Raw genomic sequence first — 115343 nt, forward strand, 5'->3', positions numbered from 1 at the left:
TCTCGTTTTGCTTAATGCTGCGGTCTAATCGCACCTGTACGCTCGCTCCGCTTCGCTTAACATGTGCTTCCACGATTGTCTCACTAACTTGAGCAAGCTCAAGTAGGTGATCCGCACGTGGCACGCCCGCAGCATTATATCGCATCCAAAGAATAAAAAAGTTGATTTAAAGATTAAGTTCTAAAAGATCGTTTATGAATATGATAGAAAATTAATTGGAGGTTTTATGGACCAAAGAATATTTATTATTTTTGCTTTCTGTTTTTTACTTTTTGCTTTTACCTTATCCGCTCAGCCCGACTGGATACAACATTACGAACCATTTCAAATACCTATTATGGATTACAGTTACGATTCCGGTAACATTAAAGTTTTGGATGACGGCTGCTTCGTAGTAAACGGAACCTGTGCCGAAAGTGATGATATAATCGGCTGGTACAGCGAATTTGGGTTTCTTATCAAGTTTGATCCCAATGGCAACATAATCTGGGCAAAAAAAAGATTCTTTAGATTATAATCCTGAGATATGGGAGCACCAATCTGCAACCTTTGCCGTATTGCCGGATGATGGTTTTGTTTCAGCAGGCAGTGTCGGTTTGATGTTCAGGTTGACAGTTCTAATCCAAAGAGAGTAGTTTCCATCACGGTTGAGAAAACCGGCAAGCCATCAGCGTTCAACGGTGTTTATGAAAGGTGAAGACGGTATTGTTCATGAATTGAGAGTGAATGGTAAACCGGAAAAATGCCACAATGAAATATATCAGAAATTAAATCTCAAGTTCAAATTTAATCGGAAATATCATGATGTGAAAGTAAGAATGTAGTGCCCAAACAAAAAAGCCACCCTTGCAAAATAAGAACTTAGAGGCATTTTGCCGAAACTTGAGCTAAGAAACCTTGAAAAGGTTTATAAGGAAATATCATCCTCGTAAACCTTTTCAAGGTTAGCAAAAAAGCCCCCGAAAATCGAGGGCTTAGATATTTTAAGATATTAGTTAAATTAAACAATACCTTGATCGATCATTGAGTCTGCTACTTTGATGAAACCGGCTATATTAGCGCCTTTAACGTAATCTACGAAGTCACCGTCTGTACCATACTTCACACATTGTTCATGAATTGCGATCATGATGTTGTGCAGTCTTTCATCAACTTCTTCTCTTGTCCAGCTTAAGCGCAGGCTGTTCTGGCTCATTTCCAGTCCTGAAGTTGCTACGCCGCCAGCGTTTGCAGCTTTTCCCGGTCCGTACAGAATTTTAGCTTTCTGTAATACTTCCACACCTTCTGGAACTGTAGGCATATTAGCACCTTCGGAAAGAACTTTACATCCTGCAGCCACGAGAGCTTTGGCATGAGCTTCGCTGATTTCGTTCTGAGTAGCACTTGGCAGAGCAACATCAACTTTCTTGATCTCGTTTCCAACCAGATCCCAAACAGATTTTCCTGCATAATATTTTGCATTAGGATATTTTTCTACATATTCACTGATACGTGCACGCTTCACGTTTTTCAGTTCCATAATGTAGGCAAGTTTTTCAGTATCGATTCCGTCTTCGTCTACAATAGAACCAGAAGAATCGCAAAGTGTGATAACTTTTCCGCCATAGAAATTAACTTTTTCTGTACAATATTGAGCAACATTTCCAGCACCGGAAACAACACATGTTTTTCCAGCCCATTCGATGTCTTTGGTTTTCATCATTTCATTGGCAAAATAAACTTGGCCATAACCAGTAGCTTCTGGTCTGATCAAGCTTCCGCCCCAATTGAGAGCTTTTCCTGTAAGAACACCGGTAAACTCGTTACGAAGACGTTTGTACTGACCGAACATGTAACCGATTTCTCTTCCACCAACACCGATATCACCGGCTGGAACGTCTGTGTTTGGTCCAATGTGGCGTTGTAATTCTGTCATGAAGCTTTGGCAGAAACGCATAACTTCGTTGTCTGATTTTCCTTTTGGATCGAAGTTTGATCCACCTTTCCCACCACCCATAGGAAGTGTAGTCAGGCTGTTTTTAAATACTTGTTCAAAACCGAGGAATTTCAGAATACTGAGATTTACACTCGGATGAAAACGCAGTCCACCTTTGTAAGGACCAATTGCACTATTAAACTCAACACGGAATCCACGATTTACCTGAACCTCACCATTATCACGAACCCAAGGTACGCGGAACATGATAACTCTTTCCGGCTCTATCAATCTTTCTAAAACTTTTGCTTCTTTGTAAACCGGATTTGAATCATAAACAGGCCAAATAGATTCAACTACTTCTGTTACAGCCTGCATGAATTCAGGTTGTGCTGGATTTTTCGCTGCAACGTTTGCTAAAAATTCTTTCATTGTCATAAGAACCATCCTCTCATTTTTTAATTATGCGGAAATCTTAAAAACAAAGCTTATATGTCAAGGTTTTATAAAAAAATTTTCGGGAAGTTTTATGTAATCTCACACTGCATTTATTTGCTTGTTACACATACATTACTTTGTGATTATAGCATTTCCTGTTCTGCCGTCTATCTGAACTGAAATCGGTTGTTTCAATTTTACGCGTGAAACATAATTTCTTTTATTTTGAGCAGATTGGGAAAGAAGCCAGTTCCAGTCAATTTTATCGTTTTCAGAAGTGTGGGAAACCGTGAAATAAGCTACATTCATAGCCACCAGATTGTGGAAAAAATGACTTCCCTGAGAAGCTTCTACAGTGAAATTTTTCAAGCTTGTTTCCACGATAACTCTGGCTTTGTTTATTTGCTCCCAGCGTACTGGAATTCCCAGGAAACGATCGCTTGTTCCCCATCTTCCTGGTCCAATTAAAATATATTCCCGGTTTTCCTTCTGCATAAGCTTGTTCAATTCAAAAATTTCATCTGCAATTTTGAGTGTTTGTGTGTTATCAAATTTGAGTGGATTTACAAAAATTATGTCTTCGATGTTTTCGATGATACCATTCCCCATTCCTTTGGATGTGAATAATAGCAGATCATCACGATTGATATCTTCGATCTCCACGTGAACATTTTCTTTATTTACTGTTAGTGGACGTATCTGCAAAAGACTGAAAAGAGTGTTGTTATCTTCATCACGATCGACAGCAAATTCAATCTCGACTGGAATTCCAAACGAAATTTCACCGATCTGCAGAAGATCCTGCAGAATTTCCGGAATCGGCATCTTACCGTAATGGATCTGATTTCTAAAAGTAATCATGCGAGCTCCCTGCATGAATTCACCATCTACAAAACGCAGATGCTGATGATCCCACAATGAAGTAAGTTCTTTGAAATCTTTTTCTTTCATTTCGCTGGTAATATCGATCTTTTTGATGAATGAATCTTCATCTTGTGTTGCTCCCTGTTCAAATACATTCAAATTTACTGCATAGAAATATTGTTGATTGTTGGCAACGATCTCTTCCGCCTTCATCAGATCGATGCGAGGATAAGTAGGACAAAAACGCATAACTCTCTCACCATCGACTACAGAGCGACCCAATCCAATCGCCAGGGCGGCAATTCCATCCTGATGTTTTGTATCGAAAGATGGATAAAAGTTGTAAGATTGTGCAGCACCACTGAAAAGTGGAAAAAAAAGTTCATCTTTGGTTTTGTGTCCGACTATTTCCTGAATGATAACAGCCATTTTTTCTTCTTCTACTTTGTAATGAATGCTTTCAATGTAGTTCCTGGCTTTGGAAATGAAGACAGAAGAAAAAACAAGCTTAATCGCATCCGAGAGATGCTTTATCCTCATATCAATTTCAGGATGATTATTGGGCAGCATAAAAGTGTCATAAACGCCTGCAAATGGTTGAGACTGGGAGTCTTCCAGCAATCCTGATGAGCGAACGGTGATGGGATAATTCACTTTCTGCAGAAAACGGCGCAATATGTAGGTAAGGTTGTCAGAAAGCTCCGATTCGATGAATCTATCTTTGATCTCATCATCGGTTTTATCATTTACCCATTCACTCAGATCGTTGGATTCGATGAAATCATCAAATTCCCGGGTTCCTATTATGAAAGTTTTGGGAACTCTTACTTTTACATTTTCATATTTTGTATCGTATTCAACAGAAGTGATCAAATAATTCAAAAAAGAAAGCCCTCTACCCTTTCCTCCAAAAGAACCTTCTGCCAGAGAAACAACACTTCCCTCAATATCCAGATACTGCGGATCGAAGTTGATGATCTTTCCTTTGTTGCGGATTTTTCGAGCTTGGATAAAAGTATTCAGAAGCAAACTGCGTATTTCATCAGCACTATTAAAATCATCTACTTTTATCGCTTTTAATTTGCGAGCATAATGGAACTCGCTGTGAGCAGCCAGCCAGGAAGAAAAGTGATTTCGTTTGCCATGATACAACAAAGATTCGTCGGGAATTTCAGCCAGTTTTTCTTCAAAATCTTCCAAAGAAGTAGCTCGATTAATCTCATTTCCCTGCTTGTCTCTAAAGATGAAATCGCCAAATCCCAGATTTTCCACAATAAATCTGCTGAGATTATTAAGTAATTTTTTTGAATTCTTATGTAGAAAATATACATCGAACTTTTTTGCGACTTCTGCATTTTTAATATCAGAAGATTGCAGAATTATGGGACAATCTCTACCGCTTTTTTTTACGTATTCGATCAATTTTATTCCAGCTTTGGGATCGAGTACATTATTACAAGAATATTTCGTATCGGAAATGATGGCACTTACGAAATCACGATATCGTTCATAAGTTTCGATAGCTTCTTCAAAAGAATGACACAAAAGCACTTTGGGCCGGGCACGCATTCTCTGTCGTTTATTTACTTCGTTCAGCTCTTCTCCGATCAACCTTTGCGTCTGCTTTAGAATTACAGAATAAAGCACTGGATGGAATTTGGAATAATATTGAATTGAATCCTCTACCAGAAGCACCACACGAACATGACCTATTTCGGTATCGTTGGCTACATTCCATTTATCTTCCAGATATTTTACCATGGAAAGAAATATTTTACTGTCTCCATGCCAGATGAAAACATTTTCAATATTCTGCATTTTTTCACTGTTCTTATCGATCAAACCAAGATCGCTGGCTACGTTCAAAAGTAGAAGTACGGGCAGATCAGGATAGAGCTTTTTGATCTCATCACTAAGTTCAAAAGGAGAAACCTCTCCAATTCGCATCATTGTGATGACCAGATCATACTTTTTTTTCTTCAGCATTTCGATGGCTTTCTGGCCGGTTGGAACGCTGGTAACTCTTGGTGCGGTACTCAAATTCAGCTGCATATATTCGCCATGCAGTTGCTCCGATAATCTGCCATCCTGCTCAAAAATATAAGCATCGTAAAAAGTGGAAACAAGCAGGATATTTTTTATCTTTTTCTGCATCAATTCATGAAAAGCATCATCACCGTATTTGAACTGGTTAAATTTCACATTCAATTCATCTAAATTCATCACATTCCTCATCTAAATAATTATAGTTTTTAAATATTCTAGATTTATCACACTGTCAAGTATTGAAAAATGATTCGATCACATAAACTTCGCAATTGTTTTCTGATCATGTAGTTAGCTCGTATCCTCTCGCTTTTAGCTTGACACAAAGTTCAAACTGAGGATTCTTTTCCAAAATTTAAATTAGGATTTTTTATGAATAGATATTTTGTTCTTTCGTTTTTATTGGTTATATTTGTGTCATTATCCTTAAATTCCCAAGGCATTAGTTACAAACCCACTAATGAATCTTACGATCTAAACTGGGAAAAACCAGATCTTAGAAGTCAAACTCATCAATCAATATTATATGAGCATTCTGAGGAATTCAATTATTTCGAAGCTGTAAATGATAGTTCTTATTTTGCTTTAACGAACTCTTCAACTTTTAAAAACGCAGTAGTAAAACTTTTTACAGAGAAAAGAAATAACTCCAGATTCTATTTTAGAAAAAAGCAATTCCCAAATTATTTTGATGAAAAACCACTGACAACAAAATTGGAAGTGAAACTTTACTGCGGAAATGATTTCGCCGGAAATGATGAAGACAGATATTTTTTCCCTTATTACGGTTTTAATTTAAATGGTTATCTCACCAGGAGATTCCTGTTTTATGCAGATTTCTGGTCTGGGCATTATTTTGGTGATAGAGATTTTGCAGAGCAGGCAGAACTTATAAATAGTTGGACACAGAATTCCGATGACGGAAAGCAAATATTTTTGGATAATGCCCGCGGAAAAATGCTATATTATCCAATGGATTTCTGGTCAGTAGCAATCGGTAGAGGAAAATATGAGATCGGGAATAATATTGGCGGTAGTATTATTCTAAGTGATAATTGTGTTGATTATGGTTATTTTTCCACCAAATTTGATTTTGAAAAATTCTATGTACATTTTCTGCATGGATCCTTGATTGCAGACAGCACTCTTACCGGCGAGAAAGACTATCCAGACAAGTATCTTGCTACTCATAAATTTGGCTGGAAGCCTTCCCAAAAATTAGAATTATTCTGGGGAGAGCATGTTGTTTATGGTGCTCAAGCCATAAACCCTAGTTATTTGATCCCTTTCACATATTGGCGTGGAACAGAACACAATCTTTCCGATCGAGATAATGTATTAATCTATTTTGGAACAAATTATACTAGTAATAAATCACTGTTCTATTTTAATTACATTTTTGATGAATTATCGTTTTCCAAACTTACTGAAAGTTCATGGATGAATAAATATGCTATTCAAACCGGAATTTCAACATACCTGTCAGATACTATCAGGCTGACTGGTGAATTCACTGCTGTTCGACCCTGGATTTATACACATGAATCTTTACATGGCAAATTCTCAAATTATGGAAGAAGTCTTGGCTTTCCGGATGGAACAAATCTTATTCAGTATGCTATGGAATGCAGCTGGAATATCAAGGATAATTTGAATATAGTAACTCATGCTTCTTATACAAGACAGGGCAGTGTGGGAAACAACTTTGCAATAAATTATAATGACAGACCCAGCGATACTGTACATTGGCTGGAAGGAAGTATAACCGATACAGCAAAAACTATTTTGATTGTTGACTGGCAGCCATTATCGCATCATCGTTTTAGAACCAGTTTGATCTCCACCAGAATCGCTGAAAATGATATTGAGCATGAATTGATGCTGAGTTATCAAGTGCAATATTAAGAAAATATTATGCAGAGACTCTTGAAAAATCGTCTTTTCTTTTACTTCAAGATAGTTGTAACGATTATTATCCTGTATTTCGTGTTTCGAAAGATCGATTTAGTTGTTCTAATTAATTCCTTTAAGCAGATTTCACTTCCTGTTATATTGGCAATGTTCATCACCACAGTTATCAAGATCTATATAGAATACAAGAACTGGGGACATTATCTTTCCATAAATCCTGACTATAAATTACGTCCTCGAGATATATTTAAATCTCACATGATCGGTCATTCTCTTAGTTTGATTATTCCCGGTGGTTTGGGAGTAGCCGGAAAAGTTTTCTTCTTGGATAATTCCAAAGGTCACACTTTTATGTCTTTGGGAGTAGAAAAATTTTTCCAAATTTGGATAAATCTGCTTTTTGCCAGTTTTGCTGCTATTTTCTATTTCAGGAAAATGAATATTCTTATTCCGATCGTAGTATTTGTTTTTGTGATATTTCTTCCTCTTTTTATCTATTGGATCAAGCATTTGAATCGCCGAAAAAGCATAGAAAAATATTTCCGAGAATACATCAAAATATTACCACGTGTCAGCTTTATGCAGATTACATATATGTTTATAACGATTTTTCAATACTTTGTACTTGTAAATGTATTTCTGAAGTATCACATTTTTTCGGCAATTATCTCGGTTCCATTGATTTTGTCTTCAAATCTAATTCCGATAACTTATGCCGGTTTGGGGCTCAGGGAAAAATTTGCGATTGAAATATTCTCAAAATATGCAATTTCTTCCGAAATAGCTGTAGCTGTAACTTTAACGATTTTCTTGTTTAATTCAGTTCTTCCAGCTTTGGTAGGAATTGTTTTATTTATGAGAAAAAAATAATCAGACTTTCGTTTCTTCCAGTTTTATACTAACACCTTCCAGACAGTTTCTACATACAGGAATTTGCTTTCTATCTTTTAGAATTTGATTGCGGATTTTCATGATACTTTTGCTTTTCCAGAGTTTTTCAAGTTTTTCATCTTTTACATTTCCGATCTTGAATTCACCTTCTTTATCAAAACAGCAGATCGCTACATCACCATTCCAATTAACAACGGCATTTGTCCAGATTCTGCGGCACTGGTTTTTAATCCCGTATTTCAATTCAAAATCTTCACCTTTCACTTTATAACGTCGATATTTGGGATTTTTGGGCAGAAAATTATGAACATCCTCTTTGGAATAAATTTGGATGCTTTTAAGTTCCAGATTATCAACTTCCAGCGCTGCAGCCATTCTTTTTATTTCATCCAATTCATGTTCGTTGTGTTTCATCACCAGAAATTGCCAGCGTAAAATGGGGTTATTTCTTCTTAGTTTCTTTCTGGCAGTTACTATTTTTTTTACATTGTTCAAAACATTTTCAAGTTTTCCATTTACGCGATATTTGTTGTAAGTCTTCTGGTTTGTTCCATCCAGTGATATTATCATCGAATCCAAACCTGAATTTACAATATCCTCTCCATCGATATCGAGATTTCCATTTGTGGAAACTAAGGTGAATAAATCGTGATCAGATGCATATTTTACCATTTTATTGAATTCTATATTCAAATAAGGTTCTCCCTGATTCCATAAAACCACCATCAATGACTTTTTATGCACTTCATCAATGATCTTTTTAAAAACATCAAAGCTCATGAATCCTTTCTGCCTTTTCAATGTGTCATTTCCTGTTGGACAAAGTGGACATTTCAAGTTGCAGACATTCGTAGGTTCTATCATGATAATTGGTGGAAAACCCCAATAAAAAGCTCTTCTGAAAATTAGTGAAAGCAGATAAGAAAAATAAACTTTTATGACGTTTATAAATCTACGAAAAGTAAAACTCTTTCTAACAAATCTAATATTTTCTTTTAACATGAGGAACTTCAAAAATTATTCAATTTTGGTGTCAATATATAATAAAAAACTTGTATCCCCGAAAAATTTGGAAGGTATAAACCTGATTTATTTTAATAAATGAAATTGTTGCTATTCTACCCGTCTAAAATCTTATCCAGCAAAGCCCACGAATTTTTTAACCTGTGAAATCAATTCAATTTCACCGGGTCATTCATGGGAATCTTGATACGAGAAATATTTCTGACAACGGTTTCAACCGTTTACACTGAAAAATAAATATTTTTCGGGTGATGCGCAATAATAAAAAAGCCCCGCTGAAAAGCAGCAGGGCTTAATTTTAAATATTAATTTTAGAATTTGTAACCTGCACCGAATGAGAAAGCAAAAATATCGATATTGTGTTTACCAGGCATATTATGAGGAGAAGCTTCTACATCTCTTTCTCCACCAATAAGATATTCAGCACCAAAATCTACAACAAAATTGTTTTTATGGAATCCAAATCCACCCGTAACAACAGTGTAAGTACCTGATGGGAATAAAATTGTAAGTGTTTCATCAGGTGAAGGAGCAGGATCATAATACAAACCGCCACGTAAATCTAAACAAGGTCTAAGTGCATATTGCGCTCCAAAACGAATCTGAGTTTGATCTTCCCATTCTAAAACCATTTCTTCTTCAGTTTCACCACCAAGTGCATCGGGGAATTGCAAAATAACATCGATTTTATCCAAAGAGCTCCACTGAGAATATTGTGCATCGAGTGTTATTGTTAGTTTTTCTGTGGCTTCATAAGCAAGACCACCAGCAATCCATGTAGGCCATTCGATATCTAATTCAGTATCGATTTCTGCCATTTCTTCTGTAAGGCCAGGAATTGGGATAGCAGCGAAAGCAGCATTTTCAAAAGCTGCGTCACCTTCAAATTCAACATTAACCGGAGATCGGTAACTGAGACCAATACTTAAGTTATCCATAGGTTTGTACATCAAGCCTAAAGCAGCTCCAAATCCTAATCCTGTCACATCAATTGCCTGCTGAGTATCCAGCATTCCATCTTCAGCACCCATTGCAAAAGTACCAAAACCGGCACTTGTAGGATCAAGATCGTAGCCAAAGAAATCTGCACCTCGTTTTAATTCCAGCATTCCATAATAAATATTAGCTGCTAAACCAACAGAAAATTTTTCGTTTACTGCGTAAGATATAGCAGGGCTGAAATCAATAACCGCAATTTCACTCATCCAGTCGAATTCAATACCGTAAAAGGCATTTGGGAAGTTTCCACCTGGATCAAAAGCAGCAGGTCCGTTGAAAGCTAAAAGGTCTTCTCCATCCCATTCAGCACCCAAACCAGCAGGAACATAAATTCCAAATCCTAAACCGATATTTCCCATTTTATAATTTGCAAAAATATTGGGGCTCACATAATGATTTTTCTTAGCTTCAGCTTCAATAGCATAAGTTTCATATTCATATTTCGCCATAGGAATAATATCTGCTACTGAGGCATGGATCGCCTTTGCCTGCCATGATAATCCTGCAGGATTCCAATAGATAGCGGAACCGTCATCGGCCAGACCAACAAATGCGCCACCCATTCCTAAAGCTTTTGGCCCTATACTATTTAAGCTGAGACCGTTTGCAAACAAACCTGTGGTTAATAATAGTACTACAAAAAGACTGAATAATTTTTTCATTTCTTCTCCTCTGATTTTTTTTTATTATTTCTACTTTTTCATTTTCTGAATTGAACCGAACAATTCTCCTGATTTCGAAATTAACACACGCTATTATACTTTAACATTCAATAAAACGATAACCAAGAGGTTGAATGTGATTCATCATGTCAAGAATTTTGCTAAATAGAAAGTTAAACGTCGTTAACGAAAAATCACTATGAAATCAATTTCATAGGGTTTGGAAATCTCGTTTTCATTAAAGTCATTTGCCAAAATGGAAAGTTTATAGGAAGAATAGTTATCCAGATCATGCAAAGGTACAAATTTACACAATTTGGAATCAGCCTGTACGATCTTTATAGGAACGGTCTTTTTCTGTTCCATATCTTGCAAAGAGATATTCAGATCTGTATTTCGGATAATCTCATCAAACACAATTGAAAAAGTTTGATAAGATTCTTTAATCGTATCTCCATTTTTTGGATAAGAATCCAGGATTACCGGTGGAATAGAATCGTTTATAACCGCACCATCAAACACGATAGAAACACTGTCATTTATATTATTTTTTGTGTCGAGTAAATCATAGAAATATGCAATATATTGCAAGGTATCCATCTTGGAAGTGATGAGTGTAAGAACGTCAATCTCCAAATATTCAGACAGAATATCATGTTTTTTGGGAAAGGAATCTTTGGTTGTAATTTCGACTTTTGAAAAATCCAGAACAGGTTCATCAAAAGTGATTTGGACTTGATTATCCCAAACAGCATTTGCTGATCTGATCGCAGGCTTCAAAGTATCTTCATAAGCCATTTCCACATTAATTGAAGTAAATTCTGCAGAATCAAGATAAGCATAAAAATATGGTTCGTCTCCATAATCATATTTTTTGTTCCTGTTCTTGTCTGCATAAGCTTCCAGAATATGATCGGTATTATTCAAATTGGTAAATTCAAAGGCAGACGTGTTGATTATTTGACTCGTAATAAATGTGGAATCTGGAGCCATTAAAGTAAAATTTACCTTAAGATTTTTATCTTCATTTTTTTCCCAGTTCAGCTTTCCGCTTATTCTGTTATCATTTAGTTTTCCACTGGAAAAAATGTAGGTATATTGCTTATCAAGTTCGTTATTGTGTTCACCTTTTATCGAAGTTTGAAAAGTGAAAAAATAATTCGTGTTCTCTTCCAGTTTTTCCAGGATTTTAATGGTTAATACGTTTTTATCCCATTTGAATTTCTTCTGCAATATCGGAGGATAAATATACAATCCGCTGATTATTGTATTTCTTTCGATTGGTTTGGAAAACACAACTTCTATATCGGAATCTGAAATATCAGATAACTCCAGGGGCGAAATGGACAATATTTCCGGTTTTACAGTATCTTTTTTTCCGCCGGTAGGACTTTTTCGATGACCACAACCCAAAATCAGCAGCATTGCAGCAACAGTCAAAAAAATAATTTGAATTGTTCTCTTTGTCATCAATCTTTTACTGAATAACGCCTTTTGAGAGCATTTCCCAACGTAATCGGGCTTGTATATTCCAGGTCTCCACCAAATGGTAAACCAGTTGATAATCGAGTTATATTCACATTCTTATCTTCAAGATGTGATGCAATGAAACTAATCGTACTTTCACCTTCTGCAGAAGGATTCAAAGCCAATATCAATTCCTCAGTATTTTCAGATTCCATCAATTGCATAAGTTGAGGAAAGTTGATTTCATTGGGACCGATCCCATCCAAGGGTGAAAGTAATTTTCCTAAAACGAAATAACGACCATGAAACTCATGCGTATTTTCGATCAGATGAATATCCTGTGTATTTTCTACCACGCAAAGATGATCACTCTGACGAGAAGTATCACTACAAAACCTGCATGGATCGGTTTCTGTAAGCATATTGCAAACCGAGCAATGCGTGAAATTCTCTACAGCTTTTTGTATGGAATCTGCCAGATCCAATGCTTGAATTTTATCACCGGCAACAATATGCATCGCCAGTCTTTGAGCGGATTTATTGCCAATACCTGGCAATCTTTTTAAATTTTGGACAAGTTCGCCCAGCAAGCCTTCGAACATGAATTAAAACATTCCAGGAATTTTCATGCCACCTGTCAATTTGCCAAGTTCGTTTTCACTGCTCTGAGCCACTTTTTCCTGTGCTTCGTTCAAAGCTGCAATAATAAGATCTTCCAGCATTTCAATATCGTCGGGGTCAACGACCTCCGGATCGATCTTGATAGAAAGAACCTGGTGCTTTCCATTCATTTCTACTTTCACCATACCGCCACCGGAAGTTCCTTCCACAACTTTATTAGCCAGTTCTTCTTGAGCTTTTGCCAAATCCTGCTGCATTTTTTGTGCCTGTTTCATCAGGTCTTTCATGCCTTTCTTTCCACCTGGGAACATATTTTCAACTCCTATAAATTTAATATTTAACTTATCAATTTTCTACGGTAAAATATTTCTTTGCTATTTCTCACGTCAATCAAATTAAAGCTTTAAAGACAAAGCGTAAATTCTATTTCTGGGTTCTTTTGCTTCTGATGAGATTTTTTTCACTGCTTCTTTTTTGGAAATTCCTTTATCAATTTCTGTTTTCAACATTTCTAAAAGCACATCATCAGATAGTTCTACAGCTCGAGCTCCTTCGACCAGTAAAATAAATTCACCTTTCATAGTTATTTTATCTGGATTAGATAAAAATTCACTGAATTTGCAACGATAATAAGTTTCATGGATCTTGGTCAACTCTCTGGCAATTACAGAATTCCTGTCTCCCAAATTTTCATGTAAATATTTAATTGTTTTAATAATTCGATGAGGAGCTTCATAAAAAATCAATGTAGATTTCAGTTTAGAAATCGATTCCAGAAGTTCCGTTTTTTCCGTTTCCTTTTCAGGTAGAAATCCCGCAAAGAAAAACTGTTTACAATCCAAACCGGAAGCTACCAGAGCCGGAACGAAAGCAGCTGCACCCGGTAAAGCTTCTACATCAAATTTATTATTCAATACTTCCTTGATTATTATTTCAGCCGGATCGGAAATGCCTGGAGTTCCGGCATCGGAAATGATAGCTACATCTTCCCCATTATTTAAATGATTCAATATCTTTTCTACTCGCGATCTTTCGTTGAATTTGTGATAACTGAAAAGCTGAGTTTCGATCTTGAAATGTTTCATCAATTTGGCAGAAGTTCGTGTATCTTCAGCTCCGATTATAGCAACCTTCTGTAAAATTTCTATACTTCGCAGCGTTATATCACCCAAATTTCCGATCGGGGTGGGAATGATATATAATTTTCCTTTTTTCATAAATTCAAATTTTATGATCTAATGATTTGAGCAAGTATTTTATTTATCAGTATCTTTTATTGTTTAATTATTTGACATAGTAACACAAATTATAATTAATGAAAAAAATATTCATTTTTTATATGAGGTGAAGATGGTAAGAAAATTACCCAGCCACAAAAAGAAATTGATCATTTCTTTAAGTGTTTTATTGATAATAGGTTTTTTAACAACTAGTTTAGTAAGTTATTTTGTAGCACTTTCTTCCTTACGTTCTCAAATTTCCAGCACCGAATTACCGCTAACCAGCGACAATGTTTACAGCGAAATTCAAAGAGATCTCTTCCGCCCTATCATCATTTCCTCAATGATGGCGAATGATACTTTTCTGCAAAATTGGATAGCTGGTGGTGAAAAGAATATCACTGAGATCACAAACTACTTGTCTGCTATCGTGCAAAAATACAACTTTTTTACCAGTTTTTTTGTTTCAGAAACAACCAGGATTTATTACCAATCTAAGGGTATTTTAAAAATAGTGCAGGAAGATGAAGAACGTGACAAATGGTATTTCCGAGTAAAAATAATGAAGGAAGAATACGAGATTAATATTGATCCTGATATGGCAAATAACGATGTAATGACTGTTTTTATTAACTACAAAGTATTCGATAATCGTGGAAATTTCCTGGGAGCTGCAGGGGTTGGGCTGGAGATTAAAACCTTAGTTGAATTTCTGGATAAATACAGCGAAAAATATAATAGAAATATTTATCTTGTCGACAATGATGGAAATATAGTTCTGCATAATAATTCTCTTCCAGATACTTATCAAAAGATCCATCAAATGAATGGCATCAATGCCCTGGTGGATAGTTTATTATCTTCCACCAGAAAAATGCTGAAATTTAATAGAGATAAAAGCACTGTTCATTTGAATACAAGATTTATACCAGAACTTAACATGCATTTATTTGTAGAGAAGATTGAAAATAAAACTATGAAGAATATTAATAATGCACTGATCATTAACTTAGTTTTATTTATTGTTATAACTACAATCATTATTCTATTAACAACTATTACAATAAATATTTATCAGAAATTTGCCAATAAACAGCAAATCGAGATCTATGAAAAAAATACTGAGTTACAGAATAAAAATGAGGATCTTGAACAATTGATACAAGAAAAAAGTGCAGCCTTAGAGCAAAACAATCTTTTGATGCGGGAAATGAATCATCGAGTAAAGAACAATTTAGCAACAATACAGAGTTTGCTCCGAATACAATCATCAGAAGTAAAAGATGATACATCACGCATGGCATTAAAAGAAAGTGAAAGCCGCTTGAAATCCATCACTCATCTGCATCAGATGCTTTCCCGGAAAATAGATCTTTCAAAAATCAGCGTTACGAAATATGTGCAAAATCTTGTAAACGATGTATTGAAGTCGTTCGATGTAAATACAGATAAGATCAGGGTCGAAATGGAAGTTGAAGATATTGAACTCGATATGAATGTTTTAATTCCATTTGCTCTTATTCTGAACGAACTTCTTACAAATTCTTTAAAATATGCCTTCCCGGATAATGAAGGTAAAATCAATATTTTTATAAATAGTGTAGACGATATGAATTGCCAGTTAACGTTTATTGATAATGGTATCGGCTTACCTGAAAACTTTAACATCAAGGAAACTGATTCATTGGGAACTCAGATAGTTTCCATGCTGGTTTCGCAGATCCATGGAGATTTAAGTTTTAATTCGAAGAAAAATAAAGGAACTGAATTTTTTATAAAGTTCCCGACCAAAAAATAGAGGTAACATAATTGAAATACAGATTGATCATTTTTGATTTTGATGGAACTCTGGCTGATACGTTCGACTGGTTTGTAAAGAATATTAGATTGATGGCTGATAAATATAAATTCAAAAACGTAACAGATGATGAAATTTCAAAGTTGAGAGATAATGATGTAAAATTTATGATGAAATATGTAGGCTTTCCAAGTCTGAAACTTCCGATTATAGCAACTCAAATGAGAAATCAGATGACCAGAGAAATAGATAATATAAAATTGTTTCCCGGCATTCCAGAAATACTTCGTAAATTAACTGAAGCAAATTTCAAAATATCCGTCGTCAGTTCCAATTCCACGAGAAATGTAAAACATGTTCTGGGGCAAGAACTTTGTGATCTAATCGATCATTTTGAATGTGGTGTATCGATGTTCGGCAAGGAAAGTAAATTGACCAAAGCTGTAAAGAAAAGCAACTCAAAGTTTGAAGAATCAATTTACATTGCAGATGAGCTCAGGGATATCGAAGCTGCTCATAAATTGGCAATGGCTTTTGGCGCAGTAAGCTGGGGTTACACAAATTCAGAAGCTCTAAAAGAGAAAAATCCTGAAGTAATTTTTGAAAATGTTTCAGATATTTACGATAAATTGATCGATGAAAATTGACATAAATCCTGCCTCCAGGAAAAGATATGATGCCTTATTTGAACTGATGTTCAGTGAAACTGGTACTTATTTGGAACGATCTCTTGATCTACTTAAAATGAATAAAGCACAATTCAAAGAAGTTTTCGATAACACAGGAAAAAAATATGAGATCTTTTTTGATGATAAATTCGCAGGATTTTTCTGGATCGAAAACAGAAACGATACAACCCATATTCATGCTTTGATAATTTTCAAGAAATTTCGTAGAAAAGGTATCGGTAATTATGTTTAGAAGCACATTGAGGAAACGGTTTCCTCATCAAGAATAGAATTGGGAGTTCACGAATCAAATACATCTGCAAAAAAATTGTACATCAATTCTGGATATGAAATCAAAACAAACTTAGAAGATCATGAATTTATAATTTTACAGAAAGAGGTAAAATGAAAACCCCACATAGAATTGAATGGATCGTACTTCCTGCAAGGAATCTGCAGAAAGCTAAAGAATTTTACTCCAAAATATTTGGATGGAAGATTACAAATTACACTAAAGATTTCTGGTTATTTGATGCAGATACAATTCATGGTGGATTCGATCCAAATTTAAATTCTTACAATGATGGTATTAGATTTTCTATAACTGTAGACGATATAATTGAAACTCTTGAAGAAATTGAAAATTCTGGAGGAAAAACCATAAAAGAAAAATTTGAGATTGCTCCTGGATTTGGTTATTGTGCTCAGTTCAAAGATCCAAATGGTAATGTTTTAGAATTGTGGAGTGAAAAATAAAAAACAGGGAATGAAAAATCACTCCCTGTTCATATTAACTTCTTTTTTTATTACTTCTTATAATTTGCTAAAATCTCCAGAACTTTATCAATGTCTGCTTCTGTGTGATCTGCATTTACCTGGAATCTGATCTCTTCATCACCTTTTGGCACTACTGGGAAGTTCAAGCCAGTTCCCAGAACACCATTTTTCGTGAGGTATTTTACTAGTTTAGTTGTTTCAGCTGTATCTCGAACCATGAGAGGAACAACAGGATGCGGTCCTTCTATAGTTTCAAAGCCAAGAGCTTTAAGGCCATCTTCGAATTTCTTGGTCATTGCAGAAAGATGTTCCAGTCTTTTCACACCCCAATCGCTATCGATCATCTCCAGAACCTTAAGTGTTGCCGCAGCTTCCGAGCAGGTGATCGGATTGGAATAAATATACATAGGAGCTTGTTCGCGAAGGTATTCAATTACTGTATCTGAAGCAACAACATAGCCACCGTTCACGCCAAAAGCTTTGCCCAGAGTACCGATCAGAATATCAACTTTTGCACCGGTATATTCTTCGGTTCCACGTCCTGTTTTACCAAAAGCACCAACACCATGAGAATCATCGGCTATCGTGATAACACCCTCATCGAATTTGTCATCAAACTCAGCACAGATTTTTGTCAGTTCGTCGAATGGTGCAAAATCTCCACGCATCGAAAAGATTCCATCCGTTACAACAATACAACGTTTACCTTTGCCTACAGCTTCTTTCATCTTTGCTTCCAGATCTGCCATATCGTTGTGTTTGTAGATAAGCTTGGCAGCAGGACGGGAAAGACGCATTGCCTGGATTATGCAGTTATGATTTAATTCATCGGAAACCACAACTGTTTCTTTGGTTGTTAGCGGAAAGATCACACCCAAGCTTGTCACATAAGCCGAGCTGAAAATCATTCCGGCTTCACGACCGTGGAATTTTGCCAGCTTCTTTTCCAGAGCGATGTGTGGAGTATGAGTTCCACTGATGAAACGAACAGCACCCGGACCTACACCAAATTCCTGTGCAGCAGCTTCTTCCGCTTCAATCACATCAGGATTCATAGACATTCCCAGATAGGAATTCGCATTCATTTTGATGAATTCTTTTTCGTCGTATCCTTCCAAAAGATAACGCGGACCAAATTCACCTTCTGCTTTTTTGATCTTCTTGATTACAAGCTCTTCACCTTTGTCGCGTCCGGAAGCTCGCAAATCTTCCAGATTCTTATAAAGAGCTTCATTTAATTTTTTTAAAGCCATAAATCTCTCCTATATTTTATTTTTTTTCGATTACAACTACAGCTGTGGCATAATCTTTGAGATGAGCAATAGAAACATGGGCAATTTCGTATTTTCCTGCTTCGAAAATTTCTTTTGTTTTGCCATGTAAAAAGATCTCCGGTTTGCCCAGTTTATCGTTAATTGTTTCAATCTCAGAAAACTTAAGACCATTAGCCCAACCTGTTCCCATAGCTTTCAGGAAGGCTTCTTTTACAGCAAACCTGCCGGCAAAATTCTGAGATCCATTTTTAAATTTTCGGCAATATTCAATTTCTGTTTTAGTAAACACTTTTGCCAAAAATTTCTCATCTCTATCACAAAGTTTTTCCACTCTCTTCACTTCTATTATATCAATGCCGATACCAGCGATCAAAATTTCATCCTTTTCAGAAAACTATTTCAGTTTTTCTCCCAGAACCCTCAGCATATCTTCTGTCATTTTATCAAGATCGTATTCGTAGTTCCAACCCCATTCTTCGGTTGCTGCACTGTCGTCCATGTTGTTTGGCCAGCTTTCTGCAATAGCCTGTCTTACCGGATCAATGTCGTAATCGATTGTAAATTCTGGAATATGCTTTTTAATTGATGCAGCCAGCATTTCCGGATCAAAACTCATAGTAGAAATATTAAAGGCATTTCTATGAATAAGTTTAGATGGATCTGCTTCCATAAGGTTTACAGCAGCGGTTAAAGCATCAGGCATGTACATCATATCAAGGAAAGTTCCAGCTTTCAGGAAACAGGTATATTTTTTCTGCTTAATTGCTTCATAATAAATATCAACAGCGTAATCAGTAGTTCCGCCTCCAGGAAGAGTTTCATTGGAGATAATTCCAGGATAACGAACACCACGAGTATCAACTCCGAATCTTTTGAAATAATAGTCACAAAGCAGCTCGCCAGCAACTTTGGTTACACCATACATAGTGTTTGGTCTTTGAATTGTATCCTGCGGTGTATCATCAGCAGGTGTTGAAGGTCCGAAAGCACCTATTGAGCTTGGTGTAAAAACGGCACAGTTTTCTTCGCGAGCGACTTCAAGCACATTGTACAAACCGTTGATATTAACATTCCAGGCAAGGTTTGGCTTTGCTTCTGCCACACCAGAAAGAATTGCTGCTAAATGATAGATCGTATCAATATCATATTTTTTTACAACTTCCGCGACTCGATTTGCATCCGTACAATCAACGATCTCAAAAGGACCAGATTCCAATAATTTTCCACTGGGTTTTGTACGATTTCCACCAGCGATTACATTATCATTTCCATACAATTTTCTTAACAACATCGTAAGTTCTGAGCCGATCTGTCCGACAGAACCGGTAACAAGTATTTTTTTCATAACAACTCCATGCATTTTTTTTGGAAAAATGTTTAGAAGTGTTTTTTTGTCAATGAGAAATTACATTCCGTTAAATAGTAATTATTTAGCATTATTTGGGACAGAATATCTGAAACCACGCATCCCCCCGAAAAAATTGAAAGGTATAATCCTAATTTATTGTAATAGCTGAAATTGTTATTATTTTTCCCGTCCAAAACCTTATCCAGCAAAGCCCACGAATTTTTAACCTGTGAAATCAATTCAATTTCAGCGGGTCATTCGTGGGAAACCAGATACCGAATATAAAATTTATAACGGTTTCAACCGTTTTGCAAATTATAAACCATTGAAATGGTTATTTCAAAAAGATTTGAAAATTTACCCATGAATAAATTCATGGGCTTGAAATATTGAAATTCATGCTTCTTCTTATTGATTTCTGAAAAAGAATTTTTTTTCGGGGGATGCGTGATATCTAAAACAGGTTGACAGCAAAACTGATAATAAAAGCTTAGCAGAAGTGATAAGAAATCAAGAAGGAGGAAAACATGGGAAAAGGCGATCGCAGAAGTAAAAAAGGCAAGATCTGGCGCGGAAGTTATGGCAAGACCAGACCGCAAAAAGTTAAAACAAAAAAGAAATAATTGTTTAGTAAAAATATATAGCCTTGTGCGGAAAATTAATTCTGCACAAGGCTTTTTAAAATTTATCTATCTATCTCAAATTCGATATAATAATCTTCATAATAGCTATCAATTTCAAAATCATACCATTCACCATTTGGATAAAGATCTTTGATAGCCATTTGATAGTTTCCCAGAATAATATCATGCGCAAAATAGCCATTTGCTGTTGTTGTTATACTATCCACGATCACACTATCTTGAAGCATATAAATTTCTTCTCCTGAAAGCGGACCGTAAAAAATATCCAGGATAGAGCCGCAAACCAAACCGGGATCTACTGTAGCAAATCCACTGCTGGCATTAACAGTGATGGTATCCTGTCGTCCGCAGGCATGATAGGTAGAATAGAAGCCATCTTTCTTAGCAATCACACGATAATCGATCACAACATCGTCAATTTCTCGTTCCAATTCCGTTTCGAAAAAATATTTCTCTAAAGTTAGCTGTTCATTATTTGGCAGAAGCAAATATGCTGTTGAAGCAAGATCACCTGCATCTAAAGTTTCTTCATAAAAAACCGTATCGTTAAACGTTACTTGCAGTCGTGACCAGATATCAGTATCCGGATTTGTTGTCCGATCGTCACAACCAAAAGCTGCAAAAAAAATTGCAAAAACTATAATGTATTTCCACATAATCTTCCTCCCATCATTTGATCTTTTACCGAATTTTGATGCATAAAATATTCCTAAATAGAGATTTATTATTCTTGATCCGGTTCTCCCATTTCCACAAATTCCAGCACAAAATCTACAAAAGAAATATTATTTGCAATGATTCGTGTTCTATCAGATTTTTCCAGCTCAGCATCGACTTCTTTGGCTTTTTCCAGGTAGCCTTTGGCTTTGGAAAGTAGTCGACTTTCTTCTCTGAAATTTTTCTGAATTTCTAATCTGTAATCTTCAATTTTCTGCTTCAATTTAAGAGAATTCAGGGAATCCATTTTTGTCTGGTAATCAGTTTTTACTTTGAATTCTTTTATCAGGTAATAAGCTGCGTTGTTGTATTGCCACGCTTCTATATCATTTCGCTCCAACGCATTAGCATAGATGGCTGCTTCGTGATAGAATTTGCTCATAGCTTCAAAGTTGTTGTTTTTTTCGGCTTCTTTCACTTTGGCTTTTGCTGCATTATACAAATCCCAAAGTTTCTGCTGTGACAGCCATTCATCTTCTTCAACTTCTTCTTTTTGGTCAGTTTCTTCTATTTCTTCTTTTTGAACTTTTTCAGTTTCTTCGGGTTTGGCTTGGTCTTTCAAACTATCCTGAACAGTTTCTTTTTTGATATCTTGTTTTGTATCTTCCAGGTCGGTTTTAACTTCATCTTTTTTGGTTTGACATCCAAAAACAACAACCGCCAGCAACATTATAGCAATAAAATATTTCATGACTACTTCTCCCTTTAATTCGAAATGATAAGTGAGTTTTATTATCTGGGATTGCTATGTCAAATGTTTTATCAGATCGGAATTTGATTTATGTTGATCTGTTAATTGAAGAAGATTAGAAACAGCTTTCTGTTTGTCGATCTGCAAAAGTCTTCTTCGTAAACTGTTTATCTTTTCCAATTCCAAGTTGGAACGTAATAACTCCTCTTTCCTGGTGCCGCTTTCTGTAATATTGATTGCCGGAAATATCCTCATATCAGCCAGATCGCGATCCAGAATAATTTCACAATTTCCGGTTCCTTTAAATTCCTGAAAGATAACTTCGTCCATTCTCGATCCTGTATCAGTTAAAATTGTAGCCAGGATCGTGCAGGAACCACCATTTTGAATATTACGAGCCACCCCAAAGAGCTTGCGGGGTAATTCCAACGCACCTGATGAAAGTCCGCCGGACATGATGCGATTATTATGTCGATTATCATTTATATTGTAAGCTCTTCCCATCCTGGTAAGACTATCAATTAAAATTACAGTATCATTCCCGCACTCAAGTTCGGCACGAATATGATTCAGCATGAAGTTCCCTAAAACCTGATGTGACCAGCTGCCTTTATCCATAGAACTATGAAAAACCTGGGCTTTCGTATTCATTTTGAAGGAAGTAACTTCTTCCGGACGTTCATCTATAAGTAAAACAATCACTTGCAGTTTTGGATCGAGTTTATAAAATTCATTTGCCAGGTTTTCCAATAACATGGTTTTTCCAGCTCTTGGTGGCGAAACAATTAACCCGCGCGTTCCTTTTCCAATTGGTGTCATCAAATCCAAAATTCGGAGAGAAGAAATTTCTGAATTGCCAAAATCATATCTTTCTGTAGGATTTTGAGCAATCAGGTTATTGAAGTTTTTTCTTTTGTTATACTCCTCAGGTTTCACATCACATATTTTGTAGATATCGATAACTCTATTACTCTTGATTTCAGATTCCAGCCGAACTCCGCTTTTCAGATTGTATTTCTTTATCAATTTATCAGGAAAATTAAACGATTCCGAACTTTTATCAAAAGGAATTTTCCATAAAGTTGCCTGCTGATTTTTCGTTATATTCAAATAGCCGTTAAATTTGATATTATCTCCTTTTGATCATTTTAAAAGTAGCATTTTTTTTTGCAGATTGATTTTTTCAGTTTTGAACCGAGCAAAATAGATACCGCTGGAAACTGGTTTGTTGTTTTGGTCGGTTCCGTTCCAGATTATTTGATGATCTGGAGATTGGGTGATTTGGAGATTTGAGAATGTTTTAACTTTCTGACCTTTTAGATTGTAAATTTCGATGATCGCAAATGAGGACGTTTGCGGTACATTGAAGCTGATTTTTGTAGTGGGATTGAAGGGATTGGGAAAGATATTTAAATCGAGATCAGAATCAGGAACAATGTTAGAATCTATTGATGTGATTGCATTCAAGTCAAAATCGATCGGGCCAGTTGGAGCTCCGCTTTCTACCAGAACATCATCGATAGTTTGTGGTTCATAATTATCCAAAGATGCAGTTATAGAATACGTTCCTGGTGAAAGTTCTAAAGAGTAAAATCCAAATTCATCGGGATTCGTAATCATGTTGGCAGTTGTTATTTCCACATCTATCACATTTCCATTTCCACCGATCAGTGTGACGTTGCCGAAAACCATTCCGGGTGCAACTAAACCCCTTCCTTCATAAACTTTCATCTCATAGCTATCTGCACAAATAACAAGATGTCCATCCATTCCAAGCGCGGGTCCGTCCGGTCTGTCAAATGTATCTTCCCAGATGAGGTTGAGCGATTCATCAAAACAGAAAAGTTTGTCCTGATGATTTGTGATGTAAAGATATCCTTCAGCATCAACGGCAGCATGAGGAGAAACAATACCTGCGCCTGGATCACCAATGACAATAGAAGTATCTAATATCGCTGGTTCACGATTATTGGAAAAATAATGCTGTCTTACTTTTTCTTCTCCTTTTGCAGGATAAATGGAACCAGCAAATAAAGTAGTTCTGTAATTTGGAATATCATTGCTGATCCTGGTAGATGAATTTAAGATATCACCGCTATGAGAATCGATATGGATAACCTGATAATCGTAGTTGTAGGAATAAACATTTCCGTTCAGATCAACGCCAAAAGTGGCAAAAGGAATATAGCACAAACCAATCTGCCACATTCTCTCCAATTCACTTCCTGTATCGGTAAAAGCAACCAGCGAATCGGTTACTACATTGTTTTGGGTTCTGGGTGCATAAACTATTCCATCTGGACCCACGAAACAGCCAAGCTGTTGAACCAAACCGCCACCAACTCCACCACTTTCATACAGGAACGCTCCTGTTTCAATATCGTGAACAACTATGGAAGGTCCGCTGGTACTGGCAGCCCAGCCATAAACATGATTTTCATAAACTGAAACTTCACTGCCGCTGGAAGTTGGGCTGTATCTGGTTTCCTGCCAGATCAATGAACCATCTGAAGCATTCAATCGCATGATATTCTGGAAATTACCAATGATCAGATCGCCATTTTCAGCAAAAGTTACACATTCTCCTGAAGACATGTCTGTTAATTCTGTTGAAGTCCAGATTATCGATCCATCAGTTACATCCAGGGCATGCAGATAAGAAGCGTTCGTATTGCCGCTGCGGGTGGCATAAACCACGCCATCATTGGTACCGCAAACTCTACTTCGCCAGTCGGTGTCGGGAAAATAAACCGGCAGATCAACCGTCCACAATGTATCTCCGGAAGTGATATCATAAGCCACGATCCAGGTTCCATGCAGCACATCGTTCATATTGAAGGTCCGATCTGCAACGATCACATTTCCTTCTGTAAATGGCTGATGCGGCCAGTAGGAGAAAACATTACTTCCTTCCCACAAAACTTCATCTTCCGACAAGGAAGAAAGCACACCATCCGCTTGTCCGTTTCGAGCAGGATTACCGCCATTTCCCACATGCCAGCTCCAGTTTTGAGCCGCAAGAATTACAGGTAAAATAATAAGGATTATCAGTATTGATTTTCTCATGATTTCCTCCTATTTCAGCAACAACATTTTTTTTGTTAATTGCTGTTTTCCTTGCTTTAGTTTGTAAAAATATACTCCGGATGATACAGGTTTATTATTTTCATCGGTTCCGTTCCAGACAATTACACCTTTGCTCGTTCCTAAACCTGCTTGCCAGTTCGTAGCTTCCTGCGAAGACTGGTTTGGGAAAGTAAACATTTTAACTTTCTGACCTTTAAGGTTGTAAATCTCAATTGTCGCAAAGTCGGAGCTTTGCGTTACGCTGAAGCTGATTGTTGTGCTTGGATTGAAAGGATTCGGGAAATTTTGGTTAAGAATTATTGTCTCAGCTTGTAAAATATCATCTGAATGTGGTGATATTTGTTCTGAAACTAAAATCATCTGATTTGTTTCGATATCATTAAGCTGTGAGATTTCTCCGGAAGGCCACATTACCAGAATTGAACCCACAGTTTCGGCGTCACCAAATCCTATCCTGGTAATTATAGAATTATCTGCATTTACCAAAGTATTCTGGCTTACAACCGATCCACCAATCTCTGCTACCGATAAAATCTCGCAACCAATTCCATAATAGTTTGAATTATAGCCTTCCAGTTCCACATAAAGCCAGTTATTGCCATTTCCATTATTCTGGAATAATTTATTATTCCCACCAAAATAGTTGTTCACAGCGAAAAAAACATCCAAGTCTCCATCATCATCATAATCTGTCCAGCTTGCTTGCTTATTATAGTTACCATCATTTGCCAGAACTCCTTCCGAAGTCTGAGAAAAATTGCCCAGACCATCATTTTCCAGGATCAGGTTGAATCCGTCATAAGCCTGATGAAAAATATCGAGATCACCATCAAAATCGATATCAACAAAATCACAACCTCCACCAGCATTTATATTGTCATGTGGAATATTCTGAACTCTGGTGAAAGATGCGTTCCCATCATTTTGATAGAGATAAACATCATACGAGCCGGCCGGCAACATTCCCGGAGCCACATAAATATCATAATCGCCGTCATTATCATAATCACCAGTCGCAGAGATATCAAAATTCTCCATTTCAGAAACGATAGGATCGTTCTGCAATGCAGTAAAACTGCCATCTCCGTTGTTCAGGAAAAGTGAATTCGTATCCGGTCCCGAATTTGCAATGAATACATCGGGATAGCTATTATCATCAAAATCTGCCCAGACGCAGCTGCCGGAATTCTTGTTTTCCGAAACTAAAGGATCACCAGTAATTCGAGTAAAAGTTCCATCCGCATTATTTTGATAAAGAAAATTTGCCTGAGTTCGATTGCAGACAAAAAGATCAAGCCAACCATCCTTATTATAATCTACCCATTCACAATCGGTAGAAGAACCGCTGTTATTTACAATATCTCCGGTAGTAATTCTTGTAAACGTGCCGTCTCCCAGATTTTCGTAAAGCGCGTTATTTTCGTTGTAGTTGGAAACGAACAGATCAATATCACCATCATTATCAAAATCTCCAGGAGCACAGCCGTAAGAACTGTCTCCGTCGGTTACGATGTCACCATCTGTAACCTTGGTAAAGGTTCCATCCTGATTATTCAAGTAATAAAAATTGTGTTTACCATTATCACCATCATTATTACAAACAAAAAGATCATCCCAGCCGTCAGCATCAAAATCTGCCCAGCAGCAGTCGTAATTCCAGCCGCCGTCATTTACAATATTTCCGGTTGTGATCTGAGTAAAAGAGAATGTTTCTTCTACAAAATACTCGTAAGGTCCCATATCTACTTCATCACCATAAATCCGATCTTCTCCAGCCAGATCAAAGGTGGTAAGTTCGTATGGAACTGGCAATATGGAAGTTCCGCTGTCAATACAGGGTGAATTTTCGGTTAACAGATACTGATCGTCGATCAGAGGATCTGTATCGATGTTGCCATCCAGCCAGTTTACAATCGTATTAACTGTGGAAATACCGGTTTCTCCACCTTCGATACAGGAATATTCCGAAGTTACGGTATTTTGTCCACCATCAACTCTGCAATGTATCTGCTGTGGAAGATTTCCCCAGAGAACAGAGTTAACGAAATAAGGTGAAGAACCGCTCCAACCATAGAAAGCTCCGCCATCAGCATTGGAAGAATTATTGTAGAAAGCAGAATTAATATAATAAGAACTGCATTGGCTAGAAAAAATAGCACCACCATCACTGGTTGAAATATTATCATAAACAAGCACATTCTGCAGAACAATTGTTTGCAGCCAGATGAACATTGCTCCACCCAGATTGGCAGAATTTCCTTCCATAATGCTGTTTTTCACAGTTAAATTTGTGTTGAATGTTCCGATCGCACCAGCTCTTTCTATTGCCTGATTGTGCAAAAACACACAATTATCTATTACAGGATCAACAAGTGGTGCTTCTCGATAAAAAACTGCTGCCCCTCGCCGGGCTGAATTATCATGGAAAAATGAATTTGTGATATTCCCACCTCCTCCGACGTTATAATAAACAGCTCCTCCTTTATCACTGTTACAACCGTAAACCTCAATTTTATCTATGATTGGAAGAGAGTTGTCGTAGGCACAAATTCCACCTCCGTATTCAGCATTACAGTTAGAAATTATTAAGTTTTCCAATTTGGGACTGGAAGCTAAATTGCAGAAAACTGCCCCTCCAAAAACATGTAGAGAACCAGACGGAGTTGTGTAGGATGTTCCACTGCCATTTTGCAATTTAAACCCTGTTAAAACAGCTGTGGAATCTTCTCCACTTTCAAAAAGTACCACGCCACCCATTTGATTTCCATCGATTATTGTTTGGGAAATGTAACTTGTATCCTGCGTAGTATGATAGAGTGATGCAACTGTGATCAGTTTTCCGTTGAAATTCAGATTTTCCAGATAAGTTCCAGGTTGAACGAGAACTATGTCTCCATTTGCAGATGCGTCTATTCCTTCCTGAATCGTTGCATAATCATCTGGAATGTTTATAGTTATGGAAAACAGTGAAATCGAAAATATGATAAAAAATAAAACAAAATTTGTCTTCATACAAACCTCCAATTAATAAGAACAATAATTTTATATTTTTTTATTTTATCAAGAAATAAAGAAAATTCTTAAATTTGCCTATCCCAGATTCAGAGCAGCGAGGAATTCTTTCGACTTATATAACATTTTCCTTGTCCAATAAACCTAAAGAAAATTTATGGTTCAAAAAAATTATTGAACCAAATCAATGGGCTTATAATTTATTATTTTTCTGTTGGTTACAAAGAATTTAATAAGAAAGGAAAAAATGGATATATTAAAATTGAGAAACGTCGGGATCAGTGCTCATATCGATTCCGGAAAAACAACACTTACAGAAAGGATTCTGTATTATTGCAATAAAATTTACCGAATCGGTGAAGTTCGTGGTAAAGATGGAGTAGGTGCTACAATGGATTCCATGGAGTTGGAAAAAGAACGTGGAATCACTATAGCTTCTGCTGCTACAAATGTAAATTGGAAAGGATATAATCTAAACATCATCGATACGCCGGGGCATGTCGATTTTACGATCGAAGTGGAAAATGCTCTGCGCGTTCTGGATGGGGCTGTTCTGGTATTGTGTGGTGTTAGTGGAGTTCAGTCTCAATCCATCACAGTAGACAGGCAGCTGAAACGGTATAAAGTTCCTCATATTGCTTTTATCAACAAGTTAGATAGAGTTGGTGCAGATCCCGAAAAAGTAAAAGATCAGCTTTGTGAAAAACTGGATCACAATGCTGTGTTGATGCAGATTCCAATTGGTTTGGAAGATAAATTTGAAGGAATCATCGATTTAACTTCCCGCAAGGCAAGATATTTTACCGGACCAAAAGGCGAACAGGTTCTGGAAAAGGAAGTACCTGCTGAATATAAAGCTAAAACTGAAGAAATGCGAGAGAAAATGATCGATGCAGTTTCCATGTTCAGCGATGAATTGGCTGAAGCATTCCTGGAAGGAACTGAAACTGAAGAGATGATTATCTCAGCTGTACGTAAAGCTACTATTGCCATGGAAATGACACCGGTATTTCTCGGTTCAGCCTTCAAAAACAAGGGAGTTCAGCTTTTGCTGGATGCTGTTGTTCGTTATCTTCCCGATCCTACAACAGGAATCAATATTGCTCATGATAAAGATGATGAAATGAGAAATATTCGGCTTACTTCCGATCCGAATAAACCTACTGTAGCCTTGGCATTCAAATTGGAAAATCAGCAGTATGGACAATTGACCTATATTCGAATTTACCAGGGAACTATTTCCAAAGGTAGCGATTTGATCAATGCTAGAACAGGTAATAAGATGAAGGTAGGACGGCTTGTGAAAATGCATGCAGATAACATGGAAGATATTTCTATTGCAAAAGCTGGCGATATTGTTGCTTTATTTGGAATTGATTGCGCTCTGGGAGATACTTTCAATTCTCCTGAGACAAATTACACAATGCGGGAATCTTTCGTTCCCAAACCAATTATTTCCCTGGCTTTGAAAACGAAAGACAACGAAGATCTGGAAAAACTAAGTAAAGCACTTACCAGGTTTACCAAAGAAGATCCCACCTTCAAGGCAAACGTTGATGATGAAACCAACGAAACCATTGTACATGGAATGGGAGAATTGCACCTGAATGTCTATATCGAAAGAATTCGACGTGAATATGGCGTAAAACTGGAAGTATTACCTCCGCAAGTTTCTTATCGAGAAACACTGACGAAGGCTGTTGATTTTGATTACATTCATAAAAAACAAACCGGTGGACGCGGTCAGTTTGCCAGAATAAAAGGAGTTTTAACTCATTCTGGAAAAGATGAAAATATTTTTAAGGATAAAGTTACCGGTGGCAATATTCCCAAAGAATATATTCCTGGTTGCGAAAAAGGATTCAATGCTTCTCTGGAAGAAGGAGAGTTGATGGGATTTCCAGTTGTTGGTGTAAAAATGGCTATCGATGATGGAGATTTTCATCCCGTAGATTCTTCTCAACTGGCATTTGAAACTGCTACCAAAGCTGCATTCAGAGAAAATTATTTCAAAGCAAAGCCGATCATTCTGGAACCGGTGATGAAAGTTTCAGTAGAAACTCCTTCCGAATTTCGGGGAAATATCATGGCGATCATCAATCAGAATCGCGGTTTGGTTTTAGATACTGTGATCGATCATCATTTTACCAGAGTAGATTCCGAAATGCCATTATCAGAGACCTTCGGACTTGCCACCAAGTTCCGTTCAGCAACGCAGGGCAAAGCAAATTTCACGATGGAATTCAGTGAATATAAAGCTGTTCCCAAGAACATTGAAGAAGAGCTATTGAAGAAAGAGGGAAAATGAGAAGTGAGAAGTGAGAGGTGAGATGTGTGATTTGGAGACGATGAGAAGATGAGAAATTTAGTAAATACTGAATATTATCTCTCCTTTTTCAAATTATGCTGAATAAATTTTTATTCCGGTACTTTTAATCTTTGAAAGAAACCCGGAAAGATCATTTCCATCTTCCAGGAGTATTGGTTCAATTCTCAAATCAACATTTCTTCTAAGTTTAAATAGTGCAGTATTTTGATCGAGATAATTACCGGTAATTTTATCTAAAACTATTGCAATATCAATGTCTCTTTCTTCTGAAGCTTCACCATTTGCGTAAGAACCAAATAGATAAGCATTTTTCATCGGAAAATCTTTCTTCACTAATTCCACGAAACGCTTTGCTATTGCGATAATTTCTGTTTGATCCATACTAAAAATTCTCTGCTTTTTTAATTATACTTTTACATTTATCTTTACTTAATTCTTTGAAAATCATATCTTTGTAAGTTGGATATCTCGATTCAATATTTAAAGGTTCCAATTCATCAAGAAAATTTTTCTACTCTTCTGATAAAAAATTTTCAAGTTTGGTTGATTCTGTTAGATAAGTTAATCTATGAGCATAAGAAGGTTGCTTATCATAAGAATATACATAATAAGCTTTTAATATCTTTTCCACTGCTTGATGACACATAAATCCAACATATAAAAATCACTTTGTTCTGAGCATTGCTTTTGCTGTTTCAAAATCATAATTTGCTAAATCAACCCAATATTTTACTTTTCTACTCCCACTCAATCGTTCCCGGCGGCTTGGTCGTCACATCATAGAGCAGATTGCCAACTCCATTTATTTTTTGAATAAGTCTTGTAAGCCGTTCAAATTCAGCAAAATCCATTTCATAAACGCTGGCAGTCATGGCATCGGTAGAACAAACCGGACGTATAACGAAAGCCTGTTTTTTATTTTGATAAAGTGGAAGCGCTACTACCGGCATTTGCCAGATCTCCGGAATGTGATCAGTTTCCTGTCGCAAAACTGCATCTACTTTCCGCAATTTATCCATGACCGGTTTTTCCAGGAAAAGTTTCTGTAGCTTTAAATCGACCGGCTGCCAACTGAACACGATCCTGTTGACTGATATTAGTTTATTGATAGCTCTTGATGCTCCAATTCTCAGATTTTCCCATTCCGGTTTAAAATCTGACTTGAACCAAACTACCGCAGGATGATGATAGGTGCGGAAATCTCCCTGCACACCTACGCTCTTGATCGGCAGGATTTTTCCTTCTAAACCAAATTCTATTAATATCTCGTTTAGCATTTTTTCTTCTTTTTCAAAATCATCCCGAGTTGTATAAGTGTCATCCTGAGCGGAGTCGAAGGATACACTCTTCTTTGTCGCACTTCGACTACGCTCAGTGTGACAGTCATTTATCTCTGTATCCGAGCAGATAACACGGATCGCTAAACCTGGACCGGGAAAAGGATGACGATGGACCAGTTTTTTGGGTAATCCAAGTTCTTCTCCCAGTTTGCGAACTTCATCTTTGTAGAGTTCTTTAATCGGCTCAATCACACGTCCTTCTGCGATGAGTTTTGCAATTTCATCCACTCGATTGTGATGTGTTTTTATCTTAGCTGCTTTATCTGTAGAACCACTTTCGATTGTATCGGGATAGATCGTTCCCTGCACCAGCATCAATTCTGCTTCTTTTTCCAATGCTGCCAGTTCCTGATTGGCAATATCAACGAAAAGTTTACCGATTATCAAGCGTTTTGCTTCCGGTTCTACAACGCCCTTAAGTTCGTTCAGATAAAGTTCTTCCGCAGCGATGATCTTGATATTTTCGAAACCGAGTTTTTCAAAATGTTCCATGATCTCTTTGGATTCGTTCTTGCGCATGAATCCTGTGTCTACATGGATGGAAAAAATATTTTCATTCCCAACTGCCTGAATGCAAAGTTCCAGAGCAACGAGGGAATCAACTCCACCTGAAAGCAGTAGAACTAATTTTCTGCCTTTTGCTTCTTTTCGAATTTGCTGAATCAGTGTTTCTTTGAAATTTTCTGCTTTCCAGTCGCGTTTTTCAGTACAAACTGAAATGAACTTATCCAGTATATTCAAGCCGTTTGTAGTATGTGTCACTTCCGGATGGAACTGCACTCCAAAAAATTTCTGATCTTTTGATTCATAAGAAGCAACTTTTATCGAATCGGAATAAGCTGTGATGCGGCATGAATCAGGTAATTCTGAGACATGATCACCATGACTCATCCAAACTGTTTGCTGAGAATCCAAACCAGAAAACAAAGCAGAATTGTTTTCGCAGTTGATCGAAGTGAATCCGTATTCTTTGTTTTCTCCGCTTTCGATCGTTCCACCCAGCATGGCAGCCAGGATTTGATGTCCGTAGCAGATTCCCAGAATTGGACTCTGAATTTCTTCGATTTCAATGTTTATACGATACGCATCTTCAGCATTTACCGATTGCGGTCCGCCGGAAAAGATGATGCCCCCAATTTCGTCTGTAACTTCAAATTCTTCGGGGTGATAGATCTCGCTGTAAACTCCCAGGTTTCTAACTCGACGAGCAATTAGATGTGTGTATTGTCCGCCAAAATCTATAATTGCAATTTTATTCATTAATCCTCTTTCATATCTAATACTAAGCTCCCCTTTGTAAGGGGAGGGCGAGGGGTTTTGGCGGATAAATAACCAATCTTGATTTTATAAAACCCCCTCCCAGTGGAATATCCACAGGATTCCACGGGATAAATTTTGTCCCCCTTCTAAAGGGGGACTTTTTGCGTCTTTGTGATCTTTGCGGTTAAGATTTCTCTTAAGCACTTACTATAAAATTCATGTTCCACTTTCAAGCCCCTCTTTTCCACTTCTTCCAGAGAATTACAACCGTTCAAATCCACAGCTCTCTGCCTGATGATCTCGCCGGTATCAAGTCCTTCATCAACAAAATGAACAGTGATTTTAGTCTCCTTTATATTATTTTCCCAAGCCCATTCATAGCCGTGTAAACCTTGATGTTCGGTAGTATCAGCAGGATGGATATTAATAATTTTTCTGGGAAATTCCTGGATGATCTCGACAGGTAAAACCTTCATATAACCTGCTAATACAATAAAATCTGGTTTCTCCGATTTCAACCATTTCAATAAAAGCGAATTATATGTTTTCTTCTTCTTTCCTTTGGATGGAATGCAATGAGTTCTGATACCCATTTCATTAGCTTTTTGCAGTCCAGGTGCTTCAGATTTATTGGAAAAGACAGTTTGGATTTCGCAAACATCTTTCAGAATTCCAGACTGAATATTTTTGGCAATGGCAAACATATTGCTGCCACGACCACTGATCATGATAATGATTTTATTCATTTAACCTCTAATTTTTTGCACCGAACTATACTAACTAAAAGAATTTTAATCTATTATATTAGGAATCCTCTCGAAATCAAATCCTTTTCTATTATTGGGGAAATTGATAATTACACCTAATTTATAACCAGTTGCTTTTAGATAATTAAATAGCTGTGCTTTGTGAAATTTATTAATTTGATTTTCACATTTTAGTTCGATTATAATTTTCTCATCAATGATTAAGTCCGCTTTATAATCCGCAATAACTTCACCTCGATAAACAATTTGAATAAGTTTCTGAGATTCAACAAAAAAATCAAGTAATTGGAGTTCAATTACTAAAGCTCTTTCATAAACTTTCTCTAAAAAGCCATTCCCAAGTCTTTTCCGAACTTCAATACAAGCTTTTTTAATCTTGTAACACTCATCCATATAAATTAAGCTTTTCATTTTTAACCTAACAAATTCGTGTTGTTGGTTTTGTTAGTTGCTTTAGATTCATTTCGCTGCAAATTCATCCAACCAACCAGCAGTTTTACTGATCTTTCTGGTAAATATCCTGCCATTATTTCGAGCATCTTTAGCCTGATGATATTTGAAGATCATCTCATCGTTTTTGGGTCCAATAATTTCAACTTTTCCAGTTTTATGCGACATCACATATCGAAATCTTTTGCTGTGGCCATTCAGCATAGTTTTAGCTTTTTCCACAATTCGATAACCCTCCAGAATTGGAAGTTGAAAATGATTTTTTACTCGTTTCACGGGTCTGCATTGGAAAACATAATAAGGATTTATTCCGCTAGAAACCAACTTATTCTGCAGCTCTGCTAAGATGTTAGGATCGTCGTTCACACCTCTCATCAAAACAGTTTGATTATTCACGATCACTCTACTTTTTAGTAATTTCGAAATTGCTCTGCGTAATTCCGGTGTGATTTCTCTGGGATGATCTACATGAGTTACAAAATATATCTGTTTGATCTTTGAATGTTTTTTTAGAGCTGCTAATAATTCATAACTATCATAGATTCTGCTTGGCAAGTAAACAGGAACTTTCGTCCCAAATCTTATGAAATCAATATGCGGAATGGTTGTAAGTTTTTCCAGGAATCGGATAATAATTTTAGTAGAAAGTACCAAGGGATCTCCCCCAGTTATCAAAATGTTATTTACTTCCGGATGTTTATTGATATACGTAACTGCTTTATTTATGTTATTTAAGACTTCATCTTTAGTAACACCGACCAGTCTTTTCCTGAAGCAGAAGCGACAATAGCTTGCACAACGATGAGTTGACAAGATTAATACTGTTTGTGGATATTTATGTTGAAATCCTAAAAACTTTGTATTGCTCAATTCACCGCTTGTATCATAAGAGCCAGTAACATCCATTTCCTGTTTGGCAGGTATCACCATTTTCTTTATTGGATCATCCGAATCTTTGAAATCAATAAGAGACAAATAGTGACGTGAGACGCTCATTGGATGTATATCAATAACCTTTTTCAGCCATTTTTCATCATCTTTGGAAATTGGTAAAAACTTCTTCAATTGATCAATCGTGATAATGTTCTTTTTCAATTCATTTTTCCAGTACATCAAAACCTCCCAATTTAATCATTTTCCAATATAAAGTTTAAAATAATTTTTTTCTTTTACCAATATCTTTTCGATAAAACATATCATCAAAAAAGTAATTATTCACCTTCTCATAAGCTTTTTGGATAGCATTATCCAGAGTTTCACCATGAGAAACAATATTTAAAACGCGACCACCTGAAGTTACAATTTCACCATCCATTTTTTTTGTTCCGGCATGAAAGATCAATTCATCAGCTTTTTCCAAACCACAAATTGGATAACCTTTTTTGTAAGCTTTGGGATAACCGCCGGAAACCAGTACCACATCCACAAAAAAACCAGCGTTGAACTCCATCTGATAATCTTTTAATGAACCATCAAAGCAGCTTAAAACCAGTCTCAGCAAATCACTTTTCATCGCTGGCAGCACAACTTCAGTTTCCGGATCACCCAAGCGGACATTGTATTCCAAAACCTCGGGTCCTTTTTCTGTGATCATCAAGCCAAAATAAACTATCCCTTTGAAATTGAAACCTTCTGCTTTTATACCTTTCATGGTCGGAAGAATTACATCCTTCTCGATTTGCTTCTTAAGTTCTTCATTGTAAAATGGAACCGGGCAGAAAGCTCCCATACCGCCGGTATTGGGTCCTTTATCGCCATCCAAAAGTTGTTTATGATCTTGCGAAGGCAGAAGAAGCTGATAATTTTCTCCATCTGTAAAAGCCAGAATAGATAACTCATCACCGATCAGTTTTTCTTCGATCAGATAAGATGCATCTTCCCCGTATTTGGAATGAATTTCCTGCAGAGCAGATTTTGCTTCTTCCAGTTTTGAGCAGACAAAAACTCCCTTTCCTGCTGCTAAACCATCATATTTTATTACACAATTACCATTGAGCTTTTTAATTACTGACAAGCTGTCTCCTTCGACTCCGCTCAGGATGACATTTTTTTTATTTTTTTGTGCTTTTTTATGGCAATTTCCAAATTCCCAGAAATCTGCAGTAGCAACTCCATATTTCTGCATGAATTTTTTAGCAAAGATCTTGGATCCTTCCAGTTGAGCTCCGGCTTTATCCGGCCCAAAAACCTTAACCGGTGTTTCGGCAAAATAGTCTACAATTCCGTTTGCCAGAGGATCTTCCGGCCCCACAAAGATCAGTTCGATCAATTCTTGAGCACAAAATTCCTTGATATCTGCAAAATCATTTACATCAATTTTTACATTATTTTTCGTTCCACCATTTCCTGGTAGAACATACACTTTATCAGCTAAATCGCTTTGTTCCAATTTCCAGGCGATGGCATGTTCCCTGCCACCAGAACCGATAACTGCAATATTCATAAAAACCTCTTGTAGCAACTAACAAAACTAACTAAACGAACTTTTTTAGTTCGAATTTGTTCGATTTGTTCGCTGCTAATTTTTCTTTATCTCCTCATCGGCTTCGACTAAACCTAGTTTCACCTCAGCAATTTCTTCTCTAAAAACTTCCTTCAATCTTTGCAGATTCAAGCTTCGGAGTGCTGCCAGTGCGGCAGAGCTCACATCGATCACAGTTGATGCAGGCGTTTTGGAAGGCATCACGAGTGATGAATTGATATTAACCATCATATCAATTTTATCTTTGAATGGCGGACAATTAATAAGCGGAATTGCCAGATTGGCTGCCAAAGCTCCACCGAGACCGTTTGATCTACCGGCAACAGCAATTACACAACCGGGTTCAACAGAATTGTTATACATCTCAGTAATTTCTGGTAATCTTTCGCCATTTTTATGAGCAGATGTGACTCTCATATCTACATAAATATCATATTTTTCCAGATGAGATTTGATTTTCTTACAATGTTCCAAATCTGCTGGTGAACCCATGATAATAATTACATAACCATCTTTAATAAGACCTGCACCCAGAAGCCGATTGTAAATTCTTGTATTGAGTGGAAGTTTGCAGGGAATAAATTTCTCTCCCAGAATTCTCTCGTAAATATCGATGTATTTTTGGGAGGAAGTTTCGATCACATCTTCGGGCAGCATATCGGGAACTTTGCCGTCAATTTTATTGTTCAAAAGCCACTGGCGAATGTATTCTTTGTCCATAGAATCAACTTTTGCAGGATCTTTTTCATAAGCAGCTTTATCCCAGAAACGGGAAGAATCGGGAGTATGGATTTCATCGATCAGAATTATTTCACCATCCACAATTCCAAATTCGTATTTTGTATCTACCAGAATTATGCCCTTTTCAGCTAATTCTTTAGTACCGAGTTCAAACAGTTTCATTGAAAGTTCTGCCATCTTGTCGTAGATCTCTTTTGTGGTCCAACCTTCTTTCACGATGTCTTCCGGTGTAATTTCACGATCATGTTCCTCTTTGGTAGTTGGGGTTAATAACGGGGTCGGAAATTTCTGATTTTGGGAAAGACCGTCAACTGCTTGTACTCCAGAGAATTCTCTTTTCCCTTTTTTGTAACCACGCCACATTGAGCCGGTCAAATAGCCGCGCACGATCATTTCCACTTTGATCGGCTGAGCTTCTTTCACCAGGCTGATGTTGGGATCAACCGCTTTGATAAGATGGTTATCGACAATGTTCCTGGTTTTATTGAACCAGTAATTCGTGATCGCATTCAGAACCGCACCTTTATTGGGAATCAGGTTGTTCAACACGCTATCAAAACTACTCACGCGATCGGAAACTACGATCAGGCGTGTTTTCTCATCGAGTCTAAAACTCTCACGTACTTTTCCGCTGTGGATCTTCTTGATCTGCGGAGTGTAGAGTTTGTCCAGACATTTCATTTTTTCTCTCCTTAATCTACCGCTAAGGTCGCAAAAACGCTAAGCGATATCTTCTTTTATTTATTTTATAAATTATTCTTCAAGCTACGCTTTCCAGATTTTTTTACCATTGAAAAGACTTAACTGCAAGCATTTCTCTGATTGAAGTCTTTTCAAGGTTTGCATCAATGTTTAAAATGTCGTATTCCCGTAAAGATCATAGCAATATCCAGATCATCACAGGCTTTGATTACTTTTTTATCTCTGATTGATCCACCGGGCTGAACGATAGTTTTGATGCCGGCTTGAGATGCTGTGACTACATTATCTGGAAAGGGAAAGAACGCATCAGAAACCAGGATTGCATTTCCAAACTGTTCATCATAATATGAGATCATTTCTTTTCCATTATATTCAAAGCTTAAATTTTCGGTAGCTTTTTCGATGGCAAGTTTGGTAGAGATCAAACGATTCGGCTGACCAGCTCCCATACCCAGAAGTTGGAAAGCTCCATCTTTCTCTCTCACGATCACAATTGAATTCGACTTAACCTGTCGCATTGCTGTGATGCCGAACTCGATAAGTTTTTTCTGTTTTTCAAGATTTACTTTCCGCTGTGTTACCACCTGCATCTTATCGTGCAATTTTGTATCAGTATCTTGAACCAGCAGAGAATTAAACAGATATTTCATATCGATATTACTACATGATTGATTTGGATCAAATTGAACGATCCTGAGATTTTTATGGAACTCCAGGTATTCCAGAGCTTCTGCGCTGAAATCAGGAGCAACGACCACTTCCACGAATTTACGCTTGGATTTATCTTCGTTGTTCAATTCGAAAAACTCAACTGTTTTCAAATCTACTGGTTTGTTGAAGGCAATGATGCTGCCAAAAGCTGAAACCGGATCGCCCTGCCAGGCAAGCTGCATTGCAGTTAATTGATCATCAGCTTCCGCCAGTCCGCAGGGATTGCTGTGTTTGATAACTGCAACGGCAAATCTGCTCAAATCTTTCACCGCATCTATCGCACCTTGAATGTCGTTGAGATTGTTGTAGGAAATTTCCCTTCCATGCAGAACATTCATGTCATAGAGTGAGTTTTGCTTTCCTGCTTCCCGATAGAAAAATCCTTCCTGATGCGAATTTTCGCCGTAACGGAGTTTCTTTCCACCAGTAAAATGAAGACGAATGCTTTTCTCATCTGCCTGTTCATCCATAGTCGTGGAGATCAAAGCGTCATAATCTGCTGTATGATTGAACGCTTTTCGCATCAGCTTGAAACGTGAATCATAACCGAGAGTTCCTTCGTTATCTTTCAATTCGTTCATGATAAGTTGATAATCATTCACATCGGTAACAACTGCCACATGTATAAAATTTTTGGCAGCAGCACGAACCATGGTTGGTCCGCCAATGTCGATGTTTTCGATCAGGGCATCAAAATCAGCTCCCGATTCCTTCACTCTGGAGAATGGATAAAGATTGCACACCACCAGATCGATGGGTTGGATTCCCAGTTTTGCAGCTTCGGCAGCATCTTTGTCCCGATCAAATAAAATCGCTGATTCGATGTTGAACGAGATCGTTTTCATTCTGCCACCGAAAGCTTCCGGGTTTCCGGTTACAGACTGGATTTCCGTAACTTTGATTCCAGCATCTTCCAGCACTTTTCTGGTGCCGCCGGTTGATATTATTTCACAATCAAATTCTTTTAAGATTTTTGCCAAATCAACGATCCCGGTTTTATCGGAAACGCTTAATAGAGCACGTTTTATCTTTATCATAATTTCCTCAAGTTATCTTTTGTAGAATCTCCACTAAGCTCCCCTTCGTAAGGGGAGTTTGAGGGGTTTTGTTTGAAAGTAATATAAATTCCACTATCAGAAAACCCCCTCCCAGTGGAATATCCATAGGATTCCACGGGATAAATTTTATTCCCCCTTCTAAGGGGGATAGATATTTACACATATTGTTTTCCTTCATATTTTTTATAATTTATAATATTTTTTACATGGAAGAAAATAAGTTCTTCCAACTCAGGTTCAAATTTTACTTTTTCAAATTCATCAGGAAGAATTTCTGCCATTTCGATTGCTTTCCTGATATTTTTTTTATATATTTTTTCAATATCATTAGGTTCTTTTTGTTTGAACTTTTTTGCTTCAAAAACTTTCTCAATATCGAGTTCTATCGGTTTTTCATCATCGCCTGCAGCCATGTGTTTCCAATCACCGGCTTTCATATCAAAAACATATTGCGGAATGAAGCGATGGGCATATTTAACGGCAAATTTTATAGCTTCGATTATGTATTCAAATTCATCTTCAGACAAGGCATAATGCAAGTTCAAACGAACCCAACCGGGTTTGATTCCTGAATATCCGACATTTGTTATCATGCAGCGATAATAATTTGACGTCTGCATTTCGATGTGCATAAGTTTATGTCCGTATGGTCCGGCGCAGGAACAGCCGGCTCGAGTCTGAATTCCAAACAGATCATTCAGAAGTCGTGTTACAAATTTGGAATGCAGGATTCTGTCGCCATGCACGATGTTGAAGGGAATTATAGGCACCTTCTTTTCCACCTCCTGAGGTCCGTAAAAAAGAATCTTATCTTCACATTCAAAAGCTTTTTTGAAATTGGAATAATAATAGTTTTCAATTTTCTCTATCGCTTCCAGCCCAACTTTTTCTTTAACCTGGAATGCGAGTGAAGTCTTGATAGCCTGCAAAATTCCCGGTGTTCCTGGTTTTTCTCGGGTTTCGATGTCGTGAATATACTCTTCGCCTTCTGGAGAAACGTAATCTACCGTTCCACCAGCAGCGACGGTGGGAGGAAGTTGTTTCGGATAAATATTTTCATTGAAGATCAGAATTCCCGAACTTCCCGGTCCGCCCAGAAACTTGTGCGGAGAAAGGTAGATTGCATCAAAATAACTTTCTGCGTCTCGATTCATATCAATCTCTATATAAGGTGCACAAGCAGCAAAATCAAAACAGGCGATTGCTCCGTTTCTATGCAATATCTTAGCAACTTCGTAAACAGGAGTTTTTAATCCTGAAACATTGGAAGCGGCAGAGAAAGAACCGATCTTGGGGCGATGATCATATTGGGGATCTGAAACCATCTTTTCCAAAGCATCCAGATCGATCTCTTCGTTCTCATTCATAGGCACTTCCACTACATCACAGAGAGTTTGTCGCCACATAATCTCATTGGAATGATGTTCGTATGGCCCCACAAAAACTATCGGTTTATGATTCTTAATGAAATCTTTCAATTCCTTGTTGCATCCAGTTCTGGAAGAATCACGTTCCAAGCAGCTATTCAGAAATAGATTTATTTTTTCGCGAGTTGCCGGAGGCCAGTAAACACCTAAAATCTGCTGCAATCTTGTAATACCGCCGGTTGTGCCCGATTCTGTAAAAATGATTTTTCCGTGTTTTCCTGCATTCACCAATTTCTTGATGTTTTTCTCGGCATCGTGCAAAAGTTCAGTCATGGTTTTGCCGGTGAAATCATCTTCGGTATGTGTGTTGGCATAATACTGCATAATGTGCATCATATAGTTTTCGATGGAATACAAACAGCGTCCGCTGGCAGTGTAATCGGCATAAACTAACGGCTTTTCACCAAAAGGAGTTTCAAACATTTTGTTACGACCGATAATATCCTTTCTCAGCCATTCCAGATTTTTGATCAGTTCTTTTGCTTTCATTTTTGACCTTTATTTAATTTTATTGATTTTAACCATTCCTCAAATACAGGATTCTGAATCTGATAAGTACCATTAGTTTTAATAACAAGGTTTTTATTAATTAAACTGTTTAATGTAGTTGTTAAAGATGATGTTTGCGGTAAATCATGTTCTTCTCGAAATCTACTTGAAAACAGCTTATTATCTCTTAACCCAGAAAGAGCATGTAAGGTTCTTCTTTGATTTGAACTTAATTGATCGTAAATATTCTGAAATATCATGGATTGGCTAGCGATAATTCGATTCATCCAAAGATCTTCAAAATCGGGGTTATCTTCACTAATTCCCTCATATATCAATTCCCAAACAACAGCTGCAAAATATTGAGTAAAATGTGGATGGTTTCTCGATTTAGTCAATATTGAGTTTATCGTTATATCTCTGATTTTCAAATTTGTATCGGAAAATCTTTTTGTAATAAATACTCTTAGATCCTCTTTTTTGATAGGATGGATAGGTAGTTTGAAACCATATTCATAAAAAGGTGAATTGTAATCGGTAAAAACAAATTCCATCAATGATTTATTGCTTTCCAAAAAAATATATGACACTTTAGATTGATGTTGGAATTCTGTTCTCATCCAATTTATTAAAAATGGTTTTATTCTTTGGACTTCCTGAAACTCGTCAAAAGCAATACAAATTTTCTTTTGGGATTTTTCTGCTATCTGCTGAGGTATCTTCAATATCGTTTCAATATCATTAGAATTTTCTAACTGTTTAATTTCAAATGATACAGAAGGTTGACCGAAATTGTCGAAAGATATTTTTGGATATAAATTCTTGAAATATTCCCCAATTTTTTGAGATAGTTTTTTAATTTCAGTTCTCCAGTCGAATAAACATTTTGCTAGTAAAGATGCGTATTTTCGAGCAAATTCATCTAAGGATTCGATTCCGTAAAAATCAAAATAAAGAGTAATGATATCGGGTTCATTAAGCTCTTTAAAAGCTTTCAGGATCAGTGATGATTTACCATACCGTCTTGGTGAATTGATCCAAAATGATTTAGAGTTGATGATTGCCCTTTTAATCTGCTTCAATTCCTCTGCCCGGTTACAAAAGTTGTCACCTTCTACAATCTCTCCATATTTAAACGGATTTTCCATACCCCCTCCTAATTCAGGTCGCAATATTGCGACTCGTTATTTAGCGACCTATGTATTACGCCAAACTGCGTTGCGCATTTTTGCGCAATATGAAAATCCGTCAATTCTATTCTAAAGAAATTTTCTTTTTTCATTTCACTGCTATCGCTTCAATTTCAACTTTAGCACCTAAGGGAAGTTTAACGACTTCAAAAGCAGCACGAGCAGGAAAATCTTTTGTAAAGTAGGATGCATAAACTTCGTTCATGGCGGCAAAATCATTCATATCTGCCAGATAAACAGTCGCTTTTACAATGTTTTCGTAACTTAACCCAGCTTTTTTCAAGATTGCTCCGATATTTTTGAAAACCTGTTTGGTTTGTTCCTTCACATCATCAGATACAAATTTACCAGTTTCAGGATTGATAGGAATCTGCCCGGAAATGAAGAGCAGATCACCAGCCCACACAGCCTGAGAATAAGGTCCCACAGCCTGCGGAGCGTTTTGGGTTGAGATTGTTTTTTTCATTTTATCCTCTTATTTTTCTATCCTTGAAAAGGCTTCTTTCACATTCTCTTCTCACATTACATTTTCAAGGCTGTTTTCAACTCTGAAAGTCTCAACTGCAAGAATCAGTGAAAGAGAGCTTTTCAGAGTTTTTTCCCAACAGTTTCCTCCAGCCGTCTCTGAGCTATGGCCTGGCAGGCAGAAAGACGATTAAAGTTTTTCATTTTAAAAGTTGCTCTCAATATATTCCACAATATTCCTGAATATCTTCAACCCTTCCCCATCTTCACTGATATCGGGATTATTTCTCTTTATTTGTCCCCAGTTGGGATGATTATATAAACTCAAAAAAGCTTCGGGATGCGGCATCAGACCAAAAACCTGTCCAGTGTCGTTGGTCAATCCGGCACAATTCAAAGCGGAACCATTGGGATTAAGCGGATATTCATCAGTTACGTTTCCATCCGCATCGCAATAATTCAAGCAGTTCAAATCTTTCTCCATGATTGCTTTTTCGATTTTTCCATCTTTAATGATCAGTTTTCCTTCACCATGCCGCACCGGAACGGGTAGAATATCAATTCCATGCAAAAACGGAGTTTTGTTTTCAGGATTAACTTTGCAGTAAACCCAGCGATCTTCAAACTTAGCAGAATTATTCCTTGTAAGAGTTACCTCCTGCTGCCAGCTTCCTGATACATCGGGCAGAAGTCCCATCTTTACCAGAAATTGGAATCCGTTACAAACACCCAGAATGAATTTCCCATCATCCAGGAACTTTTTGATCTCAGCCATGAATTGATGTCCATCTGCCATTTTCTTGAATTTCATTTTATTGGAGAGAACTTTTCCCGAACCCAGATCATCACCGAAAGCAAATCCACCCGGAAAATTCAAAACATCAAAATCCTGAATGCTGATCTTTCCTGCAAAGACATCGTTCAAATGGCAAATTATGGTATCCGCTCCAGCCAGTTTATAGGCTGCTGCCATCTCCTCTTCGCAATTTATTCCAAAACCTGTTATTATTAACGCTTTAACTTTTTTCATAATTTCCTTTTGTAACTCAAAGCTCCGACTTTGAGTTACGCAAACAGGATGTTTGAGTTACATAAGTCCTCTTTCCCAAGCTGTTCTTAGTTTATTCATTTCTATATAAATAACTTCTTTGTTTCTGTATTTCATTATCATTTTTTCTTCGCTTGTTACTTTTCCCAAAAGAGTCGCTTCATTTTCGAAAAGTTCTTCAAATTTGTTTTTATTTTCAGGTTTTATACTGCAGATAAATCGGGAATGCGACTCAGAGAAAAGTATAGCGTTTAAATCCAGTTCAGAAAATATATCCAAATTGATTTCTGCTCCGAAACCACCTCCAAAGGCAGATTCTGTAAGAGCTACAGCCAATCCGCCATCCGAGATGTCATGGTTAGATTCGATCAGATTCTGCTCATTTGCTTGCATCACTTTTTCATAAATTCGTTTAGCATCATCCTTTCTAACTATCGGAACGTTTTCACCCAGTTCATCGAACAGGCGATAAAACTCGGAAGCACCAATTTCGTTATAAGTTGTTCCGATCTGATAGATCAAATCTCCTTCCGCTTTGAAATCGCTGGTCACGGTTTGGCGAACATCATCCACTTTTGCCACCATTGAATAGAGAATTGTGGGCGGTACGGAAATCTTAATGTCACCGGCTTTGAAATCATTCTTCATGCTATCCTTGCCGGAAGTCATGGGAATATTATAGAAGGTGGACATATCGAAAAGTGCCTGGTTCATCTGTACCAGTTTTGCCAGCTTCAATTTGCCATCGGGATTTGTAACAGGATCGTAAGCAGAATCGGGAACGCAGAAGTTATCGTTAACCGTCCAGAAACGATTAGTTTTATCTTCCGGATCGGGCAGTTTTCCACCCACTGCAATTATCTGCCGGATCGCTTCATCAAAAGCTCCGGCACTCATCTGATAAGCATCTATATCGCTGTAGCGGGGTAGAATGCCATTGGAAACAGCAATTCCTGTAAAGTTATCAAAATTTATTCTCATCACAGCTGCGTCCTGCGGAGCTTTTCCTGCCGGTCCCATCAAAGGTTTGATCGTTGTTTTGCCCTTCACTTCATGATCGTATTGCCGGATCACATTTTCCCGGGAACAGATATTCAAGCTGCCCATCAATCTTTCCAGGATTTCGTTGTAATCCAGATTTTTTGGAAGTTGTGGCTCATGCAAATCAGGTTTTTCCCAGACGGCTTCCATATATTTTCTGGGAACTCCATCATGCAGGAAATCCATATCCAGATAAGCAACTGATTTCCCATCAAAACGTACATCGATAAAGCCATCATCTGTGAAATTACCAATTTCGGAAAGTTCCACTTCACGCTCTTTTGCCAATGCAAAGAGTTCTTCTTTATTATCATCAGTAACCACAAAAGTCATCCGTTCCTGAGATTCGGAAATAAAGATCTCCCAGGGTTTTAGATTCGCATATTTCAGGGGAACTTTTTCCAGATTTACAACTGCACCACCGGAAATTGTAGCAAGTTCTCCTACAGATGAAGAAAGTCCCCCGGCACCATTATCTGTAGAACATTTTATCAAACCCTGCTGCACGGCTTCCTGCATGAAATCACTTACCAGCTTCTGAGTAATGGGACTGCCGATCTGAACGGCTGATTGCGGTGAATGCTCATCGATCTCGGCTGAAGAAAAGGTAGCACCATGAATTCCGTCTTTGCCCACGCGGCCACCAGCCATGATGATCAAATCTCCGGCAGCGATCGGTTTAAGCCAGGAATTCATGCCATTTAATTTGTAGGGCATCACTCCGCCAGTACCGCAATAAACCAGCGGCTTGCCGCTGTAGCGATCATCAAAAATGATCGAGCCGTTCACAGTGGGAATGCCAGATTTATTGCCGCCATCTTCTATGCCGTGCCGCACGCCTTCCATAATTCTGCGAGGATGCAATTGACCGGGAAGCAATTCTTTATCGTAATATGGAGAACCAAAACAAAGTACATTTGTATTAAAAAGCAACTTTCCACCGCCGATGCCTGTTCCCAGCGGATCACGGTTATTGCCCAGAATGCCGGTGATCGCTCCGCCGTAGGGATCGATGGCAGAAGGCGAATTGTGGGTTTCCACTTTCCAAACGAAAACGTTTTCATCATCAATTTTCACAACGCCGGCATTATCGGTAAATATCTTGAGTAGCCAGTTATTTCCTGATTTTTCTAATCTTTCCCTCACTATTTCGGTTGATCTGCGAATATAAGTTTTAAACAGGGAATCGATCTTTAATTTTTCTCCAGTTACTTTGTTTTCATAATCTATGGTAGCGGCAAATTCTTTGTGTTTGCAATGTTCACTCCAGGTTTGTGCCAGCACTTCCAGTTCGCAATCGGTGGGGTTTTCAGGCAGTTCTTTTTCCTTTCGATATGTTTTCACTTTCCCATCTGTAAAATGAGCCTGGATCGCTTTCATCTCTTCCAAATTTAATGAAAGTAACATATCTTTGGAAAGTTTCATCAGTTCTTCATCAGAAACGTTAAGATCAATGATCTTTACCTGCTCATCGGAAGCAATCTTCACTTCCGGAACATAATCTATCCTACCCGTAAATTTACCAAATTCAAAATGATGAATGAGTTTATTGCCAAGTTGCTTTTCGGCAAGTTCCTTTAATTCTGTGTTATTTAAATCGTTTTCAAATAAATAGATATCTTCTGTGTAAATATGCTGAGTATTTACATCCAGATTAATATCGAGGATATCGTTCAAAGTTTTCTGAGCTGACACTCCTTCATCATCGGTTACGCCGGGCATCTTTGCAGCCAGAACAAACGTTTTGAAACGATCATTCTGATAAAACGAATTGATGTAAACATCGTGAATGATCTCATCTTTCAGACCAAGATTAGCGAACTTTTCAATATCTTGCTTGGGAAGATCGTGCATCACGTTGAAGATCTTGCCGGTTTTCACTTTTCCAGTATCGATGTTCAGGAAAGCTTTTGCAGCATTTTGCACCTGCTCTCCCTGTACATCTCTTATTCTTTCTTTTAAAACTAATTGAATCTGATTTTTCAAATTCTCTCCATCTTTATTTCATTAAAATCATTTTTTTTGTAATTGTATCATTTCCTGTTTTCAAGCTTACAAAATAGATTCCGCTGGAAACAGGTTGGTCGTTATCATCAGTTCCGTTCCAAACGATTTGCTGATCTGACGATTGATTGATTTGAAGATTTGAAAAGGTTCTGATTTTTTGTCCTTTCAGGTTATAGATTGCGATGGTGGCAAACGAGGAAGTTTGCGTTACATTAAAGCTGATTGTCGTAGTAGGATTGAATGGATTGGGAAAGTTGGAAAGTGATATTTTTTGATTATCAGGAAGATCATTCCCGGCTGAAGAATTATCGTATTCATAAAGCTTAACTGAACCGGAAAGCCAGACTGGATTATTCAGATTATTAAAATTATCCCAGAATCCATACCAGCTTTCATTTGTTGGAACATCAAAAGAAGCTGAACCAGACTGCATCTCTAAAATTTCATTGAACGTTTCGAAATTTCCACCCATTGTATAAATTTGATAATAAAGATCATCGGTCATAAAGAAGTTGACAACACCACCATCTTTTGCTGCATAAAACTCTGTATCATCTATATCATCAAAAATGAAATCTCCATGAATTATCTGTTTTAATACATCGTATTCAAATACCATTTGATAATCTTGTTCAGGATCAGCAGGAGTCGGAATTTGTGTATATTCGATATTCGGCATTTCACCATCTGCGATAAACACATATTCATATTCTTCACCGTTTATCGTATTATCGATCAATAAACTGTATTCATCTGGATTTACAGGATCATCTCCAATGGAAGATTCCATTCTGGCATAAAATGATCTTCCTTCTCCGACGATGAAAACATATTTTCCATCTTCATCGGTATAACCAAAGTTATCATAAACTAAGCCGGGATCAGTTATTTTCAATATTATCTTTGCACCATCAATAGGATTGCCGTTAATATCTTCGGCATAAACAGTTATCGTAGCATGTTCTTCTGAATATCTGTCTGTAACCGGCAAAAGCAGACCATCACTGCGAATTTCGAATACCGAACCGAAAACCTTGCCCCAGCCGTTTTCATAAACCAGTGGAATATTGATATAGCCATTTACAGGTTCCCACATGATCCAGCCTTCGTTCCAAAATTCGTTCCAGGTATGATCTCCAGAATAGCTGAGAACACTTGAGCAGGGAATTAATGCAGAGCGCGCAGCAGCTGAAGTGAGATCGGCATATTCACCACATCTTCCAAAATGCTTACGATAAATCCTGACGGGTTGATGCGGACGTTCATAATTGGAAGTGAAACTCATGGATGCATTTATCCAATTTGTTACTTTATTTATAGCAGTATCAGTTGTTCCGCCGGATTCATCCCATAAAACAGAAATTCCGGAAAGTTCATCTCGCAGAACTGGATAATTCATATCAGCCTGATTAAACAAAAAATCTCGCCAGAATCTGCCAACTGGAGGTGCTACAATATTATTTTGATGCGTGTTATTATCTTCCACTATTTCAGGATCGACATATGATGATATCGCATCCGTTATTTTGGGATGAACGATATACATGTAGTAAATTTCTTTGGGAATTTCAAATTCGACCGTATCACCATTTTCATCGATTTTCCAATATTTAGCCGTTGAATAATAGTTTTCATCTGTTGTCGATGTTCCATAATCAACAATTTGTACAAAATCCAGATTCAGATCGGCCACAAAAAGCAGCATTGCATTATAATCGAATAATTCAGGATAACAAAAATCGGAACTGAGAAACTGAACTGATGAATGAGCGATTGCAAATGCTATCTCATCAATATGGGGATCATAAGAATTGTTGATTACTGCTGCAAGTTCATTCTGTGTATCTGTATCTAATTGAGTAAATTTATTCTGTAAAGCCGGCCTCAGCCATTTGGGACTCTTTTCCAAAGCTGCCAGAGCATCCGAGGTTAAAAGATCCAGAAAGTTCGAAACAACATTGATCTGACTTGAAATGTGATCAAATCTGGCACCCAGAAGATCACCATTATTCAAAATCGCTTCCAGATCAAGAGAATCAACTAATACCCAGCCTTCACGATTTGTTTCGTTATGATCCTTTTCAAAATTCCGATCATAATCTTCCTTGGAAATTGTTTTGGCAGGTTTTCCCTTAATATCATTCCCTGCGGGAAGATAATTTGTAAGCCCATTTTCTGCGATTAATGCTACTGTAAAAATCAATAAAAAAACCAAAATAATACAACGTTTCATCTTCCCTCCAAAAAAATAAATAAAGAAAATTCTTAAATTTGACTATCACCGTGGCAGAGCCAAGGTGTATTTCGCTAAATTTATTTCAGCAAGCTGAAAATCGAATTTTCATTATTTACCCCTCTCCGGCAACTGCCGTATCTCCCCTCAAACAGGGGAGAAAATTTGGAAAACCCCGATGCAGAGCAGCGAGGAATTCTTTCGATTAAATATCAAATTTTAAATCCTGCGAGTATGCTCCACAGGATTCGATTATTATCTGCTTCTCTTCTATTATCTCGCCTACCACTTGAGATTTTATCTGCAAATGTTCAAGAACTTTTTTTGTGTCTTGGGGAGAAACAACAATCATCATGCCATTTCCCATATTCCAGGTTCTGTAGGCTTCATCTTCTGCAACTTCTCCCATTTTCTGGATGGCTTTCACCATTTCGGAAGGTTCGATCAAATTATCGAAATATGCTCCCAGGCCTGTTGCTTTTAAAATTCTATTGAAATTCCCGGGAATGCCACCGCCGGTAATATGAGCAATTCCTTTGATCTTGATTTTTCGTTCTTCTCCAAAGCGACCGAGAATTTCCAGAAGTTGGCCGGAATAAATGGTGGAAGGTTCAAGTAATGCTTCTCCCCAACTTATTCCAAAAGGAGATTTTTGCAGATAAGCATCTTTACCAAGTTTGTTTTCAATAATATATCTTACCAGGGAAAAACCGTTGGAACGAAAACCTTTTTCCTGGAGAGCTATGATCTTATCTCCAACCTTAATGTCTTTACCGGTAATAACTTTATCTTTTTCCAGAATTCCAACTGCTGTTGCATTCCACACGTTGCCATTTACCGATTTTCCCACTTCGGCAATCTCACCACCCGGAATAATTATCTTCTGTTGCTGGCAAGCCTTTGCCAATCCACTCATCAATTCTTCCACAATTTTCGCATCGACTTTATTTGTATCCAGCGTGTTTGTGATGGAAATCGTTTCAGCGCCCAGGCAAACTGCGTCGTCGGCAACCATAGCCAGCAGATCAAAACCCATCGTATCATACTTACCTATTTTCTCAGCGATCTCCATCTTGGTTCCAACTCCGTCATCGCCCTGAACCAGATAAAAATCTCCCATATCGATGAGTCCGGCAAAAGAGCCATCTTCCACTAACGGTTCACCGATCATTCCTTTGCGGGAAGCAAATGTAGATTTGGCAAAAGCATAAGCAATTTTGGAAGCAGCGTCACCAGCTTTTATGTCAACTCCGGCTTTTTTATAGTTAATCATTAAAACTCCAATCTTAAATCAAACCTCTCTGCGAAACTTCGTTTCTCTTCTCCCCTTACAAAGGGAGCTTTTTCAATTTTCAATCTTAACGTCTTCGCTGCTTTCATTTGATTCGGCACTTAAATAGATATCGTGGGCTTTGCCTTCTCGAATAGAAAGTGCAGAAACCAGTTCCAGAACTGCTTTCTCATGGAATTCTTGTAGATTTGCAGCTCCACAGGTTCCCATTGATGATTTTATTTTGGAAAGAGTTTCATCCAGATTATCTCGCAGGTGTCCGGCATATTCCACCAAACCTTCCACGCCTTCCACAAATTTGGATTGGTTATAGCGTTTATCCTTCCAATCTCTGGCCCGGGCAGAGCCTTCGCCCCAATACGGTTTCATCACGCGATTATTCACAACAATTTTCTCGGTGGGCGATTCTTCCATCCTGGCAAAATACCTTCCCATCATCACATAATCTGCTCCCAAAGCCAGAGCGATTGTGATGTCTTTTGTACTCGTAACGCCACCATCTGCGATCACAGGAATGTATTTTCCGGTTTCTTTAAAAAAGTCATCTCGAGCTTTCACAACATCCACAATAGTAGTTGCCAACCCGCGTCCTGTTCCTTTCTGTTCCTGAGTTATGCAGATCGAACCGCCACCCATTCCAACTTTGATCGCTGCCGCTCCAGCATCCACTAAATAACCAAATCCAGCTTGTGTGATCACATTGCCGGCAATTATCGGAATTTGTGGATATCTGTTCTTAATCCAATCTATAGTTTCTTTTTGATAAACTGTGAATCCATCAGAAGAATCGATCGCAATCACATCGACTTCAGCTTCCACCAATTCAGGAACTCGCTCTTCATAATCGTGAGTATTGATGGAGGCAACTGACAGCAGGCGTTTCTTTTCATCATGAACTTCCAGAGGATTGTTAAGATGATCATTAATGTCTTTTCGGAAAACAAGATAAAGCAGTCTTCCATCTTCATCCAGAATGGGAAGAACAGATTTATGACTTTCCAATAAAATATTATTCGCTTCTTTCAGATCGGAAATATTGATACCAACTTCAATGTTTTCTTTTGTAATCATCCTGTCAGCAATTTTGTAATTGGAATGAAGAGAAATATCATAATCCCATTTGGAAATAAGACCCAGGAATTTATCGTCTCCATCTACCACAGGAAAAGTAGAATGCCCGGTAGATTTGCGAATGTGATACATTTCCTCAATAGTCATATCAGGCTTCACAGCTTTTGGTTTTACAAACCCTGCTTTATGATTTTTGATTTTCCTGATCATGTCTGCTTGAGATTGAACGGTTTGAGAACTGTAGATAAAAGCAGCTCCACCCAATTTTGCCAGCTCAATTCCCATTTTTGCCCCGGATACAGATTGCATGGCTGCTGAAACCAGGGGAATATTTAAATAGAATTTCTTTTCATTATTTTTGGAATATACCAGCGGAGTTCGCAATGAAATGTTATCTGGTGCAGTTTGCGCGGTACTGAGCCCCGGAAGCAAGCGATATTCCATCAAAGTTCGGGATGGCTCATTTATGATCTTCTTTGCCATTCACTCTCCTAATTTTACTTTTTGATCTTCACTTCGTCGATCAAATATTTCTTCTCACAATATAAACATCTAACCTGAGAAGTCTGGTCATCTGTCAATTTGAATTTGGAAATAATTGGTTCTGAATTTGTTATACATTTTGGATTCGGACAATTAATAATATCTTCGATGTGTTCGGGCAATTGTAAATGTGCTTTCTTGGCGACTTCAAAATCTTTGATTATAATAAGAGTAGCTTCAGGTGCAATAAGAGCAATACTGTTAACTTCAAATTCGGAAAGTTCTTTGTTTTCAATCTTTACAATATCCTTTCTACCGATCTTATTGCTGAAAAGATTCATGCCAACCATCACGACTTCGTTGCCTTCCAGATGAAGAATATCCAACACTTTTCTGATCTTACCGGCTGTGATGTGGTCAATAACTGTTCCATTTTTAATTGCGTTAACTTTGATCTGTTTAACCTGACTCATTTTATACCTCCCCGAGAAGCATAGATATTATCGCCTGACGCGTAAATACTCCATTTTTTGCTTGCGGGAAATAATAGGCAAACTTGGTGTTATCAACATCTTTATTAATTTCATCGACCCTTGGCAGAGGATGCATAACTTTGAAATTCTCTTTTACGTCGGATAGCATAGATTTTTCTAAAATGTAAGAGCCTTTTACTTTTTCATAATCTTCGGGATCGGCAAATCTTTCTTTCTGGATGCGTGTAACATAAAGAATATCAAGATCGCTGATATTTCCATCCATATCTTTATATTCTTTGAATTTTATACCTGAATTTTTCAAATCGTCTTTAATATATTGCGGCATTTGCAAAAATGATGGTGAAAAAAACTTGAAATTTGCACCAAACATAGCCATCGCCTGAGCCAGAGAGTGAACGGTTCTACCGAAGCGAAGATCTCCAGCTAAACCTATTGATAAATTTTCTAATGAACCTTGTGTTTTGATGATGGAATAAAGATCTAATAAAGCTTGCGTGGGATGCTGATTCGCACCGTCACCAGCATTCACAACTGGAATATCTACAACTTCTGAAGCATAACGCGCTGAGCCTTCGATCGGGCTACGCATAATGATAATATCGGAATATTGGGCAATAGTTTGAAGTGTATCAGCAAAACTTTCACCCTTTTTGGCTGAAGTATTTTTGGTACCGCTCATAATGATAGTGTCGCCGTTCATTCTTTTCATAGCTGTATCGAACGAGAACATCGTTCTGGTCGATGGTTCAAAGAATAATAGCGCAGCCAGTTTTCTCTGCATATCGGGAACGATATCGCCATTCTCGATCTTGGCAGCCACTTCCATTAGATGCATTATCTCTTTAGTTGTCAAATCTCGCATTGAGATCAAATTTTTCATAGCTTCTCCTTTTTTATTTTTTTGAACCTTGAAAAGGTTTATAAGACTATTCTTTCGACTAAACCTTTTCAATGGTTCTAACTCATTTTCAACCTTGAAAAGAACTGACACAAAAGAATTCCTCCAATTGAAGTCTTTTCAAGGTTTCATTCTTTCTTCATACGCTTTCCAGGCTCTTTCGCGATAAAGTTTTGCTTCAGCTTGCGGATCATCGGCTTTTAAGATTCCGCGACCAACAATGATGCAGTCTGCTCCACCTTCCACTGCCTGCTCGATGGTAATGTATTGCTGTCCCATGGCATCGGAACCGGCTTCTTTTTTTACTCCCGGCATCATCAGAACTTCACTTCCAGGAAACTTTGCTTTGAAACGTTTAATATCTTCTACCGAATTTCCATGCCCGATGAAACCTGCCACCCATTGCGGGTTCTTCTTGGCAGCTTCAAAACATTTGCGAGTGTAAGTTTCGTTCAAAAGATTTCCTTTGCTGCTCATTCGTGCCAGAACAAATCCGGCATGTCCTTCGATTCCTTCAAATAACCCTTTCAGGATCATTTCACCCGCAACCATGTGAACTGTTACATATTCCGTCCAATCTGCTATTTTGTAAACTCCATTGCGGAACTGATGACGAACTGTGTTGCCAATATCAGCAAATTTGCGATCTTCAAAGATCAAAAAGTTCTGACATTTGGAGTATTCCTGCAGTTTGGGAACGAAATTCTCATCATAATCATCGATGATATCCACATGCGTTTTCAGCATCACTATTTCTTCACCAACTTTATCCAGCATTTCGAAAAATTCTGCTTGAGTAGTTACATCCAATGAAAGAACGAGATTAGATTTCTTTTCCTGCATTTTGTTCAGAAGCTTTTGTGTGAGCGGATTGATGTATTTTTCTTTTTTAGAAGGTTTGTTTAATGATGCCGTGAATTCTTCCACTTCCTTCACTTTTTCATCTGTTATCAAACCTTTGCTTTGCAGCAGTTCCACAATTTCAGCCAGAGAAATCAGGCTGTGGAGATTGTAACCTTGCTTTGCCAGTTCTGCTATGCCGTTAGCACTGCGGTCGATAACAACCACAAAATCTTTTACTATGACGCCTTCTTTTTCATAACCTTCCGCTGTTTCGATCTTGCTGGCTCCGGTCGTGATCAGATCATCTATTACTAGACATTTTGCACCTTTTTCAAATTTTCCGATCACATTGTTGCCGGTTCCATAGGCTTTTTCTTCTTTGCGCATGTAGATCAGCGGCTTATTCAGCTTGGAAGCAACAAGTGATGCAATCGGTAAAGCTGTGTAGGGAATTCCTGTGATTACATCAAAATCCATATCTTTGATCTTTTCCACCAGCAGATCAGCCACGCCATCCAGAATTGCGGGAAAGCTGATCATATCACGCAAATCGAAATAAAACGGTGAGACAAGCCCGCTCTTCAAAGTGAAGCTGCCGAACTTGATCGCTCCGATCTTTTCCAGTTCCAGAACAAATTGTTCTTTGGTCATTATAAATTACTCCTCTGTCCCGGCGTAGTTTAATGAAGCCGGATAATTTTTTTAGCAACGAACAAAACAAACAAAGACGAAATCATTTTCGATTTTATATTCCGATATGATTTCAGTCCCCCTTCATAAGGGGGAACAAAATTTATCCCGTGGAATCCTGTGGATATTCCACAGGGAGGGGGTTTCTCATTTAATTTAATTTTCATAAATCTCATCGAACCCCTCTGTTCTGAACAAATTCATAATTTGTGCAGAACATCTCCCCTTCAAAGGGGAGCTTAACTTTCCCACCAACAAAACAAATCTTGATTTCACAACCTGCTTTCATTCCTTCAAACGGTGAATACTTTGCTTTTGTCTGGAATTTTTCAGCTTCTATCTTCCAATTTTTATCAGGATCGATCACGATCAGATCGGCAATATTTCCAACTTGAATCTCTCCTCGTTTTTCGATGTTAAAAATTTCTGCAGCATTTCCACTGATCAACTGCGAATATCTTTTTAATGAAATGTGACCTTTATTTACTAACCAGAAAGTCATCGGAATTGCAGTTTCCAAACCGGGAAAACCGGATGGAGCATTGGAATATTCTTGCTTCTTTTCTTCCAGTGAATGTGGTGCGTGATCTGTTCCCAGACAATCAACGGTTCCATCTTTGATAGCAACTAACAATGCTAGGTTATCTTCTTTTGTCCGTAATGGCGGATTTATCTTACCAAAATTATCCACCTGCTTTAAAATTGTTTCATTCAATATCAAATGATGCGGAGTTACTTCGCAGAAAATGTTATCGTTTAATTGCTTTGCTTTGCGGATCAACTCGATTTCTTCTTTTGTAGAAACATGGCAGATATATAGTTTATTACCAATTTCTTCTGCCAGCTTCAGCACCAGTTTAGTTCCTGCGATTGAGGCTTCTCGATTACGAAGTTCATTGTGATTCAGGATTGTTTTATCAGAAATCTTTTTTTGCCATTTATCTAAAAAGGACTGCATTTCGGAATGAACCAACACAACTTTTTCAAATTCTTTTGCAAGCTGGAAAATTTCCTCTAATTTGGCAGGATCTTCTACAACTACATTGGAACTGGAACCAGCCAGAAAAACTTTTATCCCAGCCACGTCATCAAAATTGGATTTCAATATTTCTTTCATTTCTTCTAAATTATGTGATGCAGCACCCAAATGGAATTTGTAGTTAATATGAGATTTTTTTGCTGCTTTTCTTTTTGCCGCCAATCCTTTCAAATCAATTGTTGCCGGTTTAGTATTCGGCATATCCATTATTGTTGTAATTCCACCGGCAATTGCCGCTTTCGATGCAGTTTCCCAGGTTTCCTTGTAAGCCATTTCCATGTCGCGAACATGAACATGCGGATCGATCATACCAGGGAGAACAAACAAATTAGAACAATCGATCATTTTATCGTGTTCAGGATTTTCTGCTCCGAAGTATGATATCAATTCATCTTCGATCAGGATGTTCCTGATTCCTGCTGGTGTTCGGCAATTAGTTAGGAGTGTTTTCATAATTTATATTTGATCCCTGAAAAGAATATCAAGAATGTAAGTCTCCCTTCGTAAGGGAGAATAAAAGAGGGTTTGCACAAAGAAAAAAAAATACTTAATAATCTTTCAAAACCCCTCTGCCTTCGGCATCTCCCCTTCCAAAAGGGAGCTTTTTGTTTGTTTATTCTTGTTCCTAAACTCCATATGGTAATACCATTTCCAACCATTGCGAAGGTCGAAAAAAGCAAGAAGTTCGAAAACCATGCGCAAGGTTTCACACACCCCACGGCTAAAGCCGCACCCCTCTCAAGAGGGGAATTTTCACGTCTCAAAATTCTATCCTTTTACCGGTTGCATCTCGGTGATATTTGCCAAATTCCGTGAGTTGTTCTACAAGTTTCTTGGGTAAAACCGGCCCTTCCACACAAAGTCGTATTCCGATTGGATCGATCGTACAATTCCCGCAAATTCCAATGGCGCATTTCATATATCTTTCGAATAAAAATTCATACTCCAGATCTTTCAAAAGTGGCTGCAGAGCTTTCATCATCATTTCCGGACCAGCAGCATAAACATGATCGAATTTCTGCTTTTCCATCGCTTTTTCCGCCAGATCGACCGAAGTTCCTTCCCTACCTAAACATCCAAGTTGGGTAATATTTTGATATTCCACACCTAATTCTCTGAATTTATTACAAAAAACCAGATCTTCTTTAGATTTTGCACCATTTACAACAGTTACTTTTGCGCCATTTTGCAGAAGCTCTTTTGCCAGAAAATACAGTGGTGGTGTGCCATAACCACCTCCAACAAGTAAAACATTTCCATCTGATACAAAAAAAGAGGACCCAAAAGGCCCTCTTACAGAAACGTAGTCGCCTACTTGCTTCTGGAAGAGTCGAGTCGTAAATTCTCCAATCCGTTTAACTGTTATCATAAACTCGTTTGAAGTACAATCTGCAATGGAAAATGGTTTTTCTCCACCTTCAAAATCGGTGAGCATAATAAACTGTCCCGGTTTGGCTGTCAGATCATGTGCAAAAACAAATGATTTTATATCTTCTGCTTCGTCAATTATCCTCGCAATTTTGATCGTTGATCTTTTATTCATTTATCCCTCGATTTCTCAGGAATGGTAAATTCAAAATTATATATGTTAAATTATTTTTCATTTTACAATTTTAATTTTTCCAACTTCAGAATATCTTCCACAGTTTCATAACCGTTTTCATCCAGAAATTCAATAATCTCATTATTAATTTTTTCGAACACTTCGATGCCTCGATAATAAACAGCCGTTCCCACGCCGATCGTTGTGGCTCCCGCCATCAGCATTTCCACAGCATCGATGCCATAAGTTACACCGCCCATTCCCAAAATTGGAATATCTACAGCAGAATGGGTTTGATAGATCAACTTGAGTGCAATCGGTTTGATACAAGGACCGGAAAGTCCACCGAATTTATTGAATAGAACCGGTTTCACCATTTTAGCATCGATCGCCATACCGGGACCAACTGTATTGATCAGGCAAAGCGCATCGGCTCCGGCTTTCTGGGCGGCAAGAGCAATTTCTACGATATTGTAAACATTGGGAGAAAGTTTAGCGATCACAGGTAGTCTGGAGCTTTCTTTTACAGCTTTCACGATCTTGAAAACTTCATCTTTGGAAGCAGCCAGAGGAATACCAAATTCATCAAACACGTTGGGGCAGGAAAGATTGAGTTCCAGGAAATCACCTCTGGAATTATTAACTTCTTTGGCAAGCATCAGAAAATCTTCTGTATTTGTAGCAAAAACGCTCACGATAACAGGAGTACGTGAGCGTTTTTTAAACTCGTTAACCTCGAGCAGGCCATTCGAAATTCCGGGATTACACAATCCCATACAATTTAATATTCCGCCTTCAAATTCGGCAATAACTGGACCTTTGTGACCTGTTCTTGGTTGAAGTGTTAAAGATTTGCTGGTTATAATTCCGGCTCCATTGATTCGCGCAATGTCCATTCCTGAAAAAGACATTCCCATCACCCCAGCCGGCAAGACCAGCGGTGATTCCAATTCCACACCTAAAAACTTTGTTTTCAATCTTTTATGCATTCGCCCATTCCTGGTTTAGATTTTTTTGATTTTCCACTTATTTCTTATTTTTAGGTCGAGATAATTTCTCTTTTAAAATTTCGGAATCACTTACCTCTGACTTGCTTTACCAAAAAAATTTATCAGGTTTATCGGTCAATCAAATTAGATATTTATTTTATATTGAAAGTAAAAGATTTTATTCGGAATCGATCAAAACCAGCATCAGATCGTTGACGTTAGTTCCTGTGGGGCCCGTTTTTTTTAATGCATCAATTTTTGACAGAACGAAATAAGAATTGCAAGCTTCAATTTCCTTATCAAAATCTATTTGCATTTCCTTTATTTTTGGGAACGTATTCTCATCTACAAATCCACCAGCTGCATCGGTTGGTCCGTCGGTTCCATCGGACGCTATCGACAAAAAAGAAACACCTTTCATGCCAGCAATTTTCTTTGCCATCAATAATGCTAAATGCTGATTACGTCCGCCTTTTCCATTTCCAGAGATTTTTATAATCGGTTCTCCGCCAAAAATTAAAATTACAGGTTTGGAATGCTCTAAAGAATCTATCTTTGCAGTTTTGGTTTCATTGAATATTTCTTCAGCTACAATTTCCAAATTTTCTCGAAAACTGGTTTTCCCTACTTTTACTTCGAAGCCTTTTCCTTGTGAGATTTCAGCAGCTTTCCGGCATAGCAATTCGACGTTTCCAATAACTTTATTTTCAGCATTTGTAATAGATTTCGGTGTTTCAATTTGGATTGCTTTTCTAACATTTTCTGAAACTCTAATATTATATTTTGCAAGTAATTCCAGGGCTTGTTCTGAAGTTGATTGATCAGCAGAAACAGGACCGGAAGCGATCATACTGATATCGTCTCCGATTACATCGGAAAGAATAAAACTGTGGATTTTGCGAGGTGATAAAAGCTGGGCAAATCTTCCGCCTTTAACAGCAGAAACGTGCTTTCGGACTGTGTTAATTTCGTTGATCGTTGCACCTGAATTGATCAATTTCTGATTTAAATCTATCAATTCTGCCAAAGATATTCCTGAAATTGTTTTTTCAAACAGTGAGGAACCACCTCCGGAAATCAGGAAAAGTATTTCATAATCTTCGGAAATATTTTCTATTTCTTTCAAGATTGTATCTGTAGCTTTCAGAGAATTTTTATCTGGAAAAGGATGACCTGCTTCGTATATTTTGCAGTTTTTTATTTCACCTTTTAAATGATGATATTTAGTAATTACGAAACCTTGTTCAATTCTATTTCCAAGTAAATCGATAGCTGTTTCTGCCATTTGCCAGGCTGCTTTGCCGATGGAAATTAACAAGAGCTTTTTATCTGTTTGAAAATTTGCTAATTCCTTTTGCAGCAACTTCCCGGCATTCAGCTCGGAGATTGATTCTTTTGCAATATTAAGTAGAGTTTTCTTATTATTCATCTATTATTTCAGAAGCAACATCTTCCTGGTTTGCAAAACTTTACCACTTTTAAATTTACAAAAATAAATTCCTGAAGCAACAGATTTATTCTTATCATCATTTCCGTTCCAAACAACACTTCCTACACTCGTTCCAAAACTCCCGTTTGGGAATGCAAAAGTTTTGACTTTTTGTCCTTTCAAGTTGTAGATTTCAATGGCAGCAAACGAGGACGTTTGCGGTACATTAAAACTAATTGTTGTGGCAGGATTGAACGGATTAGGATAGATTGTCGTGATTCCTGTCATTAAGTCAAGTTCTTGTAAAACACCTGTACCTTCATAAATAAATCCGATATTTATTATTACTGATTCACCACCGTCATCATATACAGCACTCACACCTGCTAAATATGTTTGCCCATTAACCAGATTTTCAAATTGCCACTCAGTTTCTTCAGTAAAATCTACAAAGGTGGAATCCAAATATACATTGAAACCAGACAATGTATTTAAAGGTGGTGCCAGCCAGGATAATATTCCCGTATTTTCATCAATCTGTACATTTCCGGGAGGTTCATAATTGCCCCCGAACCACTCCAAAGTAAGATCAATATTATCTGTAACTTGCCCTGGTATAACAATAACGTCCTCAATAATATCAGTTTCATAATTGATCAAAGTAGCCATTACATCATAGGTTCCCGGCTCAATTGTGATTGAATAATCTCCATTTGCATCGGGATGCACAGTTTGATCTCCTGCAATAACTTCCACATCTTCCACATTTCCGTTTCCACCATCCAACGTAACCATTCCTTCTATAGTTCCAGCGTATCCGGGATTTAACATTACATCATCTACATACCAATAATTAATATCAAATGAATTACCTTCGAAAACCCAGGCTATTTGAAATGTTTCTGAGCCAACATCTGGTGATATGAAGTTAAGACTGATAATCTGAGGATCAATATTAGCAATCGGTTCAATTTCCCATACTGTATTCCAGTTAGTTCCATCGCTGGTTGTCTGTACTCTCAAAGTATAAGGGTCTCCATCATAGTCGTTCACAGAATGCCAAAATTCAAGCATTAAGGCTGAACAATCTTCTGTATTCAGAATTGGGCTTATAAGTCGTTGAGTTGCAGTTGTACTTGGTGACCACGAAAATTGTGCTTCCGGTGCATTTCCACCTGCATTGTTGCCCATTCCGTGAACCCAGTTAACCTGCCCTGAAGTTGATTCTGTTGTCCAACCATCAGGCAGCCAGGTGGTAAAATCTTCCAATATCAGATAAAGAGGTGGCCACCAGGGAATATTTGATTCTGCTATTCCACCATCACCTATAGCATTGTAAGGCTGGACGGAATAATAATAAATTCCTGCAGCAGGGATAGTATCGTCGATAAACTCAGTTGCAATACCTGCCAGTTCGAAAACACAATTATCCGGATATCGAACGATATGATATCCAAGAATAGACATATTGAATGCACCGCCATGTAAACCGGTTGTTGGATTATCCCAAGTTAGTGTTGCTGATAATATTCCTGGAGCAGTTTGCTCACATAGCAGGTTCTCAACTGCTGCCGGGACATCTTCCCCAACCCACACAGATTCCACATAGGGAATTCCCTCTCCATAGCTGTTGTAACCTACTATTCTGTATTCATACATGCCATTGTCTGGAACAGTATTATCAAGATAACTTCCCGGTCCGCCAATGACAGGATCTTCGTCTGTATAGATCAAAACATCATCACGATAAACACGCATTCCCAGTAATTCTGTTAAAGGTGTCCCATAAAACGTATTTTCAGGGCAAGTCCAACTTAAGCTTACTTCCAGGATACCAGAAGGATCAGGGATAATGTCCACATCCTGCGGACTTCCAGGAAAATCGCCTCAGGGTGAATAACCCACCTCTAAAAGCACAATATAATCCGGTGTTCCTTGCAGCAATACTCCTAATGATCTGTAACTGAGTTGCCAATCGGTCATAACGCAAGCACCGCCGGCAATAGCTCCGGCAGCCCCATAAATTGTAGCATTAAATACATCTAATTGTGCCAGACTGTTGTAAGGATCGAGCCGATAGATATTACAACCGGGATCCTGGCTGTGAGCATAAAGATAAGGGCCAATTGGATCACAATCATAAGCCAGACCATACAGAGAACCCCACCAGGGATAGCTGTTCAAAATAGTACCATCTCTATCCCAGTTTACGATGTTGTCTCCCCAGTTGCCACTCCAGAAAGTATCGCTAACCTCATCATATGCAAGCGCCCGAACTGATTGTCCAGCAACGTTGATAAAATTAGCTGTAACTGCATTTCCGGTTTCAGATTCCCAGCAGAAAACTTCCTGTGAAGCAGCTGAACCGTACATATAATTGCCATCGAAAGCCATGTCTCGACAACCTGTAAGAGGAGCTGTGATCGGTTCAATATAATTTCCATCAACATCAAATTTGAAAAGCTGATCACTGCCGTTCCATTTGGATGCATAAAAATAAGTTCCATCCCATTCCACTCCGGCAAGTCCGGTCTGTCCTGTTGGTGTATCTACATCAAACTGCAGAAGCACATCCCACATATCTTCTGTTTCAGGAATATCGACTTTTGTCTGGATCGGAGATTTATCCTGAATTGAGTATGAATTAATAAAATATAAAATCACAAAAAATAAAATCGCAAATCGTTTCATAATTCCTCCGCTTTCATGGTGAAAATTTTAATCTTTTACTATTCTAAAATCAATTATTTAAATATTTGTGTCAAATGAAATATGAAGGCAGGTAGGAATAAGAGAAGTAAAGCTGCAAGGTTTTCACGATATTCATCGTGTGTAAAGCCAAAAGTGAACCTCAGAAAGACGATTTTTGGAGTTAATCGATTCTTCGATTTTAAGCGACAAAGTTGCTTGCAATTTTAATTTATTAATCCAGCCATATCATTCGATACGATGCTTCGCGTCACTCAGGATGACACGGTTTTTCTCGTCATTGCGAGTGCTTCTGGCAATATATACTACTTCGAAGCAATCTCAGAGAATGAGAAGTATATCTAAAAGTTCAAAAAAGCAGAATTAAAACTGTCCCATGATTAACTCAAGAGTTAATTATTTAATTGCATTTTGTAGCTTTTCAATCATATCGGTTTTTTCCCAGGTAAATTCTATATCGTATTTCACTTAAGATATATCACTTTAATAGTTTCATTACAAGTATCTGATTTTAGCTTTACGAAATATATTCCAGAACCTTGCTTTTCTGCATTCCAAATGAACACATGGTGACCTGGATTAAAATGAGAAGATAAAATTAACTGGCCTTTAGCGTTAAAAATATCAAGTAAAGCATTTTCGTCGTTTTTCACATCAAATGATATATGACTTATAGGATTAAAAGGGTTAGGATAACAGCTATTTAGTCTAGTTTTATTCGGTATGTTTAAATTACAAACATTTGTAGCAGTAACATTAATGTAATCGTTTTTAAGTTCAAAATCGTTTTCAACTCCATCAGACACATAAAGATATACAGAAAATAATCCCGATTCTTCATAGCAACAAATCGGATTGGGATCATTACTATCAATAAACCCATCATTATTAAAGTCCCACAATCTTTGTGAAATGATACCAGATGATAAATCAGTAAAATGTACATATAGAGGAGCTTGTCCTGATATCGGAGTTCCTGAAAAATCACAATCTACATGTTCGTATGTTGTAATAAAATCACTTATCAGGTGACTATTGGAATAATTGCCACAATAAACTGTAAGTTTCACAGAAAACACACCCACTGAATTGTAAGTAAATATAGGATCTTGCAAATATGAATCAATAATTCCATCATTGTTGAAATCCCATTCCCAGCTAGTTATATTACCCAACGATAAGTCGGAAAATTCAACTTCTAGTGGTGAATAACCATTTGTTGGAGTAGCATCAAACATAGCTTCAACGTTATTAACAGTTATGTAGTTTTCTTTAATCACAGTATCTTGATCTTGACCATCATATACAGTCAGCGATATAGTATAGTTTCCTGGAGTAGTGTACAAAAAAGATGGATTTTGAGTATAAGAATCAATAATACCGTCATTATTGAAATCCCATTCCCAATTAACAATATTTCCTGAAGACGTATCAGTAAATTGTACATCTAATGATACGTAACCAATCAAAGGAAAAGCTTCAAAATCAGCCTCTAAATTTTGGTAAAAATAATATCTACCAATATCAGATATAGTCCCATCAGGATCGAGAGGAGAATCCGGATCACCTGCATCAATACAAGGGGATTGTTCGGTTAAATGAAAACTCAGATTTTGAGGATCAATAAATAATGGATCTTCGTTAATATTTCCATTTCCAGTATAACCTCCTTCTATGTTAGAATAAGTAATATTAACTGATCCTCCATTAATATCAATTTCATTTGAATTATTCCACAAAATTGTATTAGTAATATCAACAAAACAATTTGAACCAATAAATATTCCTCCACCAGAAGGTGCATTATTTCCAAAAATTGTAAGATTGGTTAAAACAGGATTGCAATTTACATGACATATTATTCCACCTCCTTCATTGGAAGCTACATTATTAATAATCTTAACTCTAGATAACTCAGGATTACTATCTCCATAGATATACAATCCTCCACCCCACATCGATGTATTATTAGTTATAGAAACATTATCTAACACAATATGTGAAGTATTATTTATTTGAATACCACCACCTGTTTGATTTGCATAATTATCCTCAATTATTACATTGCGAAATTCAGCACAAGAATAAGAACAAAAAATACCTCCTCCTTTTCCGTATCCTAATGCATTATTTTCTTTAACTAAGCAATTTAATATTACTGGATCGGAGTAAGTACATCTAATTCCAGCACCATAATTATAATTCCAAAAAAGTTCTGCAAGACCATGTGTTATTGTAAATCCGATTAAACGAGCAAAGGGTGATTCTCCATTTTGAAATATCACTACATTACCGTTATTTGAACCATCAATTATTGTAGTTTCTATATAAGTAGAATCACCTGTTGTCAAAAATAGTGAAGCTACTGAAACATTATGTCCATTAAAATTGATATTCTCGAAATAAGTACCCGGTTGAACTAAAATTGTATCACCCATTATTGATGCATCAATTCCCTGTTGTATTGTTGGGTAATCTTCTGGAATATTAATTAAGCTTTGTAACATTATAATAGTTAAAAAAAATAAAATAATAGTGCATTTTGATTTCATCTTCATAAAATCCTCCAAATTATCAACTTAATAATGCTTTAAGTATTTAGTATTTATGATTACTCTTATTTCCGTATTAAATAGAAGCAAGTGGTTATGAACAAATCTCTGATATAAGGTATTTTACTGATAATATTGAATTGTTTTTTCGGCTTAAGACCAAATTTGATTTCATAATTTGGGTTTATTAAATAAAATATTTTATGGGCAACAATAAATTGGTTAACTCTTAATATCCTTTCGAATCTTTCAATTGTTATCCCAGTTTCTTTTGTTTCCATGAGATTATTTATTTTTTTGTCGTTTTCTCCAAAGATTTTTAATATCCCTTTATATAAGAAATTTGGTAATAAGTGAATATAAGGCATTAATGACACTATTTTGTTATCACATATCTGTTGATGTCCACCCCAAGGCATTTGCCATGGAGGAAAAGCAATAAAAATATATCCGTTGTCATGAATATTTTGAGCTAAAAACTTTAGCAATTTTCCTTGGTCATGTATATGTTCTATTGTATCTTTTAATAAAATCAAGTCAAATTTTTTCAGTTCACTAAAATTAAAATCATATATATCACCTGCGAAAAATTCAAATGAATTGGATTTTCTTATCTCAGAAAAATATTTATTTGCATTTTCTATTTTGTTAGGAGCTAAGTCAATACCTGTTATATCGCAACCAAGTTCATAGAAAGCTTTAAGAACACCTCCTTCACCTGATCCAATCTCTAAAACTCGTATTTTACTGGAAACGTTTAATTTTTTTTCAATAAATGGAATAATATATTTTTTTGTGTTTTGATATTGCTGCTGAAAATATTTTTTCCTATCATAATGAAATTCAAAACTCATAAAATATTACTCCTCAGCTAATTCCAGCAATCTATCAATCATGTCGGTTTTTTCCCAGGTAAATTCTGGAAGTTCCCTGCCGAAATGGCCATAAGCAGCAGTTTTCCGATAAATCGGTCGTTTCAAATTCAGATAATCTATAATTCCATACGGTGTAAGCGGAAATAGATCTTTCACGATCTGATTTAGTTTGCCGTCTTCCAAATCGCTGGTACCAAAAGTCCGCACCATCACAGAAACCGGACGAGCTACTCCGATAGCATATGCAAGCTGCACCTCACACTCTTTTGCCAATCCGGCAGCAACGATATTTTTGGCGATGTAACGTGCCATGTAGGATGCGCTGCGATCGACTTTGGAAGGATCTTTTCCACTGAAAGCTCCACCGCCATGACTGCCTTTTCCACCGTAAGTATCAACTATGATCTTCCTGCCGGTAAGACCGGTATCGGCATGAGGTCCGCCTAATACAAATCTGCCGGTTGGATTTACGTAGATCTTTGTTTCTTCATCCATCAATTCTTGCGGAATTATCGGTTTTATTACATGTTCAATAATATCTTTTCTAATCTGCTCTAATTGCACGTCAGGATCGTGTTGAGTGGAAACAACAACTGCATCCACACGCACCGGTTTTTTATCAAAATATTCGATTGTGACCTGAGTTTTACCATCAGGACGAAGATAATTTACAGTTTTATCTTTCCTGATTTTTGCTAAACGAGCTGCCAATTTGTGCGCCAGGATCGTCGTCATCGGCATAAATTCTTCGGTTTCATCGCAGGCGTAGCCAAACATCATTCCCTGATCGCCGGCTCCCTGTTCATGATCGTCGTATTCATCCACGCCCTGTGCAATATCGGGAGATTGTTTATCGATGGTCGTGATAACTGCACAAGTGTGAGAATCGATGCCGTAATCTGCGTTATCATAGCCAATTTCCTGGATGGTTTTACGTACGATTTCCGGAATGTCCACATAACATTCCGTAGTAATTTCTCCACCAACCAGAGCCATTCCAGTTGTTAAAAAAGTTTCGCAGGCAACACGGGCTTCGGGATCACATTTTAAAATTTCATCTAATATGGAATCGGAGATCTGATCGGCCATTTTATCGGGATGACCTTCCGTTACAGATTCCGAAGTAAATAAATATTTTCCTTTTAACATAAGCTTCCTCAATCTTCGTATCTATCTAATATTTTTGAAATAGCTTCACTTGAATCTTCTTTTAAAGCTTTTACCGCAAGTTCTTTTGCACATTTCATATCCAGATTCATGATGGCATTTTTTACTCTCAACAACCTTCCCGGACTTACGCTGAGTTCATCCACACCCAAACCGAGTAACAATTTCACATAACGAATTTCGGAAGCCATTTCTCCACAAACAGCTACAGAAACATCGTTTTTATGAGCATTATCCACAGTCATTTTTATCGATCTTAAAACCGAAGGATGACAGGCTTTGTAATATTGTGATACTGCTTCGTTATCTCTATCCACAGCCAAAGTATATTGGATCAGATCATTCGTTCCTATGCTCAAGAAATCACATTGTTCTGCTATTGCATCGGAGGTGATAACAGCAGAAGGAACTTCGATCATTGCGCCAAATTTGATGTCGGAACAACAATTTACATTCTTCGTGCATAGTTCATTTCGGCATTCTTTCAAGATCTTTTTAGCTCGGATTATTTCCGCTACATCAGAGATCATTGGGAACATTATCTTGATATTTCCATGTTCATTTGCACGCAGGATCGCTCTGATCTGCTGCTTGAAAACGCTGATATTTTCAAAAGAAATCCTGATACCACGACAACCAAGGTTGGGATTTTCTTCCTTGGTCAGATTTAAAATGCTGGATAGTTTATCACCACCCACATCGATCGTGCGAATAATCAAATTTTCCGGTCTGATTTTATCGGCAATATCTTTGTAAATTTCGTATTGTTCATCCTCGGTGGGAAGTTTATTTTTATCGATAAACAGAAATTCTGTTCTAAACAGCCCGATTCCTTCACTTTTAAAATGGATAACCTGCTGAACTTCATCCGGAATTTCGATATTACTCATCAATTTAATTTGCTTCCCGTCTTTGGTTACAGCTTTTTCATCTATCAGTTTATCAAGTTTCTTTTTATATTCCTGTTCCTGCTGAAATAATTTTTGATATTTTTCCAGATCAGCTTTTTCAGGATTGATGATGATGATCCCTTCCGAACCATCTAGGATTATCTGATCTCCATCTTCTATTTCTTTTAGAAGATTGTGCACACCAGCCAGCATCGGTAGTTGCATAGAGCGTGCAATGATGCTGCTGTGAGAATTTCGGCTGCCATGAACTGTGGCCAGTCCCTTAATATTGCGTTCAAACACTTTGGTTACAAATGATGGTGTGATGTTCTCCTTCAATAAAACTGAGTCTTCATTCAGATCGACAATTCGATTTTTTCTTTGATTTAAAGAGTGGCTGAGAAATCGATAAGCAACATCTTCATAATCGGTAGCCCGTTGAGCATAAAACTCATTATCCATTTTATTAAAAATACTGGTAACCTCAGAAAAATAGTTACTTACAGCATGTTCTACACTGTAGAGTTTATCTTTGATCTGCTTGCCAACTCTTTGTATGAATTCCGGATCTTTCAGGATCATTTTCTGAGTTGATAATATTTCTTTATGTTCCTGATTGTGGGTATAATTTTCGATTAAATTATCTATTTCTTTTACTACTTTCTTTACGTCGGAATCAAATTTATCCAATTCATCGGAAATATCTTCCTGCTGAATTTTTTTCCGTTTAATCTTGATCTTTTCCTGCTGGATAATATGAGCAGTTCCAATGGCAATTCCTTCTGAGACTGGAATACCTTTAATAGTTTTCATTACTATCTATTCCTCTCCAAATTTGGTAGAAAAAAGTTCCGCTATTTCTTTGATAAGATATTCTTCATCTGGGCCATCTGCGATCAATTCCAATTCAGAACCAAATTCTGCTGCCAGCGTCATCACACCCATTATGCTCTTTCCATTAATTTCCATATCTTCTTTTACGATCTTAAATTCGGAGCGATATTTGGTAGCAGCTTTCACTATCATCGTAGCAGGGCGTGCATGCATTCCCAGCTTGTTTTCGATTTTGATCTTCTTTCTAATCATTATTTTCTTAATTCTCCACACTGCTTTTCACATTTCATTTTATTCTTTATCAGATTTTTCACTTCTTAATTTTACTTTTCTTTTCAGATCTTCCTGCAGTCGCATTGTGTATTCTTTGGCAGCATCATAGCCATACCGTTTCAAGATGTAATTCAGAGCAACTACTTCGATTATAACCGAAACATTTTTACCCGGTGAAACTGGCAAGTAAATTATTGGAATTCGTGTACCTAAGATGTCTACAATATTGTCTGATAAGCCTATTCTTTCATAGTCCAAATTATCTTTCCAGGGCATCAATTCTATCTGGACATCGATGCGTTTATTTTTCCTGGCAGCCTGAATTCCAAACATTTTTGCCACATCGATAAGACCGACTCCACGTACTTCCATAAAATGCCCATAATCGTTTGTGGAACTGCCTATCAGCATGTCATTTATTGCGGTAATTTTTACAACATCATCAGTTACAAGTCTTTGCCCTCGTTCAACTAGATCCAAGGCACATTCGCTCTTGCCAATTCCACTTTTTCCGGTAAGAAGAATTCCCACTCCATAAACATCGACCAGAGTTCCATGAATTGTTTTGGTAGGAGCAAAGATCTCCGCCAGATAATTCCGCAAACTATTGTAAAGTTTATCGGTAGTAAGCCTGGAATTTAGTATCGGAATGTTCATTTCATTGGCCAGAAATTCCATTTGTGCCGGAATCGAAAGTCCTTTTGTAACAATGATACAAGGTATGTCGTAAACGAAAACCTCTTTAATGATATTATACAAATTTTCATCGCTAAGTGATTGCAGATAGGTAATTTCAGCTTCTCCCAGAACCTGTATTCTCTGATATGAAAATCGTTCAAAATAGCCGGTAAAAGCTAATCCGGGACGATTCAGGAATTCGCTGGAAATATCTTTATTCAAAGTTTTTTCCTGCGTGATAAGAGACAGGGAAAAATCTTGGCGTTTTTCTTCAAAAAAATCTTTAATGGATTTCGTTTTCATAATAATCTACCTTGTTTAAAAGAAAAAGATAAGTTCGCTCCCCTGAAGAAAACAAGGGAGCGAACATCAATTTATGGTTCTAACAATTTATAGTGATTTTCGTCTTTCTTAACTAACACATTTACTCGATCTGTTTCAAGATTTTTGAAGATCAAGTATGGATCATTTATTTCATCGAATTTAGCCAGAGCATCATTTAACGTCATATTCTCTGCCAGCATTCGCTTTATTTTAATAGTTTTTCTATCGTTACCCCTTTCTATAAGATTGGCATAAACAAAACTTGAACTCTCTTTTAGACTTCGCTTCTGGTGATGATCGGTCCATTTATCCTTCATTTTTTTGATTTGCTGCTCCATTTTATCCACAGCAACATCAATTGCGAAATACATGTCTTTTTCAGCCGTTTCGCTTTTTAGATTGTGTTTGGGAATGTGCATTACCAATTCAACCCTGTTCATATTATTCTCTAAAGCAAGAATAAAATGAGCTGTGATGATATTATCGAAATACCTCTCCAATTTGCTTACAGAATCATAGATATGATCTCTGATCGCATTGGTCAAATGGAAATGTCTTGCAGTGATCGTAACTTGCATATTAACCCCTTTCTTACTTAATTTTTTGATCTTATTCAACAGATCTTTTGATTAGATTTCTCGCTTTGTCTGCCTGAAACGAACTGCGAACCAACGGTGCAGATTCCACAATAGCAAAACCCATTTTTTCTCCTTCGTCCTGATAATATTTGAATATATCGGGGTGAACATATTCCTGCACAGGATAATGCTTTCTGGAAGGAGCCATGTATTGGCCAATTGTGACGAGATCTACATCGATTTCCCGCAATTGTTTCAACAGAGATACGATTTCTTCTTTCGATTCTCCCAGACCTACCATAAATCCGCTTTTAGTCAGCATTTCAGGATCGATGTCTTTTACTTTTTTCAGTACAGACAAAGACCTGGCAAAATCTGCCATTGTACGAACAGCAGAATATAATCGGGGAATCGTTTCGACATTATGATTAAACACATCCGGACCAGCTTTGGCAACAGCTTCCACCTGATCCAGATCACCATTAAAATCCGATGTTAACAGCTCAATTGTTACATTATTTTCACAGTTTTTTCTTATTTCCTGCATTGTTTTAATAAAATGATTTGCTCCGCCATCTGGAAGATCATCTCGTGTAACAGTAGTGATAACAACATGTTTCAAGTTTAATTCTTTGCACAATAAGGCAATGGAATGTGGTTCCTTTTCATCTGGTGGCAACAGCTTTGATATAGCTTTTTCTACAGCACAGAAAGTACAATTTCTGGTACAAACTTCTCCCAGAATCATGAAAGTAGCTGTTCCTCTTTCGAAACATTCTCCCTGATTCGGGCATTTAGCACTTTCACAAACTGTGTGTAACTTATATTTTCTTAAATTATGTATAATTTCCTGCGCTTTTCTGGCTCCCAATTTTTGCGATTTCAGCCAGGCAGGTTTTCTTAATTCACTCATATAATTATTCTAACTATATTTACATATTCTGCAAATTTTCTTTATCACAAATTTTCTCAAATTTTCAATTGACTCATTCTAATTTTTTCTTACATTTTGTGAATAGCTAATTTTTCCAGATCTTCGATGGATTCCATAACTGCTTCAGACAGAGTGGGATGAGCAAAAACTATTTTCTTCACATCCGCGATAGTAGCATTTGAACCGATCAAAATTCCTCCCTGTGCGATCAATTCGGTTGCTTGCGGTCCGATGATGTGCATTCCAACCAGTTGATGGTTTTTTTTGTCTGCAATGGTTTTTACAAAGCCAAAAGTGCTTCCCGATCCCAAAGCTTTGCCGTTGGCGGTGAAGGGAAATTTTCCAACTAAAATTTCTTCATATTTTTCTTTTGCCTCATCTTCAGTAAAACCAACCGAACCAATTTCCGGATTGGTAAAAGTACAGGCTGGAATCTTGTTATAATCCAAATCCAGAATCTCTTCATTGGCAGAATTAATTTCATTATGCAAAAGATCAGCAACGATCAAACCCTGCTTGCTGGCAGTGTGAGCCAGCATCAATTTGCCTGTAACATCACCGATCGCAAAAACGTTTTTTAGGTTTGTATGGAAGTAATTGTCGATGTAGATGAAACCATTTTCCTGATCCAAACTACAATTTTCAAATTTTAAATCGCAAACTGGAGCTCTGCCAACGCTGACTAAAACTTTTTCAGTTTCTATTTCTTTGCCGTTAGAAAGCTTAAGAATTATCTTTTCACCATCTTTTTCGTAATCTTCTACTGCTGTCTTCAAATGAACTTTTATTCCGGATCTTTTTAATGCCATCGCCAGCCGTTTGGAAATCTCTATATCCTCCATAGAAACCAGATTTGGCAGGAATTCTACAATCTCAACTTCCACGCCGAATTTATTGTAAATAGAGGCAAATTCGCAACCTACAACTCCACCACCAACAACGACTAATTTTTTCGGTAATTCCTGCAGAGAAAGCAGATCTTTTGATGACAGAATTTTTTCGCCATCGAATTTGAGAAAAGGCAGCTCTTTTGGTTTCGAACCGGTAGCAAGAACTATGAAATCTGCTTCGTACTGGTTTTGATCGGTGATGATTTTATATTTTTCATCTGTCTTAATTATTTTCGTTACAACTTCTTTCAGATTGGGAATTTTTCTTTTCTGGAACATGAATTCCACACCAGAAACAAGCTGTTCAACGACTTTATTTTTGCGTTCCCAAATTTTATCGTATTCTACTTTTGCCGATTTCACGGAAAGACCAAAATTCTCTGCTTCCTTTATCTCAGCAAAAAGTTCTGCGACTTTTACATAAGATTTTGTGGGAATACAGCCCCAATTCAGGCAAACGCCACCCAATCTTTCTTTTTCGAAAACCATTGTATCAATTCCGTATTGCTGCAGTCTGATAGCTGTAACATAACCACCGGGACCACCACCGATAATTGCAACTTTTTTCATTCTCGTTTTATCTCCTGAAATTAGCTATTTTGTAGACAGACACTTCTATTCTTTTCGACGTAGATGGCTATTCAAAATGCCTTTGGATTTGCGGTATTTTGCCACAACTCTGCGGGAAACATTTATGCCATCTTCTTTTAATCTGTCGGCTATATCCTGATCGCTGAGAGGGTTGTGTGGATCTTCCGCATCGATCATTTTTTTTATCTGAATTTCCACACTGTGGCGCGAAACAGAATTGTATTTATCATCCTTTCCTGCTTTACTTGTAAAGAAATCTTTTAAACACATAATTCCAAAAGGAGTATCTGCATATTTTTCTCTTACAACGCGGGAAATTGTCGATTCATTTACCTGAAGCTCTTCCGCTATTACCGAATAAGTTAGTGGATTTAACACTCCAGTTTCTTCGAAGAAAAAGCCCGGTTGGTTGTTAATTATAGACCGCATAACTCTTTCCAAAGTTCTACTTCGAAGGTAAACAGATTTTATCAGAAATTTTGCTGAATTTATTTTATTCCGAACATACTCTACAGCCTGCTTATCTTTTTTTACACCGGCAAGAATGCTTTTATAGCGCCTGCTCATGCGTATTTTGGGAAAGTAGAAATCATTGATTATGATCTCATATTCATTTCCGATCTTCTTTAAAATTATATCCGGTGTTACATATTTATCATTGTTGTTTTGAATTCTGAGCCCGGGCTTGGGATCAAGTTTCGCGATCACATCTTTCCAACTATAAATCACTTTTATATTCACACCGAATATCGAAGCAATTTTTTTGTGTCTTTTGTGAATAAGATCTTCGAAATGATCTTCTATCAGTTTTACGATCTGATGATTTTCTTCCGAATCTTCCAGCTGAGCTAATAAACATTCCTGAATATTTCTTGCTGTTATTCCCGATGGTGATAGATGAAGGATCATCTGATGAATTTCATTCGATCTTTCATAATCGATACCATATTCATCACCCAAGCTTTCCAGTATGAAGCCCTTGGGTAAATAACCGTGGGCATTGGAACTTTCTACCAATTCATAGGCAAAATCGTATTCAGATTGACTCAAATCAAGTTTTTCCAGTTGTTCCAGGAAGGTTGATCTTTTATCTTCCACCGTTTTCAGCATTTGATCAAAATCTGCACCTTCTGAAGAAGCTACTTTACCACCACCTGAAGATTCGTAATAATATTCGTTGAAGTTATCCAGAATTTCGCTTAATTCTTTTGTCTCTTCCAAAGTTTTCTGCAATTCAGGGTCGTCGGAGAGATCATCGAGTTCCTTTTCCTGTTTCTCTTCTTTTTCTTCCTGTTGGTTTTCTTCGTCTTCTTCTGGTTTTCTATCCAAAAGCTCCAGCATCGGATTCGTGATCATTTCCTGTTTAAGATGCGTTTCCAGCTGCATTAAAGGCATAGCCAGCATTTCGAGTGACTGCAGCATCTTAGGCTTTAGCAATAGACTTTGGGTTTGTTTTTGATATAATGTCTGTCGAAGCTTACTCATGATAATTTCCCAACCAAAATTTATTCATAATGAAATGGATTGATAAATCTTTCGCCCAGATAAACTTCGCGTGCTCTTTCATTATTCACCAATTCCCGGGAAGTTCCGGAAAATAGAATTTCACCATTGAACACGATGTAAGCTCTATCTGTTATCTTCAAAGTTTCCTGAACATTGTGATCCGTGATAAGGACTCCAATATTTTTTTCTTTCAATTTTCCAATAATATCTTGAATATCTGCAACCGCTAAAGGATCAACACCTGCGAATGGTTCATCCATCAACAAAAAAGAAGGTGATGTGACTAAAGAACGAGTAATTTCCAGTTTGCGTCTTTCACCTCCGGAAAGTGTGTAGGCTTTTTGTTTGGCAAGTTTGGTTAAGCTAAGTTCTTCCAAATGTTCTTCTAATCTTCGTTTACGTTCAGTTTTATTGATCTTCAAAGTTTCCAGGATCGCCATAATATTCTGTTCAACCGTAAGTTTATGAAAGATAGAAGGTTCCTGTGCTAAATATCCTATCCCCAGTTCTGCACGCTTGTACATTGGAAGTTTGGTGATATCTTTATCATCGAAGAATACGTGGCCTTCGTTGGCTTTTATCAGACCTAAGATCATATAAAAAGTTGTGGATTTACCAGCACCGTTAGGACCAAGAATGCCCACAACTTCACCTTGATGTATGTTTATGCTTATATTGTTTACAACCTTTCTTTTGCCATAAATTTTAACTAGATTCTTCGTTTCTATTTTATTCATATCCACCTGAAAAGCACATCTTCTCTCTCATAAATTCTAATTTAATTTTTATTAAAAGATAGGATTGTGTCAAGCTATTGTTATTATGAAATTGCGATTTGGCATAGATAATGCATATAAGTTTGGAAAATAGCGGAAGTTGGAAATCAGAAATAATTTTTGGCCCAAATAAAGAAAATTCTTAAATTTGACTATCCCCAAGGCAGAGCAGCGAGGAGTTCTGAGATTTAAACACATGAATCTGGATCACTTATCAATCAACAATTTTTAACTTTTCCTAAATCTAATTCGATAAAATAGTTTATATCAAAAAATGTCAATTTTTAATGCAAAAATCAGCTCCTAAATGCAGATAAAATAATGGTGCTGGAAAGAGGATTCGAACCTCCGACCTACTGATTACGAATCAGTTGCTCTACCAACTGAGCTATCCCAGCACTTGTTGCACAAAATTTTATCTATTATTTCGGTCAAGTTCAAATGTGCCAATAATGAACATATTTTGCGAAATCATTGACGTTATTTTATATGATTCAAGATTTCGAATCATGAAAAAAATGAACAATTTACAAGCAATTTTGTGGGATTTCGATGGAACTTTAGTAGACTCCACTCAAAAAAATCATAACGTGACGAAAAGGATATTATCAGAATTTGAGAATTCGATGAAATTTTCAAATCTTAATCTAAATCAATATTTGCTGGCACTCTCGAAGAGCAAAAACTGGTATGAATTATACATGAATCATTTTGGTTTATCCGAAATTGAAACTGTGAAAGCCGGTAAACTTTGGAGTAAATATCAATTGGAAGATGATACACCAGTAAATATATTTGATGGTTTAATAGATGTCTTAGAAACTTCACAAAGCATAAAACATGGCATAGTTTCTCAAAATTCAAAAGATAATATAAAGAAATTATTGATAGAATTACAGTTAGACAGATATTTCCAAGCAATAATCGGTTATGAAGAAGTTGAACTTGATCATCAGAAACCTCATCCAGAGGGAATTTTGAATTGTTTAGATGAAATGAGTGTAACATCGGGAAAAGTTGTTTATATTGGTGATAATGAAACCGATATTTACACGGCTATAAATGCAGATAAAAAACTTAGAGAAATTAAAATTTGCACAATAGGAGTTGATTTTGAGAATGAGAGAAATCGGAAACATTGGAAAATTCAGCCTGATTTTATTATCAATAATTTTAGAGATTTGTCCAGATTATTTTGAGGTAAGTAATGAGTAAAGCATCTTTAGCTGTCAAACTACATGATGATGGGTTTTCCTGTTCTCAAGCTGTATTTTCAGTTTTTGCAGAGGAACTTGGATTATCCACCGAAATCACTCATAAGATTGCATCAGCTTTTGGTGGAGGAATGGCTGGAAGCGGTGAAACTTGTGGAGCTGTATCAGGGGCGTTAATGGTTTTGGGTTTGAAATTTGGCAGGACACAACCTGACGATCTTGCATCTAAAGAAAAAACAAATGAGCTCAGTAACATCTTTTTTGAAAAGTTTAAAGCTAAACATCACTCACTGCTTTGCCGAGACCTGAGATTGGAAGATAGATCAACAGCGGTCCAAAAGAAATTGGCACATGAAACTTGCAGTGAATTTATAAAAGATGCTGTATTAATTCTGGAAGATATTATTGCAAAAAATCCAAATAAAGAAAATTCTTAAATTGGCCTGTCCCCAAGGCAGAGCAGCCAGGAATTCTTTCGATTAAATAATTCGTAATCCCTTTGTGGAAAAAGCGTTTAAACTAAGATCGGCAAAATCATTGCTTTCTAATTTGGGTATAGCTGCAGCACCGATCATCGCTGCATTATCCATACAATACTGCATAGCAGGAAAATAAATATTCACTTCAATCTTATGAGCTTCTTTAAACATTTCGCTACGAAGTAAGCTGTTAGCAGAAACTCCACCGGCAACAATGATATTTTTCTTTTTGTTTTTCTTAGCATAATTTATCGTTTTACTTACCAGGCTATCAATAATAGCTTGCTGCACTGATGCTGTAATATCTGGTAAATGCCTGGTAATAAATGGTTTGTCGTGATTCTCCAGATAATTTCTAACCGCAGTTTTAAAACCGCTGAAGCTGAAATCAAAATTATCTTTCTGTTGCATTGCTCTGGGAAAATCAGCAAATTTCGGATCTCCATCTTTAGCAATTCTATCGATGATAGGACCACCAGGATAACCAAGACCAAGCAATTTAGCAACCTTGTCGAAAGCTTCTCCAGCAGCATCATCACGCGTTCTTCCTACAATCGTAAATTCTTCTTCAGTTGTAAAATCTACCAATTCTGTGTGACCTCCCGAGACAACCAAAGCAAGATATGGAGGTTGCAAATTTGGATTTTCTATTTTATTGGCAAAAACATGACCCAGCATATGATTTACAGCAAGCAAAGGTTTATTCAAGCTGTAAGCCAAACTTTTGGCAAATGAAACACCAACCAGCAGAGCTCCGATCAATCCAGGATTTATGGAGACTGCAACCGCGTCTATTTCATCAAAAGTAATATTAGCCTTCTGCAATGCCAGTTCAGTTATTCTCATCACATTTTTCAGATGTAAACGAGAAGCTAATTCAGGAACAACACCACCAAAATCTTCGTGAGTAGTTTGAGAAGAAATTACATTGGAATGGACGTGATAATCGGAATCTATGACTGCTACAGATGTATCATCGCAAGAAGTCTCAAAGGCCAGAATCTTCTTCATTGAGTATAACTTGAATCCTTTGTGGTGTGTATTCTACCAATTTAACTCCAGAAGGAAGGTCGAACTTAACTCCTGTGAAACCTCTATGAATGCTGTTTAGATCAAGATTAGCTTCAATTGAATAATTTTTCAATTCTTCAACGATCTCTTCAGGTCCGCTTACCATAGCAGAAACTTTTTGTGGTATAATCGTTATATTTTCCGTTTCAGGAAATTTAATTGGAATTAGAGAAATGGTTTTGTTTACAATTTTCGTTTGAGTTACATTATAGACAACTTTATCCTTCTCTAACTGAACTTCGGGATTGGGAATTATCAGATTTGCTGTAACTTTGCCATCAGCTATCATTTTCCTATCTATTGGTTCTGTTTTTACATATTCGATCTCATTCAAGATTTCAAGTGGTCCACTTACCAAAACTCTCTGCCTTTCATTTGATATCTTATTCTCAATAAAAAATTCTTCATCGTCGGAAGAAGCAAAATCAATCTGAATCAATTTATGTTTTTCTGCCAGTTTATCCAAATTGATATAAAGATCATCATCATAATCTATATCCAAAACTTCCAGATTAATTCTTTTTGGATAGGTCAAATCTTTCTCATTAAGTTTTATCAGATTCCTTCCGTATTTATATTTCGAAGCATTTATCTGAAAACTGAAAGCTGAAAGTTTAGCAGTTATTATTTCATAGCCTTTGGCACGAATAGAAACAGTTATCTCGGGTAACTCAACTTGCTCCAAAGTAAAATCGGCACTAAGATTTTGCAAAATAATGGGAACTTGAATATCGATTTCGTGAACTTTTTGGAGAACTTGCTGCAGCCATAGCAGAACTGCTATCAGTATAACCAGGATCTTAATTACCAGATTTTTTCTCATAATTTATCCTGTAAATTTGTTAACGGTCGATGATTCTGTAAAGTCTCTCTCCCATCTCCGAAACTTTTTCATTCTCGTCTTTACACCAATCCTGAATAGTCTGTTCTGTAAGAATAACGAAGTCTTCCCGATGACCGTGACGATTTTTTTGAACAACGATATTCGCCAGTTTTTTCATCGACACCCAGATAGTTTTAATTCTTGATTCTTCAGCTTCTGCCAGCCATTCTCTGATATAGGGAAAAACAATTATCGGACTGATCTTTGCAACAGTAGACAGAACATGAGTTATCTTCTTCTGAACTTCCATAGTGTCATCATCGATAGCTTTGCCCACAAAATCCATGATAAAGGTTGGGTCGGAATTGGCAATATGTTCCAAGCCATGAAATGAAAGAGCTCGTTTTTGATAATGTTCCGAATTGATCCAATCTGTCATCTTCTTTTTCATCATTTCCGGAAAACGTTTCCAAAGATCGTTTATCACGGTTTCTACTTCCCATGGTACAGAATCAAATGCTTCTTCTATAATTTCCAAAAGTTTATTTTCATCTTCATAATAATGATTGTATAATAAGAAAAGTGCAGTAGCACGAACACCATAAATCTTGTGTTTTAACATTTTGTTAGCAATTTTCAACATCTTTTCTTTACCTTCATATTTATAAAGACGCTTTCCCAAAAACTCTCTAACAAAATAATTCGGTGTTTTAGAAATCACCATTATTCGTTTTTCAGCTGCTCGAATTTTATTTTTATCTAATAGTTTAAATATCTCGTCTATTTCCGATAAAAGTTTTCTTTTATCATCGCTGTCTAATCTTCCAATTTCGTTCAATTTATTATATCTCCCTAAGCAAAATTTGAGATTGCGAAATCCGTTTTCAAATTGATGAACGGACAATTCCGCACTTTTAAGATTCTTTATTCGCTTAATAACAACGTCAAATTTAGTATTATATTAATATGCGTCAATTTTTATTTAAATATTTTATCTTTTTTCCTCATTTGTATGATTGTATTTTGTGTTTTTTCACTCTTATCATCTCGAACCCAGCGATCATCGATCTGAGTTGAAACCGGGCTCTCTTTCTTAATGAATTCTACTATAGCATCACGCAGATCCTGTTCGTAGCGTGTGATTTTTTCTTCTGGTACTTTGGTCAACATCACCAAACCGGCATTTCCCTGCAGTAAAAAATCAGTAGTTGCTACTTTATAAATTGTATCAGCCTGCCAGGGTTCTCCGCCTATTATCAATTCAGAAACTCTATCATAGTTTTCTCTGCTTCTGTTCACTACCACCTTCACACCTGCTACTCGCAAACCATGTCTGCTGCCGGAAACTCGCATTTCAATGATATCTTTCAGGAACTGACCTTCCACTTCCATCATCACTACCTGATTGTCAAATGGCATCACATTGAAAACATCTCGATATGTTATCGGACCTTCCTTGATATCTGCACGTATTCCACCTAAATTAAGAAAGGCAAAATCTGCTTCGGTATAATCCAGCATTGCTTCGCAGACCAGGTTTCCAATTACGTTCTGGGGTCCATTTCCGCTGCGTGAAAGATAAACAGCTGCTTCACCGATAACTTCATCCATTCCTTCTTCGGCGATAGCCTGCATAGCTGCAATCGTGTCTGCAATTGCTGGATCGGGAATAAACTCATCTTCAAATAAAGTTACTAATGCACCGTTGCGGATTGAAGGTAATTCATAGCCGGAAAGTGTTTTTGTTTCAGAATCTATATTCAAAGTTACATGACCAACATTACTTCCATAGGCATAACCTTGAAATACTAAGGTATGAGTTACAGGATCTTCCCAGGGTTCATTGAAACCTTTGTGCATATGGCCACCGAACAAAACATCGATTCCTTCCACTTCGTGCGCTATTTCCTGTGCATCATAACCCCAGCGGCGTTCTTCATCACGCTCTTCTCCCGAATTATAACGCTTCTCATAAACCGGTTGCGGCTCGTAGGGCAATCCCATATGACCAACCACAAAAACCAGATCTACCTTTTCTTTTTCACGCAGAATCTTCACATATTTTTCTACTTGTTCTTTTGCTGATAAAAACTCAACATTTTTTATGTGTTCAGGAAAACTCATCTGTTCGGTATCGGTTGTTGTAACACCGATTACTCCAATTTTAACGCCCATTTTTTTTAGGATAATATAAGGTTCTACATAATCAACGAGTTGATCGGTTCCCTTTCTTACTATATTGCAGGAAAGTATCGGGAATTCAGCTTTCTGCAAAGTTTTCAGCAAGGCTTCTTCACCAATATCATATTCATGATTTCCGATCACCATCAGATCATAACTGATCATATTGTAATATTCTATGATATAGTCACCCTGGCTCATTGTACCAATCGGATGGCCTTGAAAAAAATCACCAGCATCTATCAACAGGTTATCTCGGGTTTTGTCGCTTTTCTGCCGCACACTTTTTATGTAAGTAGCAGCAACGCCGCCGCCGCCCAGCATTGGTGGGAATTGAGGATTCATGAAAGTTGCGGGATATCTATCGATGCCGCCATGAACATCGTTTGTGAACATCACATCCAATTTCAGATCTTCCGCATTTAAACAGAATATCAAAATCAGAAAAGATATCGTTATTAATATTTTTTTCATAATTTATTACCAATCAAAACTAACTGATGTTTTTAACTCCAAAAATGTTTCTTTCACTGTATCGGGATTTTCCCAACCACGATCCTGCAGATTCAGATATTGATAATTTGCCCACAAGGTAGAATAATCATAATAGCTGTCCATAAATAGATCGAGAGCTTCATACTGACGGTTGGAATACTGCAACCCAAGATCTACTGTAAAGTTATCTAATATTTTAAATCCGGTTCCTGCCGAGAAAGTTGGTTTCATTATTTTATTTGCAAAAGTTATTCCGCTCTGATCATGCAATCCGTATTCGGTAATGAAACTGAAACCTAACCTAATAGGAATGGAATTTGGCAGAACATGTTCTACGCCCAGATAATAATTGAATTGATCATCATAAAGTTTATTAATTCCAGACCAGCCAACCTGTTCCAATTCCACATAGAAATAGGTTTTCATGATATTTTGAGGTTGATATGAAATTCCTGCTCTCATTTTGGAAGGAGTTTTATATTCGGAATACATAATCGAATCAGTGTGAACGACCATTTCCAATGAATCCAGTTTGGAATAATACATGTAAACTGCGTCATCCACATCTATTCCATCCACATTGCCAGTTACGTCAAATTCGGTTTCCGGCTGATAACTTATACCAATATCAAATCTGTCATTAAACCGGTAATTTGCTCCCAGTGTGAACTGCATCGCGCTGAAATCACGCTCAACGATATTGTAAGAATTGAAGAGAGTATCAGCGGAAGTTGACATCAAATCTATAGCAGCATCCTGCCAGATGATCTCGCGTTCCCATTTTGCATCACCACTCAAGCTGGAGATCATCAATCCCAGAGAAAACATATCTTTGTATTTAAAAGCCAGATTTCCACTGATCGAATTTACTACTCCTTCGCTTTCAATGTAATTCTTTGCCAGGATCGGGGGATAACCATTATTATCAGAATTGAAATTATTCCGAACTTCTTCAAAATAATCGGCATCGAAGCTTATGGCAGGATTATATAAAACAGCTGCTCCAAAAGTGAAATCTGCCAATTTATGATTATAAAAAATTCCTGCCGAATGATAGTTGTAATAATTCAAATTATCCACATAAGTTGCTTCTCCGCTGTAGGCATCAAAAGAGTTATACATCGGAAGGGATCTTTTTTCATTTACCTGATACAGATTCATTCCGTACTGAAAACCGAGGTTGGATTTCAGGTTCATCTGATTGGCAGGATTTAGAAATGAATCGAATAAACGCATTCCCAAAGCTACACCGGTATTTCCCAAAGCAGCTGAACGTCCATTATAAACTTCTAGCTCGTTGCCATCCTGTGCATCTAATATTGAATATGAATAAATTACTCCGTTTAAAAGTAATATTATTAATAACCATCCTATTTTTTTCATCTATCCTCCGAAATATTATATCTAAAAATATTTATTTTCCCATATTAATTTTAAAACTTCCAGTCTAACTGAAGTCTAATTGTATGAATTTTATTTTCAACTCGGTCAAAATACCATTCACCGTCAGGTGGAATTTCGTTATATAATCTGAATTCCAAAGCTCTGGTCATGAATTGCTTGTATTTATATTTAAAGGAAAGGAAAAGGTTGTTGGAAATTCGGCTGTGAAAGGTGAACCAATATTTGAAACCGCGATCGGATTGATCAAAATCCAGCTCTACATCTTCAAAATCCCAGAAAGAAGCTCCATAAGCTTTCCAAAAGGCAAAAGATCCCTGAATTTTCAGGTTGTCATTAAAATTATGCCGATAATCCACATAGATCATTTCGCCGTCAGAATTCGTTATTGCCTGAGCCATATCGGGCGCACTTGCAAATGCCGGATCCGAAAGGATCGAAAGATACGGCGGCTGCAAGACTTTTGCATAAATGATACCGATTTGAATTTGATCAAAATTGGAAAGGTAGGTTCGCAGAAAAAGTTCTGTTTCATTTGCCTGCGATTTGCCGCGATCCTGAATTTCGTCATCTCGTTTTATTTGAACTTTATGACGAACTCTGAAACGCATCTGATGAATTGGCTTAAATTCCAGAGTGCCCTGAAAACGAATTCCCTGACGGGCATCGGAAAGCCGTTCCCAAACATCTAAATAAGCTTTTGTAATGGTGAACATACGGTGGAACTGATAGCGGGTTTCAAAGTAGAATCCCCGTTCTGCAGAAGGTTGAACAGAATTTATGTACATATCTGTAAGTAGCGTATTTCGCAGGCCATAAGTCAATTTTTCAAAAACCGTATCATCATATCTCTGGCTTTCGCTGAAACTGCGCTGATAGGGATTGTCGAATTCCAGATCGTAATGACGGAACATAGTGAGGAAATAAAGATTTTCAAATTGAGTATACGAACTTAAAATTATTGCTTTGGGATCATCACCGATCTTAAACAGTTCACCGTTTTTTTCCATTTCGGCATATTCACCCTGAATAGAAGTATTGTTCAGAGTAGTTCTCCAGTCAAAGCCCAGTACACGACGATAATTTCTATCGTATTTATCAGTTTTAGTAGAATACAAATTTGTGATCTCTGCATCGGTTATTTTCCACTTTTCAGAAGCTGTTTCATCATCGTAAATAAGAATATCCTGCAACTCCTCCAATGAATCGGGAACTACAAAATCTCGATTATAAGTAGCTTCATAACCGGTTACACCAATATGAGTTCCGATAAATGGTGAATATTCCAGATGACCACCGATCAGGTTTTCTTCCACTGCATCTTTTCTGGGTGCAATGGTCACTTCATTCAAATTTCCCACATAATCATTAAAATATGTTTCAGCGTCTTCCAATTCATCATTGCTGAAGTTATTTGTTCTGATAATATAAGATAAAGCATAATCATCTTTATCCAGAATTCCATTGTTGTTACTGTCGTAAATTATGGCATCTTTTTTATCGTTAGAAAGAAACAGAACAGCGTTCATATTGTTTCTTTTCCAGTCGATGGCAGCACCACGCAACGAATATTGCTGCGTTCTGGAAAGATCACCGATAACTCCAATAATGCGTTTATTGAAACCATAACCGGTTTGACGTGGACTGAATGTATCGGTATTTTCCATAACCAGACCTTCGCCAAATGTAGCTCGAAAGTTTCCGGCATAGATCTTCAGGAAGTTTCTTCCCATCCAATTTATTTCTTTTTCATATCCTACATAATATTTCGCATCGTCACCCAGAGTTTGATTATCATCTAGAAAGAAATTTTCATTACCTTTGGGTGAATTGGTCAAAATCCCGGCTTTCCATTCGTTCATGTAGCGAATTCGAAGTTTATTCATCACCGAACTGCGATTATTTTCCAAGTTGAAAAATCCCCAGTAAGATTGATTCTTCTGGGTTGGAGTTGCGCTATCGAATCTGATCATCGACTCCTGATACATCTCTTTCAGTTCATCTGCGTAAGGCATGTCGTTATACTTGAACTGATAATCGACGAATACACGATTCTGGATCGGCGGTTCTTCGTAATACACATAGTAGCGAATATTACGCGCTCCGTAATAGGAAATTCCCGGAGAAAAACGCAGATCTCGATAATTGGAAAGCGTGTCGCCGTTGGCTCTTCGTTTCAGGATGGCAGCCACATCGATGGCAGAAGTATTGGGAAGATTAAAAATATCGGAGAAAGGCATTTTATTGATGTTGCGGGGAGTCATCAGATAATCTTCCCACACATCACTTATACCTTCCTGCAGACCTTCGTTGCTGCCCAGTCTTTCGATAAGATAATAGATCTCATCTCTACGAATTGCTGCTTCGTCATCACTTTGATAATGAGAAACCGAAACAAGCGGTTTAAGCTTATTCATCGTCTTCTGATCAATGGATTCTATGGCTCGAAGATCGTAGATACTTTTGAAATAATCGATGTAAAATCGGTAATTGTGAATATCTTGAGCCTGCTTTTCTGAAATGGGTAATGATCTTAACTCTTCCAGGCTGGCAGTATTGAGATCGAGCATAGCTGAAAATACTGTTGCCCAGCAAAAGATCAAAACAAAAAATAAAAATAATTTCTTCATATTTTCCCTTATCAATACACCTATCTATCTATAAGAAAATCAATTATAAATAACGAGTAAACAAATTTTTTGACATATTAATTGTAAAGGATTTTCCGCTATATTTAAAGTTTTCAAAAAAAATTTGACAACAGGCAACAGCATAAGATTCTTTACCAGAAGATTTTTGGAGGAAAAATGGCAGAAAATAAAAACGTTGAAAGAAAGAACAAATTCTCTTTAATAGAGCTTTTAATGATCATCATGGTAGTTGGAATTGTTTTTACTCTTACGATACCATTAAGAAATGATCGGATAATCAAAGGAAAATTGAAAGAAGCTGTAAAAAATATTCAGATCATTGCTCGCGCCGATGTAGCATTCAAAGAAGACCCTGCCAACGGCTATTATATTTTTGAACATAACGTTCTTAAAATTCAAGAAGACGGAAGTGTGGGAGGAGACGATCTTTTGAATGTTCAAGATGAACTGGAAACTACTGATGGAATATTCTTATTTGATTACGCTGTAACAGACAGTTCAGTAGTAGCGATCACAAATCAGAATTTCGGAAAAGAGGGCGCGAAAATATTTTATTACCTTCCCAATGGACCATGGAACGTGGGAGACGACAAGATTTCCAAAAACGTATTTGATCCAAACTGGCTTCCCTAAAATTTTGTAAAAATTTTGCAAAACCTTCCAGGTTGTACAAGCTTGGAAGGTTTTTTCATAACAATGGAATTTATCGATAAATTACTTACAAATTTTATTAGCATTCCTATTCTTGTGGGATATGCAGAAATTCATTATCACCTAAAATTTCTTTATCCCAGATACTTTCGAAAAGAACCGGAAATAATTGCAGATCTTCCCCGTCGCTGCATCCAAGAAAGAAGTTCAAAAATACCAATTTTACTGATCGTAAAAGATGCAAATATTTTTCCTGTAAAACTAAAATCCGCTAATATTCTGATCATAGGAAAAAGTCGAGAAGAAACCGGAAAGATCGAGCTTGATCTGAAACTAAATAACAAATATTTTTCCAAGATTTTTTATGTTGATATCAGTAAATTTAAAACCGATCAATGGTTGAATATTTCTGTAGAGATCAATTACCAGATCAAGGGAAGAAATAAAACTGCGATCAATGATAATTATCCCGCTATTGCCAAAAAACCTTTTCGCTGCTTTTGGGCAGAAAAGGAACTTCCATTTCCCAAAGACTGGTATTGCGGTGATCCTCATTATCACAGCATTCACACTTCCGATCAAGTAGAATTTGGAGCTGATATATTTTCTACTAAAATCATGGCAAAATCAATGGGTTTGGACTGGTTTTTCGTAACCGATCATTCTTACGATCTGGATGATGATGAAAATGATTGTACCAGAAATGACCCCGAACTTCCTATCTGGAAAAAAATGCAGCAGAATTGTAAAAAAAATGATGAGAAGGATTTCAGAGTAATAGCAGGTGAAGAAGTTTCGATCGGAAACTGGGAAAATAAAAACGTTCATCTGCTGGCAATCAATCATCCTCACTTCATTGCCGGCAGCGGTGACAGCGCAGAAAAATGGTTCCGGAATAAACCGCAAAACTCGCTGAAAATGATAAAGCGGCTGCACTCCGAAAACAATCTATTTATTGCAGCTCATCCATTTGAAAATGTTCCCCGGGCACAAAAACTGACTTTACGTCGAGGTCAGTGGCACAGCAGGGATTATGAAAATGCCGGGATCAAGTTTTTGCAGGTCATTAACAGTAATGAAATCAACGATATTCAAAACTCAATTGAGCGCTGGACTAAATTGTTGTTACAAGATAAAAAATATTACATTTTTGCTGGTAACGACGCCCACGGAAATTTTAATGTAATGCGTCAGATCAAAAGCCCTTTCTGGAAGTTGTTCAGCTCCTGCAAGCAAACTTTCGGTAATTTTTTTACTGCCTTCAATCACTCTGAAAACGAGCCGCTTACAGGAATTCAAAATAAAAATATAATCGTTAGTAATGGGCCATTTTTATCTTTCAAATTGATAAAAGACAAGCAGGAATTTCGTATCGGCTCTACAATTCACAGTGGAAGTGTTGCATTAATATTTGATGCAAAAACCTCACCTGAATTTGGTGAAATTGTTGAACTAAACTTATTCATTGCTGACCTGACATCAAAGGTAGAACGCAAATTCAGTAAATTAGAGAATTCTATGGCAATAGTATTATCGAACAAAGGTTATCTCCGAATGAGTATGACAACAGAAAAAGGTGGAATGGTTTATACAAATCCGATCTGGGTGGAATAGTTGCCGGATTGCTGGCAGATTTTTATCATCAATAACCCAGTGAAATTGAATTGATTTCACAGGTTAAAAATTTATGGGCTTCAAAAAAATTAAAGTATCTTTTCTGGATTATTGAATTTATTGCAAAACCAATTTTGTTGACAAACCTGCCGCCTGGGAAAAATTCTAGAATAAATTATTAGAGGAAAAAATGATAGAACAAATAAATTATTTTTTGCAGGAATTGATCCAACTTTCCAAACAAGAAAAAGATCATTTGGAATTTATAAAAGACTTTCATCAGTTACTGGGCAAAAAACTTAAAGCAAAAGAAACGATCGTTATTCTTCGTATCGACAAATATTTTTTGAGGAGCTCTTTTTTAAATGATAACGAGGAATTCTGGGATATTCGCACTAATGATCTGAACGATGAAGAACGCTTTTCAAGATTGGCAGACATTGCTCTGAAAGAAATAAACTATTCTTACGAAAACGATCTCCTTGCAAAGATTCAAGATAACGGTTTTATCATTATCAAAAATACTGAAAATAATGAAAAACTGGAAATACTGGAAGAAATCAAAGATTTTTTTTATTTGATCTTCAAATCAATTTATCGTCAATTTCAGCTCATAGAACGTGTAAAAGAATTGAGCTGCCTGCACAGCATAAGCAAGATAGCGGAAGATCATGACCTTTCTATACCAGATTTTCTGGATCAAATTGTAAATCTACTTCCACCTGCCTGGCAATATCCCGAAATAACACGTGCGAAGATCATCTTCAACGATGAAACTTTTGCCACAAAAGATTTTGAGGAAAGCCCGATCAATCTGCGTTCAAACATCATGCTGCAAAAAAGAAAAGTCGGATATGTCGAGGTGAATTATCCCGAAGATTTTAAACAGAAAGACAGCTACCCTTTTTTGAAGGAAGAAGCAGGACTTATTCGCACAATTGCGCAGGAACTCAGCATAATTCTGGAAAAGAAAAAATCTGAAGACGAAAGCCGAAAGTTGGAAAAGCAGCTGCTTCATGCCGATAGACTGGCAACATTGGGACAGCTTTCAGCTGGAGTGGCTCACGAGATAAACGAACCGCTGGCAGGTATTTTAGGTTTAGCTCAATTGATGGAAAAAAATAACAGCCTGGATCAACAAGCTCTCAATGATCTGGAAAACATTGTGTCTGCCAGTTTGCATGCCCGGGAAGTTGTTAAAAAACTAATGTTATTCGCCAGACAGGTTCCCTCCAGCCAGACTGATCTGAATTTGAACGAATCAGTTAATAATGCCGTTTTCTTTCTGGAATCACGCTGCCGAAAAAACATGGTCAAGATCCATCTGGATCTTAAAAAATCCATTCCCAGCATAAATGCCGATTCTTCCCAGATTCACCAGGTTCTCATCAATCTAATCGTCAATGCTTTGCAGGCGATGCCGGATGGTGGCATTATCAACATCAAAACTTATCAAAATGAAAATACTGCTTTCCTGGAATGCAGTGATAATGGTATCGGCATGACAAAAGACGTTCTAAACCAGATCTTCAATCCTTTTTTTACAACCAAAAAAGTAAATGAAGGAACCGGACTTGGACTTTCGGTGGTTCATGGCATCATTTATTCTCATGGCGGAGATATCTCGGTTAGCAGTCAGCCGGGCAAAGGTGCAAAGTTCAAGATCAGTTTTCCAATCGGAAAAGGACTTTTAAATAATGAAGAATAAGAGAATTTTAGTTTTAGATGATAACAATGTAACTCGCGACGTGATAAAACGAAATTTATCTGCTCATGGTTTTCAAATCTATACTGCCAGCAATTTCGATCTGACCAAACAGATATTAGAAGAGATCGAACCAGACCTTCTTATTACCGATCTTAAAATGCCTGATATCAGCGGTTTGGATGTTATCATTCATGTTACCGAAAATTTTAAAAATACAGAAATAATTGTGATAACCGGTTATCCCACCATAAATTCTGCTGTTGATGCTGTGAAGTTGGGAGCGAACGACTACCTGACAAAGCCTTTTACAGATGTGGAATTGCTGACAGCAGTGAAAAAAGCTTTAGAAAAACAGAGCAATAAACAGGAATTTCAGCGTGAGATCTCCGATGGATTTGGCGAGAAATTCGGTATAATCGGAAAATCTGCTAAAATGCTGGAAGTGTTTAAAACCATCAAAAAAGCATCTCAAATAAACAGTACAGTTTTGATAACCGGTGAAAGCGGAACCGGCAAGGAACTGGTAGCCAGAGCTATTCATTATGCCGGCTTTCGAGCTGCCGCTCCTTTTGTTCCTATCAATTGCGGTGCTATTCCAGAAACTCTGCTGGAAAGTGAACTTTTTGGTTATGTAAAAGGAGCTTTTACAGGAGCTCACACCACGCGGGAAGGTTTTTTTCAAAGTGCAGATAAAGGAACTATTTTTCTGGATGAGATCTCTGAAACTTCCATGATGCTGCAAATAAAAATGCTGCGCGTTATTCAGGAAAAAGAAGTTTACATGGTCGGTTCAAACCGCTGTCAAAAAGTAGATGTCCGCATTCTGGTAGCATCCAATAAAGATCTGTTTGAACTGGTTCAGATCAAAAAATTCCGCGAAGACCTGTTTTATCGTTTGAATGTTCTCACGGTTCAAATTCCACCCTTGCGGGAACGCGGTTCCGATATTTTTCAATTGGCGAATCATTTTGCCAATAAATATGCAGAGGAATTCAATAAAAAAGTTCCGGTTTTCAATGATGAGGTATTAGAAATTTTTGGGCGTTATAACTGGCCGGGAAATGTGCGTGAATTGGAAAATCTGGTGCACCGGCTTGTTATAATGAATGAAGACGGTAAAATCTCAAAAGCTGATCTGCCGGATTTTATGAAATCGAGGATCGACAGCTGCAGCGAAGTAAAACGCAGCTTGCAGGAAGTAGAAATTCAACACATTAAGAACGTGCTGGAATACACTGGAAATAATAAAACCAAAGCAGCTGAAATTCTGGAAATCGATCGCAAAACATTGAATAATAAGTTGAAAGAATAAAGAAAATTCTAAAATTTGACTATCACCATGGCAGAAACAAGGTGTATTTCGCTAAATTTATTTCAGCAAGCTGAAAATCGAATTTTCATTATTTACCCCTCTCCGGCAACTGCCGGATCTCCCCTCAAAGAAAAGGCTTTTGCAAAGTGACGTTTTGCTTTGCAAAAACGACACATACAGGGGAGAAAATTTGGAAAACCCAGATGCAGAGCAGCGAGAAATTCTTTCGATTAAATTTCTAACTTGAATGAATTATTTGTTTTTTTATAGTAGGATCGATGGATGTTAGTTAGAACAACTTCAAATATCTATCAAACACGAAAAGCTTATTTCTGCTGTAACCAGTCATTTCTTTTACGATATTTTTTTCCATCATTAGATTGATTAATGTTCTCATGGTTTTATCAGGAATATCAGTTTTCATTACTAATTCCTTTATGCTCAGGATAGGATTTTCATAAAACACGTTAATAATTTTCAGAATCTTTTCTGATCGACTGCCAAAAGTATGACTCAATATTGTAATTTCTTGTTGTAATTCAATTATGTTTACAAATGTCTGTTTTGTGTTTTCAGAAGTAATTGAGATACCTTTTAGAAAGAATTTTATCCATTGTATGATTTTATTGCTTCGGGCTTCATTCAAGTAATGATAATATTCGATTCGATTTTTCTCGAGATAGTCAGATAAATACAAAGCTGGTTTAGTTAAGATATTGTTGGCGATCAGATACAAAGTAATAAGCAGCCTTCCTACTCTCCCATTTCCATCTAAAAAAGGATGAATTGTTTCAAATTGATAATGCATTAGTGCTAATTTTATTAAATGAGGAACATTATTATTCTCATTAATAAATTTTTCGAGATCACCCATCAGATCGTTTAAATATTTATTGTGTGGAGGAATGAATTTAGCTTCGGAAAGATTTCTTCCACCAATCCAATTCTGGCTTTTTCTGAATTCACCCGGGGTTTTCTTTTCATCTCTTCCTGTGCTAAGTAAAATTCTATGTGTTTCTCTTATCAGGCGATTTGATAGAGGTAGTTTTTCTAACATTAGAATTGCATTTTTCATAGATTCAATATATTGATGTACTTCTAACCAATCATCTCTTCTCTCAGGAGAAATTTGATCTTCTTTCATAACAGCTTCATCAATCTCTGTTTTAGTACCTTCAATTTTGCTGGAAGTGTTAGCTTCTTTTACAATGTGCATTTTTATAAACATATCGATGTCAGGGATCAGGTATGAAAACGCATTAATTTCTCCAAGTTTTCTATTGGCTTCATCCAATAGAATATTTATGTCTGAATCTTCCCAAATCCAATTGGAATTAATGCTATTTGGCAGAAAAGCTTTGTATTTATATTCTTGAGTATATTTTCCAGATTTAAAATCTTCTAATTTCATAATTATTACATCCTTCTCATTTTTATGAGACAATGACAATATGGAAACTTATTTTGTCAAATAAAACAAAAAATGACAATAAGAAATGCTTTATTGTCACTTCATCGTTTCAATCACAATAAAGCATAAAAAAGAACTCGCTGAGACATGACTCGTGAACGAAATACGAAAATAACAAAATTTAACAGCATTCTCACTTCACGCTTCACTGCGAAGCAAGTCTGCAAATCAGTCCATGACTTTAGTCGTAGGAGTGAAATACAAGACGAGAATAATAAACCGCCATCTTCCCATCTTCCCATTTTCCCAACTTCATCAAATCATCCAATCACCCAATCACCAAATCACCACAAGGTTTGTGGTTGTGTAATCTTTCCCAACTGTGGAAAAATTCCCCAATTTTTTAAGTTACCTGCAAATCAATTTTTATTTATTTATTAAAATATTCCTCACTCTTCAATTTATATTTATTTATATTGCAGTAAGATGCGATTTTCTAAAAAAAATTTAGCGAAAAATCTCTAATTGGCACTGGGATTGCAGAATAGTAAAACAAAAACGCCGATTTCGGCAAAAAGGGAGATGAGATGGAAAAATCTTTCAACGCTTTCAAAATGGCACAGGATCAATTTGATGCTGTTGCCGACAAATTGAATTTAAATGAAGCAGCCCGGGAACTTTTACGCAATCCGATGCGTGAATATCATTTTAATATTCCTGTAAAAATGGATGACGGAACATCCAAAGTTTTTCGCGGTTTTCGCATTCAACACAGCGATGCTTTAGGTCCCTGCAAGGGTGGAATTCGTTTTCACCCGCAGGAAACTGTGGACACAGTGCGCGCACTTTCCATGTGGATGACCTGGAAAACTTCCGTAGTCGATATTCCGCTGGGTGGCGGAAAAGGTGGAGTGATCTGCGATCCGCATAATTTAAGTGCTCGAGAGCAGGAACAGATCTGTCGCGGCTGGGTTCGCCAGTTAAACCAGAATGTAGGACCACTACGCGATATCCCGGCACCCGATGTGATGACAAACGGCCAGCACATGCTGTGGATGCTGGATGAATTTGAAGCAATCACCGGACAAAAATTCCCGGGCATGATCACCGGAAAACCGGTCGGTCTTGGTGGTTCTCTGGGCAGAACTGAAGCGACCGGTTACGGTGTTATTTTCACAGTAAGAGAAGCTTTGAAAGAAATGAAGATCCAACTGCAAAATACCACAGCTTCTTTCCAGGGTTTTGGAAATGTATCTCAGTATGCCATAAAACTCTACAACAAACTGGGGGGAACAGCACTTTGCGTTTCCTGCTGGGATCAAATTGATCAGACTTCCTACGCATTTTACAAAAAAGACGGAATTGATCTGGATGAATTGATGAACATAACCGATCGTTTCGGTGGAATCGATAGAAAGAAAGCTGAAGAATTAGGTTATGATGTACTTCCCGGCGATAAATGGCTTGAAGTGGAATGCGACATTCTGGTTCCTTCTGCTCTGGAAAATCAGATAACAATAGATAATGTAGATAAAATAAATAATAAAGTGAAACTTATTGCCGAAGGTGCAAACGGTCCAACCACGCCGGAAGCAGATGAAGTTCTGCATCAGCGTGGAATTTTCATGATCCCGGATTTCCTGTGCAACGCCGGCGGAGTTACCTGCAGCTACTTTGAACAAGTGCAATGCAACATGAACTACTTCTGGAGCAAAGATGAAGTTCTGGGTAAGCTGGATTACAAAATGACAACCGCATATCACAAAGTTTCCAAACTGGCTCGTGATAAGAAACTTTATATGCGTGATGCTGCTTATATGATCTCTGTGGACAGAGTGGTACGTGCTTCTGTTGCCAGAGGTTGGATATAAGAGAACCCATCCTCAACAAAAAGGGCAGATCAAGTAAAAGGATCTGCCCTGAATTTGAAAAAGCACAAATATTTTAACATATGAGGAATTATGATGCAAAGCGGTACAGAATTTAGTCGAGAAAAGGGATTTTTTAACGAAGAATTTAATTACATTGGTACAGGATTGCCGGGTGGAAAAGCCACCGGACTGGCACAAAGCCAGGAAATTTTGAAGAAGCATTTTCCTGATGGCGAAATTTCTGGAATGAAGATTAACATTCCTGCTACGACTGTTCTTTTGAGTGATGTTTTTGATGATTTTATGGAAAGCAATGATCTGTATGAAATTGCCCTCTCCGATGCTTCTGATGAGGACATTGCTATCAGTTTCATTAACTCTTCTTTTGGCGGAATTTATGCTGGTGATCTGTATTATCTTATCGAAAATATAAAAAAACCTCTGGCTATCCGCTCTTCCAGTATTTGTGAAGATTCTTTAAAAGAACCTTTTGCCGGGGTGTATGAAACCAAAATGGTTGCCAATAATCAATTTACTCAAACCGATAAATACAATGCTCTGATCAATGCTGTTAAATTCGTTTATGCATCGCTGTTCTTTCAGCAATCAAAAGATTATTTCCGCACCATAAATCGTGATATAAAAGAAGAAAAGATGGGAATTATTATTCAGGAAGTCATCGGAGATCAATTTGAAAATAATTTTCATCCTGCAATTTCCGGTGTATTAAAATCCTACAATTTCTATCCTTCCGACAGTATAAAACCGGATGCCGGATTCGCAGCTCTGGCATTTGGCTTGGGAAAAACCATCGTAGATGGCAGCAGTTGCTGGAGTTATTGTCCGCGCTTTCCCAGAACCCCGCAGCCCTTCAATAATATGAAAGATCTCCTTAATAATACTCAAAAGAAATATTGGACTATCAATCTGGGAAATATCGATAATCATAATCCGGTAGCAGAAACTGAATACCTTATGCAAAACTCCATTTTTGAGATCCAGGATAAATTCCAACTTAAGAACATCTGTTCTACTTACGATTTTGCTAATGATCGTTTGATTATGGGAATTCAAAACTATGGAGCACCTGTTCTGGATTTTGCTCCTACACTACGGGCAGAAATGCTGCCCTTGAATACTGTTATCAACAAAATCATGCAAGCTTGTGAAGAAGAGACAGGAAATAAAGTGGAAATAGAATTTGCAGTCAGTATCGGGCAGGAGCAGAATCCCGAGCCAAGATTTGGATTTCTGCAATTACGTCCGATAAACATTTCCAATGAAACTGTTGAAATTCCTGAAAAAGAAATAGATTCTAATGATATATTGCTTTCCTCCAAAAATGCCATGGGAAATGGCATCAGCAAAGATATCTTTGATATCGTATTTATTCGACCCGACACATTTGAAATCAAGAATACCCAGCAAATTGCCAAAGATGTAGCAGAGATAAATGCTCTATTTTACAATAACAAACGCAAATATCTGCTGATCGGTTTTGGACGCTGGGGCACCAGCGATCCCTGGTGCGGCATTCCAGTTCAATGGTCGCAGATTTCCAATGCCAAAGCTATCGTGGAAACAGTGCTGCCCAGCATGAGAGCAGATTTCAGCCAGGGTGCACACTTCTTTCATAATATGACCGCCCACAATGTGTTCTACTTTTCTGTAAACGAAGAAGAAGCAAAAAACCTTGACTGGGATTGGATCGACCGACAGAAAACAATCAATGAAACAAAATATGTGAAACATGTCCGACTGCCAGATGATTTGAAAATAATGGTGGACGGCAGAAAAAGTGTAGGAATTATCTTAAAAAAATAATAAATAAGGTTGTTATAAATTTGGATACATTATGGATGAATTGAAAAGAAAAGAAAAACAATTGCTCGACAGCTTGAAAGAAAGACAGAAAGAACTAAACTGCATTCATGGACTGGAAGGAATTCTAATCGATTTTGAATCTCCTCTGGAGAATATTTTATACAAGATACTGCGCGTGTTGCCCGATGGATTTCAATTTCCCGAAAAATGTTTTGCAGAAATTGAATACAATGGTAAATCTTACAAAACGTCGAAACATGAAAACACAATTTACATGCAAAAATCTCCCTTGCATAAAAATAATATAAACTTTGGTGAATTACGGATTTATTATACCGACGTTCCTCCGGAAATGCATCACGAGCCATTTTTGAAAGAAGAATATTCTCTTTTAAATACCATTGCCAGTATTCTGGCTTCTTACCTGGTAGTACGTTCCTACAAAGAAAAAAATATCAAAAACAATGTGCGCAGCGAATGGCAGGTAATCGTTAATATGCTGCAGAAAACCGATATAAAACTCTTTTTGCGAATCGCCAGGAAACTCTTGAATCTGCTATTCCAGAAGGGAATCGAAGAGGTAAAATCGATCTATGCCAGTTTTGGAGATACTACCCGCAATTCCCAATTGGAACTGAGTTCCGAAATAAACGCTCCGCTGAAGAAAAAAGATTACCGTGAAACCATAAAATTGAGTGATCAGATCTTTGAAATAGCTGCCAGTCATTTTTCCGATAATGAAATGATGGATTTTATCCGCAAATGGATTCAGGAAGATAAATTGAATTTTCTCACCATTTCTCTGGAAAGTCCCGATTCTACTTTATCCGTTATTCAGGATGCTATTTATCGATATCAAAATCAGGAAATCCACAAAGACACATTCTCGCCGTATGCCTACACAAACGTAAAAGTTCTGATGATCCAGAAACTTTTTACCAATCAATTGGAATTCATCAATGTAGCCAAAAATTACATCGATCTGGAAGATTTCCAGGAAGTTCTGCAGCACACCATTTTCTCGGGAAATTCGCATGGAAAACTGGGCGGAAAAAGTACTGGTCTGTTTTTCGCCAACAATATTTTGAAAAGAGAAACTGAGAATGAATTTTTCAAAAATATCAAAACGCCGCAAACCTGGTATATTACATCCGATACAATGCTCAACTTTTTGCATTACAACAATCTGGAAGAAGTTGTAGAACAAAAATATAAAGATATTGAAATTGTGCGGGCTGAGTATGGAAACATCATTCAAATGTTCAAGAATTCACACTTTCCGCATGAAGTGGCCAAAGGACTTTCTCAGCTTCTGGACGGTCTGGGAAATCGGCCGATAATTGTGCGCAGTTCTTCTCTGTTGGAAGATAGTTTTGGAGCAGCATTTTCGGGAAAATACAAAAGTCTGTTTCTGGCAAATCAGGGCAGCAAGCAGGAAAGGTTAAATGCTTTAAAGGATGCAATTGCAGAAGTTTACGCTTCCATCGTCGGACCCGATCCGATCGAATACCGTAAAGAACGCGGGCTTCTGGATTTTAAAGAAGAGATGGCAATTCTGATTCAGGAAGTTGTTGGCGAAAAATGTGGAAAGTACTTCTTCCCCGCTTTTGCCGGAGTTGCTTTTTCCAACAATGAATTCCGCTGGTCATCACGCATTAAACGAGAAGACGGACTTCTGCGCCTGGTTCCAGGTTTGGGAACTCGTGCTGTAGATCGGCTCAGCAACGATTATCCTGTTCTGGCATCTCCCGGAAAACCCGGAATCAGAGTAAATGCCTCCACCGAAGAAATCTTGAAATACAGCCCCAAGGAAATCGATCTGATAAATCTGGAAACGAATTCATTTGAAACCATGTCGATCGATAAGCTGCTGCAGGAATGTCGCGACGATTTTCCTCTTTATGATAAACTTTTCTCTGTATACGAACACAATTATTTCACCGAAAAATCTGGTTTCAGCATAGATTTCGATAAAGATGATCTGATTCCCACCTTCAACGGACTAATCAATAACACAAGTTTCATGAAAAAAATAAAGACAATTCTGGACATCTTGAAAGCAAAACTCTCTACTCCGGTCGATATCGAATTGGCCGTAAAAAATGATGATATCTATCTGCTCCAATGTCGTCCGCAAAGTTTTTCCAGCGAAGATGAACCACAGCCGATCCCACAGGATATTCCAGCCAAAGATGTCATTTTCTCGGCTCATAAACACATTTCAAACGGTTATATTCCAGAAATCAATTATATTGTTTATGTCGATCCGGACTGTTATACAAAAATGGAAACCATCGACGAATTACGCCGTGTGGGTCGTTGCATCGGAAAGCTGAATCTGCTGCTGCCAAAAAAGAAATTTATTCTGCTTGGCCCGGGACGCTGGGGAAGCAAAGGAGATATAAAACTGGGTGTGAATGTATCATACTCGGATATCAACAAAACTGCTGTTCTCATCGAAATTGCCAGAGAAAAAGGAAATTATGTTCCCGATCTTTCTTTTGGAACGCATTTTTTCCAGGACCTGGTAGAAGCTCAAATTCGTTATATCCCACTCTATCCTGATGAAAAAGAAAATATTTTCAACAACAATTTCTTCCGTTTTTCCAACAACATTCTACCCAACATTCTGCCCGAATACGAAGATATCCAAAAATGTGTAAAAGTTATCGATATTCCCAAAGAAACTGATGGTAAAATCCTGAAAATATTTATGAATGCAGATTTGGAAGAAGCCATCGCTTATGTAGGCAAGCCGGGAAATCATCGCCGAAATTCTCAGGATAATCCCGAATATTTTGAATCAACCGATGAAAACTACTGGTATTGGCGTTTGCAGGTTGCAGAATATTTAGCACAAAGCATCGACAGCAGTAAACTTGGTGTAAAAAATATGTACCTTTTTGGAAGTGTGAAAAACGCAAATGCAGGTCCTGCCAGCGATATAGATATTTTGGTTCATTTTAAGGGGAACAAGCAGCAAATGGCAAATTTGCAAGCCTGGCTGGAAGGCTGGAGTATTTGCCTCGATCATTTCAATTATCTGAAAACAGGTTACAAAACGGGTGGTCTTCTTGATGTTCACATCATCACAGATGATGATATTGAAAAGCAAACCAGTTATGCAGCGAAAATTGGAGCTGTAACCGATGCCGCCAGAAAATTGGAGATGAATAAATGATAAAAGCGTTATTCACCAGCGATTTACACGGCTCAATTCCCAAATATGAATTTTTATTCGAGCAGCTTATAAAGCAAAAACCGGCAGCTGTATTCATCACCGGCGATCTAACCGGAATCTCTGCAAACTCTTCTCTTTCTGCTGGAATTCACAATTTCTTATCTGATTATCTGGGTGCTAATCTGCAAAAGATCAAAAACAAAATGAAACAGGACTTCCCGCAAATTTTTGTGATACTGGGCAACGATGATCCAAAATCACAAGAAAGCGTTCTTAGAAAGCTTTCTGATAAAAATTTGTTGAATTATATTAACGAAAAAATCGTTAAATTCCAAAATTTCAGAATTGCTGGATATTCTTATGTTCCACCCACACCTTTTATGAATAAAGATTGGGAAAAATATGATGTTTCCAGATACGTCGATGTTGGTTGCATTTCACCTGAGCAAGGTTATCGAAGTATCGAAGTTGGCAAGCATGAACTTAGATATAATACAATAAAACGTGACCTTGACCGGTTATTTAAAGATGATCTTTCAAGGACTGTATTTCTGTTTCATTCTCCACCCTATCAAACCGATCTGGATCGAGCCGATCTGGACAGAATATTTGTCGATCATGCTCCTGTGGATGTGCACGTAGGAAGTATTGCTATCAAAGAATTTATCTTGAACCGATCACCCTATCTCACGTTGCATGGTCATATTCACGAATCTACCCGCATCACCGGAAACTGGATGCAGAAAATCGGAAATACTTTTTGTTTTCAAGGTGCTTTGGAACGGAATGATATCGGCTTGATTAAGTTAGATCTGGATCATCCTGAAAACGCTGAAATGATTATGTTGGATTAGTTGCGAGATGCTGGCAGGTCACGGCGTAGTTCCGATTTTCGGAACGATACGGGATAATAAAATTCAGTTAAATTTTTGTAAATAAAGAAAATTTGGAAAACCCAGATGCAGAACAGCGAAGAATTCTTTCGATTAAACTAAAATCTAAACGATCTTTCAATTCCTATTTGATGCTCGTTTTCTTCATCAAAAGGCAGCAGACTGAACCTATATGATAATCTCAATTTCCAGGGTAAATCGTAGCGCAGTGTAAAATCCTGGAATACTCCAATATATTCTTCCGCTGCAATATCATCCTCTTTCTGAAAACGAATTTCATAATCGAAAAACAGTTTCCTGGCTAAATATTTTCCTGCACTCACACTAAGGTTATTTAGAAATAATTCCGAAGTGAATCTATCTACTTCTGTTTGTTCTTCGCTGTAGGTAAGTTCCGATTTCTGTTCCGAAGAATAGGTGGCAAAAAGGTTTTGGATCAGGTCGGTCTGCAGATGAAAATAGTCCAATCTAAGAAGTTTTCTGATCGAATTTTCCACCGGAGATATCAGCGGATCAAGAACAGCGCTTTCCAAGCCAAGTCCGGCAATTTGTATAACTTCATCCTGAAGCAGTGTTTGGCGTTGAGCTGGAGAAATTTCATCCATCGATCTGTTATAACGGAGTTTTGCTAAAATATCTGTAATCATGTCACCAGGATTATCACTGTTCAATTCAAAACGCAGATTTCCCAGATTACTTGTTCCTGTATCATCATTGAAAAGTTCCAAAGTTATCATAGTTCCATCTGATGTTCTTTTGAAGAAAGTACCATTGATGCTGGCACCTTTGCGGAATTGATTCAATTCTACTTGCAGAAAATCGAGCGTCAGGTTGGTTCCGAACATATCGATCGAACCTTCATCAGCTACAAAAAGACCATCTGCCGGTTGAAATTTTTCTTCCAGATAACGCAAATGAATATAACCATCCTGTTTCAGTTTTACATCGATGGGATAAGTTACATAACGAACATTTTCTCCCAATTTCAATTTCAGATCCAAACGCAGAGGAAGCACTGTCGGTTCATCAGAAGTTTTCCTTTCGGCGGTAACTCTATTGAATAATTTCAAAAGGTTTTCGGTGTTAGGTGGATAGACCAGATCACCATTGAAAAAGATGAGATCACCATAGATTATCAGATCATCAAAAGGGCCGTTTACTTCCAGATAATCAGTATTCCTTCCGGTCACTATTACATTTATGTAAGAATTTTTTGGATTGTAACCAGGAATGTAGATCTGCAATCCTGTATTATTCGTGCGAACCAGCAGTCGCCCCAAATTCAAAGTTCCTAACCGAAAATCATCTCCCGAATTAGTTATTTCATTGGAAATGTATGCTTTTCCCTCTCCCATTTCAAATTTGAATTTATCGATAGACAATTTATTATCATCTACCTTCATTTCAACTGAAAGTTTTTCTATGGGAGCAGGTTGATTTTTGATCTGAATAGTTCCCTTTTTTATTTCAAAATTACCGTCTTTCAAGAAAATACCGCTTTCCAACATTCCAAAATCCAGCGAAAAAGTGCATTCTGAACTTCCAGATCGCAGATCGGAAGAATTGGAATCAAGTAAATCAAGCAGATCGCCTTCAAAGCTTATATTTACAGTATTTGAATCGGGAAATATCATGCTGTTGAAAAGGTTATAGCCTATTGCTCCGTTACTTTGGAAAATGAATTTTCCTTTTGTTTTTGCCTGCAAATTATTTATCATAAGCAGTTCATCAAGTTGTGAAACAGATAATTTTAGTGAATCAATTTTGAAGTCCTTTTTCTGCAAGTCAAATCCAGAGAGATTAGCATCAAATCTCTGTCTTCCATTATTCAGTTTGTATTGGAAAGAACCGTCCAATTTTCCTGAAACTGTATTAACGGTAAAAAGACTGTCCAGGATCACATCATCGAATTTTCCATTCATTTCCACTTGTAATTCGGGCTTCAGTTTGATTGTGCTTGTAATATCCAGAAATTTTTCCGTTTCACAGCATAAATAACTATTTGTCATCTGAAGCTCAGTTGAATTTCCACTCAAATTCACAAAACCATTGAATCGCTGCATTTGGCCCAAAGCAAAATCATTTATTTCCACTCTGCCATCAATATCTCCAGATTGTATGTTGTTTGCCTTAATCTCAAAAGTTGTCTCTCCCGAAAGTTCATCGTAAACAGCATAGTTCATAAAATACTTTGCAATTTCCCGAAGTTTTATTTGTTCTCCTGAAACTTTGAAATCATACAAAAATTCTGGTTTTATCTTGAACCAGGCTTCAGCAAAAACTTCATTGTTAATATTGAAGCTTGCAACGTTCAAACTATCCAGGCTACCAGCCGCCTGCAAATTCATACTGAATGGCTCATAGTTATATTTGGCATTAAATGTTTTCAATTTTAATTCTGATCTCTGGTTTTCAAAATCTATTTTTGCAACGCTCGAAACACGCCCACTCAATTTACCAAAATCACGATCATAAGCGCTGAGCATAGAGCTTAAATTTGCAATATCATTTTTGTATGATACTTCTGAAGTTCCCGAAATAATTGGTAGTGATAAACTGGAAAAATAATCGCTTAACTCAATTCGTTTAAATCGAACATCAGCCTTCAAATCCAGTGTATCCAATTTTCCATAAGCATTTACAATTATATTTTCTTCATCATTTTTCAAATTCGCATTAAATTTCTGATCGAGTAGTTCTGCATTTAAAGTACAGTTCGGGAATTCCAGTTCACCGGCTTTGATCATCAAATTATCAGTATTCAAATTCACATGCAGAAAATCAGTATATTCAATTTTTCCGGTGAGATCACATTGAAAAGAATTGCTGCCCATTTGGTATAAAAACCTGGGAGCTCTCAAATCAAAAACCAGGTCTTTGCCTATAATGTATTCTCCATCACCGATCAACAGGTTATCCTGCCATGTACTGTTCAGTAACTTCCATTTCAATTTATTATTTTTATAACCTGCAGAAAATTGAATATCCTGAAGAACTTGACCCGAGATTGATATTTGGCTTGAAGACGCTTCCAAATCTACTGATGGATTAGTTATCTGCCCCACTATTGTTGCATTCATATCCACAGCACCCTGAATTTGAGGTAAGTAGCGAGATAAGGGAATTCCATAAGAGCTGACTTCTGCTGCAATCGAACGATAATCCTGATTGTAATTTGCAATTGATGCTTCCGCAAAAATATTGATCTGATCGATCCTGAGATCGGTGAAACTTAGATCTATATCTTCTTCATTTCCAGAGAATTGTATTTGTTTGGCTTCAAGTTCTTTTTGCGAGTAACCGGCATAAATATCCTGCATCCTGCCGGAAAAATTTAAGCTGTCTGGAACATAGTTCAAATCCAGATCAAGCTTGGTTTGAAATGCTTCCACCTGAGATAAATATAATGAATCCAGGGCGAAATCATAAAGGTCGATATTTAGTTTGGAAACTTCACCTTTAGAGAGAATTGCGGAAGACCAAATCGAATCGTTCAAGGTTCCTACTGCTGATATTTCAATTTTAGATTTTTTTGTGTTAATAATTCTTAAATCAAGTTTTTCGATATGCTTTTTTAAAACAAGATCTTTGCTTTTATATTCCAAATTAACTTTACCATCAAAAATCTGTAATCTCTTAAAATATTTAACAATATCGGGAATTATAAATTCAGTATCAGATTCCTTGTTTGATGGAGCTAAATTCAGTTCCAGTTCGGGTTCAAAGATCTTTATCGATTTTATTGAATGAAGACTTTTAAATCTTGAGATTAGCAGTTGCGGCAAATTATATTCTATATAAATCTGATCGATATACAGTGAAAATTGATCATCAGAAAAAAGCTCCAAGTCTGTAATTTTTAGTTGTTTATCATTAAAAGTGAAGCTCCCAAAATTCACTTTTGCCTTCATGTTCTCTTCCAGATAAGCAGATATTTTTTTCTGAACTGTATTGTTCAGATAGGAAGATCTGACCAGAATGAAAAAAGTGATATTGATCATAAAAACGATCAATACAATTGTTAGAAGCCACTTTTTCTTTCGCATAATTTATTTTTGTGAATAGTCGATCATTTTTCCATTTTGTAAGTGATAATGATTTTGCATTTTTGCCGCAATTTCCTGATTGTGCGTAGCTAAGACAAATGTCTGCTCAAACCTTTTGTTCATATCGATAAGAAGATTGATAAGCTCTTCGCTATGATTTGCATCCAGATTTCCGGTTGGTTCATCAGCAAAAACTATTTCGGGCTGATTGATGAGAGCTCTGGCTACTGCAACTCTTTGCTGCTCTCCCCCGCTCAATTGATTGGGATAATGATCTCTTCTGTCATAAAGAGATAACTGCTTTAAGATTTCACGAGATTTTTTTAAACTTTTGCCAAAATTCTTTGTTGCCAAAAACATGGGCATGGCCACATTTTCTTCGGCTGTAAAGTCTTCCAGCAGATAATGAAACTGGAAAACAAAACCGATCTTCTGGTTTCTGAATTCGTTAATATTTTTGGCATTAACTTTCATCAATTTTTCAAAGTAATATATTTCACCAGAATCCGGGCTGTCCAACATTCCCAAGAGGTGGAGAAGTGTACTTTTGCCACTGCCGGATTCGCCTGTTATTGAAGACATTTCACCTTTATTCACTTCCAGATCTACTTCATCCAGAACTACCAGTTTACCCTCAGATTCCTGATAACTTTTTACGATCTTTTCTGCTTTTAGTAAATTCATCTATTCTCCAATTAATTTCTGCTTCTCAAAATATCTGTAATTTCCATTTTCGAAATCTTTCTGAGTGGGAAAAAGGATGTCAAAGTTATTATGATCATCGATGTTCCCAAAATCATTATCCAGCTTATAGGATCAAAACTGACATTGATCTTTTCCAGAAAATATACATCGCCTTTCAGCAAGAAGAAAGATTGCCAGCTTAATATTTTGGAAATAACAAATCCGGTTATCTGACCCAAAGTTACTGCAATTATTGCAATAAATAATGTCCTTCCTACAAAGATTTTTTGCAGAAGGCTATCTGATGCTCCATAAGCTTTCAATATTCCCAATTCTCTTTTCTTCTCAATTATCGATGTGGAAACCGTACTAACCACATTGAAGGAAGCGATCAGGATAAGAAAGCTGAGAATAATGTAGATCACCCATTTTTCCAGTTTTAGAAGTGAAAAAAGATTCCCGTTAAAATGGATCCAGGAAGTTATCTGATATTTATAATCCAGCATCAAACGCCATTTATAGGCCAGGTAATCAGCTCGTTCGATGTCATCAGGTGTCAGCTTGATCTCCATCATTGTAAATTCATCCTGCATCGAAGCAAATTCGGCAGCTACATCAAAATCGAGGAAAATGTATTTTGTATCATATTCGTGCATTCCCGATTTGTACAAGCCAACGATCTTAAAAGTCTCTTTTTGTGATTTCATTCCCATTGGTGTGTAGGAAGAATTTATCGGACTGATCAGCTCAAATTCATCACCAATTTCCAAGTTTAATTCTTTTGCCAGTTTAAAACCGATCACAGCGGAATTCTCACCTTTCAGTTCATAGTTTCCAGCAAAAACCTTTTCTTTGTAGGAAGTAGGCAATTCCTCTTTCTGCCAAGCTATACCACGTACTACCGAACCTTCGATCCTGCCATTTGCAGAAGCCATCGCCTGAGTCATGATGATGGGCGAATAACTGGCAACTTCCTCTTGCTCATCAAGTATATCTTTAAGTTCCTGCAAATTATCACTGTTCAAATTACCTTCCGAAGCCAGAAACACATAAACATGTGAATTTGCACCCAGGATTGTGTCCTTCAAAACATTCTCATAACCTTCAAAGATAGCTAAAGCAATGGTGAGTGTGGCAACAGATATGATAATACCTATCACCATAAAAATGGAATCAAATCGCAGCCATTCGCGTCGATTTGACAAAATATATTTTTTTATAAAAAATTTAATTAATTTAAACATTTGGGTTTATCTTTTATCAATGCAGTTTTCTGTCAATCTTTCTAATTAGCAACTTTAACTATAAGAATTTTATATTTAAGTAAAATTATACTTGTCATTCAAACTGTCTAATTCATCTTTCGCATAAGAAGGAAGGATTATGAATTTAGACAGATTTTTTAAGATTTTTGCAATATTTATTTTTACAAATTTTACAGGCTACCTATCAGCCTCGCAACGCAGTTTTATTATAGAATCTTTTGAAGAGCAAAATATTAATTTCTCTTCTTTCGAAGATGAAGATATTGAGCCAGACAGCTATGAAATAAGCTCGGAAAACACAGCCAATCCGTATTCTTATTACTCTCTTAAAATCTGGGGAAATACCTGGAAAGTTGAAAATCTCGATCCCATAACATTAAGCGAAAATTCAGTCTGGCAGATCGATGTATTTTGTTATAATGAGCCTGATATTCAAGGTTTCGGGCTTTCTGATGGAGATAACACGCTTTTCTATTCATTTTTTGGAACTGAGGAACTTGATATTGAACAGTGGGTTCCGGTTTATCAGGGAAGTCAGCCGCAAGATAATTGGTATTCTTTTCAATTACCTGTAGCAGATGACTGGTTTGCCTGGTATGAAGAATTGCCAACGATCACAGAAATAATCTTCGTTAATGATGCTGATGATAACAGCGGAATCGTTTATTATGACAATGTTCTGGATATTACTGACGACCTTCCAATTCCACCAGAAGTGGAAGTTTCGTTTTCGATCATCAGGAATTTTAGAGACAGAAATGGATTGCGAAATGTAACCATTCAATTTTATTCTGATGTTATTGATCCAGACAGCGATGAGCACTCTTTTATCTGGCATTTTGGTGATGGAAACTCTTCAGATCTATCCGAACCGGAACATACGTATCTCGTTGAAGATGATCACAGTTACACGGTTTTGTTGGAGGTGATCGATGATACAGAAAAAAGTGGCTTTGGAAGCTGTGAAGTAACGGTTGATCCCGGCAATACAAGCTTTCCACTTACGATGAATTTTGTGGGCGATGTTATGCTGGCTCGTAATATGCAACAAGTTATTTATAATCAAGGAATGCAATCAATAATTGATCCCACCTATCCATTTTTAGGAGGAGCAGCAGATATAACGGCAATAAACCTGGAATGCCCTTTTACAAATGCTTATACAAGCCATCCGACCAAATCAATAGTCTTTAAAGCCGAACCTGATCATATTTCTGCTTTAGATCATATGGGCACAGATGTTGTTACACTTGCCAACAATCATATCTGGGATTATATGAATGATGGACTGCTGGATACAACGAACTACCTTGATTCTCTTGGCATTCCTTATTCAGGTGCAGGAATGAACTCCTGCGAAGCTTATCAACCAGCTTTTGTAAATAGATCAGGTGTAAATATAGCTTTTCTGTTCAGCAGCGACAGAACTGGGCAATATAACAATTGTCAGCCATATTTGCAGGCAGGATTCGACAAACCTGGTTTTGCCTACATGACGCCATATTATGTTTCTCAGCAAATAGATTCTGTGCAGGATGTTGCAGACCTGATTGTTGTTAACACACATTCCGGCAGTGAATATTCCACAGCTCCTGGTGCAAATTATGATTTTGCCCAACTGTTTCCCGGTTGGGATGAAAAGGATTTCAATGAAGAAGAAGATTTTTCTCCCAGAGCTGATATTCCTCACATGTGGGATATCGACATCCGTCATCATTTTATCGATTCAGGAGCAGATATTGTAATCTGTCATCACCCGCATGTAATTCAAGGTTTAGAGATATACAACGGAAAACTGATAGCTCATTCTTTGGGAAATTTCATTTTCGATCTCAGTTATGCAGAAACATTTCCATCCATGATCCTGAACACAAAAATCGATGAAAATGGCTTTGATGAATATTCGATAACTCCTGTTTTTATAGATAATTACATTCCCAGAAGAGCAGAAGGAGATCTGGGAAAAAATATTTTGGAATACCTGGCAATGCGCTCCCGGGAATTGAATACCTACCTGAAAATCGATCGGCAAAATATTACAGCCGAAGTTATCATCGATACATTACTGATGAATTCACAAATTCTGGAATTCTCTGAAAGTGCAATATTGACAGATCAGGATACATGCTTCATCTCACAACCCGTCAAGCTAGCCGGAAATGGTTATTTCTCCAAACTGAATTCTATCCAGCCTGCCGGTAGTTTTGATGTTAGATTTGGCAATGAACTGATTTGGAATGGAAATTACGAAGATGAAGGAAGTACAGAATGGAATGTGAACAGTGATTACGAATGGTATGATGAAGATGAATATTTTTCCGGTGAAAGATCACTTTGCCTGTTTAGAGATTCCAGCATGGGAATTCATGTTATCACTGATTTAGAGCATCGCATCAAAAGGCCGACAGGTTCTCAAGTTTCATTACATGGTTATATAAAAACCGATAACGCAGCCGAAGCAAAAATGGAATTCCATAGCTTTGCAAACCGAAATGGTGGCGATCCGATAACAACTGAAAATATTGGTAATCTTTTTGGAACAAATGATTGGCAATATTTTTCTGTGAATATAAATATGGAAGATGAAGCAAACTTCCTGAATATAAATTCCTCGCTTGCACCACCAGATAATGGAGATGCTTATGCCTGGTTCGATGAGGTGGGAATTATTGAATGGACTGCCTGGCAGAATTTCAATCCCAATATGGAGATCTGGAATCCGAATAATTACCGTTATTTACAGATCAAAACCGATTATGAAATTGCCTCAGTTCAGGTTTTCGGAGAAGAAACAAATTACAGCAACCCACTGGTACAAAACAATGAAAACCAGATTCCGGATTTAAAAACAGCAAAGTTGCATCAGAATTATCCTAACCCCTTTAATCCCAGCACAACTATTTCATTTTCATTGAACACTGAAATTAGCGAAAATACTGAATTGAATATTTATAACCTAAGAGGCCAGAAAGTTAAATCTTTCAGAAATCATGCTGAGTTTATCGAAACCTTTGGTAATCCAAACACTTATTCGGTAACTTGGAACGGTACAAACAATAATAACAAACACGTTTCTTCCGGAATCTATTTCTACCAGTTAAAAGTGGATGGAGTAGCCATTGCAGCCAGAAAGTGCCTGCTGCTAAAATAATCGAATGAATTTCCTTGGCCAATAAATAATTTTTTTTGTTTGGTATATTATTTGCATTCAATTAATGCATAAAATAAATGTATGAGAGGATTCTATGAAAAAAATAATTTGGATTTTCCTGCTGTCTTTTTCTTTATCACTACTTGCAATCGATATTCAGCTTCAAGATTCTAATTCTGCTGTATTTATCAATGGAGATTTTGAATTAGCGAACATCAAACATCATCAAGCTACGAATTACAAAGTAAGTTCATTACAATTGGATGAGTGCATAAATACCGGTAAATTAGGAGAAGCAGAATTACCTGTTTACTCCAAATTTATTTCACTTCCCGAAACTGGAAATTTCAAGATCAGTAATGTAAAATATAAATTTGAAGAAATAGATTTAGAAGACAAAATAGTAAGCGTTGGTTGGCAGGATGAAATTCCAATTTCGGAATCTTATTATCTGCAAAACAAATGGTTGCCTCAAAACCTTGTTACAATCAGCGATCCGAACATTATGCGTTCTTATCGCTTTGCTCAGGTATCAGTGGCAGCAGTTCAATACAATCCTGCCCTAAATAAGATCAGGATTATAAAAGACCTGGAACTTGAATTGGAACTGGATAGAAGTATATCCAAAAATCCTCTTACCAAAAAGAAACCGTCACCTGCTTTCGAAAAAATTGCCGAAGAAAATATTCTGGGAACAGAAAACATCAGAACTTCTGAATCTGCAAATTATCTGGTAATAGCTCCGGATAATGTTTCCGACACGATACAACCACTATTACGAGCCAAAGAGAAACTCGGTTTTAAAACACGTTTGGCTCTGCTTTCCGAAACCGGCAGCAACGAAAATCAGATCAAAGATTTTATTCAAAATGCTTATGATAACTGGGAAAATCCACCAGAATATGTTCTACTTATCGGAGATGTAAATGGCTCGATTTCTGTTCCGGCCTTTTTCGTAGAAGGTTACCTGCATCCAACCTGTGTTACAGATCATACCTACACACTTCTTGAGGGCACAGATTACTTTCCTGATGTTCTTATCGGAAGGATATCCGTGCAAAGTGAATTTGAACTCAACACAGTAATTGCCAAGATTATAAACTACGAATTCAATCCTTTTATAGACGCAGATTGGATGACGCGAGCTCTCATGGTCAGTTATGTGCAAGACGATTACTGGCAGTTCTTCTCCCCCCGTGAAACCGTGATGGAAGTGCGCAACAAACTTTACGATTTTGAATATACAGTCGTGGACACTTTTATTGCTCCCTGGAATTCAGGTTCATCAAACCTGCGAAATATGATAAATACAGGCTATTCATTTGTGAATTATCGCGGTTGCGGCGGACCGGAATACTGGGCTGGTCCCAATGGTCAAATGTTCAGCATCAATGATGTTATACAGTTAAATAACGGCTCACTTTTACCATTTGTAACCAGCATCACCTGTGGTGGAGGAAACTTTGCTTATATGGGAATTAATTCTGTGTTTGGCGAAACCTGGCTGACTGCGGGAACTCCTTCCTTCCCAAAAGGAGCGATAGGTTTCATCGGACCAAGCGAACATGATACCAAAACCTGGTTCAATAATGCCAATGATATGGGAATCTACCAGGGAGTTACTCACGAAGGCCTTTACAGAGGTGGCGAGATGTTACTGCGGGGAAAGATGGAATTGTATAACAATTATCCGTTCAGTCACGCCTGGGGAAATTCATTAAATTCCGATCAATTCTATTTTTACGTCTACAATCTCTTGGGAGATCCCGGACTTTCAGTAATGACCAGAATGCCTCAGAACATTGAATTTGAGCATCCTGCAGAAATAAATACATTTGATAATTTTATTCCAGTTACCATCACAAGTCCGATGCTCGGATCCTCGGATTTTACAATCGCTATTACGAATGCAGATAGCCTGGTGGCAAAAGGTTTTTCAGATGAAACTGGATCGGTGAATATACCTCTGGAAAGTTTACCGGAAGGAACATATGAAACAACTGCTTCCAAATATGGTTTTATTCCTGAAGTGAGTAGTTTTAATATTGTCCAACAAGACATTGTTACTGTCACAAATATTATCTGTAATGATCCAAATGCAGGTGAATTGGTAGATTTTACTTTCAGCATAGAAAATCCTACAGCAAATCAGGAAGATGTAAGTTTAGAATTTTCTTCTGAAAATGATTTTGTGGAAGTTTATAATCCCGGTTATAATTTTCAAATATCAGCTGGTGGAACTGAAAACGTGAATGCACAATTCAGTTTAGACAGCAGCTGGCTCGACACAGAGCCTTTTAACATCATAATTGAATTAACCTCTTCATCTGGTTCACAAGAATTTCTATTACAAAATTCCGAGAAATCTCCAATGACGGCTTTTTCGGAAATGAATGTAGCAAATCTGGAAGAATGCCTGATGCAGAACCAAACCAACGATTTTTATATTGAGCTCTTAAATTGCGGTAGTATGCAGGCAGAAGTGTTCCAGGTAGAGCTTTTCAGTTTAAATAACAACGCCACGATCATCAGCGGTTCCAGCAGTTATCCGCAAATTTCTATGAATGGAACTGCCTGGAATCAAGATGTTTTCCAGGTAGAAGTAGCAGATGTGATGAGTGGAGAAATGGCAAAATTTCAAATGAACATCATCCTCGAAAATGAAACAGTTCAGGAACTCATCATTTCGGTTCCGATTGGTATTATTAATGAAGAAAGTCCAACCTTCTGCGATTATAGTTATTATGCCTTGGAAAGCCAGGATTCAGGCAATTTCACAGCTCCTGTTTATGATTGGATAGAGATCGATCCCGGCAATGGTGGAAGTGGAACAGTTATCAATCCTGTTCATACTACCTACGATGGTGAGATCGCAATCGTTGACCTTCCTTTTACATTTAGATATTTTGGTGATTATTTCGACAAAGTTTCCATCTGTTCAAATGGTTATGTAAGTATGGGAGAATCCGAAACGATCTTTCATCGCAATCGCATGATCCCTTCCGGAGTTGGTTCTCAAGCTATGATAGCACCTTTCTGGGATGATCTTACTTATGGAGATGTTTATTATCAATATATCGAAGATGATAATATTTTTGTGGTAGAATGGAGCGAAATGCGAAATGTGTACAATTTTGGTTTTGAAACATTCCAATTGATCCTTTACGATCCGCTGCACTATCCCACAACTTCCGGAGACGGTGATATAAAATTTCAGTACAAAGATATTCAAAACGTTGATCAGCAAGACCATTATGCAACTGTTGGCATCGAGAATTATGATCAAACCGAAGGAATTCAAATGACTTTTGCCAACATGTATGCACCAACTTCCCACACTCTGGATGATGAAACTGCAATCTTTTTTTCCACCAGCAACGCTCCTCTGGTGGGAAATGATGACGAACTGATCTCGGCAGAATCATTAGAACTAAACAATTATCCGAATCCCTTCAATCCATCTACAACAATTTCATTTGATATTAGCATCGAACAAAACGAACAAATTGAGTTATCAATTTACAATTTGAAAGGACAAAAAGTAAAATCTTTTACAAATCTGCAAATCAACCAATCACCAAATCATCAAATAGTTTGGAATGGAACAGATCAGCACAACAAAACTGTTTCATCGGGCATTTACTTTTACAACTTATCTGTAAATGGCAAAATTATCGATTCCAAGAAATGCCTGCTTCTCAAATAATATCGGGGTTTAGATGAAAAAAATATTTATTTTACTCCTTTTATTTGTTGGATTAGCATTATCCGCTGAAGTTAGATTTACTGGTATCGAGAACGATCTTAAGTTATCCGCATCGTTCAATAACGTTGATCTCAAAATTCATAAAAATGAGAAATATTCAGAAATTCAATTAGAGGATTGCAATCCAACTTTTTTAAGTGGATTTGAATTACCTGTTTCATCGCAATTAATTGATCTTTCTGCATCGGGAAATTATACAATAACAGAACTTGATTACGTGGTAGAAGAGATCATATTGGAAGAAAATCTATCTCCATTTCAAACAAGTTTTGATGTGGATTTCACCAAAGATGAATGGCTTCCAAATGAGATAATTCAGATCGGTAAACCAGCGATAATGCGAGGTGCTCGGTTCAGTCAGATCAGCATCTTCCCCATTCAATATAATCCTGCTAGAAATTCAGTTAGATTTTATTCTCAGTTAGATGCTGAATTTAATATCGACAACAGCGATACAAGAAATCCAATTTTAGTTCCCAGAAATGTAACTGGATTTTCATCCTTAAATGATAAAATTCATGGAAAAGAAATTACGCGTGATCTTTCCGGTGGAAATTACCTGGTAATTGCTCCGGAGAATTGCGCTGATCTAATGCAGCCTTTTCTGCGTTGGAAAGAAAAACTCGGATTTAAAACCAGACTGGCTGTTTTTGAAGAGATTGGCACTACAGAAGCAGATATAAAAGACTATCTGCAAACAGCTTACGATATCTGGGAAACTCCGCCTGAATATGTGCTGATGGTCGGAGATGTTACCGGAAATTTCTATCTTCCTGCTTATTATATTCCGGGATATTTGTATCCGTGGTGCGTTACCGATCACAGTTTTACACTTTTAGAAGGGGACGATTATTTCCCCGATATTTTAATCGGCAGACTGTCTTTTCAAAATGAAATGCAGCTGACTACAATGCTTTCTAAAATAATAAATTATGAGAAAAATCCCTACCTGGAAAACGACTGGATGAAAAGTGCCTTGATGACTGGTTACGTCGATGAATCTAATGGTTTTTCGCAACGGGAAGTTCTGCTGACAATTCGAGACAAATTGCTGAATTTTGAGTACACAAAAGTAGATACATTTATTGCCCCCTGGCAGTTTGGTGCTACACTTCTGGAAAATGAAATCAATAATGGACATTCCTTTATCTGTTATCGCGGTGCCGGACATTCCACCTATTGGAGTGGCGGATCGATGGGACAAATGTTCGCGAACAATAATGTCTTGAATCTGAACAACGGTTTTATGCTGCCGATGGTAACCAGCATGACTTGCGGTGGTGGCGATTTTGCTGCCGGAGAAACTGCCACTTGTTTTGGCGAAGTCTGGATGTTTGCCGGCACACCTTCTGTTCCACAGGGAGCAATCGGTTTTATCGGTCCCAGCGAACGAGATACTAAAACCTGGTTCAACAATGCCAATGCACTGGGTATTTATCAGGGAATTACGCAGGAAGGCATAAACAGCTGCGGTGAAATGCTGTTGCG

85 protein-coding genes, 1 tRNA gene and 1 pseudogene (1 of these 87 running past the window's edge) are annotated in these 115343 nt (G+C 37.2%); 23 read left to right on the forward strand and 64 right to left on the reverse strand.

Annotated features, from left to right (window positions below; genetic code table 11):
* The first annotated feature begins 226 nt into the window (after nt 1-226).
* Together K9N40_00005 and K9N40_00010 are read left to right on the forward strand one after the other, a co-directional pair.
* Nucleotides 227-517 carry a hypothetical protein gene (locus K9N40_00005; protein ID MCF7812844.1) on the forward strand — a complete coding sequence of 97 codons (291 nt, stop codon included), beginning with the start codon at nt 227-229 and terminating at the stop codon, nt 515-517.
* A 169-nt stretch (nt 518-686) separates the two neighbouring features.
* Nucleotides 687-824 carry a hypothetical protein gene (locus K9N40_00010; protein ID MCF7812845.1) on the forward strand — a complete coding sequence of 46 codons (138 nt, stop codon included), beginning with the start codon at nt 687-689 and terminating at the stop codon, nt 822-824.
* Nucleotides 825-1000: 176 nt separating this feature from the next.
* Here the strand turns inward: K9N40_00010 and gdhA are convergent, their stop codons facing one another.
* Nucleotides 1001-2353, reverse strand: a complete 1353-nt coding sequence (gene gdhA, locus K9N40_00015) for an NADP-specific glutamate dehydrogenase (protein MCF7812846.1) — start codon at nt 2351-2353, stop codon at nt 1001-1003.
* A gap of 132 nt (nt 2354-2485) precedes the next feature.
* A complete protein-coding gene (locus K9N40_00020; GenBank protein ID MCF7812847.1) occupies nt 2486-5440 on the reverse strand; it encodes a hypothetical protein in 2955 nt (984 codons plus the stop codon).
* A 195-nt stretch (nt 5441-5635) separates the two neighbouring features.
* Here K9N40_00020 and K9N40_00025 point away from each other — a divergent pair, with 195 nt between their 5' ends.
* Together K9N40_00025 and K9N40_00030 are read left to right on the forward strand one after the other, a co-directional pair.
* Nucleotides 5636-7168 (forward strand): hypothetical protein, encoded by a 1533-nt coding sequence (locus K9N40_00025; protein ID MCF7812848.1) that lies wholly within the window; start codon nt 5636-5638, stop codon nt 7166-7168.
* A 9-nt stretch (nt 7169-7177) separates the two neighbouring features.
* Entirely contained in the window at nt 7178-8044 is an 867-nt protein-coding gene (locus K9N40_00030) for a flippase-like domain-containing protein (GenBank protein ID MCF7812849.1), read from the forward strand.
* Here the strand turns inward: K9N40_00030 and K9N40_00035 are convergent, their stop codons facing one another.
* The 6 genes from K9N40_00035 to rsmI all read right to left on the reverse strand — a co-directional run bounded on the left by K9N40_00035 (nt 8045) and on the right by rsmI (nt 14054).
* Entirely contained in the window at nt 8045-9067 is a 1023-nt protein-coding gene (locus K9N40_00035; GenBank protein ID MCF7812850.1) for an SPASM domain-containing protein, read from the reverse strand.
* Nucleotides 9068-9399: 332 nt separating this feature from the next.
* The gene (locus tag K9N40_00040) at nt 9400-10749 is read right to left on the reverse strand and encodes an outer membrane protein transport protein (GenBank protein MCF7812851.1); all 1350 of its coding nucleotides are present in this window, start codon (nt 10747-10749) and stop codon (nt 9400-9402) included.
* A 183-nt stretch (nt 10750-10932) separates the two neighbouring features.
* Nucleotides 10933-12219, reverse strand: coding sequence for an Ig-like domain-containing protein (locus K9N40_00045; protein ID MCF7812852.1), 1287 nt, complete (start codon nt 12217-12219; stop codon nt 10933-10935).
* A complete protein-coding gene (gene recR, locus K9N40_00050) occupies nt 12219-12818 on the reverse strand; it encodes a recombination mediator RecR (GenBank protein ID MCF7812853.1) in 600 nt (199 codons plus the stop codon). The genes K9N40_00045 and recR overlap by 1 nt, the downstream gene beginning before the upstream one ends.
* Before the next feature lie 3 nt (nt 12819-12821).
* Complete coding sequence (locus tag K9N40_00055; protein MCF7812854.1) at nt 12822-13148, reverse strand: YbaB/EbfC family nucleoid-associated protein; 327 nt, start codon at nt 13146-13148, stop codon at nt 12822-12824.
* A gap of 84 nt (nt 13149-13232) precedes the next feature.
* Nucleotides 13233-14054: a 16S rRNA (cytidine(1402)-2'-O)-methyltransferase gene (gene rsmI, locus K9N40_00060; GenBank protein MCF7812855.1), complete on the reverse strand. Its 822-nt coding sequence runs from the start codon at nt 14052-14054 to the stop codon at nt 13233-13235.
* A 133-nt stretch (nt 14055-14187) separates the two neighbouring features.
* On the opposite strand from rsmI, the gene K9N40_00065 reads away from it, so the two are divergent.
* The 4 genes from K9N40_00065 (at nt 14188) to K9N40_00080 (ending at nt 17279) form a co-directional block, all read left to right on the forward strand.
* The gene (locus K9N40_00065) at nt 14188-15855 is read left to right on the forward strand and encodes a sensor histidine kinase (protein MCF7812856.1); all 1668 of its coding nucleotides are present in this window, start codon (nt 14188-14190) and stop codon (nt 15853-15855) included.
* Nucleotides 15856-15866: 11 nt separating this feature from the next.
* The gene (locus K9N40_00070) at nt 15867-16502 is read left to right on the forward strand and encodes an HAD hydrolase-like protein (protein ID MCF7812857.1); all 636 of its coding nucleotides are present in this window, start codon (nt 15867-15869) and stop codon (nt 16500-16502) included.
* Nucleotides 16492-16776, forward strand: a complete 285-nt coding sequence (locus tag K9N40_00075) for a GNAT family N-acetyltransferase (GenBank protein MCF7812858.1) — start codon at nt 16492-16494, stop codon at nt 16774-16776. The genes K9N40_00070 and K9N40_00075 overlap by 11 nt, the downstream gene beginning before the upstream one ends.
* 152 nt (nt 16777-16928) lie before the next feature.
* Nucleotides 16929-17279: a VOC family protein gene (locus K9N40_00080; protein ID MCF7812859.1), complete on the forward strand. Its 351-nt coding sequence runs from the start codon at nt 16929-16931 to the stop codon at nt 17277-17279.
* A 50-nt stretch (nt 17280-17329) separates the two neighbouring features.
* Here K9N40_00080 and K9N40_00085 read toward each other — a convergent pair whose 3' ends face one another.
* The 3 genes from K9N40_00085 to K9N40_00095 are packed head-to-tail and all read right to left on the reverse strand — an operon-like array spanning nt 17330 to nt 19919.
* Nucleotides 17330-18553 carry an aminotransferase class I/II-fold pyridoxal phosphate-dependent enzyme gene (locus K9N40_00085; GenBank protein ID MCF7812860.1) on the reverse strand — a complete coding sequence of 408 codons (1224 nt, stop codon included), beginning with the start codon at nt 18551-18553 and terminating at the stop codon, nt 17330-17332.
* A 16-nt stretch (nt 18554-18569) separates the two neighbouring features.
* The gene (gene acpS / locus K9N40_00090) at nt 18570-18947 is read right to left on the reverse strand and encodes a holo-ACP synthase (GenBank protein MCF7812861.1); all 378 of its coding nucleotides are present in this window, start codon (nt 18945-18947) and stop codon (nt 18570-18572) included.
* Between the two features lie 21 nt (nt 18948-18968).
* The gene (locus K9N40_00095; GenBank protein ID MCF7812862.1) at nt 18969-19919 is read right to left on the reverse strand and encodes an L-threonine 3-dehydrogenase; all 951 of its coding nucleotides are present in this window, start codon (nt 19917-19919) and stop codon (nt 18969-18971) included.
* Nucleotides 19920-20449: 530 nt separating this feature from the next.
* Here K9N40_00095 and K9N40_00100 point away from each other — a divergent pair.
* On the forward strand, nt 20450-20545 hold the full coding sequence (locus K9N40_00100) for a 30S ribosomal protein THX (GenBank protein ID MCF7812863.1): 96 nt from the start codon (nt 20450-20452) through the stop codon (nt 20543-20545).
* A gap of 62 nt (nt 20546-20607) precedes the next feature.
* Here K9N40_00100 and K9N40_00105 read toward each other — a convergent pair whose 3' ends face one another.
* From K9N40_00105 to K9N40_00125, 5 genes are all read right to left on the reverse strand, one after another.
* On the reverse strand, nt 20608-21222 hold the full coding sequence (locus K9N40_00105; protein MCF7812864.1) for a hypothetical protein: 615 nt from the start codon (nt 21220-21222) through the stop codon (nt 20608-20610).
* Nucleotides 21223-21290: 68 nt separating this feature from the next.
* Nucleotides 21291-21974 (reverse strand): hypothetical protein, encoded by a 684-nt coding sequence (locus tag K9N40_00110; protein MCF7812865.1) that lies wholly within the window; start codon nt 21972-21974, stop codon nt 21291-21293.
* Between the two features lie 54 nt (nt 21975-22028).
* A complete protein-coding gene (gene rho / locus K9N40_00115; protein MCF7812866.1) occupies nt 22029-23102 on the reverse strand; it encodes a transcription termination factor Rho in 1074 nt (357 codons plus the stop codon).
* A 15-nt stretch (nt 23103-23117) separates the two neighbouring features.
* Nucleotides 23118-25040 carry a PQQ-binding-like beta-propeller repeat protein gene (locus K9N40_00120; GenBank protein ID MCF7812867.1) on the reverse strand — a complete coding sequence of 641 codons (1923 nt, stop codon included), beginning with the start codon at nt 25038-25040 and terminating at the stop codon, nt 23118-23120.
* 9 nt (nt 25041-25049) lie between these two features.
* Nucleotides 25050-28073, reverse strand: coding sequence for an FG-GAP-like repeat-containing protein (locus tag K9N40_00125; protein ID MCF7812868.1), 3024 nt, complete (start codon nt 28071-28073; stop codon nt 25050-25052).
* 247 nt (nt 28074-28320) lie between these two features.
* Between K9N40_00125 and fusA the strand changes: the two genes are divergently transcribed.
* Entirely contained in the window at nt 28321-30381 is a 2061-nt protein-coding gene (gene fusA / locus K9N40_00130) for an elongation factor G (GenBank protein ID MCF7812869.1), read from the forward strand.
* Between the two features lie 93 nt (nt 30382-30474).
* Here fusA and K9N40_00135 read toward each other — a convergent pair whose 3' ends face one another.
* The 38 genes and pseudogenes from K9N40_00135 to K9N40_00320 all read right to left on the reverse strand — a co-directional run bounded on the left by K9N40_00135 (nt 30475) and on the right by K9N40_00320 (nt 76561).
* Entirely contained in the window at nt 30475-30783 is a 309-nt protein-coding gene (locus K9N40_00135; protein MCF7812870.1) for a nucleotidyltransferase domain-containing protein, read from the reverse strand.
* Nucleotides 30756-31084 (reverse strand): annotated as a pseudogene (locus tag K9N40_00140) (HEPN domain-containing protein). The gene K9N40_00135 and the pseudogene K9N40_00140 overlap by 28 nt, the downstream one beginning before the upstream one ends.
* A 55-nt stretch (nt 31085-31139) precedes the next feature.
* Complete coding sequence (guaA, locus tag K9N40_00145) at nt 31140-33002, reverse strand: glutamine-hydrolyzing GMP synthase (protein ID MCF7812871.1); 1863 nt, start codon at nt 33000-33002, stop codon at nt 31140-31142.
* 146 nt (nt 33003-33148) lie between these two features.
* Complete coding sequence (gene purN, locus K9N40_00150; protein MCF7812872.1) at nt 33149-33748, reverse strand: phosphoribosylglycinamide formyltransferase; 600 nt, start codon at nt 33746-33748, stop codon at nt 33149-33151.
* A 45-nt stretch (nt 33749-33793) separates the two neighbouring features.
* The gene (locus tag K9N40_00155) at nt 33794-34180 is read right to left on the reverse strand and encodes a GxxExxY protein (GenBank protein ID MCF7812873.1); all 387 of its coding nucleotides are present in this window, start codon (nt 34178-34180) and stop codon (nt 33794-33796) included.
* Nucleotides 34181-34228: 48 nt separating this feature from the next.
* A complete protein-coding gene (locus K9N40_00160; GenBank protein MCF7812874.1) occupies nt 34229-35332 on the reverse strand; it encodes a KamA family radical SAM protein in 1104 nt (367 codons plus the stop codon).
* Between the two features lie 37 nt (nt 35333-35369).
* The gene (gene purD, locus K9N40_00165; protein MCF7812875.1) at nt 35370-36662 is read right to left on the reverse strand and encodes a phosphoribosylamine--glycine ligase; all 1293 of its coding nucleotides are present in this window, start codon (nt 36660-36662) and stop codon (nt 35370-35372) included.
* 75 nt (nt 36663-36737) lie between these two features.
* Nucleotides 36738-38123, reverse strand: a complete 1386-nt coding sequence (locus K9N40_00170) for a phosphoribosylaminoimidazolesuccinocarboxamide synthase (protein ID MCF7812876.1) — start codon at nt 38121-38123, stop codon at nt 36738-36740.
* Between the two features lie 164 nt (nt 38124-38287).
* Nucleotides 38288-39892, reverse strand: coding sequence for a bifunctional phosphoribosylaminoimidazolecarboxamide formyltransferase/IMP cyclohydrolase (gene purH / locus K9N40_00175; GenBank protein ID MCF7812877.1), 1605 nt, complete (start codon nt 39890-39892; stop codon nt 38288-38290).
* 176 nt (nt 39893-40068) lie between these two features.
* Nucleotides 40069-41829 (reverse strand): aminotransferase class V-fold PLP-dependent enzyme, encoded by a 1761-nt coding sequence (locus K9N40_00180; GenBank protein ID MCF7812878.1) that lies wholly within the window; start codon nt 41827-41829, stop codon nt 40069-40071.
* The gene (locus K9N40_00185; protein MCF7812879.1) at nt 41826-43001 is read right to left on the reverse strand and encodes a hypothetical protein; all 1176 of its coding nucleotides are present in this window, start codon (nt 42999-43001) and stop codon (nt 41826-41828) included. Before K9N40_00185 ends, K9N40_00180 begins: the two co-directional genes overlap by 4 nt.
* 106 nt (nt 43002-43107) lie before the next feature.
* A complete protein-coding gene (locus K9N40_00190) occupies nt 43108-43485 on the reverse strand; it encodes a RidA family protein (GenBank protein ID MCF7812880.1) in 378 nt (125 codons plus the stop codon).
* Nucleotides 43486-43689: 204 nt separating this feature from the next.
* Nucleotides 43690-44514 (reverse strand): phosphoribosylformylglycinamidine synthase subunit PurQ, encoded by an 825-nt coding sequence (locus K9N40_00195; GenBank protein MCF7812881.1) that lies wholly within the window; start codon nt 44512-44514, stop codon nt 43690-43692.
* Nucleotides 44515-44571: 57 nt separating this feature from the next.
* On the reverse strand, nt 44572-47559 hold the full coding sequence (locus tag K9N40_00200; GenBank protein MCF7812882.1) for a phosphoribosylformylglycinamidine synthase: 2988 nt from the start codon (nt 47557-47559) through the stop codon (nt 44572-44574).
* A 13-nt stretch (nt 47560-47572) separates the two neighbouring features.
* Nucleotides 47573-49813, reverse strand: coding sequence for a T9SS type A sorting domain-containing protein (locus K9N40_00205; GenBank protein MCF7812883.1), 2241 nt, complete (start codon nt 49811-49813; stop codon nt 47573-47575).
* A 205-nt stretch (nt 49814-50018) separates the two neighbouring features.
* The gene (gene purM / locus K9N40_00210) at nt 50019-51086 is read right to left on the reverse strand and encodes a phosphoribosylformylglycinamidine cyclo-ligase (GenBank protein ID MCF7812884.1); all 1068 of its coding nucleotides are present in this window, start codon (nt 51084-51086) and stop codon (nt 50019-50021) included.
* A gap of 72 nt (nt 51087-51158) precedes the next feature.
* Entirely contained in the window at nt 51159-52658 is a 1500-nt protein-coding gene (locus K9N40_00215) for an IMP dehydrogenase (GenBank protein ID MCF7812885.1), read from the reverse strand.
* A gap of 14 nt (nt 52659-52672) precedes the next feature.
* On the reverse strand, nt 52673-53131 hold the full coding sequence (gene pyrI, locus K9N40_00220; protein ID MCF7812886.1) for an aspartate carbamoyltransferase regulatory subunit: 459 nt from the start codon (nt 53129-53131) through the stop codon (nt 52673-52675).
* 1 nt (nt 53132) lies between these two features.
* Nucleotides 53133-54035, reverse strand: a complete 903-nt coding sequence (pyrB, locus tag K9N40_00225) for an aspartate carbamoyltransferase (GenBank protein ID MCF7812887.1) — start codon at nt 54033-54035, stop codon at nt 53133-53135.
* A 138-nt stretch (nt 54036-54173) separates the two neighbouring features.
* The gene (gene pyrF, locus K9N40_00230) at nt 54174-55547 is read right to left on the reverse strand and encodes an orotidine-5'-phosphate decarboxylase (GenBank protein ID MCF7812888.1); all 1374 of its coding nucleotides are present in this window, start codon (nt 55545-55547) and stop codon (nt 54174-54176) included.
* Nucleotides 55548-55758: 211 nt separating this feature from the next.
* Entirely contained in the window at nt 55759-57078 is a 1320-nt protein-coding gene (locus K9N40_00235; protein ID MCF7812889.1) for a dihydroorotase family protein, read from the reverse strand.
* A gap of 307 nt (nt 57079-57385) precedes the next feature.
* The gene (locus tag K9N40_00240) at nt 57386-58168 is read right to left on the reverse strand and encodes a dihydroorotate dehydrogenase electron transfer subunit (GenBank protein MCF7812890.1); all 783 of its coding nucleotides are present in this window, start codon (nt 58166-58168) and stop codon (nt 57386-57388) included.
* A gap of 62 nt (nt 58169-58230) precedes the next feature.
* Nucleotides 58231-59157 carry a dihydroorotate dehydrogenase gene (locus K9N40_00245; protein MCF7812891.1) on the reverse strand — a complete coding sequence of 309 codons (927 nt, stop codon included), beginning with the start codon at nt 59155-59157 and terminating at the stop codon, nt 58231-58233.
* Nucleotides 59158-59335: 178 nt separating this feature from the next.
* Nucleotides 59336-60586 carry a DUF4147 domain-containing protein gene (locus tag K9N40_00250; GenBank protein MCF7812892.1) on the reverse strand — a complete coding sequence of 417 codons (1251 nt, stop codon included), beginning with the start codon at nt 60584-60586 and terminating at the stop codon, nt 59336-59338.
* 3 nt (nt 60587-60589) lie between these two features.
* Complete coding sequence (locus tag K9N40_00255; protein MCF7812893.1) at nt 60590-62446, reverse strand: T9SS type A sorting domain-containing protein; 1857 nt, start codon at nt 62444-62446, stop codon at nt 60590-60592.
* Nucleotides 62447-62473: 27 nt separating this feature from the next.
* Nucleotides 62474-63277: a hypothetical protein gene (locus K9N40_00260; GenBank protein ID MCF7812894.1), complete on the reverse strand. Its 804-nt coding sequence runs from the start codon at nt 63275-63277 to the stop codon at nt 62474-62476.
* A gap of 482 nt (nt 63278-63759) precedes the next feature.
* Entirely contained in the window at nt 63760-65853 is a 2094-nt protein-coding gene (locus tag K9N40_00265; protein ID MCF7812895.1) for a PKD domain-containing protein, read from the reverse strand.
* Between the two features lie 59 nt (nt 65854-65912).
* Nucleotides 65913-66701, reverse strand: a complete 789-nt coding sequence (locus K9N40_00270; protein ID MCF7812896.1) for a class I SAM-dependent methyltransferase — start codon at nt 66699-66701, stop codon at nt 65913-65915.
* A 6-nt stretch (nt 66702-66707) separates the two neighbouring features.
* The gene (gene metK, locus K9N40_00275; GenBank protein ID MCF7812897.1) at nt 66708-67871 is read right to left on the reverse strand and encodes a methionine adenosyltransferase; all 1164 of its coding nucleotides are present in this window, start codon (nt 67869-67871) and stop codon (nt 66708-66710) included.
* An 8-nt stretch (nt 67872-67879) separates the two neighbouring features.
* Complete coding sequence (ptsP, locus tag K9N40_00280; GenBank protein ID MCF7812898.1) at nt 67880-69592, reverse strand: phosphoenolpyruvate--protein phosphotransferase; 1713 nt, start codon at nt 69590-69592, stop codon at nt 67880-67882.
* Between the two features lie 6 nt (nt 69593-69598).
* Nucleotides 69599-69865: an HPr family phosphocarrier protein gene (locus tag K9N40_00285; GenBank protein MCF7812899.1), complete on the reverse strand. Its 267-nt coding sequence runs from the start codon at nt 69863-69865 to the stop codon at nt 69599-69601.
* Between the two features lie 39 nt (nt 69866-69904).
* Complete coding sequence (gene hprK, locus K9N40_00290) at nt 69905-70867, reverse strand: HPr(Ser) kinase/phosphatase (GenBank protein ID MCF7812900.1); 963 nt, start codon at nt 70865-70867, stop codon at nt 69905-69907.
* A 71-nt stretch (nt 70868-70938) separates the two neighbouring features.
* Nucleotides 70939-71466 (reverse strand): ribosome-associated translation inhibitor RaiA, encoded by a 528-nt coding sequence (gene raiA, locus K9N40_00295; protein ID MCF7812901.1) that lies wholly within the window; start codon nt 71464-71466, stop codon nt 70939-70941.
* 31 nt (nt 71467-71497) lie between these two features.
* A complete protein-coding gene (gene lipA / locus K9N40_00300) occupies nt 71498-72379 on the reverse strand; it encodes a lipoyl synthase (protein MCF7812902.1) in 882 nt (293 codons plus the stop codon).
* An 89-nt stretch (nt 72380-72468) separates the two neighbouring features.
* On the reverse strand, nt 72469-73860 hold the full coding sequence (lpdA, locus tag K9N40_00305; protein MCF7812903.1) for a dihydrolipoyl dehydrogenase: 1392 nt from the start codon (nt 73858-73860) through the stop codon (nt 72469-72471).
* 45 nt (nt 73861-73905) lie between these two features.
* Nucleotides 73906-75366: an RNA polymerase factor sigma-54 gene (gene rpoN, locus K9N40_00310; protein ID MCF7812904.1), complete on the reverse strand. Its 1461-nt coding sequence runs from the start codon at nt 75364-75366 to the stop codon at nt 73906-73908.
* Nucleotides 75367-75386: 20 nt separating this feature from the next.
* Nucleotides 75387-76124 (reverse strand): LPS export ABC transporter ATP-binding protein, encoded by a 738-nt coding sequence (gene lptB / locus K9N40_00315; GenBank protein ID MCF7812905.1) that lies wholly within the window; start codon nt 76122-76124, stop codon nt 75387-75389.
* 361 nt (nt 76125-76485) lie between these two features.
* A tRNA-Thr gene (locus tag K9N40_00320) sits at nt 76486-76561 on the reverse strand.
* Nucleotides 76562-76672: 111 nt separating this feature from the next.
* Between K9N40_00320 and K9N40_00325 the strand changes: the two genes are divergently transcribed.
* Together K9N40_00325 and K9N40_00330 are read left to right on the forward strand one after the other, a co-directional pair.
* Complete coding sequence (locus K9N40_00325; GenBank protein MCF7812906.1) at nt 76673-77362, forward strand: HAD family hydrolase; 690 nt, start codon at nt 76673-76675, stop codon at nt 77360-77362.
* 8 nt (nt 77363-77370) lie between these two features.
* Nucleotides 77371-77814 carry a C-GCAxxG-C-C family protein gene (locus tag K9N40_00330; GenBank protein ID MCF7812907.1) on the forward strand — a complete coding sequence of 148 codons (444 nt, stop codon included), beginning with the start codon at nt 77371-77373 and terminating at the stop codon, nt 77812-77814.
* A gap of 42 nt (nt 77815-77856) precedes the next feature.
* Here the strand turns inward: K9N40_00330 and tsaD are convergent, their stop codons facing one another.
* The 6 genes from tsaD to K9N40_00360 form a co-directional block, all read right to left on the reverse strand.
* Nucleotides 77857-78867 carry a tRNA (adenosine(37)-N6)-threonylcarbamoyltransferase complex transferase subunit TsaD gene (gene tsaD, locus K9N40_00335; protein MCF7812908.1) on the reverse strand — a complete coding sequence of 337 codons (1011 nt, stop codon included), beginning with the start codon at nt 78865-78867 and terminating at the stop codon, nt 77857-77859.
* Nucleotides 78845-79750 carry a hypothetical protein gene (locus tag K9N40_00340; GenBank protein MCF7812909.1) on the reverse strand — a complete coding sequence of 302 codons (906 nt, stop codon included), beginning with the start codon at nt 79748-79750 and terminating at the stop codon, nt 78845-78847. Before K9N40_00340 ends, tsaD begins: the two co-directional genes overlap by 23 nt.
* 19 nt (nt 79751-79769) lie before the next feature.
* Nucleotides 79770-80588, reverse strand: a complete 819-nt coding sequence (locus K9N40_00345) for a DNA alkylation repair protein (protein MCF7812910.1) — start codon at nt 80586-80588, stop codon at nt 79770-79772.
* 140 nt (nt 80589-80728) lie between these two features.
* Entirely contained in the window at nt 80729-82405 is a 1677-nt protein-coding gene (locus K9N40_00350) for a bifunctional metallophosphatase/5'-nucleotidase (GenBank protein ID MCF7812911.1), read from the reverse strand.
* A gap of 6 nt (nt 82406-82411) precedes the next feature.
* A complete protein-coding gene (locus K9N40_00355; protein ID MCF7812912.1) occupies nt 82412-83809 on the reverse strand; it encodes an outer membrane protein transport protein in 1398 nt (465 codons plus the stop codon).
* A gap of 50 nt (nt 83810-83859) precedes the next feature.
* The gene (locus K9N40_00360; GenBank protein ID MCF7812913.1) at nt 83860-86457 is read right to left on the reverse strand and encodes a helix-hairpin-helix domain-containing protein; all 2598 of its coding nucleotides are present in this window, start codon (nt 86455-86457) and stop codon (nt 83860-83862) included.
* A 177-nt stretch (nt 86458-86634) separates the two neighbouring features.
* On the opposite strand from K9N40_00360, the gene K9N40_00365 reads away from it, so the two are divergent.
* From K9N40_00365 to K9N40_00380, 4 genes are all read left to right on the forward strand, one after another.
* Nucleotides 86635-87111, forward strand: coding sequence for a hypothetical protein (locus tag K9N40_00365; GenBank protein ID MCF7812914.1), 477 nt, complete (start codon nt 86635-86637; stop codon nt 87109-87111).
* Nucleotides 87112-87174: 63 nt separating this feature from the next.
* Nucleotides 87175-88743 carry a CehA/McbA family metallohydrolase gene (locus K9N40_00370; protein MCF7812915.1) on the forward strand — a complete coding sequence of 523 codons (1569 nt, stop codon included), beginning with the start codon at nt 87175-87177 and terminating at the stop codon, nt 88741-88743.
* Between the two features lie 190 nt (nt 88744-88933).
* Nucleotides 88934-90451, forward strand: a complete 1518-nt coding sequence (locus K9N40_00375; GenBank protein ID MCF7812916.1) for a PAS domain-containing sensor histidine kinase — start codon at nt 88934-88936, stop codon at nt 90449-90451.
* Nucleotides 90441-91763: a sigma-54 dependent transcriptional regulator gene (locus K9N40_00380; protein MCF7812917.1), complete on the forward strand. Its 1323-nt coding sequence runs from the start codon at nt 90441-90443 to the stop codon at nt 91761-91763. Before K9N40_00375 ends, K9N40_00380 begins: the two co-directional genes overlap by 11 nt.
* A 289-nt stretch (nt 91764-92052) precedes the next feature.
* Here the strand turns inward: K9N40_00380 and K9N40_00385 are convergent, their stop codons facing one another.
* A complete protein-coding gene (locus tag K9N40_00385) occupies nt 92053-93174 on the reverse strand; it encodes a Fic family protein (protein ID MCF7812918.1) in 1122 nt (373 codons plus the stop codon).
* A 587-nt stretch (nt 93175-93761) separates the two neighbouring features.
* On the opposite strand from K9N40_00385, the gene K9N40_00390 reads away from it, so the two are divergent.
* From K9N40_00390 to K9N40_00405, 4 genes are all read left to right on the forward strand, one after another.
* Nucleotides 93762-95045, forward strand: coding sequence for a Glu/Leu/Phe/Val dehydrogenase (locus K9N40_00390; protein MCF7812919.1), 1284 nt, complete (start codon nt 93762-93764; stop codon nt 95043-95045).
* Nucleotides 95046-95138: 93 nt separating this feature from the next.
* Nucleotides 95139-96869, forward strand: coding sequence for a PEP/pyruvate-binding domain-containing protein (locus K9N40_00395; GenBank protein ID MCF7812920.1), 1731 nt, complete (start codon nt 95139-95141; stop codon nt 96867-96869).
* 31 nt (nt 96870-96900) lie between these two features.
* Nucleotides 96901-100050: a nucleotidyltransferase domain-containing protein gene (locus K9N40_00400; GenBank protein ID MCF7812921.1), complete on the forward strand. Its 3150-nt coding sequence runs from the start codon at nt 96901-96903 to the stop codon at nt 100048-100050.
* On the forward strand, nt 100047-100904 hold the full coding sequence (locus tag K9N40_00405; protein ID MCF7812922.1) for a metallophosphoesterase: 858 nt from the start codon (nt 100047-100049) through the stop codon (nt 100902-100904). The genes K9N40_00400 and K9N40_00405 overlap by 4 nt, the downstream gene beginning before the upstream one ends.
* Before the next feature lie 137 nt (nt 100905-101041).
* Here K9N40_00405 and K9N40_00410 read toward each other — a convergent pair whose 3' ends face one another.
* Genes K9N40_00410 through K9N40_00420 form a run of 3 tightly spaced genes read right to left on the reverse strand, consistent with a single transcriptional unit; the run spans nt 101042 to nt 106917 of the window.
* Nucleotides 101042-104989, reverse strand: coding sequence for a hypothetical protein (locus tag K9N40_00410; protein MCF7812923.1), 3948 nt, complete (start codon nt 104987-104989; stop codon nt 101042-101044).
* A 3-nt stretch (nt 104990-104992) separates the two neighbouring features.
* Complete coding sequence (locus K9N40_00415) at nt 104993-105673, reverse strand: ABC transporter ATP-binding protein (GenBank protein MCF7812924.1); 681 nt, start codon at nt 105671-105673, stop codon at nt 104993-104995.
* 11 nt (nt 105674-105684) lie between these two features.
* On the reverse strand, nt 105685-106917 hold the full coding sequence (locus K9N40_00420; GenBank protein MCF7812925.1) for an ABC transporter permease: 1233 nt from the start codon (nt 106915-106917) through the stop codon (nt 105685-105687).
* Between the two features lie 139 nt (nt 106918-107056).
* On the opposite strand from K9N40_00420, the gene K9N40_00425 reads away from it, so the two are divergent.
* The 3 genes from K9N40_00425 to K9N40_00435 all read left to right on the forward strand — a co-directional run.
* The gene (locus K9N40_00425; protein MCF7812926.1) at nt 107057-110089 is read left to right on the forward strand and encodes a CapA family protein; all 3033 of its coding nucleotides are present in this window, start codon (nt 107057-107059) and stop codon (nt 110087-110089) included.
* A 94-nt stretch (nt 110090-110183) separates the two neighbouring features.
* Nucleotides 110184-113795 (forward strand): T9SS type A sorting domain-containing protein, encoded by a 3612-nt coding sequence (locus K9N40_00430; GenBank protein MCF7812927.1) that lies wholly within the window; start codon nt 110184-110186, stop codon nt 113793-113795.
* A 13-nt stretch (nt 113796-113808) separates the two neighbouring features.
* Nucleotides 113809-115343, forward strand: partial view of a T9SS type A sorting domain-containing protein gene (locus tag K9N40_00435; GenBank protein ID MCF7812928.1) — the start only. It continues 3325 nt past the right edge of the window; the window shows 1535 of its 4860 coding nt (coding positions 1-1535); the start codon lies at nt 113809-113811; its stop codon lies beyond the right edge, outside the window.

Source organism: Candidatus Cloacimonadota bacterium, assembly GCA_021734245.1.
Taxonomy (GTDB): Bacteria; Cloacimonadota; Cloacimonadia; order Cloacimonadales; family TCS61; genus B137-G9.

Excerpts from the sequence above, each read along its gene's own strand:
- K9N40_00410 (MCF7812923.1), bottom strand. The coding sequence starts at position 104,989 with ATGCGAAAGAAAAAGTGGCTTCTAACAATTGTATTGATCGTTTTTATG.
- K9N40_00155 (MCF7812873.1), bottom strand. The coding sequence starts at position 34,180 with ATGAAAAGCTTAATTTATATGGATGAGTGTTACAAGATTAAAAAAGCT.
- K9N40_00415 (MCF7812924.1), bottom strand. The coding sequence starts at position 105,673 with ATGAATTTACTAAAAGCAGAAAAGATCGTAAAAAGTTATCAGGAATCT.
- guaA (MCF7812871.1), bottom strand. The coding sequence starts at position 33,002 with ATGAATAAAATTGCAATTATAGATTTTGGCGGACAATACACACATCTA.
- lptB (MCF7812905.1), bottom strand. The coding sequence starts at position 76,124 with ATGAATAAAATAGAAACGAAGAATCTAGTTAAAATTTATGGCAAAAGA.
- K9N40_00395 (MCF7812920.1), top strand. The coding sequence starts at position 95,139 with ATGCAAAGCGGTACAGAATTTAGTCGAGAAAAGGGATTTTTTAACGAA.
- K9N40_00110 (MCF7812865.1), bottom strand. The coding sequence starts at position 21,974 with ATGAAATATTTTATTGCTATAATGTTGCTGGCGGTTGTTGTTTTTGGA.
- ptsP (MCF7812898.1), bottom strand. The coding sequence starts at position 69,592 with ATGAAAACTATTAAAGGTATTCCAGTCTCAGAAGGAATTGCCATTGGA.
- K9N40_00010 (MCF7812845.1), top strand. The coding sequence starts at position 687 with ATGAAAGGTGAAGACGGTATTGTTCATGAATTGAGAGTGAATGGTAAA.
- K9N40_00125 (MCF7812868.1), bottom strand. The coding sequence starts at position 28,073 with ATGAAGACAAATTTTGTTTTATTTTTTATCATATTTTCGATTTCACTG.
- K9N40_00390 (MCF7812919.1), top strand. The coding sequence starts at position 93,762 with ATGGAAAAATCTTTCAACGCTTTCAAAATGGCACAGGATCAATTTGAT.
- K9N40_00425 (MCF7812926.1), top strand. The coding sequence starts at position 107,057 with ATGAATTTAGACAGATTTTTTAAGATTTTTGCAATATTTATTTTTACA.
- K9N40_00035 (MCF7812850.1), bottom strand. The coding sequence starts at position 9,067 with ATGTTAAAAGAAAATATTAGATTTGTTAGAAAGAGTTTTACTTTTCGT.
- rpoN (MCF7812904.1), bottom strand. The coding sequence starts at position 75,366 with ATGAGTAAGCTTCGACAGACATTATATCAAAAACAAACCCAAAGTCTA.
- K9N40_00100 (MCF7812863.1), top strand. The coding sequence starts at position 20,450 with ATGGGAAAAGGCGATCGCAGAAGTAAAAAAGGCAAGATCTGGCGCGGA.
- K9N40_00340 (MCF7812909.1), bottom strand. The coding sequence starts at position 79,750 with ATGAGAAAAAATCTGGTAATTAAGATCCTGGTTATACTGATAGCAGTT.
- K9N40_00160 (MCF7812874.1), bottom strand. The coding sequence starts at position 35,332 with ATGTACTGGAAAAATGAATTGAAAAAGAACATTATCACGATTGATCAA.
- K9N40_00430 (MCF7812927.1), top strand. The coding sequence starts at position 110,184 with ATGAAAAAAATAATTTGGATTTTCCTGCTGTCTTTTTCTTTATCACTA.
- K9N40_00355 (MCF7812912.1), bottom strand. The coding sequence starts at position 83,809 with ATGAAAAAAATAGGATGGTTATTAATAATATTACTTTTAAACGGAGTA.
- K9N40_00065 (MCF7812856.1), top strand. The coding sequence starts at position 14,188 with ATGGTAAGAAAATTACCCAGCCACAAAAAGAAATTGATCATTTCTTTA.
- purN (MCF7812872.1), bottom strand. The coding sequence starts at position 33,748 with ATGAATAAAATCATTATCATGATCAGTGGTCGTGGCAGCAATATGTTT.
- lipA (MCF7812902.1), bottom strand. The coding sequence starts at position 72,379 with ATGAGTGAATTAAGAAAACCTGCCTGGCTGAAATCGCAAAAATTGGGA.
- gdhA (MCF7812846.1), bottom strand. The coding sequence starts at position 2,353 with ATGACAATGAAAGAATTTTTAGCAAACGTTGCAGCGAAAAATCCAGCA.
- K9N40_00045 (MCF7812852.1), bottom strand. The coding sequence starts at position 12,219 with ATGACAAAGAGAACAATTCAAATTATTTTTTTGACTGTTGCTGCAATG.
- metK (MCF7812897.1), bottom strand. The coding sequence starts at position 67,871 with ATGTTAAAAGGAAAATATTTATTTACTTCGGAATCTGTAACGGAAGGT.
- K9N40_00370 (MCF7812915.1), top strand. The coding sequence starts at position 87,175 with ATGGAATTTATCGATAAATTACTTACAAATTTTATTAGCATTCCTATT.
- recR (MCF7812853.1), bottom strand. The coding sequence starts at position 12,818 with ATGTTCGAAGGCTTGCTGGGCGAACTTGTCCAAAATTTAAAAAGATTG.
- K9N40_00400 (MCF7812921.1), top strand. The coding sequence starts at position 96,901 with ATGGATGAATTGAAAAGAAAAGAAAAACAATTGCTCGACAGCTTGAAA.
- K9N40_00385 (MCF7812918.1), bottom strand. The coding sequence starts at position 93,174 with ATGAAATTAGAAGATTTTAAATCTGGAAAATATACTCAAGAATATAAA.
- K9N40_00040 (MCF7812851.1), bottom strand. The coding sequence starts at position 10,749 with ATGAAAAAATTATTCAGTCTTTTTGTAGTACTATTATTAACCACAGGT.
- purM (MCF7812884.1), bottom strand. The coding sequence starts at position 51,086 with ATGATTAACTATAAAAAAGCCGGAGTTGACATAAAAGCTGGTGACGCT.
- K9N40_00095 (MCF7812862.1), bottom strand. The coding sequence starts at position 19,919 with ATGAAAAAAATACTTGTTACCGGTTCTGTCGGACAGATCGGCTCAGAA.
- K9N40_00105 (MCF7812864.1), bottom strand. The coding sequence starts at position 21,222 with ATGTGGAAATACATTATAGTTTTTGCAATTTTTTTTGCAGCTTTTGGT.
- K9N40_00195 (MCF7812881.1), bottom strand. The coding sequence starts at position 44,514 with ATGAAAAAAGTTAAAGCGTTAATAATAACAGGTTTTGGAATAAATTGC.
- K9N40_00240 (MCF7812890.1), bottom strand. The coding sequence starts at position 58,168 with ATGAATAAAAGATCAACGATCAAAATTGCGAGGATAATTGACGAAGCA.
- raiA (MCF7812901.1), bottom strand. The coding sequence starts at position 71,466 with ATGCAAGTTACGATCACTGCAAGACATTTCCATTTGACCAATGCGATC.
- K9N40_00075 (MCF7812858.1), top strand. The coding sequence starts at position 16,492 with ATGAAAATTGACATAAATCCTGCCTCCAGGAAAAGATATGATGCCTTA.
- K9N40_00030 (MCF7812849.1), top strand. The coding sequence starts at position 7,178 with ATGCAGAGACTCTTGAAAAATCGTCTTTTCTTTTACTTCAAGATAGTT.
- K9N40_00365 (MCF7812914.1), top strand. The coding sequence starts at position 86,635 with ATGGCAGAAAATAAAAACGTTGAAAGAAAGAACAAATTCTCTTTAATA.
- K9N40_00080 (MCF7812859.1), top strand. The coding sequence starts at position 16,929 with ATGAAAACCCCACATAGAATTGAATGGATCGTACTTCCTGCAAGGAAT.
- pyrI (MCF7812886.1), bottom strand. The coding sequence starts at position 53,131 with ATGAGTCAGGTTAAACAGATCAAAGTTAACGCAATTAAAAATGGAACA.
- K9N40_00270 (MCF7812896.1), bottom strand. The coding sequence starts at position 66,701 with ATGAGTTTTGAATTTCATTATGATAGGAAAAAATATTTTCAGCAGCAA.
- pyrF (MCF7812888.1), bottom strand. The coding sequence starts at position 55,547 with ATGACCAAAGAACAATTTGTTCTGGAACTGGAAAAGATCGGAGCGATC.
- K9N40_00325 (MCF7812906.1), top strand. The coding sequence starts at position 76,673 with ATGAAAAAAATGAACAATTTACAAGCAATTTTGTGGGATTTCGATGGA.
- K9N40_00025 (MCF7812848.1), top strand. The coding sequence starts at position 5,636 with ATGAATAGATATTTTGTTCTTTCGTTTTTATTGGTTATATTTGTGTCA.
- K9N40_00330 (MCF7812907.1), top strand. The coding sequence starts at position 77,371 with ATGAGTAAAGCATCTTTAGCTGTCAAACTACATGATGATGGGTTTTCC.
- lpdA (MCF7812903.1), bottom strand. The coding sequence starts at position 73,860 with ATGAAAAAAGTTGCAATTATCGGTGGTGGTCCCGGTGGTTATGTTACA.
- K9N40_00375 (MCF7812916.1), top strand. The coding sequence starts at position 88,934 with ATGATAGAACAAATAAATTATTTTTTGCAGGAATTGATCCAACTTTCC.
- K9N40_00405 (MCF7812922.1), top strand. The coding sequence starts at position 100,047 with ATGATAAAAGCGTTATTCACCAGCGATTTACACGGCTCAATTCCCAAA.
- K9N40_00360 (MCF7812913.1), bottom strand. The coding sequence starts at position 86,457 with ATGAAGAAATTATTTTTATTTTTTGTTTTGATCTTTTGCTGGGCAACA.
- K9N40_00235 (MCF7812889.1), bottom strand. The coding sequence starts at position 57,078 with ATGAAAACACTCCTAACTAATTGCCGAACACCAGCAGGAATCAGGAAC.
- K9N40_00260 (MCF7812894.1), bottom strand. The coding sequence starts at position 63,277 with ATGAAACGATTTGCGATTTTATTTTTTGTGATTTTATATTTTATTAAT.
- K9N40_00350 (MCF7812911.1), bottom strand. The coding sequence starts at position 82,405 with ATGAAAAAAATATTAATAACGATATCTTTTCTGATTTTGATATTCTGT.
- K9N40_00170 (MCF7812876.1), bottom strand. The coding sequence starts at position 38,123 with ATGAAATGTCTGGACAAACTCTACACTCCGCAGATCAAGAAGATCCAC.
- purH (MCF7812877.1), bottom strand. The coding sequence starts at position 39,892 with ATGATAAAGATAAAACGTGCTCTATTAAGCGTTTCCGATAAAACCGGG.
- K9N40_00055 (MCF7812854.1), bottom strand. The coding sequence starts at position 13,148 with ATGTTCCCAGGTGGAAAGAAAGGCATGAAAGACCTGATGAAACAGGCA.
- tsaD (MCF7812908.1), bottom strand. The coding sequence starts at position 78,867 with ATGAAGAAGATTCTGGCCTTTGAGACTTCTTGCGATGATACATCTGTA.
- K9N40_00020 (MCF7812847.1), bottom strand. The coding sequence starts at position 5,440 with ATGAATTTAGATGAATTGAATGTGAAATTTAACCAGTTCAAATACGGT.
- fusA (MCF7812869.1), top strand. The coding sequence starts at position 28,321 with ATGGATATATTAAAATTGAGAAACGTCGGGATCAGTGCTCATATCGAT.
- purD (MCF7812875.1), bottom strand. The coding sequence starts at position 36,662 with ATGAATATTGCAGTTATCGGTTCTGGTGGCAGGGAACATGCCATCGCC.
- K9N40_00005 (MCF7812844.1), top strand. The coding sequence starts at position 227 with ATGGACCAAAGAATATTTATTATTTTTGCTTTCTGTTTTTTACTTTTT.
- K9N40_00190 (MCF7812880.1), bottom strand. The coding sequence starts at position 43,485 with ATGAAAAAAACAATCTCAACCCAAAACGCTCCGCAGGCTGTGGGACCT.
- K9N40_00285 (MCF7812899.1), bottom strand. The coding sequence starts at position 69,865 with ATGATTAGAAAGAAGATCAAAATCGAAAACAAGCTGGGAATGCATGCA.
- K9N40_00215 (MCF7812885.1), bottom strand. The coding sequence starts at position 52,658 with ATGGCAAAGAAGATCATAAATGAGCCATCCCGAACTTTGATGGAATAT.
- K9N40_00085 (MCF7812860.1), bottom strand. The coding sequence starts at position 18,553 with ATGGCTTTAAAAAAATTAAATGAAGCTCTTTATAAGAATCTGGAAGAT.
- K9N40_00420 (MCF7812925.1), bottom strand. The coding sequence starts at position 106,917 with ATGTTTAAATTAATTAAATTTTTTATAAAAAAATATATTTTGTCAAAT.
- K9N40_00135 (MCF7812870.1), bottom strand. The coding sequence starts at position 30,783 with ATGGATCAAACAGAAATTATCGCAATAGCAAAGCGTTTCGTGGAATTA.
- pyrB (MCF7812887.1), bottom strand. The coding sequence starts at position 54,035 with ATGAAAAATTTGATCTCAATGCGAGATTTGACAACTAAAGAGATAATG.
- K9N40_00250 (MCF7812892.1), bottom strand. The coding sequence starts at position 60,586 with ATGAATAATAAGAAAACTCTACTTAATATTGCAAAAGAATCAATCTCC.
- hprK (MCF7812900.1), bottom strand. The coding sequence starts at position 70,867 with ATGAAAACGAAATCCATTAAAGATTTTTTTGAAGAAAAACGCCAAGAT.
- rsmI (MCF7812855.1), bottom strand. The coding sequence starts at position 14,054 with ATGAAAAAAGGAAAATTATATATCATTCCCACCCCGATCGGAAATTTG.
- K9N40_00245 (MCF7812891.1), bottom strand. The coding sequence starts at position 59,157 with ATGCATAAAAGATTGAAAACAAAGTTTTTAGGTGTGGAATTGGAATCA.
- K9N40_00265 (MCF7812895.1), bottom strand. The coding sequence starts at position 65,853 with ATGAAGATGAAATCAAAATGCACTATTATTTTATTTTTTTTAACTATT.
- K9N40_00380 (MCF7812917.1), top strand. The coding sequence starts at position 90,441 with ATGAAGAATAAGAGAATTTTAGTTTTAGATGATAACAATGTAACTCGC.
- K9N40_00120 (MCF7812867.1), bottom strand. The coding sequence starts at position 25,040 with ATGAGAAAATCAATACTGATAATCCTTATTATTTTACCTGTAATTCTT.
- K9N40_00180 (MCF7812878.1), bottom strand. The coding sequence starts at position 41,829 with ATGAAAGCAAAAGAACTGATCAAAAATCTGGAATGGCTGAGAAAGGAT.
- K9N40_00205 (MCF7812883.1), bottom strand. The coding sequence starts at position 49,813 with ATGAAACGTTGTATTATTTTGGTTTTTTTATTGATTTTTACAGTAGCA.